This window comes from uncultured Halopseudomonas sp. (assembly GCF_963977355.1).
Taxonomy (GTDB): domain Bacteria; phylum Pseudomonadota; class Gammaproteobacteria; order Pseudomonadales; family Pseudomonadaceae; genus Halopseudomonas.
Genome location: NZ_CAXBOV010000020.1, coordinates 1 through 81443, shown reverse-complemented (window position 1 = coordinate 81443; position 81443 = coordinate 1). Strand labels below are relative to the sequence as shown.

Genomic DNA, 81443 nt, shown 5'->3' with positions numbered 1-81443 from the left:
AGTGGGTCAATTTTATTGGCCAAAAGTGGGTCAAAATTAATGGCCATTGACAATCATCTCGCCGCGGATTGAGGGTGGCAGGCACTACAAGCTGGAAAGGCCCCTCGTAGCGGCTACTAACCACGGCACCTTCCATGTTTGCCCAAAGACTTTCTGATAACACCAACCGCACCCCTGTATAGCCCCCGAACAGATCCCGCTCAGTTCGCCCAGCCGTTACCGGGTTGTCTTGCTGCGGCTCTTCCCAGCCACGATACAGCCCCGCATAAAACAGCGGATCAAGTTGGTGTTTCACTCTTAAATTACCCCTTAGCCCAACCATCAACACATTGCTGTCGATACTGGAAATGACGTAATCCTGACGTCTAACACTAGTAAAAAAGCCTACTGAAAGCTCATCATTCAGGTCATACAAGTAGTCTGCTGATAGACCAAAGCGATCAAGCAGGCGAGTATCATCCCGGCGATATTGTTGCCCCAGGAGACTTACTTGCAATCGTGTGCGGTCCTGCTGAAGCTGGACGCCGGTACGCAAAAGCATCGACAGGCTGTCGAGATCATCGGCGTCACTGTAAAAACGGGAGGCCATGCCTCCCTCGACAAAACCGCTCCATGTGGAACTCAAGGGGAAACGATAGCGTCCAGTCAATTCGAGCGATCCAAAACCATCATCACGGGGCTTCAAATCCGCAACCACAACCGGGCCACTGGGCGTTGTCATTTCATCGGTATCAGGCCTAGCGTCGACGTTCGTGCCATAACCGGCGCCGAGTCTCAGAGAGCCACTGAACATCGCCGTCACGGGAGTAGATACGCGGGAAGACGCCAGCGGGTCCATGCCCGTTGACAGCGGCTCCCGTCCCAGCATCGCGTAAGCTCTATCGATCTCCAGCTGAGCACTGTTGTCCTGCGGGTCAAGCATAAGCAGGCGCTCAAGGGCAAAAATCGCCTCGCTGGCACGACCGCTTTCGAGGGCCGCAACAGCATACTGCCGGTCAAAAGCTGGATCTCCACCCCAAGTCGGCAGCATGCTGGTAGCAAGTTGGTAGGCGCTAGCCGCATCTCCGGAGGCATTCAGACGAGTCAATGTTTCAACATCAGCGTCAGAAGCAATCGTCAAGGGGCAATAAAAGCAGAAGAATAACAACAGCGGACAAATATATTTGTTCATCTCAGAACGGCCTCCTGCCTCCCCAGCAACGCCTGAATTCGCAGCCGAAGAATAAAAAATCGTGAGATAATGAAGCAATTAGATATTTAGTATCAAATTTGTTACAGACGGTCAATCTGTTTTGCAGGCAAATTTCGGGCATGACAAAAAAGCCCCCGAACATTTCTGTTCGAGGGCTTTTGAAATTGGCGCAGTGGACGGGACTCGAACCCGCGACCCCCGGCGTGACAGGCCGGTATTCTAACCAACTGAACTACCACTGCGCATCTGCCTTCGGGACAGGTCCCAACAGGCAGGCGCGCATTGTAAACATTCGGCCAGGCTAGTCAAGCACTTACAGTTGCTTTCGAAGATCCACTCTGTCGCCCCAAGGTCAACCTGCAAACGGCCGGCACCACCAACAGGGTAAGCACTGTGGACGCAAGCAATCCCGAGATTATCGCCCAGGCCATGGGCGGCCAGAGTGTTGACTGGGAAAAGGCCAGTGGAAGCAGTCCAGCAATGGTTGTGGCGGTGGTCAGCAGAATAGGCCGGGTTCGCCTGGCCACAGCATCAGCAACGGCCTCAACAATATCTGCACCTGCGGCCAAACGCTGGTCAACCACGTCAACCAGCACAATGGCGTTGTTTACCACGATACCAACCAGAGCAATGATGCCCAGCAGGGACTGAAAGCCGAATGGCGCGTCGGATAACACCAAGCCTGGAAGAACACCGACTCCCGCCAGCGGGACCGTTAGCAAAATGATGCCAACGCGGCGGAACGAGTTGAACTGCAGCAGCAAAAAAAACAGCAGTAACAACATGCCAATCGGTGCGCTCGTGAAGATGGCGCTGTTGGCATCACCAGAACCCTCCTTGTCACCGCCAAGCTCCATACGTACGCCAGCTGGCAATGGATTGTCAGCCAATTCGCGGTTGAGGTTGTCCAGTACCTGGCTGAAGCTGTATCCCTCTTCCAGACCGGCTGTCACTCTCTGCACCCGAACACCGTCACGCTGATAGATACCAGCTGGCTGCCATTGGGGCTCGATACGCGCCAGGGCAGTTAGAGGTATGCCCTCACCGTTTAAATTGAATACGGTGACCGACTTGAGACGCTCCAGCGATTGCGCCGTACCCTCGGGTGAACGTACAACCAGCGCAATGGGGTCACGCTCCTGGCGATACTGCTCCACGGTCAGCCCCAGGCTGGTCGTGTTCAGTGCGCGTGCTACCGCAGCGCGGCTCAAACCATAACGTTGTGCCAGAGCATCATCCACATCGACCCGCAACACGGGCACGCCCAGATCAATGTCATGGCGCACATCAACCGCACCCGGTGTGGCACGGACAATCGCAAATATCTGCTCCGCAGCCGCATTACGCACTGCATCATCGGGGTGGTAAAGCCTCATCTCCACCGGGGCTGCGCGCGGCGGACCTTGGCCCAAAGTGCTGGCAACCACCTCAAGTTGAGGATACTCGGCCGCCACATGATCACGCACCCAGTGGATAATGCCGCTGGTGGCGGCCAGATCGCTGGCATCAACCACCAGCCTGGCTCGATTTGGGGCCTGGGGCGAGCGCAAGAGATTGTAGTAGAAGCTCGGGCCGGAGGAGCCCACGAAACGATGGACCCCCTCGACATTCGCCTGACCACGCAGGGCTCGTTCCAGGTCCGCCGATACGGATTCAGTACGCTTTTGGTCGGTGCCCTCAGGCATATAAAGCTCGACCACAACCACAGGTCGGTCAGCATTGGGAAAGAACTGCTGCTTGACCATCGGCGCCAGCGAAATACTCGCTCCAACACTCAGCAGTCCAAGGCCTATCACCCACCACGGCGCCGCTGTACTGGCCCGGCCCAATGCCTGGCTAAATCGCGTCATACCCGGACTACTCCGCCGGACCGCCGGTTTGAGAAAGCGACCGGCCAGCAACGGCGCAACACCCACCGCAAGCAGATAACTGACACTCAGCGTGAGCATGATCATGACCGGAATACCACGGGTAAAGTCCGCCGCTCCGCCCTTGGCCAGCAACAACGGCGTGAAGGCCGCCAGCGTAGTGGCCGTGGATGCACCAAGTGGCCCGGCCAGCTCGCGGATACCACCGTAAACCGCCTGCTCCCGAGACTCACCCCGATTCAAGCGATCCTGAATGTTCTCCACCATGACGATCGCATTGTCGATCAGAATACCCAGGGAGATAACCATACCGATGACTGCGATCTGATGCAGGATGCCACCAGCCAGGTCATAGATACCCAGACTGATCGATGCCACCATCGGCAGCATCGCCGCCACCAGCAACCCCATGCGCCAGCCCATACCAATAAATACCACCAGCACAATGATCAGCACGCTGCCCAGCAGATTCAGTTCCAGCCCATCCAGACGCTCTTTCACCTGATCAGGCTGAAAGAACATTTCATCGATCAGCAGGGGTGCAAAGTCGGGCCTGAGGGTCGCCAGACGCTCCCGAACCCTCTCCCCGAAGCGGATCGCATCCTCCTGTCCGCGGACTGCCGTCAGCGACACCAGCACAGCCTGTTCTCCGTCAAACCAGGCCTTGGGCTGGGCCGGTTCCAGCGGTCCACGCCAGATATCGGCAAGGGTCTCAAGGGGCACACTACCGCCCTGGGGTAACGGAATCTGGGTGCCACGCAATGACTCGATGCTAATGAACTCACTGTTGGGCAACAGCCCTAGCCGCTTGCCATCAGCTATAACAAAGCCACCGGGAATAACCTGATTGCGTTCGGCCAGGATATTTCCGAGATAGCCGGCAGAAATACCCAGGCGTGCCATCTGCGCATCGCGCAGGGCAATGGTTATCTGTTCATCAACGCTCCCTTCAAGTTCAATCCGCGCCAAACCCTGCAGGTCAGTCAGATTGCTTTTGAGCCGCTCGGCTGCGTCGGTCAATTCGACTAGCGAAGGGCTACCGCGTACCGAGAGCACGATCGCTGGAATATCGATCAGCCGATCATCCAGTTCGATCCTTGCGACACCCTCCGGAAATTCGAGTTCAGCCCGGGTGATTGCCTGCCGAACCCGGTCCCAGCCAGCATCAGTGTCGTAAATGGAGTCATCAAAGCTGATATTGACGAGCGCCACGCCCGTGCGTGCAGTCGCGTTGAAATACTCGATTTCCTCGACCTGGGTCAGCTCGTCGGAAAGAGGCTCGAGTACCAGGCGCTCGACTGTCTCGGCCATGGCACCGGGATAAACCACCGTGATCAACCCAGCGCGATAGGGAAAACTGGGGTCCTCCTGTCGCGCCATGGTCAGATAGGAAGCCACTCCCAACAGGCAAAGCATGACCACCACCAGGCCAATCAGTCGCGGACGCGCCCAGGTCGCCGGATTCATGGTAGCAACTCGACAGTGTCGCCGTCAGAGAGGCGTGTGAGACCAGCGTAGATCACCATATCGCCCTCTTTAAGCGAGTCGCCGCGCAACACCGCCGACTCACCACGCAGGGCCTCAACATCAACCGCCACCCGCTCGGCTCTCTGGTCGGTAACGCGATAGACCATCTGCCTGTCGGCGCTACCGGTAACGCCCGACCAGCGCATGATTGCCGCCAGGGGTACATTCAACGCGCCGCCTGATGGCTGGCCGATCCCGACCTCAACCCCGTCACCAGTACGTGCGCCTGCTTGCTCAAGCGACACTACCAATGGGTAAAGCGCGCTGCCCTGTGACGAACCCTGCCCTATTTCGCTTACACGTCCTTGAACAGGCGTATCCGCCAGGCCATGCCACACCGAAACCTGCTGACCCACGCTGAGGCCCTCCAGCATATGCCCCGGAATCAGTACTTCCACCTCAAGGTCTCCAGCCGCTGCCAATCGCATCACTGGCTGTCCGGGTGCAATAAATTCGCCGGGCTCTACCAGGAGCGCCTCCACACGCCCGGCAAAGGGCGCCCGTAGCTGGCTTTCGCCCTGCAATTGTTGTGTCTGAAGAAGGGATGCCCGGGCGCTGCTGACGCTTGCTTCGAAAGCATCCAAACGCGCTTGCTGCTGCTCACGCTGCTGAGCTGAAATAACGCCCCGCTCGAACAACTGATCACTTCTTTGCGCTTCACGCCGCGCTTGCTCTGCCTGTGCCTGGAGCTCCTGAAGCCTGGCCCGGGAGGCATTCCTTGCAGGCTCCAGCTCCGGATTGTAGAGCGTGGCCAACACCTCGCCCTGCTCTACCGCCTGGCCAATTTCCACAGTGCGAGTGCGTAAGATCCCACCAACCTGAAAGGTCAGTTGTGCCCGCTGTCCAGCTCGGACAACCCCCGCAAAACGCAGTGGTTCTGCATCGACAGTCATGGTCACAGGCGCAGCCCTGACGGCGACGGCTCGCTCTAACCCGGAGGATGCTTCGACGGTGCCATCTTCGCTACAACCAGCCAGCAAAACCATTAAGGCGACCACTACTAAGCGCGGCAGAAAAGGCGATAATTCCAGGTGTGTGGCCACAGTCGGCTCCGTTTTTATGCAGGACGTTTTCAACATAATGTCATTTATTGACAGTTTGTCAACGCACTCGCACAATGTCACTTGTAACCAACGCACAGTGGGAAATCATGAGCCTCGACCAACGTAGAGAGAGAGAAAAGCAGGACCGCCGCGACAGCATTCTGGACGCGGCCGAGCTGGTATTCTTTGCCAAGGGATTTGAAAAAAGCTCTATGGACGAAATCGCACGAACAGCTCAATTGAGTCGCGCCCTGCTTTATGTGTACTTCAAGGACAAGGCCGCAATCATGCGAGGCCTGATGCTACGTGCTGGAAGAGCGCTGCGCGATCGCTTCGAAGCGGCGGTAGAGCAATCCGATCTGGGTGCCGAGCAGATCGGCCATATTGGCCGGGCTTACTACCTCTTCAGTGTGGAAGAGCCCGATTACTTCGACGTACTCACCAAGGCCAGCACCTTTGAGCACCTGGCCGAGGAGGATGAGCAGAGCAAGGCGCTGCAGGCCTGCGGCGTCGAAGCGATGAATATAATGATTGGTGCCCTTAACAAGGGTGTGGCCGACGGTAGCCTGAGCCGCGAGCGTGTCGCTGACCCGCTTATGACAGCCTATTTTTTGCGTGGCGCATTGCACGGTGTGATCATGCAGAGCAGCAAATCCGCCGAAATGGAACCCAACCGACCCGAACTTGAAACACAGGTCAATTACACACTGCAGATGCTCAACCAGTCCATGCGTCCCTGAGCGCTTCAGTCAACGTCAGACTGCGTCTTGTCAGGGCTGGTTTTCCGATACGTCGCCGCCTGGGTGAAAAGCGACTTTCGGATAATTACTCGGCTCTGGCAGCCAGCAAGGACTTGCCGCGCTGCGGGCAATTGAGGAACTCCGAAGTCGCCAACCAATGCTCGTCAGGATAGTAGGAGAACATGAACTGGCCACCCTTGAGATTATCGACCACCATCTTCGAGACCTCCGGACGCACTGCGGGACAACCCTGGCTACGTCCAATCCGGCCATATCGCTCTACCCAGGCAGGATCCACATAATCGGCAGGATGTATAACGATGGCCCGCTGACGCGCCAGATCGTTAATGCCTGCTTCCAGGCCGTCCATGCGCAGGGAGTAACCGTGTCGTCCGGTGTAGCTTTCCGAGGTACGAAACAGGCCAATGCTTGACTGGTGGCTGCCCTCGATATTAGAAAAAGCGGCAGCATAGTTGTCACCCGAGCCAGAACCGTGGGCAACCAGGTCCTGCAGCAGCAAGCTCTTGCGCTGCAAATCAAATATCCACAATCGCTGCTCGGCAGAGGGCTTGGAAAAATCGATTACCGCGAGGCGAGCCGCGGGATCGGCACCGCTGGCTACGGCACATTCCATGGCGGAGACGGCTTTCTTGAGCACTGCAGTATCAAGGTCGGGCGCGACACTTGCCAACTGGGCGGCAAGCGGCATTCCAACAGAGGCCGAGCCGGTCACCGCGTGGGCCGAACCTGCGCTTGCAGAAAGGCATATGATTACCATGGCGCCAGCGCGGCGCAATCTGGTCAGCATCGGATGATCCCCCTCGACCCGTTTGGAAGACGGGGCGTTAAAAATTCAAAAAAAACAGAACGATAGACCCTGCAGATGGTCTGTTACTCTGTAAAAATAAACACTATCGGCAATTGTGAGTAATAGCCACGAGGCCATTTTCTCATGACCTGTTAGCGGTCGCCTGTTGGGAGGGTACCTTTTGCTCAAGATTTGTACAGTACTGTTCGTCGCCTCAATGGGTACGACTGTATCGGCTGTGGCTGCCAGTCAGAGTGACATATCTCGATTATTGAGTGGCCACATCAGTAATGAACAAACCGGCGAACCAGCCCCAACTCCTCCACCCATGGACGATGAGCAGAGCGCGCGCGCGCCGGCACTGACACTGTCAGAAGCCTGCCCTCACCTTGCCCATCTACGTACTGCTGACATAACAACGGGGCTCGCCCAGCTTTACCAACACAGCGATTTCGCTCCAATGTGGGACAGCCAGAGTCGGCTTGATGCATTACATGAAGAGCTGGAAAAGCTCGCCGATGATGGTCTGGTAGTTGAAGATTACCCTTTCCATCGGCAAGTCACAGGCGCCCTGGATACCTGCGCCGAACTGCGCCTCAGTAGTGAATTTCTGCTGGCTCTTGAGCACCTGGGTACAGGACGGTTCGAACAACAGGCGTATGAGCCCATGTGGCAACGGGCGGAGACAAGGTCCGCCGAACCACTCATTATGCAATGGACCCGCGCTGGCCTGGTTGATGTCCACGCTGCGTTCGATCAGGCCCGCCCAAAACTCGATCTCTATGTCGATCTACGTAACGCCTACATCCGACTGCGTGACGAAAATCCGGAATATGCTCACATCACCGCCGGTGACCTGGTCAGACCCGGCGGCCACGACCCACGCTTGCCTCTGCTGACCAAGCGTCTGGAATCAGCAGGGTACCTTAGCGAGCTAGCTTCGATCGACGCGCCGCCTTTCTCCACCACTGACCCAGCTGCCGACCCAGGTACTCAGGTGCAGCAAGCCGAAGCCGCGCAGATGCTCGATACAAGACTGGAGCAAGCACTCAAACATTTTCAGTCGGATCATGGACTCAAGGCAGACGGCGTACTCGGTCCCAACAGCCTCGCAGCGCTGAACATGACAACCCGGGAGCGCCTGGATATTGCCAGAATCAATCTGGAGCGCCTGAGGTGGATCAACTCCCTGCTTGAGGATGATGTACTGCTGGTCAATAGCGCACGCAACCTGTTGCGCCACTACCGGCAGGGCGAGGTTATATGGCAGACCAACGTCATCACCGGACGGCCCGGCCGTGATACCCCCTCCATCGTCTCGCGCCTGGATCGCATTACGCTGAACCCCAACTGGACGGTTCCTCCGACTATTCGCCGGGAGGACATGATTCCCGAAATACGCAAGGACCTTGGGTATCTAGAGCGCAAGAATCTGATCGTTATCGACTACCAGGGCAACCTCCTGGACCCGCATAGCATCGATTGGCACGACCCACGGGGACTGATGCTACGCCAGCCCCCAGGCCCCGATAATCCCTTGGGCCAGGTCGTGTTTCGCTTTGACAACCCCCATGCCATCTATCTGCATGACACGCCAAACCGACGGCTCTTTTCCCGCGTACAGCGCAACCTGAGTTCCGGATGTGTTCGAGTAGAAGGGGTCGATATTCTGGCAAGCAGCATGTTCAGCCGTCTGAGCGACAGCAAGCGCGCACAGATCGAACGCCAGCGGGCCAGTGGTCTGACCCACCAGGTAGCGATCGGCAATGGACCCCAGGTGGTGCTGGGTTATTGGACGGCCGAAGCAGACGACAAGGGTCGGCTGCTTCTGACCCAGGACCCCTACGGCAAGGACCACGCGCTAATGGATGCTTTCGCCAACCGCTAGCGTAACGCTTGTTGGTCAGCTATCGAGCCACACCTGGAATTGTTCCTGGGGCACCAGATTCCCCCCCGTACTCCATAGCAGATGCGTCGCAGCACCCGGATCAACCCGATGACGAACGCACCATTCAGCGCCAGCGGCTGAGCCTGTAAGCCAGCCGGGGCCGGCAAAGCTGGCGGCAGCCGAGGGCTCGATTTTTTCTCCGAGCATCTCCCAGGCAGCCCTCAGGTAATAAATCAGGGCTGAATCGCCAACAGTAAATACACCTGAAAGCCGGTCCTGCATGCAGGCCGCAGCAATCATTGACGCTTGCCCTACCGCCAGACCATCGGCAAAGGTCTTGTTATCCAGCCCAAGATCGTAAACCGAGATTCTCTGGTCAGCGCCCGCCGCCATCTGCAGCAGCACGCTGGGCGAGGCCAGCGGCTCGGCAAACCAGCAATGCACCGCATCGCCAAATGTCTGTTTGAGCCCGTAAGTGATCCCGCCCGGCGCGCCGCCCACACCACATGGCAGATACACCATCAAGGGTCGCTCCCGGGACACTTCAATACTCGCCTCCTGCAGTTGTCTGGCAAGCTCCTGCGCTGCCGTTGCGTAACCACAGAACAGCGACACCGAGCGCTCATCATCGACAAAATGTGCCTGCGGATCCGTTTGCGCGCTGGATCTACCCGCCGCGACTGCAGCCGCATAGTCGCCATCATGCTCGATGACCTCCACACCCTGATCACGCAGTAAGGACTTTTTCCATTCACTCGCCTCACGGGACATATGCACCTGGGCCTGGAAACCCAACGCTCGGGACATCAGTCCAATGCTGATTGCCAGATTCCCGGTACTACCGACCACTAATCGATGGGCCGCAAAGGTTTCGCGCCACCGCGGCGACGCCAACTCGGCAAAGTCCTCACCACTCCAACCGTGCGCAAGTGCTGTGGCTTCGGCAAATTCCAGAACTTCGTGTACGCCACCACGCGCCTTCACGGAGCCGGCCAGGGGCAGGCGATTGTCGGCCTTGAACAGCCAGGTGGACTGCCCCCCTAGAGCATCGCGCAACGCCGCCGCATCCAATAGTGGTGATTCAATCAGACCCTCGGTCCCCTCCAGCTCGGGTATCACCCGCGCAAGCAAAGCCCCTGCCCGTCGCATTCGCTGTTGAGCCTGATCGACCAACTGCGGGTCAAAGGGATCATCCAGCGTTCGCAAGCCCGGGTTAAGCCAGAGCATAGGCAGCAGGGACTGAAGATCAGTAACCAGCTCAGTTGCAAGCATAGGTTGCCTTGTGTTGATGCGTTCCGCATGATGGATACAACGCCCATCCTCCGTGAAGGACATCTCTAATGCCAATTGTAGGCTGGATTTTCATAGCTTTAGCCGTGCTTACTGTGCTCGGCACACTATACAAAGTGTACATAACTGCTTACAGAATGCCCATCAGCGAAGAAAAAATGCGCCTCATCAAGGCCCGCCAGGCCGAACTTGAAGAGAAGGAAAGACAGGAAAAAGACAGCGAATAAGGCTAAAATATCCCGCTCAATTTCCGCCCGATTTATAGGTAGTCCCAAGCATGGTCAATTCACTGCAAGCCCAACTGCTCAAGTCCGGACTGGTCGACGAGAAAAAGCTCAAGCAGGCCCAACGCGCCAAGAAGAAATCGGCCAAAACAGAACCCGAGAAAGCCCAGAACGCAGCCGCGGCAGTTGAAAAGGCCCGCATGGAAAAAACCGAACGTGACCGTCAGCTGAATCAGCAGCGCAAGGTGGAGGCCGCCCGCAAGGAAGGCGAGGCGCAAGCCCGCCAACTGATTGATCAGAACAAGCTGGACCGTACCAATGGCGAAACGCCTTACCAGTTCGCCAACAAGAACAAGATCAAGAAGATCTATGTGACTGAAGAACAATTCGGCAAGCTCAGCCGCGGTCAGTTGGGCGTTGTGCGTCTATCCGGGACCTTTGAACTGATACCGTTGGATATTGCGGCCAAGGTCAGCGAACGCGCACCGCAGTGGCCGGTGCACATTGCCAGGGTGGAAAGCCAGGAACCCAAAGAGGATGATCCCTACGCTGCCTTCCAGGTGCCCGACGACCTGATGTGGTAGCCACATCAGGTAGCAGCGAGGAAGCTTACTCTTCGTACTCTTCCTCGACCTGCTCGGGACTACCCACTTCAGTATCGTCTACCATCGATTCGTCATCGCGCATACGCTTCTGCTTGTCACGCTCGTCATCTTCGGCCGTAGACGGGCAGTCGAGCTTGACCATGAAAGTCCGCGATACATCGATCAGGCCTATGTGCTCAATGGTGCGACGGCCAATCAAAACCGGATAAGTCATGTCACCGCGGTCACGCAAGGAAAACTGCTCCTCGTAGATCTGGCCACCAATGCACATGCTCATCTTGACCACCGGACGACGATCCTCACCACCAGCGCCACGCACCAGGATGCGCCGGTATACAGGTCGCTCGAACTTCATCGTCACCCGCTTCCCGGTATCAGCATCTTTGACGGGCACGTCATAGCGTACCCAGGACTTACCCTTATGCTCGAAAAAGTCGATATTGACTGCGTGCATTGAAGAGGTGAGCGCGCCGGAATCAACCTTTATCTTGACCGTTGTATGCTCCGGCAGGATCAGTCCCTTTTCAATCCAGCCTACCACTACCTTGGAATTGACCTTGGTAACACGGGGTTGCTTCTGATCGCCAGATGATCCGCCAGCCAGCACCTGGCCGGAAAAAGGCACACAGGCAACAAGCAACGCAGCAAGAAAGGAATGTTTGAATACTGACAGCATTGGGAGTCCTTTGAACGGAACGGTAAGAATAGTAAAAGCGTGGCTTGTCCTGGCAACCAGGATTACGAGTTATGACGCGCGATATTCTAGCTTATCTGCATTGGAAGCCAAGAGTAGTAAACAGCAGGCAGGTGCAACGTCTAATTCGAGCCTAGCAGACCGTAACGGACAAGCAATCTTTGCATTTTGCCCTCCTCTTCCAGACGATCCAGCAGTTGCGTCATATAGGCCAGCTTGGGTTCGCTGAGTTTGCGCTTTATAAGAATATGACGGTAATACTGGTCCGGCTCGGAGGCGATCAGCAGTTGAGACCGGTATTGCGGGTTTTCGTTCAGATAGCGCTCAAGAAAAGCCTGGGGGATAACGGCCAGTTCCACTCGTTCCCTGAGCAACATCTGTAAACTGCTCTCCTGGGAAAAGGTAATAATTGCGTTGTGTTCCCGGCGTAAATACTGCTTGCTCGGATTGTAATCGGCAAAGTGGTAGTGATAGCCACTGAACACCGCAACGCGCTTGTCTTCGCGATCTGCAAAGTAGCTCTGGTCACGCCCTGGCCGAGACTGGGCAACGAAGACCTCGCCGCCAACAGGGGGGCCAAGCAAACTGACCACATGCCTGTCCTGCCACCCCCAATGCGGGCTTTCGAAGAACATCAGGTCGAAACGCTCATTATCGAAGTCATGGTAACGGCGGGTAGCAGAGGTAGGCAGGAAGACGAATCGATAATTCTGCTGAGCAGCATTCAGCTGCGTGATCAGATCGACGGTAAGGCCGAACCACTCGCCGTCAGCATTCTGCTCCGCGAACGGCGGAAAGAGATAACCGCCAACTCTGACTTCCCGCGGCTCTGCCTGAACCGGGGCCACACCCAGAACGCCAGCCAGCGCAATGGCAAGCAGGCAGCAGAGCCCGAAGGAATAGAATGGTGAGCGCATCTTGTTATTTCGCCTGATGGCTAATGGCCTGTGCAATGAGTTTACTCTTTATTCGTTGAGTGTTCCTCATCTGCAGCCAACATTTTCAGTGTCTGTTCGGCCAATTCGTCCAGCGTCAGGCTACCCTCTGGCCTGTACCAGGTAATCGTCCAGGACAAGGCGCCCGTCAACAGCCGTCTCAGAATAGCTGGCTGTACCCTGACGATACCTGCATCGAAGCCCCCCTCAAGGACCTCCAGCCAGATCGATTCGTAAATCTGCCGCAAACCCAATATCAGTTGCTGGCCCTCCCTGGACAGCGAACGCCATTCGTATACCAGAACCGACATGGCCTCCCCGCTAACGCCGTTGACCGCTTGAAGCTCGCAAAGAATCAATGCCTTCAATCGCTGCCGCGGATTATCCAGATCTATCAGTGCAGCGCGCATCAACGCCAGATTGTAGTGGATGGTCTCCTCCATCACGGCCCGCAGGATGTCGTCCTTGCTTTTGAAGTGATGAAAAAGACTGCCCGATTGTATGCCTACCCTGGCAGCAAGATCCCTGACAGTGGTCCGATCGAAACCTCGGGTGCTGAACAAGTGGGCAGCTGCCTGCAGTAGCTTGCCGCGGGGCGTTGCCGGATCAGAGATCAATCCCGAATCGATTAATGTACGGATGTCCGCATCGGGTAATGCTGAATGAGACGGCATAGGGTCCTTTTTTCCAAGATAAAAACAGGGCATTTACGCCAAACGTCAGTGCGCCTTTCAGAGCATGACCGCGGACGCTTCTCAAACCAAGCGCTTGCTTGGTAAGGTGATGAAATCGTACACGGAGAGGCATATGAATAAAACCATCCGTATCGGCTGCGCTAGCGCCTTCTGGGGCGACACCAGCAATGCAGCCGCCCAACTGGTCAACCTGGCCGGTCCAGACAGCCAGCTCGACTATCTGGTGTTTGATTATCTGGCCGAGATCACCATGTCGATCATGGCCGGCGCGCAGATGAAAAACCCCGGGGCCGGCTTTGCCACGGACTTTGTCGAGGTACTCGCGCCACTGTTGCCAACGCTGGCCAGCCAGGGCACCAAGGTCATCAGCAATGCCGGCGGTATCAACCCTCAAGCCTGCGCAACCATGCTGCAAGCCGCCTGCCAGCATGCCGGAGTGAACCTGAAAATCGCGGTACTGCAAGGCGACGATCTGCGCGCGCAACTGCCGCGAATGGCCAAGGAGGGTGCGCAGGATATGTTTACCGGTGCGCCGCTGCCCCCGGTGTGTGTATCAGCCAACGCCTATCTCGGTGCACCAGGGATCGTTGAAGCTCTGGCTGGTGGCGCCGACATCGTAATCACCGGTCGCATAGTTGACAGTGCGCTGGTCAGCGCGCCGTTGGTGTACGAGTTCGGCTGGGCCTGGGATGACTACGATCTTCTCGCCCAGGCAGCCCTGGCCGGCCATCTGATCGAGTGCGGAGCCCAGTGCACCGGCGGCAACTTTACCGACTGGGAAAGCGTCCCCGACTATGAACACATCGGCTTTCCGATAGCCGAGATCGATGCCGCGGGAAACATTGTGATTACCAAACATGCGGGTACCGGGGGCGTGGTAAACCCCTTGAGTGTCGGTGAACAAATGCTCTACGAGATCGGCAACCCCTACGAATATCTTTTGCCCGATGTGATATGTGATTTTTCTGCAGTTACCTTGAAGCAACAAGCCCTGAACCGAGTCAGTGTCTGCGGTGCCCGCGGACACGCTCCAACCAGTCAATACAAGGTTAGTGCGACCTGGCCAGACGGCTTCAAATGTACCGCCAGTTGCCTGATGGCCGGCATAGATGCGGTTGCGAAGGCGCAGCGGGTCAGCCAGGCGATTGTGTCCAGAACACGCGAGATGTTCATGCAACGTGGCTGGGATGACTATCGCGATATAAGCGTAGAGCTGCTCGGCAGTGAAGCGACTTATGGGCCCCATGGTAAGCGTTCAGATACCCGCGAAGTGGTCATCAAGATCGCGGTCAGCCATGCACGCAAGGAAGCACTGGTGCTGTTCTCCCGCGAGATTGCCCAGGCGGCCACCGGAATGGCGCCGGGGCTGACCGGCATTGTGGGCGGCCGCCCCACTGTATATCCGATGATCCGGCTGTTCTCTTTTATGGTCGAGAAATCTGTATGCGAGCTCGGGGTGAATATTGACGGTCACGTGCTGCCCGTCGTTCTGCCTGCTTCTGACGCCTCTTCGCCGCGCAGCGGCCACTCCCACCAGCATGAAATTGCTGTGCCCGCGCCCTCTGGTAGCCCAGATCTGCAGGTACCACTGATTCGTCTGGCGGTAGCGCGCTCGGGTGACAAGGGTAACCACAGCAATATCGGGGTCATGGCACGTCAAGTAGAGTTCCTGCCCTGGATCGCCGCTAGCCTGAGCGAAACCGCGGTAGCCGAGTGGATGGCCCATGTGCTGGATTCAGATCTGGGACAGGTCACCCGCTGGTATCTACCCGGCAGCCACAGTCTCAATTTTTTGCTGGAAAACAGTCTTGGTGGCGGTGGCGTCGCCAGCCTGCGTATTGATCCTCAGGGCAAGGCATTTGCCCAACAGCTCCTACAAATGCCGGTGACCATCCCCGCTAATCTTGCCGAACAACTGGATAATATTTAATGACTTACGCAAGCATTTTCAGACCTGATCTATTCAGCGGTCAGACCATAATCGTGACCGGTGGCGGCAGCGGCATAGGGCGCTGTACCGCCCATGAACTGGCAGCCCTGGGTGCCCGCGTCGTACTTGTCGGTCGCAAACCAGAGAAACTGCAGACCATTGCAAATGAAATAACCGCCGACGGCGGAAAGGTTATCTGGCGCGCCTGTGATATCCGTGAGGAGGACAAGGTACGAGAGATGGTTGCCGACGTCATAGCGGAGTGTGGCCCGATTCACGGCCTGGTCAACAATGCGGGCGGTCAATACCCCTCCCCCTTGGCAGCTATCAACCAGAAAGGGTTCGAGACCGTGGTACGCACCAACCTGGTAGGTGGTTTCCTGGTTGCCCGCGAAGTATTCAATCAGAGCATGAGCCGCACCGGTGGGCGCATCGTCAATATGCTGGCCGACATGTGGGGTGGTATGCCGGGCATGGGGCACTCTGGAGCGGCGCGAGCCGGCATGGACAACTTCACCAAGACCGCCGCCTTCGAGTGGGCCCATGCGGGGGTCAACGTCAACGCCGTGGCCCCCGGCTGGATTGCCTCCAGCGGTATGGATACCTATGACGGCGCCATGAAGGCAATCATTCCGCGTCTCAAGGACAGCGTGCCACTCAAGCGTCTCGGTACCGAGGCTGAAGTATCCGCGGCGATTGTTTTCCTGCTCTCCCCCGCAGCGGCCTTTATCAGTGGTACCAGCCTGCGCATCGATGGCGCCGCCAGTCAGGGCAGCGGCGCCTGGCCTCTGCCGCCAGCAAAGAACAATGCCGCCTTCGAGGGCTTTCACCGCGCGGTTACGCCCGACATTCTGAAGACAAAGGACTGACCATGGTTGCCATCGAATCCTTGCTCAACCCCAATGATGACGACTTTGCCGTCAACCGCGAGGCAATGCTGACAGCAATCGAGAGCTTCCGGACGGTCGAACGTGGGGTACTGGACAAGGCTCGAGAGGCCAAGACCAAGTTCGAAAAACGCGGCCAGCTACTGCCCCGCGAACGCCTGGGCCTGCTGCTGGATGCCGGAGCACCCTTCATAGAGCTATGCCCGCTAGCGGGCTACAAATTGCATGACGACAAGGACGGCACCCTGGCCGGCGGCGGACTGATCGCCGGCATTGGTTATGTCAGTACCGTGCGCTGCCTGGTCATCGCCAACAACAGCGCGATCAAGGGAGGCACCATTTCGCCCAGCGGTCTGAAGAAATCCCTGCGACTGCAGCAGATCGCCGCCGAAAACAAACTGCCGGTAATCACCCTGGCAGAAAGCGGCGGCGCCAACCTGGCCTATGCCGCGGACATCTTTATCGAGGGGGCGCGGACCTTTGCCAACCAGGCACGGCTTTCCGCTGCGGGTATTCCCCAGATTACTATTGTGCACGGCTCAAGTACCGCAGGCGGGGCGTACCAGCCTGGCCTCTCGGACTACGTGGTCGTGGTGCGAGGCAAGGCGAAAATGTTCCTCGCCGGCCCACCGCTGCTCAAGGCAGCAACTGGCGAGATCGCTACCGAGGAAGAATTGGGCGGTGCAGAAATGCATGCGCAAACGGCCGGCACTGCAGAGTATCTGGCAGAGGATGATGCCGACGCCGTGCGGCAGGCCCGCGACATCGTCGCCAGCTTGCCGTGGAATGACCGCCTGCCGGTCACTGCAGCGCTTGACTGGGAAGAGCCGCTTTACCCCGTTGAAGAGCTACTCGGGATCGTGCCCGCAGACCCGAAAAAGCCCTACGACGTACGCGAGATCATTGCTCGTATCGCCGACGGCTCGCGCTTTCTGGACTTCAAGAATGCCTTTGACCAACAGACAGTTTGCGGCCACCTGAGCATCTATGGGCGGCGCTGCGGTCTGATCGGCAACAACGGCCCGATCACGCCCCAGGGCGCGGCCAAGACGGCGCAGTTCATCCAGCTTTGCGACCAGAGCAACACGCCGCTGCTGTTTCTGCACAACACTACCGGCTTCATGGTCGGCACCGAGGCCGAACGACAGGGGGTAATCAAGCACGGGGCCAAGATGATCCAGGCGGTGGCCAACGCCCGTGTACCCAAGCTCACCCTGGTGGTAGGCGGCTCCTATGGCGCCGGCAATTACGCCATGTGCGGACGCGGACTGGATCCGCGTTTTATCTTCGCCTGGCCCAATAGCCGCACCGCCGTCATGGGTGGCGCCCAGGCCGGCAAGGTGCTGCGTATTGTCACCGAGGACAAGCACCTTCGCGAGGGCAAGACCGCGGATCCGAAGATGCTCGACATGATCGAACAGGCGACCGCCCAGAAACTCGATAGCCAGTCCACAGCCCTCTATGGCACGGCCAGCCTCTGGGATGATGGCCTGATCGACCCGCGGGACACCCGTCACCTGTTCGGCCTGTTGTTGTCAATCTGCGCCGAGGCCGAGCTGCGAACACTGAACCCCAACACCTTCGGCGTAGCCCGCCTCTAATCGGAGAATCAGCATGATACTGACACAGGAACACGAAGCACTGCGCCGTACCGTGCGCCAGTTCATCGATAGGGAGATCAATCCCCACGTCGACACGTGGGAGGAAGCCGGCGGCTTTCCGATCCACGATATCTTCCGCAAGGCCGGCGACTTGGGTCTGCTCGGCATATCCAAGCCCGAAGCCTACGGAGGCATGGGCCTGGACTACAGCTTCTCGGTAGTCGCCGCAGAGGAGTTCGGTACCATCCAATGTGGTGGAATCCCCATGGCCATCGGGGTACAGACCGACATGTGTACCCCTGCCCTGGCCCGTTTCGGCTCGAATGCCCTGCGTGACGAGTTCCTCCGCCCGGCCATTGCCGGCGAGATGGTCGGCTGCATCGGCGTTTCCGAAGTCGGTGGCGGCTCGGATGTGGCGAGCATCAAAACCACCGCGCGCAAGGCGGGTGATGACTACATAATCAACGGCAGCAAGATGTGGATCACCAACTCGCCTTCGGCTGACTTCATCTGCCTGCTGGCCAACACCTCCGACGGCAAACCGCACAGCAACAAGTCGCTGATCATGGTGCCGATGAATACCCCCGGCATAACACTGAGCAAACACCTGGACAAGCTCGGGATGCGCAGCTCGGAAACCGCTCAGATATTTTTCGACGATGTGCGCGTACCGCAGCGCAACCTGCTCGGTCAGGAGGGTGCCGGCTTCATGATGCAGATGGTGCAGTTCCAGGAAGAACGCCTGTTCGGTGCGGCCAACATTCTCAAAGGTCTGGAAGCCTGTGTGAATAACACTATCGAGTACTGTCGCGAGCGCCAGACCTTTGGCCAGCCCCTGATCAACAACCAGGTCATCCATTTCCGTCTGGCCGAATTGCAGACCGAAATCGAGTGCCTACGTGCACTGGTCTATAACGCCACCGAGTTGTATGTCTCTGGCAAGGACGTCACCAAGCTGGCGTCGATGGCCAAGCTTAAGGCTGGGCGCCTGGGCCGCGAGGTAACCGATGCCTGTCTGCAGTACTGGGGCGGCATGGGCTACATGTGGGACAACCCGGTCGCACGCGCCTACCGCGATGTGCGCCTGGTGTCGATTGGCGGCGGTGCGGACGAAATCATGCTGGGCATCATCTGCAAACTCATGGGCACCCTGCCCGGCAAGCGCAAGGACTGACCGATGAAACTGCCAGAAGCCACAACGCTGCTGCTGGAGCGCAGTGATGATGTACTACATATCACACTGAACCGGGCCGACAGTCGGAACGCCATGAACCTCATCATGCTCGAGGAATTGCGCGCCCTGCTGGCGGCTGCAGGCAAGGACCGAAGCCTGCGCGTGATAGTAATACGTGGCGCTGGCGGGCATTTCTGCTCCGGTGGTGACATAAAGGACATGGCTACGGCCCGTCGCAGCGACCAGACTGTGCAGGCCCGCATCAATCGCAGTTTTGGCCGCCTGCTGGAGGAAGCCGCATCCCAGCCGCAAGTACTGATTACCGTCCTGGAGGGCGCCGTACTCGGCGGGGGCCTGGGGCTGGCATCGATCTCGGATATCGGCATCTGTCTGGATAGTTGCCGTTTTGGCCTGCCAGAGACCAGCCTCGGCGTTATTCCGGCGCAGATCGCACCCTTTGTAGTGCGGCGCATAGGCCTGACCCATACCCGCCGACTGGCACTGACTGCGGCGCGTTTTGACGGTATCGAAGCCTTGCGCCTGGGTCTGGTGCATTTCAGCGAGCCAGACGTACTGCGGCTGGAACAGAGACTGGCGTCCAGCCTCGAGCAGGTTCTGCGTTGCGCGCCCGGAGCAAATATGCAAACCAAGGCATTGCTACTGACCAGCAATGAACAGCCACTTGGGGATGTGCTCGATGAGGCTGCTGAGATGTTTGCCGAGGCCGTAACCGGCAAGGAGGCCGCCGAGGGCACGCTGGCGTTTGTTCAGAAACGCAAACCGGGCTGGGCTCCCCAGTGACGCTTTTTAGAGCCACTTTCCTTGAGGACCTGCACCCATGCCACGCATTACAACGCTGCTGATCGCTAACCGCGGTGAAATCGCCTGCCGCATCATGCGCACCGCCAGCGCTCTGGGTTACCGTACCGTGGCGGTTTATTCAGATGCGGACGCCGACAGCCGCCATGTACACATGGCGGATCAGGCTCTCTGTATTGGTCCGTCGCCGGCGGTGCAGTCCTATCTGAACATACCAGCCATCATCGACGCAGCGAAGCGAAGCGGCGCCGAAGCCATTCATCCCGGCTACGGATTTCTGTCGGAGAACGCGGACTTCGCCCAGGCCTGCCTGGATGCCGGCCTGACCTTCATCGGTCCTTCCACCAAAGCCATTCGACTCATGGGTAGCAAGCGTCTGTCCAAGATTGCCATGCTCGAGGCCGGCGTTCCCTGCATTCCCGGTTATCAGGGCAGCGCTCAGGATGATAAAACCCTGATACGGGAGGCAAAGAAGATTGGCTTTCCGCTGATGATCAAAGCCAGTGCCGGCGGAGGCGGACGTGGCATGCGCCTCGTGCAGAACCTCACCGAGCTGCCTGACCAACTGCGCAGCGCCCGCGCAGAAGCGCAAAGTGCCTTTGGTAGCGCCGAACTGATACTGGAACGGGCGCTGATCCGTCCGCGACACGTGGAGATCCAGATCTTCGGCGACAACCACGGCAATCTGGTGCACCTGGGTGAGCGTGACTGCTCGGTGCAGCGCCGTCATCAGAAGGTCATCGAGGAAGCGCCCTGCCCGGTCATTACAACCGAGCTGCGCGCCTCCATGGGCGCCGCAGCCATAAGAGCGGCTGCTAGCGTCAACTACAGCGGCGCTGGCACCGTGGAATTCATGCTGGACTGCGCTGGCGAGTTCTACTTTCTTGAGATGAACACGCGTCTGCAGGTGGAGCATCCCGTCACCGAGCTGGTCACCGGATTGGATCTGGTGGCCTGGCAACTGGATGTAGCCTCTGGCCTGCCACTGCCGCTGAGTCAGGAGCAGATTAGCCTCCAGGGCCACGCCATCGAGGTGCGCCTGTATGCCGAGGACGCTAGCCGAGACTTCATGCCCCAGACAGGACACGTCGACCTCTGGCAGCCGGCGGATATAGAGGGTGTACGCATCGACCATGGCCTGCGCGAGGGTCAGGCGATTACGCCTTTTTACGACCCCATGCTGGCCAAGATCATCGCCCATGGCGCCACCCGCGAACAGGCACGCAGCCGCCTGATCAATGCACTGGAGCAGTCAGTACTGCTGGGGGTGAACGCCAATCAGCGGTTTCTGATCAATCTGTTGGCCCATCCACAGTTTGCATCGGGAGACACCAACACTGCCTTTATCACCGAGCAATTCAACACAGACCCGAGCCTGACGCCACAGCCGGTGGCCGAAGAGGATCTGGCGATCGCCGCGGCAATGCTATACCGAGCCTCTGCTCAGCATTGTAATGTGCCACTCGAGTGGCAGGGGTGGAGCAATACCACGCCGATTCCCAGCCGTTATCTGCTGCTCAACGCGGGTGAAATCCATCCCATTCAAGTGTCTGCCTGCAGAGACGGACTTGCCGGCAGCCTGAACATCACTCTCGCCGAGCGTAACCTGCACCTACGAGTGATCGAGCATACGACGACTGCTCTAACATTAGAGGTTGACGGCATACGCTTTAAACGCGCCTGCCTGATCAACGGCAATCGGGTGGCGCTGTATAGTCAGCATGGCAATACGCAATTCGAGGATGTTTCCAACAGACCACCTGTCGCCGCCTCTGGTGCCGGGTCCAACAGCATTCTGGCGCCGATGGATGGCGCCGTCACCGAAGTCCTGACAACGGTAGGCGACAAGGTAATCAAGGGCCAGATCATGCTGCGTATGGAAGCGATGAAAATGGAGCACACGCTCAAGGCGCAGATGGACGGCACGGTCAGTCAATTGCTGGCCAGCGAAGGCATGCAGGTCAAGTCCCGGCAACTGCTGATCGAACTGACCTGAGCCGCCTCGCCACAGTGTGTTTGACCAATGGATACTGATATGAATCGGTGATTTGCCACAGCAAGCTATTGTATCTGCCCGAGAATAACGTCAAATTGACATCATAACTGCCAACAAAATAACACTCAGGTTTTCTGGTCGTTGGTCGATAAAACAAAAAGATGTGTCTGGCCTCAAAGTGCTGTTGCGCGCTTTGTTGGTAACGGTCCCGGGGAGAGGTAGTAGATGAACGTACTGCGCAAAATAAAAATCAGTCAGCGGATCTGGATTATTCTGCTGGTCGCGCTGGTAAGCATGACCGTGCTGGCCTTGGCCTCTCTGGCCACGCTGAAAGCAGAATATCGGCAGGCCGAGATCACCAAAGCGACCCACCTGGTCGAGTCCGCTCGCACGATGTTTGGCTACTACCATGCCAAGGAAGTCGCAGGCGAAATGACCGGCCCAGAGGCCCGTACGGCTGCTCTCGAAGCTCTGCGTGCGATGCGCTACGGCGGCGGTACCGAATACTATTGGGTCAATGACATGAACAACGTGATGATCATGCACCCCATGGCGCCCCAGACCGAGGGTGTGGATCTGACCACCATCACCAATAGCGACGGTCGGCCAAACATCATTACCGAGATGGTTGCACTGGCCCGGGATCAAGGTACTGCCTTCATCGAATACACCTGGTCACGCCCCGGACAGAATCCCGGCGAAGGTGAGGGGCACAGGAAGATCGCTGCTTTCACCCATTTCGAGCCATGGGATTACATGATCGGCACCGGCATTTTCATTGCGGATATGGAAGCCAAGTTCCTCGCCGATGCAATCAAGGCACTGATTTTCGTTACCCTGCTAACTCTGCTGATGGTGCTGATCCTTTACATTATCGGACGCAGCATTTCCCGACCACTTAACAACGTCGTCCACGCCATGCGTGACATCGCCAGCGGCGAAGCTGACCTCACCCGCAAGCTTGATGACGATGCCCGTGACGAATTGGCGCAGATCGCCGCCTATTTCAATAGCTTCACCGAAAACCTGCGTTCCATTGTGCATCAGCTCGGCGACAGCGCCAGCCAGCTGACCAGCGCCGGCCAGCAGTTGAGCCAGATCAGCAACAACAGCCTGCGCGGCATGACCCAACAGACCGAAAAGATGGAGCTGATGGCTACCGCTGTCAACGAGATCACCTACGGCGTGCAGGATGTGGCTCAGAATGCCAACGCAGCAGCCCAGGAAGTTGAAAACGCCAACGAAGGCGCCAACAATGGCCGCGTTCAGGTGAGCAAGACCATCGAGCAGATCAACCACCTGTCAAACAGTGTAAAAACCGCAGTCAAGCACATGAGCGGTCTGTCCACCGACGCACAGGAAATAACTTCGGTACTTGACGTCATCCGCAATATTGCCGAACAGACCAACCTGCTGGCGCTCAACGCCGCTATTGAAGCCGCTCGGGCTGGCGAGATGGGTCGTGGCTTTGCGGTCGTTGCCGACGAAGTACGCAACCTGGCCCAGCGCACCCAGAAGTCCACTGAAGAAATCGACGCCATGATCAACAAGTTGCAGACCAATACGCACACTGTGGTAGAGGTTATCAACGAGAGTGATCGCTACTCCGAACTCAGCGTACAACAGGCCCGCGCCGCTGGCGAAGCCCTCGATCAGATCACTGAGTCGATGCAGCAGATGGTTGCGCTCAACGCCTCGATTGCCAGCGCTACTACTCAGCAATCCACCGTGGTCGAGGACGTCAACCGTAGCGTTACTGAAGCTGCCGAACTGGCCCGCGAAACCACCGATGGTGCCGAACAAACCGCCCAGGCCAGTGCGCACCTGACCCAGCTTGGCAAGCAGATCGACTCGCTTGTGGGACGCTTCAGAGTTTGACAGTTAGCGGGAAGCTGTCATCGTCCTGGTTTTCAGGGCGACGGCAGCCAGCTTCTTCAGAGAACCATTACCCCCAACCAGCCGAATGCGATCAACGGCAGATTGTAGTGCAGGAAGGTCGGTACCACCGTATCCCAGATATGGTTGTGCTGGCCATCCACGTTCAGGCCCGCGGTCGGTCCCAGAGTTGAATCCGAAGCGGGCGAGCCGGCATCGCCCAGCGCAGCAGCAGTACCTACCAGTGCGACAATCGCCAGGGGACTGAATCCCAGTTGCAGCGCAAGGGGTACATAGATGGCTGCAATGATCGGAATGGTCGAAAACGACGAGCCGATACCCATTGTGATCAGCAAACCCACCAGCAACATCAACAATGCAGCCAGGGCCCGATTATCGCCAATCATGGCAGCCGAGCTATCGACCAGTGTCTGAATCGAGCCGGTCGCACGCATGACCTCGGCAAAGCCGGCGGCGGCGATCATGATAAAACCGATCATCGCCATCATCTTCATGCCTTCGGTAAATACGTCATCGGCTTCCCGCCAGCGCACTACGCCGGAGAGCGAGAAGATCACGAAACCGGTCAACGCACCGATGATCATTGAATCCAGCCACAACTGGACCACGAAAGCAGCCACCACCGCAGCCAGAGCAACCAGCAGCGATCGCCTGTTGTAGCCCTTCTCCAACCGCTCGACCTCGGCAACTGCCTGCACGTCGTAGTCACGGGGCGCTCTATAGCTGACAAAAATGGCGAACACCAGGCCCAGCAACATGCCCAGAGCCGGCAGAGCCATGGCCTTCATGACATTGATTCCCTCAATGTTCCCACCACTTTCGGCGACATTGGCCAGTAGAATGTCATTGAGAAATATGCCGCCGAAGCCGACTGGTAGAAACATGTACGGGGTAATCAGACCAAAGGTCAGTACACAGGCCACCAGGCGACGATCCAAACGTAGCCGCGCCATCACATACAGCAGGGGCGGCACCAACAGGGGAATAAAGGCAATGTGAATGGGCAGTATGTTCTGTGACGAAATAGCCACTGCCAGCAGCACCAGCAACAGCATCATTGTCAGCAAACCCGTACCACCCTCACTCCGACTGTTGACCAGCCCCAGGGCACGGTCCGCCAACGCATGGGCCAGACCCGACTTGGCAATCGCTACAGCAAAAGCCCCCAGCAGAGCGTAGCTCAAGGCAACATTCGCGCCCTTGCCAAGTCCCCCCTGAAAGGCATCCAGGGTCGCCTCCAGACCTAGCCCGCCTAGCAGGCCACCCACAACAGCTCCGATAATCAGAGCCACTACGACGTGTACCCTGCAAAGACTCAAGATCAACATAACCGCTACGGCAGCCACTACTGCGTTCATTGTCGCAATCCCCGGTCGATTGAATAAGCGTGGCGAACAAAGACCCGCCCGCCGAAGGGCGCGTACTCTGCCGCATCGACCGTAACCTGTCAAAGCCGCTGCAGGTTTTGCTTCCAGCCTCTCAACATCAACTTGAAACCCGCACTAATCCGATATATTCGATCACGATTTTGCGCTGTCGGCTGGAAAGGTCCGGAGTTAGCATTCAAACCTACATAAACAAGGGAGGCACCATGTTGAATATTGCCATCGTCGCCGGCAGCAGCCGCAGTAATAGCCAGACATCCAAGGTCGCACGCTTCATGCGTCAAAGCCTGATCAACCAGCACGGGCTTGACGCAGCCGCCGTATCGGTCATCGATCTTGGATCCTATCCTCTGCCGATGTGGCCTGCGGAGGACGAAGGTCCGTGGGGCATGTTCGAAAAGCAGCTGGCCAAGGCTGACGCACTGGTGATTCTCGCCCCCGAATGGCACGGCATGGCCTGCCCGGCGATCAAAAACTTTTTCCTTTTCGCCACCAAGGCTCAGCTGGCACACAAACCAGCCATGCTGGGAGGGATATCTGCGGGCATAGGGGGTGCGTATCCGATCAGCGAACTGCGCGCCTCAAGCTACAAGAACTGCCGCCTGTGCTATATCCCCGAGCACCTTATCGTGCGCAACGTGGAAAAGGTCATGAACATGCCTGAGCCCGTCTCCGAGGACGACCGCAAGATACGCGATCGCATGCATTACAACCTGGATATTCTGCTGCGTTATGCACAGGCGCTGAAGCCCCTGCGTGGCGAAATAGATATGAGCAACGCCGATTTCGCCAACGGTATGTAACCTGTTGCTGCCCGTTCGATCCTCGAACGGGCTACCCCTGACTAAGGTCTAATAAGACAGCGCCACGTGATTCGGTTTCTGCCTTCTGGCGTCCCGAGACGTCAAGATCAAGCATTTCACTCCCCCGTCAAAGCCCCACCACCGTCACCGACATGTCCGTATTGTGACAGTTCGACGAATGTCGTACAGAGCGGCTCCTGCTTAAGTGCTTTATTTGGTCCGCGCCCGGCGAGCACCGGCCTGCACCCGATCACACCAGGAGAATAATAATGACGAATGTGAAGACCAATACCCTGGCCGCAGCTGTGGCCCTAGCCTTGATTGCACCGCTAAGCAGCACTGCTAGCGCCGCCGGATTTACCGACGATGCCAAGGCTTCCCTCCAACTGCGCAACTTCTATTTCAATCGGGACTTTCGATCCACCCCGCCAGGTGGTCGATCCAAGGCGGAGGAATGGGCACAGGGCTTTATCTTCCGCGCTGAATCGGGATACACCACCGGTGCAGTCGGCTTCGGCCTCGATGTGTACGCCGCCACAGGTGTGAAGCTCCACTCTGACGATGACACAGCAGGTACCGGCCTACTGCCCAACACTTTTGGTGACGAAGGCCCCGACAGTTATGGCCACGCGTCGGCCACCGCCAAGGCAAAGATTTCCAATAGCGTTTTGCGTCTCGGCAACCTGGTACCTGCCATTCCAATTGCGCAGGCCAGCGATATTCGCCTGTTGCCGCAGACCTATACCGGTGGCGCGTTGAGTATCGACGAAATTGAAAACCTCAACGTCCAACTGGGTCAGCTGCGTGAGGTCAATTATCGCGGCAGCACCAACCGTGAGGATATCGGCGCTACCGTAGGCGGCACCTCTGACCAGTTCAATTATCTGGGCGGCACCTACAAGTTCACTCAGAGCGATACATCCCTGGGTCTGTGGCGTGGTGAGTTGGATGATGTCTACGAACAGAACATGATCAATGTGCTCCAGGGATTTACTGCAGGCGACTGGAAAATGGGGGTAAACCTGGCCTATTTCGATACCAGTGATACCGGTAATCAACCCCTGAACATCGACCACAAGATGAAGTCAGTCCTGCTCTCGGCTGCCACAGGTGCCCACACCTTCCGTCTGGGGTACCAGCACAGCGACGGCGACACCGCCTTCCCCTACCTGGCCGAGAACAATCCCTATATTGCCAACTACATTCAGATCCTGGACTTTGCCCGGGCAGACGAAAAGTCCTGGCAGGCACGCTACGATCTGGATTTTGCAACCTATGGCATTCCCGGCCTGAAAGGCCTGGTACGCTATGTCAGCGGTGACAATATTGATCTAGGAGCTGCCGGCACCGGCGAAGAGTGGGAACGGGATATCGATTTCGTCTACACCATTCAATCCGGCCCCTTCAAGAACGTGGCCCTGCAGTGGCGTAACGCGATGGTCCGCTCCGACGTGGCAGGTGATATCGACGAGAACCGCCTGATCGTGAATTACACCATTCCTTTGATGTAGTTTTTTAACAGTGCTTACAGAGCCCGAACACCTGTTCGGGCTTTTTTGTTTAGATGGACTGGTTGGTGGGCATTGGATCGGTGTGGTGCCGATTTCGACCTGGCCTCTTCCAGGACACGCTACTAGCCATCCCTGGGGCTCGTCATCGCACATCCCTGTGCTCTGACGGTCCTGGAAGAGGCCAGGTCAAAATCGACAGACAAGCTCAATCCCGCCTGATAGAAAGTGCAAAGAGCGCTCTTTACCGCAGCTTACTCCACGCCATCCGGGTGTCGGCGGCGGTTGACCTATGCACGACCGTCGGCGCACAGGGATGTGCAACGTCGAGCTTCCAGGGACGACTTGTAGCGTGTCGAGCATAGGTCAACCGCCGTCGACGCCCATGCACTGGCTATCAGACGACGGTTGGAAACTCCTACAGGCCAATACTCAACCAGATCAATCCTCCGCAGTCGCCCCAATCTTGTGAATAGCCAAGTCAGCACCCATGAACTCGTCCTCTTCACTCAGACGAATACCGGTGATCGCCTTGATCACCCCATACACCAACACACCGCCAGCCAGAGCGAAGGCAGCGCCCGCCAGGGACCCAACGATCTGGGACATCAGACTGACACCACCCAAACCACCGAAGGACTGTGCACCAAAAATGCCCGCAGCAATGCCGCCCCATATCCCGCATAGACCATGCAGGGGCCAGACACCCAGCACATCGTCAATCTTGAGATGGTTCTGGGTCAGGATAAAGGCCCAGACGAACAGACCACCCGCCACCAGACCGGTGGCAAGAGCACCAATGGGGTGCATCAGATCAGATCCGGCACATACCGCCACCAGACCGGCCAAAGGCCCGTTGTGCAAAAAGCCAGGGTCATAACGACCTACCGCCAGAGCAGCAAGTGTACCGCCAACCATAGCCATCAACGAGTTGACTGCCACAAGGCCGCTGATACCGTCCAGGGTCTGGGCCGACATCACGTTAAAGCCAAACCAGCCGATGGTCAGTATCCAGGCGCCCAGGGCCAGAAAGGGAATGTTCGATGGTGGCATGGCGACGACATGATTGTCGCGATAGCGCCCGCGGCGTGCACCCAACATCAGTACAGCACCCAGGGCCAACCAACCACCGACCGCATGGACGACAACCGAACCGGCAAAGTCATGGAAAGGCGCGCCAAAGGTCGACTGCATCCAGTCTTGCACGCCATAGTTACCGTTCCAGACCAGACCTTCGAAAAACGGATAGATCAGACCGACGATCAACAGCGAAGCAAACAGTTGTGGTGCAAATCGCGCGCGCTCGGCAATGCCACCGGAAATAATCGCCGGAATCGCCGCAGCGAAGGTCATCAGGAAGAAAAACTTCACCAGTGAATAACCGTTCTGCTCCGTCAGTGCTTCAGCACCGTGGAAGAAAGTCACCCCGTAGGCGATCCAGTAGCCAATAAAGAAGTAGGCTATACCTGAAATAGCGAAGTCACTGATTATTTTGGATAACGCGTTTACCTGATTCTTCTGCCGCACCGTACCCACTTCGAGGAAGGCGAAGCCGGCATGCATGGCCAGGACCATGACAGCACCCATAAGAAGAAACATTGTGTTTGCGCCGTGCATCAGTGTTTCCACTGCGCTGTGCAGGTTTTCCATTAGCTGAGCCTCTTTTCGAGAAGCGCACCAGATAAACGCACAAAAAGCATGAAATGATCATCATTGGTGCAAAATGCACGCGAGCTCAAAACAAGGCGATCTGGCGATATTTCTATCCGATGGATTTTTCTCTTTTTATTCAGTTAGTTGAAAAGGGTGTAAGTCCGGGCATAAGCAATTCGGCACCAATGCAGTGCGAAAAGCGCGCCCGAGCTCACCACAGCAGTGCAATTGGCGTACCAGAACATTGCAAAACGCACCATCGCAAAACAGCCCAGGCTCCAAAATTGAGCTGGCAAACGCGGAAACATCAGCTTCAGAGCAATAAGCCAAGTCTCTGGCTATAATCTTGCATATGGGCTGCCGCCTATCCTCGTTAATGGAGTCTCCTGTGTTCAATGGTCAACCACTGCCTTTCTTCCAGCCACTGATCGATACCGCCACCGGCCGAATAGCCGGGTACGAAGCACTGGCTCGCCTCAAGGACGATGAGGGGCAGATAGTCAGCGCAGGTCCGCTGTTCACCGATCCGAGTGTCGATCCCGTTGACCTGCTGGAGTTGGACCGCACCATTCGTCGTCAGGCGTTCGAGGCTTTCCGCGACAACCCGGCTGGCTTTATCAGCGTCAACATCTCGCCCCTGTGGGTCAGCCAGCTTAAGCCTGGTGAGCCCTTGCCCAGTCTGGAGCTACTCAAGGAGATTGGCCTGCCCCCGGAGCAAGTGGTCTTCGAGATCACCGAACTACAGGGCAACATCCAGGACTTGAGTGATGCTGTAAGGCGCTACCGTGAGGCGGGTATACGGATCGCGATTGACGATTTCGGTGCGGGATCTTCCATGCTGGATAGAGTTCTCGCCCTGGAACCGGACATACTCAAGCTGGACATACAACTCTTCCGCCGCGCCGCCAGCGGCAAGGGCAACAGCGGCGATTTCGTCAAGGCCCTGGCGTTGATGGCCGAGAAAAGCGGCTGCTGGATTATTGCCGAGGGCGTAGAAACAGAGCAGGAACTGCATTTCGCCCTGGAATGCGGCGCACGATATGTGCAGGGTTACCTGTTCGCGCACCCCGCTGAGAACTTCCTTCCAGCGGATGCCGTACAAACGGAATTCGCCCGCATGCGTGACGATTTTGCCCGCAGCAAACTGGCCGAGCGGGAGAAACTCGCCGAGCTGCGAGGCACCCTGGGCAATCTTTTCGCGGAGCTGGTGGAGTGGCTGGCCAAGGGTGGGGATCCGGCGGACCTGCCCTCCCCCGCACAATATCCCTGGTTGCTGCGCTGCTTTCTCTGTGATGCCCATGGCACGCAGATTTCACCCAACTACGAGTGGGCCGAGAAACGCTGGCAGCCGGACCCCCGCTACCTGGACCACAACTGGTCGTGGCGACCATATTTCTACCAGATACTGTCTGAAGCCGGTCAGGGCAGTCGGATCATTCTGTCCAGCCGGTACCGCGACGCGACCAGCAACCAGTATTGCATTACCTCTGGCCTTTTCATCGACGACAGCCGCCATTTACTCCTCGTGGATATCGATGCCTCTCTCATCTGATCGCTGCTAGCGGCGGGAGGCAGGCAGGAATACGTCGACCTCAAGACCTCCCAGGGACGCGTCCTTCAGTTCCAGGCGGCCCTGGTAGACCTCGATCAGATCACTGACAATAGCCAGGCCGATGCCATCACCGTCGGCGCGCTCGTCCAGTCGGTGGCCGCGGCGCAGAATGGCAGAACGTTCGTGCTCCGCCACGCCCGGACCGTCATCTGCAATACTCAGCATCAACCCACCTGCATCCAGGTCCGCGCTCAACACGACTGAATGCCTGGCCCACTTGCACGCATTGTCCAGCAGGTTGCCCAGGAGCTCGAGCATATCCTCCCGTTCGAACGGCCACTCGGCCTGGGCATTGAGTGCCAGACGTGTTTCGAGTCGCAAGTCACTGCCGTGAATACTGCGCAGGGAGTCCAACAACCAGGGCAGATCCTGAGCCGCATTGAACCTCTGGCTCGCCTGGCTTTCGGGTGCCAGACGCGCACGCTGAAGGGCACGATCCATCTGATTACGGATGGCTGTCAGCTGCACACCGATCTCAGCCAAGGTATCTGGGTCCGGTTTTGTTGTCGCCTGCTGCAAGAGCGTGGTGGCGACTGCCAGCGGAGTTTTCAGGGCGTGGCCGAGGTCCGCCTGACCACTGCGCGAGCGCTGGATTATCTGCTCTGTCTGGCGACCCAGATGGTTGATTTCACTGACCAGGGGTTCCAGCTCCTCCGGGACGTCTGTCCCCAGGTCCAGACGCTTGCCCACATGCCACTCGGCCAGCTCCTTACGGATGCGGCGCAGGGGCAGGAACGCTCGATAAAGCACCCAGCGCTGAACCAGCAGTGCCAAACCAATGGTGACCAGGCCAAGAGCCCATATAGCCCAACGGGCCTGATCGAATGCTCGCAATAGCGGCAAATAATCGGTAGCCACACTGATATCGACCGGTCGGCCGCTCACTTCATAGCGCCCCGACCAGACCAGTAATTGCTGATCGTCCGGACCGGCCACCAGCGTGTTGTGCAAGCCATCAGCATCAAGTGGCAGGCGTGCGTCCCATAGTGAGCGCGAGCGCCAGCGCTCATCTGCATCAATAACGAAATAACGTCCCGAATAAGGCCGATCGTAATCCGAATCCACTCGCGTGCGATCAAGATACAATCCGTCCACCCCCAGGGTGATCGCCGCCAACAGGCTATCGGTTTCAACTTGCAGCGAGCGCGCCAGATATTGCCGCAAGGCCTGGTCGAACAACCAGACGCTGCCCTGCCCGACCAATACCACCGTAACCAGCAAGATCGCGACCAGCCCGAAGCCAAGTTGGCGACCGATACTGTTCAAAGCGGCGATCCGACGAAGATATAGCCCTGGCCACGGCGCGTCACGATAACCTCGCGGCCCAGTTTGCTGCGCAGGTGGTTGATCTGTACTTCGATGACGTTGGAGTCTCGCTCACTCTCATACTCGTAGAGATGCTCTGCCAAACGGCCCTTGGATAAAAGCTGGCCGGCGTGCAGCATGAAATAACGCAGCAGCTTGAATTGCGTGGCCGACAGCTTTATCGGCTCTGCGCCATCCGGAGCAGCGTCAATAAGTGTGACTTCCTGACCGGTCTCATCCAACGCAAACCCTCCGGCCTCAAGCAAAGTACTGGGCTCATGGCCATGGCTGCGTCTCAGTAGATTCTGGGCGCGCAGAACCAGTTCTTCGGGGTTGAAAGGCTTGGTCAGGTAGTCATCCGCCCCGGCCCGAAGTCCCTCGACCCGCTCGCTCCAGTTGCTCCGGGCAGTCAGCACCAGCACCGGCAGACTTATCCGCTCAGCACGCCAACGGCGCAGCACCTCCAGCCCATCCATACCTGGCAGGCCCAGATCCAGCACGCAAAGATCGTAGGGTTCCTGCTCCCCGAGCAGAAGCGCATCCCGACCGTCCGTGCGCCAATCAACAGCGAAGCCCGCCTGCTTGAGTACCGCGCACAGGCTGTCGGCCAGGGCCACGGAATCCTCCACCAGTAACACGCGCATCAATCATCCTCATCGACATCAAGTAACTTTCCGGTCACCGCATCGTAATCCAGCTCCAGAACGATGCCGCTGCGCGTGACTATCTCCAGCTCGTAAACATACCGGTCGTCGTCCCACTCCAGCTCCACTTCCAGCAGACGCCCGGGAAAGCGTTGCTGCGCATCATCGATAAAGCGCTGTAGCGGCAAAACAACTCCCTGCTCCACCAACCTGAGTGCCTCATTCTGATCGATGTCACGGCCGGCCTGGAGACCCGAAGCAAAAAACAGTGCCGCCACTATCGGGAACCAACGCAGAAAGCCGCACAAGGCGGCTTTCACTCCCCACCGGCGGGGTTCAGTCATCCTGTTCAATTTTGAGTACTTCGGCATTGGTCGCATCCATGTGAAGATCCCACTCAACACCCTGGGCATCACGAATTTCGACTTCATACACATAATTACCCGCGCTTTCTTCCAGATCCGTGTCAGTAATAGTACCGGCGCGCGCCGCAAGCGCGGCAGCATTCAGCTTCTCGAAGGACTGAATGGTACCGTTGCTGACGAGAGCCTCGGCTTCATCAATACGCACATCATCGGCGAAGGCGCTAGCGGTGCCAAGGGTAAGGATCGTGGCGCAGGTAAGGGCAACAAGTTTTTTCATGTTTAAAGTCTCCGTTGTTTGAGTACGCTTGTATCCTAGAACACTAAACTGAAGCCAAACTTAAAAAGGAAGCAAGCCAGGCCAAACGGCTTGCCGGAAAGGACACTGCATGACCGCTATACACATACCCAGGCCTGCGCTGACTCTGCGCGCGGGCAGTCAGGCTCTGGAGCATATCCGTCAGCAAGGACTGCAACCGGCCGACGTGCATATGATCCCGGGTGCGGCCGGAGGACCCAAGGCATTAGGCATTCAGGGACTGGATATCGCGCTCTTTGGCGACTGGCTACCGCGGGCCCCGCAGGCGCGCAGTCTGATCGGCGCTTCGATTGGCAGCTGGCGGTTCGCCAGTGCCTGCTTGCCTGATCCAGTAGCGGGACTGCGGAATCTCGGCGAGCTGTATACTTCTCAGCGCTTTCCCAAGGGCATCACCGTCAGCGAGATCAGCCAGCGTTGCGCAGCAATGCTGGACGAGCTGCTTGGCGAGCAGGCCGAAAGCATTCTGACCAATCCGCTGTATCAGCTGAATATCGTTGTAGTGAAAAGCCTTGGCCTGATGCGCCATGACACTCGCTCACGTCTGGGTCTTGGGCTAGGTGGGGTGGTCGGTGCCAATCTTCTGGGCCGAAGGCATCTGAAGCGGTTTTTTGAGCGCGTCATTCTGCATGACCCTCGCCAACGTCCGCCCCTCGCTGATTTCAGTGATTTTGTCAGCAGTCACATAAGCCTGACGGCTGAAAACCTGCGGCCTGCCCTGTTGGCCTCAGGCTCGATCCCCATGGTGATGGAAGCAGTGCGTGATATCCCCGGCGCCAGCGAGGGTGTGTACCGTGACGGTGGGCTTCTCGACTACCATCTTGACCTGCCCTACCAGGCACCCGGCGTGGTGCTTTATCCGCATTTTATCGACAGGGTGGTACCAGGCTGGTTCGATAAAACTCTGCCATGGCGAAAGGGTAACCTGCAGCAATTGAAGAGCGTGCTCCTGCTTGCACCGTCACGTGACTATCTGGCCAGTCTGCCCTACTGCAAGCTGCCGGATCGAAAGGATTTCACGCGCTTTGCAGGCAAAGACGCCGAGCGGGAAACCTACTGGCGCAAGGCAATGGCAGAGAGCGAGCGCCTCGGCGATGAATTTCTCGAACTAACCGAATCAGGACGTTTGATTGACCGTCTACAACCGCTCTAGCAGATTCTCGCGCTGATGCGCCAGATCATTGCGCTTCCCTCGCCCAGCCGCCACGCGCTGGACGACGCGCTTATACTGCTGCGTCTGGCTATAGCCTACGCAGGGCTGGCCGCTGTCAGTCACTGGGGCGCGGGACAGATCATGCAGCGCCTTGGACACCATCTGCATATCGATACGCAGTTTCTGGTGCTGGACGCCCTGTTTACCGGTCTGTTGATGCTCGGCAGTCTGGGAGTAGCCTGGCTCCTGCAACAACGCGACCCCCTCCTCTGGCTGACGGGTCGGGGATTCAGTCCAGCAGGGCTGATTCCAGCTCTGCTTCTGGCCGTCGTCATGGTAGTAAGCGCCAACCCCCTGGCCGCATGGCTGGACGTGAGATTACCCGCTCCGGATCTGTTGCCAGAGAATGCCGCCCTACCCCGGGCGCTGACTCCCCTGCTTGAGCTGCAGAACTGGCGACTGCTTGGCGCTCTCGGCGTTGCAGTACTCTGGGTCCCGCTGGCGGAGGAAGTGATTTTTCGGGGCTGGCTATTCAAGGCCTTGCAACGCACCCGCCCGGGCATCTGGATAGCACTACCCGCCAGCACGCTGATATTCGCGATGCTGCACAGTTTTTATAGTACTGGAGGGGTGGTGGTCATTGCATTGCTGGGCGCGGGCCTGGGATGGCTGCGTTGGAAGTATGATCAACTATGGTTATGCGTGGTTGCCCACGCACTCTACAACGGCCTCACCTTGCTGCTGGTCGCCCTGAACTGATCAGCGCAACACGCGCCGAGCGCCCTGGAAGCTCCGCTGCCAATAACTGGCCTGCAGTTCGTCAATGCGCACCTTGCCGCCGCTGCTTGGGGCATGCAGAAAGCGCCCTTCCCCCACATAGATACCCGCATGGTCAACCCGTCTGCCGCTCATCGCGAAGAGAACCAGATCACCGGGAATCAGATCTTCGGCAGATGCCTTGTCTTTCAGTGCAGTCAGGCCGGCCGTAGTGCGCGGCAGGCTGACGCCCGCCGCTTCACGATAGACATAATTGATAAGGCCACTACAGTCAAAGCCGGTATCCGGCGAGCTGCCACCCCAACGATAGGGCGTTCCGATAAGGCTAAAAGCGCGGAAAATGACCTCGTTGTTGGTCGGTGAAACCGGACTGGCGGTCTTCGAATCAACCAGCAATACCCCGCCGGCATTGAGAGCAGAGAGCGCGTCGGCCGACTGATCAGGTGCACTGGCGCACCCAACAAGGGTAGCGAGCAGGCAGGGAATAATCAGTAATTTCAGGCTCATGCGTCAGTCTCGTGAGAATCTTTAGAGTATCTGTATTGCGCAACAGTGCCCGTGGATACCCGCCAGGTCAAGCACGGCGGTGTTTTCAGTGATTAACGGTATAGGCCAGCATCATGGAAAGCTGGCACATCGGTCGGCCGCTATCGGCATGCAACTGGTTGAAAAAAGCCTGGGTTGCGGCTAGATCCCGCTGGCTGGTCGGTACCTTGTCCACCACTCCGCGGGCCTTCAGGGCAGCAGCCACGTCACCGGTCACAACAAAACTGTCCTTGCCCATCATGCGCAGGAATCGCGGCGACGATAACCCGCCGAGCTGGTTACCCTGGCGTTGCAGTAAACGCCAAAGACCCGTGATATCAGTCACCGGCCAGTCGGCTATTAACTGCCCCATGCTGCCGTGCTCGGTGCGTATATCCAGGACCATCTGCGCATTACGCGGCACACTACGCAGTTTTCCCAGATGGCGGATCAGGCGCTTGTCCTGCATCAGACGCTCGATGTGCTCGCCACCCATCAGCACCACCTTGTCCGGATCAAAACCGAAAAAGGCCTGTTCGAAAGCCGGCCACTTGGCATCGACCAGGCTATGCTTGAGACCCGCACGAAACACCCGAAGCGCCAGCGTAGAAAGGTAGCGGTCGTCAGGGATGCGGCGCAGGGCCTCTGCATCACGCGGCGTCGGCAGATTAGCCTCAAGCGCGGTGCGCGAACCAAAGCGATTCAGGCAGTACTCTTCGAGCTGTTTATAGCTTTGCACTGAAGGCTCCACGGAGTCAGTTCACGGGATCAAAGATTCATTACGTTGAGAAAACGCGGCGTCGCCTGATCATCTATCTTCAGGCTGGCGAAGTCGAACAGCTTACCGTCAGCCAGTTGCGAGGGATGCACGTGACGCAGTGAGCGGAAAATGCTCTCGATGCGCCCCGGGTTCTCGCGCTCCCAGCCCTGCAGCATCTCCTTGATCACCTTGCGTTGCAGGTTCTCCTGGGAACCGCACAGATTGCAGGGAATAATCGGAAACTCCTGCAAACGTGCATAGGCAGCAATATCCTTCTCGCTACAGAACGCCAACGGACGGATCACCACATTGCGACCGTCATCGGAACGCAGCTTCGGCGGCATCGCCTTTAGGCTACCTCCATGGAACATGTTCAGGAAAAAGGTTTCGACAATATCATCACGATGGTGGCCCAGAGCCAGACGGTTGGCACCGATCTCGTCAGCGAAGGTATACAGATTGCCGCGGCGCAGGCGAGAGCACAGCGAGCAGGTCGTCTTACCCTCCGGCACTTTCTCCATGACAATCGAATAGGTATCGCGTTCGAGGATATGGTAGGCAACGCCGAGCTCTTCAAGATACGCCGGCAATACCTCCTCCGGGAATCCTGGCTGCTTCTGGTCGAGATTCACTGCCACCAGTTCGAAGCTGATCGGTGCCACGCGCTGCAGATGCAACAGCATGTCCAGGAGTGTGTAGCTGTCCTTGCCACCCGAGAGGCAGACCATGACCTTGTCGCCGTTCTCGATCATCGCGTATTCGGTGACTGCTTCGGCGGTTAGACGACGCAGGCGCTTCTGCAACTTGTTCTGGCTGACACTCAGGCTCATGGCGGAAAATCCGGAAACGAAAAACCGATATGGTAACCGCAAATCCCGTCCTGAAAAAACAAAACCCCCTGCCGGCCTGTTGGCCGACAAGGGGCAATGCCCAAATGAAAGCGCGCGCCGGGTGTGACCCGGCGTGCGCTTTCGAATCAGCGAACGTAGATTGGACCGACTCCCATACCCCAGAAGATAACGGAGGTCGCCATCATTGCCACCAGCACAACCAGGCCAACAGCGAGAATCGAGCTGGAAAACATGAAGCCCTCTTCACTGGGAATTCCCATAAAGATCGGAATGCCCTGATAGAGCAGGTATACGGTGTAGCAAACCGCCGCAGTACCCACCAGCATTCCTAGCCACAGGCTCGGGTAGAGCGCAGCAATGCCGGCAATAAACAGGGGTGTTGCGGTGTAGGCAGCAAAAATGATGCAGTCGGAAAGTGATGGACTGGAATCATATGTCCGGGCCATCCAGTGAATAAAGGTGCCCATGACCGCGACGCCGACGAGCATGGCCAGATACGATAGAACAGTCATTTGCAGCGCACTGGTTGTTGTCAGGCGCACCGCATCTGTGCTGCCGATGGCCCAGCCAGTCTGGGTAGTACCTATATATGCGGAAACCGCGGGTATGGCGGCAAGCAGAAGCACATGGGTGAGATACATGTGGCCGATGGATTCTTCTTCGCCTTTAATTTCACGCCATTCCTGGTCAGGATGGGTGAATAGCCCCACTACGTGATGGATCATGGTCTGGTCTCCAGAATTTTTATTCATTCCCGTGGTCCTGACCTGATGGCCGGCAACGGGTGTACGGGTGCGACGCTTTGTCGCAATCCCTTGACCATGACTATAGTCAAAAAAGGATGACAAGTGCGCACACCGCTTAGAGTGATTGGCGACTTCAGGGCTTGCCGTAATAGCGTTGGAGTATTAGCAGCGCTTGATTAACGCCCTGAACACGGTCGGTGCTGCCACCGCGATCAGGGTGGTGTGCACTCATAAGCTCCCGGTAACGCTGCTTGATACGTCGCGCATCAACCGGCTCCTCGAGCTCGAAGGTGTCCAGCGCCGCGGCCACCTCCTGCCGGCTTACACTGATACTGCTCTGGCGGAACCCCTTGAGCAGGCGCTCCACATCTTCGCCCTGAGTCGTGAGCCATCGCTCCCAATCCAGGTAGTAAGTGCGCAGCGGATCTGCCTCGCGCAATACTGTCCCCTGCTGTTGGGCTCGTCCCCGGGGCAACATGCGGATACTCAAAGCATGCACCTGAAGCTCCAGCCCCTGCTCAACGAGGGAATCGGACAACCTGTAAAGGGCGTGGAACAGCAGAAAGTGAGTCTGGAAAAGCAGCAGCGGTTCCCGCAGGGCATCCGGCTCGGCGAAAAGTGTCTCGGGGAAACGCTGGGCAAGCGCCTTGATCAGCGAAAACTCGTCGATCCCACCCGGCGCGTCGGCGAGGCAGGAAAGCACGAAACGGTCAAAGCCTGCCGGAAGCAGATCATCGGGGGTAGGTGAGCTCATGCCTCCAGTCTAGCAAAGACAACGTATTGCAATCTGCCTGTCATCTAATTGGCGTATTACTGACTTACCGCCAATTTTCAGGAAGCACAATACGATGAACAGATGGATCATGACCGTCGGCACCGCCGCCATGGTTGCCAGTCTGGCAGCCTGCAACTCCGATAGCGACGACGATCAAGTCACAGCACCGGAAGTCGTCACCCCGGACAGCCTTACACTCAGCTTGCTGGGCCGCTATGAATCGGGTGAATTCGGTGTAAGCGCCGCAGAAATTCCAGCCTTCGATCCAGACAACAAGCAGATTTTCGTAGTTAACGCGCGCAAGGGTGCCGTTGATGTAATGGATGCATCGGATGTCGGAAACCCTGCACTGGTGCAGACGCTGACCGTTGAGAGCGTCGCACAGGGCGCGGTGGTCAATAGCATCGCTTATCGCGAAGGTTTCCTCGCGGTAGCGATTGAAGCCGCCACCAAGACTGATCCCGGTTTCGTTGCATTATTCGACGCCACCACTTTGCAGCTATTGGGCTCGGTCCAGGTTGGCGCCCAACCGGACATGCTGACTTTTACCCCGGATGGCAAGTACCTGCTGGTTGCCAACGAAGGGGAGCCCAATAACGACTACAGTGTCGACCCGGTTGGTTCAATCAGCGTTATTACCCTGGACGACCAGGGCCTGGCACAGGTCAGCACAGCAGGCTTTAGCGCATTTGACGCCCAAGCCGAAACACTGCGTGCCGCAGGTGTCCGCATCTACGGACCCGGCGCAAGCGTAGCCCAGGATCTCGAGCCGGAGTACATCACCGTATCAGCCGACAGCCAGACCGCCTGGATCGCATTGCAGGAAAACAATGCCCTGGCCAAACTGGATATCGTCAACGCCACCATTACTGACGTTCTGCCCCTGGGCTTCAAGAACTACGGCACAGCCGGCAACGGTATAGATGCGAGTGATGATGACGGTGTTGTAGCGATTCGCACTCGCCCGGGCGTCCACGGCATTTTCCACCCCGACAGCATCAGCAGCTACAGCGTCAATGGCCAGAACTACATCGTCACCGCGAACGAAGGTGATGCACGCGCCTGGGGCGAAGACGACCAGGCCTATTGGGACGGCGACGCTACCAAGGGTTTTGTCGAAGAGTTCCGCGTCAAGCACCTGGTAAACGTCGGTGGCTTTGATCGCCGCCTGGGCGATGACCTGCCTCCCCAGTTACGCGCCCTGGGCACCGGCGCCCTGCTCGACCCGGCGGTATTCGCCTACTGCGGCGCAACGGCCGTCGATCCAGGCGACTGCCGTACCGATGAAGAACTCGGCCGCTTGAACATCACCTGGGTTGACGGCTATAAGCGCGACGCCAACGGCGACCCGCTGATGTACGACGCCACTGGCACCCAGAACGATGCAGGCACGCTGATCATGTATGACAAGCTTTACTCCTACGGCGCCCGCTCCTTCTCGATCTGGGATGAAAATGGCGCGCTGGTATGGGATTCAGCCGATCAGTTCGAGCAATACCTGGCCGGTGAAGAATGCCGCGCCGCCAGCGACCGTTCTATCCCGTGCAAGGATTTCTTCAACACCGGGCATGACGAAGGCGACGCACTTGATAGCCGCAGCGATGCCAAGGGGCCAGAGCCAGAGGGTCTGGTACTCGGCAAGCTGGGTAACAAGACTTTTGCATTCATCGGTCTGGAGCGCATGGGCGGCGTCATGGTCTATGACATAACCGATCCAGCTGCCCCGATCTTCGTGGACTATTACAACACCCGCGAAAACTTCCTGCTGGACCCTGAAAACAACCTGGCCGCCGCTGGCGACCTGGGCCCCGAAGGTATGGCTTTCGTCTCCGCCGCAGACTCACCCAACGGTGAAGCCCTGTTGATTGTTGGCCACGAGGTCAGTGGCACTACCACCGTGTATCAGATCAACCAGAACGTCGATTGAAGCAAGCAGCAAACGAAACCCGTCGCCCGACGGGTTTCTACTTCCCCGTCAATCCCGCATTACTTCGACCTTCCTTCCCAGCTATCGTCCGACCCCTTCCTTCCCGCAAAAGCGTGAATCCAATCGGCGTAGGTACTAACCGGCAACCGTATGGATCTCCGCCTTCGCGAGAATGACGTCGTCGTTATGCATTATCAGCCAGATACTCGATACCCTCCTGCCGGCTATCCTGCACAGCCCCCAGGAACTCGTCCCCCCAGCGCTTGATATCGTTGTGCTGCACAATCGCAAACATCGCACGAACCCGTGACTCCCGATCGGACTTCCCTAACGTCAACCCCACATAGAGGGTATCGCGTAGATCACGGGGATCGTGGGGGTTGGTCAGGAGGGCGCCGTGCAGCTCTGCGGCAGCACCGGCAAACTCCGATAGCACCAAGACACCGCTACCCTCGCAAAGGCCCTGGGTCGCAACGTATTCCTTGGCTACCAGATTGAGTCCATCGCGTAGCGGCGTGATCCACATCACGTCAGCCATCAGGTAGTAGGCAATCAGATCGCGGAACGGGAAGGCGCGATAGAAGAAATGCACCGGCGTCCAACCCACCTGTGAGAACCGCCCATTAATTCGCCCTACCGCCTGCTCAATCTGCTGCAACAGCGTGTCGTAGATGGTCATTTCGGCCGCTGCAGGCACACAAATGGTCAGCAGCGACACCTTGCCGACGAGTTCAGGATGCGACTCCAGCAGCGCCTCGAAGGCAAGCATCTTGGCCAGAATTCCCTTGGTGTAATCCAGGCGCTCAACCGACAGCACCACACGCAGACCCTTGAGTTGCTCGCGCAGCTTTTCCATCTCCGCCTGGCAATCGGGCTGATCGATCACTTCCTTGACTCGCCCGATATCCAGCCCGACAGGATGCGCGCCCAGGCCTATGTGTCGGCCGTGTACTGAAATGCTGCGGGTCATGCGGTCCAGCCCGACTGCGCAGCCATAAGTCAGGAAGCGCGGAGCACAATCCTGACTGGTCAGCACCTCAACCGGTGCCACACCCCGAATCACATCGACAAAGTTCTCTGACTGCCGCGGAATATGGAAACCGATGTAGTCACACTGTAAAAGGCTACCAATGATCTCGCGCCGCCAGGGCAACACGTTGAACACATCCGCCGAAGGGAAGTAGGTATGGTGAAAGAAGGCGATAGTCAGATCCGGCCGCAGCGGCCGCAGGTAAGCAGGCACCATCCAGAGATTGTAATCATGCAGCCAGATCACCGCACCCTCTGCAGCCTCGGCAGCAGTGCGCTCGGCAAACAACTGGTTGACCTTGAGAAATACCGCCCAATCCTCCTCACGGAATATGGCCCGTTCCCAGAAGGTATGCAGTGTTGGCCAGAATGCCTCCTTGGAGAATCGCTTGTAGAACACATCCACATCGTTCTTGGTCAGAGCCACGCGGGCGGCGACCAGATTCGCGTAGCGGTCCTTGTCGACGGTGGTGTGTACTTCAAACGCCCGATCCTTGCGCGGATCATGCACCGACCAGGCAACCCATGAGCCCTGCTGGCCCTGGGCAAAGAAGCTCAGCAGCGTTGGCAGTATCCCATTAGGCGAAGACGGCGGACGGCGGATCATCTGGCCATCCTTGATCACCTCCTCATAGGGCAGTCGGTGATAGACCATCACCAGCTCGGCTTTGCCCTTGATACCCAGACCCGGCAACTCTGAATCGACACCCATCGGCCCGAGAAATCCAAAGTGACCCAACGCTTCGAGTATGCCGCCACAGCCGCTGAGCTTGGCATGCAAAACCTTGGCGCGATCCCCTGTGGCTTCCAGCAGGCCGGCTTCCGACTCTCCGACGCAGACGCCTTTGAAGCCCTGCTCATACATGGACAGGTCATTCAGGGTATCGCCCGCCACCAGCACATCATCGAACTCGGCATCCAGATGAGTGATCAATCGCTTCAGGGTTGTGCCCTTGTTGACACCACGGGGCAGCAGATCCAGATACATATCAGCGGAAAAAAGAACGTCACAACCCAGGTTCTCCGCCACCTGGCGAATCTCATCGGTCACCGCACCCTGTTCACAGAAATAGGAACAACGGCGTTGCTGCGGCACGTTCTGACGTTCCAGACCGGGAAAACCTGCCATTGATTGCAGGACCACTTGCTCACCAGGCCAGGTTGATTCGATCTCACTCTGCAACGGATAAACCGACTGGAGGGTTTCTCCGTCCACGACCGTGGCACCCACGTCACAGATAATGTAATCGGGCCGCGGAATGGCAGGATCGGACAGAAGCGGTACGACCACCTCCAGCCCTCGTCCCGTGACAAATACCAGCTTGATGCCGGGGTGGGCATCAATCAGTTGATACAGGCGCTGGCGGTTATCCGGGTCGCCGCCAAGGAAGGTTCCATCAAGATCAGTGGCCAGAATCATTGGCGGTACTCCTAGTAGTTGAATGCGTAGTGTCTGAAGGATCAGTGGCTGAAGCCTGAGTGTCCGAATTGTTTGAATCTGCCTGTGCCGAATCTGCTTTGGAATCAGGCGTTGAGTCAGTCTCGGCATCTTCCAGCATCATACCCAGCACCTCGTTAGAGGTACGGACCATCGGAATATAATGTGCCGGAGCGTCAACGATAAGGTCAGCACCTCGCCGCGCCTGAAGCAGAGCGTAGAGCCCGCAGAAACCAAACATCACGGCGAAGAACAACGGCAGGGCCAGGGGAGCCGTCATTCCCATCAGCCAACCAGCCAGGGCCGGGCCAATCGCCGCGCCAAGACCGTGAAGCATCAGCAGGGACGCGTTGCCCGACAGAATATCGTCATGCTGCAGATGGTCGATCAGATGGGCCACAGCAGCAGGGTAGACCGCAAAGGAACCACCGCCGAATATTACCGCTGCCAGCAATAGCCACTGACCAAACTGACCCAGCAGCGCCATCAGCAGTCCACCGGCGACTGCAATCCCCGAAATGATCGCCAGGGCCATGCGCCGATCAGTGCGATCAGACAGCATACCCAGCGGCCACTGCGACGCAGCTCCAGCAATAATGACTAGGGAAACAAAGGTGGCAATTTGCGGGGTATCCATGCCCATGCGGCCGGCATACACAGCCCCGAGGCCCCAGAAACCGCCCATTGCCAGACCCGACAGCAAAGCAGCACTGCAGGCAACCGGTGCAGCCTTCCAGAGCCGGCGCAATGACAAGCCCTTGGTATTACCTATGACCGGTTGCGGCAGGCGGGTTGCCACCACCGGCATCAACGCCGCAGTGATCAGCATTGATGCCAGTGCAAACAGGGTGAACTCCATGGGCGTATCAAGCCGCAACAACTGCTGAGCCAGGGCCAGCGACCCGAGATTGACAGCCATATACATAGCGAAAACCTGGCCGCGACGCTCAGGCGGTGCCTGGGTGTTGAGCCAGCTTTCGATGACGGTATAGATACCCACCAGCGCTACGCCAGTAATCACCCGTAGAACGAGCCAGGTAATCGGGTCGACAAACAAGGCATGCACCAGCACGGAGACAGCTTCTGCCGCCGCCAGAAAGGCGAATGCGCACACATGACCCATGCGACGAATCAGCTTTGGACATAGCCAGGTGCCAAGAATAAAGCCGGCAAAATAGGCAGAACCGAGGAAGCCCAGGGTCTGGTCGGTGAAACCTTCACCGCTCCCGCGCAGGGCCAGGAGGGTATTTAGCAAGCCGGTGCCCAGCAGCAGCAGCGCGATACCGGAAAGCAGGGCTGCGATAGGCAGCAATATCTTGATCATGGATCTGAATCCCTGTTTTGCAAAATGGATTCAGGCAGTGGGTGCAAAGCGCCTACAAGGGCGAAGTGCTTGAAAATTATGTCTTTGTGCTAAAAACCATACCCCAGCCAGGGGGTGGTTACCAGCACGGAAAAAATTTACTCAAGTCCAAATGCAACCTTTTGCAGTAAAAACAGATGGCTTCATGGTGACTTTAAAAATGCCATAAGATACATTTCAAAATCTCTTAGCCATTCACAATGGGACCCAATGACTCTCCTGATAGCCTTCGCTGTCCTTTCCATTCTGGTTTCGTTCATCTGCTCCATCCTGGAAGCTTCACTCCTTTCTCTGACGCCGAGCTACATCGCCCATCAAAAGCTGGAGAAACCCAGACTCTATGAGCGGCTCAAGCATCTGAAGGACAATGTAGACCAGCCTCTTGCTGCCATCCTGACCCTCAACACCGTTGCCCACACAGTAGGCGCTACGGGTGTGGGCGCTCAAGTGACCATTGTTTTCGGCGATGGCTATCTGGGTATTGCCTCGGCACTAATGACCCTGTTGATTCTGGTGTTCTCGGAAATCGTGCCCAAGACCATTGGCGCACGCTACTGGCGTGCCATCGCACCCTTCCTGCCACCACTGTTGAGCCTGATGATTCTGACTCTCAAACCCTTCATCATGCTTTCGGACATGGTGATGAAAGTCTTCGGCGGCAAGCCCCCCGAAAACGACCTGCGTCAGGAAATCAAGGCACTGGCGATGCTGGGCAGGGAGTTGAACAAGCTGGACGAGGACGAACAGCGCGTGATCAGTAACATCCTCGACCTGCACGACGTAAAGGTCAGGGATATCATGACGCCGCGCATCGTTTGCAACTCGGCACTGCCGGATGAAAGCATTGCCGACCTGAAATTGCGTATCAAGGAAAGCCAGTTCTCCCGCTATCCTGTAATCGATGCGGATGAATCCCCGCTGGGCGTTTTGTTTCGCTACGACGCCCTCATGGCCGAGGATGAAAGCCAGCCCGTATCCAGCATCATGAAGCCGATCAAGGTCACACTGGAAAGCATCAACGCTGAAAACCTGATGACGCAACTGATGCAAGAGCGCCAGCACATGAGTCTGATCTACGACGAGTTTGGTGGCTGGCAGGGTCTGGTGACTCTGGAGGATATCGTCGAGGCCATCATTGGCAAGCCGATAATGGACGAGACAGACGACATCCCGAACATGCGCCGCTTTGCCCGTCGTCGCTGGGAGCATCGATTAAAGGAAAGCAAGTCCAACTGATCAGCATTGGCGCAGGGCATTCCATAGCGGCTACACTTGTTCGTAGAAGCCCCAATGAACTGCGCTATCAACTCGCACCCGGACCAATTAATGTCGACCCCAACATCACTCGCCAGAAAGCTGTTTTCCCCCCTACTCGACCGGCTCGAGGACGGTGATAAGCCATACCGTTACACCCCCAAGGCCCGCCTGATACTCTGGGTTACAGGCTTGCTGTTCCTTGGCCTGGCGACCGGCCTCGCTGTATTTCTCCCCGAAGGAACTGATCCGGCTGTGCTGCTTCCAATAAGTATATTCGGCCTTGTTGGCCTTTTTGCTGTGATAGTAGCCTGGCTCGGTACCGAGCGTGCCGTGGCCCGGGTATGGGGCTCCCGCTGACCGCCGCAGCTACACGCAGCCAAAGCAACAGGAGAATTGTATGACCGACAAGACACTACTTATCGTCGCCCATGCGCCCTCTGATAACACAAGACGTCTAGTTGAATCTGTCATTACCGGTGCGCGACACGCCGCTGGAGACAGTGTCGAAGTGATTTACAAGCCACCGCTGGAAGCCAGGCCGAGCGATGTCCTGGGGGCGCAAGCCATTATTCTCGGTACACCGGAAAATCTGGCTTACATGAGCGGAGCATTGAAGGATTTCTTTGATCGCTGCTACTACCCGGTGCTCGAGGAGAAACAAGGTATGCCCTGTGCGGCATTCATTCGGGCCGGCCAGGACGGGACCGGCACCCGGCGCGCTATCCAGTCGATAGTCACCGGCCTGCGCTGGTCCTGGGTTCAGGAGCCGGTGGTGCTCAAGGGGCAATGGGATGACGCGTTTCTGGAACAGACCGAAGAGCTGGGCAAATTCATGGCAGCGGCCCTGGACGCCGGCATTATCTGATCAGATCCATATCCAGCCGGTAGCCCCCGCAACAACTGCCAGTACCAGAATGCTGCTGGCCCAACGCGCCAGCGACCACCCCCCGACGAACAGAACAATGGCTGCCTTGACCAGGGTGTTGGTCACGGCAGCCAGCAAAATGCCGCGGGCAGCAACAGTATCGGAGAGCCCATCCTTCGCCTGGTTTGCCAAGGCCACGGTGATCGCATCCACATCAGCAATGCCGGACAGGACCGCCAGCGCATAGATACCCTTGTCGCCAAACCACGACTGTGCCGCATTCGACAATACGAAGACCAACGCCAGCGCCCCTGTGATCAGTAGCGCCGACTTGATTTCCAGCGGATTACTCATGGCCGGCTTATGTTCGACCTCGCCCCCCTTGAATCGCCAAAGGACGACGCCCATGGCCGCCAGCGGAATGATCCCCAGCAAGACCATTCCAGGCAGCAGGGGCATCAACAAATCACGATTGACCACCGCCACCTCAGCCAGCACACGGGGCGCCATGGTGCCACAAGCCAGGGCGATACCCGCGCCCAGCAGTGCCTGGCGACGGGTATTGGTAGCGGACATCCGCGAAAAACTCAGCGTCAGGGCTGTACTTGAGGTCAGGCCGCCAAGAAAGGCCGTCAGGGTCAAACCCACCTTATCGCCCAGTATCCGCACCGCAAAATAGCCCACAAAGCCAATACCAGCGACCAACAGTACCAGCCAACCAATTACCCTCGGATTGAGGCTGTCCCAGGGGCCCATCGCCTCATTTGGCAAGAGCGGAAGCACAACGAGCATGATAACCAGCAGCTGCAGGGAAGCCGTCAGCTCATGCCTGGACAGACTCTGCAACGCACCATGAATCTCACGCTTGAAGCCCAGCAGCACCGCAGTGCCGACAGCCGCCATGACTGCCTCCAGCTGCATGCCCAGTACCGCCATCGCCCCCAGTGCGCAGGTCAGCAGGGCTGCAACTTCCGTGGTGGCACCTATATCGTTGGTAACACGAACCGTTTGCAAATAAGCCACCACCAACATGGCCGCGACACCTACCAGTACAGCAGCCAGAATCCAGACCGAAGTGACACTGGCAAGCTTGCCTGCAACGCCACCCAGCAGACCAAGCAAGGCAAAGGTCCTGATGCCCGTTGCGGACATCTCATCATTGGCGTCTGAACGGCCAGTGTTTTCAGTACGACCTGCGCCATCAACATTTTGAACCTGCCAGCCACGCTCGAAGCCTATAATCAGCCCGACCGCCAGGGCTACCAGAAGCCCGGGTATCTCACCTGCGTATTCCATCATCGACACACTTTCCTACATTTAAGTCGTTGTCTTGAACATAGCACAGTGGTTGCCCGCCACCGCTGCTTCTGCATTGCCGCCACGGCGATTATACTGCGCACATGGATAAGCTCATGGCACGTCTAGAGGAATGTTACCGGCTGGCAGAGGAGCGCTTCGAGCGCCCTTTCGAGCGTCCGCGGGTGGATCTTGACCTGCGTGGGCAAAAAGCCGGAGTGGCTTACCTGGGACGCAATTTACTGCGCTTCAATGCCCAGATGTATCGTGATCACAGTGAGGATTTTCTGCAGCAGACAGTGCCTCACGAGGCTGCACATCTGATCGCCCATGAGGTGTTCGGTGCACGCATCCGACCCCACGGCAGGGAATGGCAGGCGGTCATGACCGATCTATTCAAACTGCCGGCCACCCGTTGCCACGACTATCCGGTGCAACGCCGACGCGGGACCCGCTATCTGTACCGCTGCGGTTGTCCCGCGCATATCCCCTTCACGCCCCAGCGGCACGCACTGGTCAAGCGGGGACGCCGTTACCAGTGCCGGCTCTGCGGCAACATGTTGCATTTCACAGGCCGCCAAGGCGCAGAATAAAGATAATCCGCGGTTATTTTTAGAGGTTACTCAGGTTCTGCCTGGGACTCCGTTGCTGGCTTCAGAGCCTGCAATCCCTCGAGCAAACGCTGGTTAAGATCCATTGCTTTTTCCAGGCGCGGTTGATCAAAACGCTCATCCATGGCAAACCCACCATCCAGCAACTCGCGTAGTAACTGATTACCCGACTCGGCGAGCTCATTAGCCGTGAGCAGCGCCTCGACCAGCCCCTCGGCGTATTCGCGCAGATCGTTATTCGCCGCACTTGCCGGAGCACCCTGACCCGATACCCGACCATAGGTTTCACTTACCTGGCGCACGCTGGTCTGGGTCAGATTAAGTGACATTGAGGCCAGTTGACTGCCGTCCAGGTTCAGCGCCAGGGCGCGATCGAACGCACCTTGCCTGTCTCCGGCATAAAAAGCGCCCGCCAGATCCTGCACCTGACCAAGCAGATCCTCCAATGACTCGCGCTCGGCGTCGTTAAGATCACCCTGCACCTCAACCTGCCAGCCACTAACCTGCAACTGACTGCTCTGCCTACCAAGGCTCACCTGACTGCCCTGCTCGCCGCTGAGTGCAGTCACCTGGCTGTCAGCACGGCTGGCCGATGCCTGGGCAATGCTGATGCGCAACAGGTCACCATCGCGCGTCCGCACTTCCAGATCGAATGTCTGGGCCTGGGCAGAAAAGCGACTAGTACTGGCCGCGAGAGATACACCCTCGCCGCGCCCGCCCTGTTCTGAAACGGGCAGCAGTTGTTCGGCAATGTTCGCCATACCGGTCTGAATACGTTGCCAGGTCTCATCGATATCTGAAGCGACCTTGCCCTTGAGCACGCCCATGCCATCGAGAATCTTACGCGCCTCCTCGAAGCCCTTCTCGACTCCCTTGGCGGCCTGGTCATACATGGCTTGCAGTTTACTGGTGTCTTGACCGTCGGCCTTGGCACTTTCCAGCCGCCCGCCAATGAAGCCGAGCACTCGCTCCGCTACCTTGCCTGGCGAAAAGTTGTCCGCGTTGCCAGCCAGACTGCCAGGCTTGAGGCCCATCTGCTCGGCAAGCCGGTTGGCCAGGGTCTGTTGACCGTCGAACTGACGTGCTGTATTGCCCTGAAGTGGCGCGTTCTGGCGCACGCCACCAGGGGTAATCGAATTGGATTGGCTCATTGGGTACACCTCCAGTTGACCACTGTATCGGCCCGAAGCATCTTTACTGCATGACCGCTCGTCGCATTATCCCAGTGCCCCGGCGGCACGCAGGCCCTCTATCTCCTCCACACTCAGTCCCAGTTCACGCAAAACACGCATGGTGTCCTCACCCACCTGTTTGCCGATGTGCCGAGGAGCATCAATACCACTGCCAAATACAATGGGACAGGCAATCTGCCGCTGGGTACGGTCTCCATCGGGCAAAGGCACAGACTGCACCAACCCACGGGCGCGCAACTGCGGATGATCAGCGGCTTCACTCAGGTTCAGTACCGGCTCCACACAGGCATCAATCGCGGCGAAACGCGCCTGCCAATGGGTAAGATCCTCCCGTACAAAGGCGTCCTGCAATGCCTGTTTGACCCGCTCGCGGTCCTGAGGCAACGGCGAAAGCCCCATGGCAACAAGCTCGGGGCAGCCCAGCAGCTCACAAAGCTGCTGCATGAACTGTGGCTCCAGGCTACCCACCGCCATCCACCGACCATCGCGGGTCTGGTAATAATCATAGAAACTGCCGCCGTTGAGCATAGTTGACTCCAGCCCCGGCTCCTGATCCGCAGCAAGGCAGGCGGCACCGGCCATCGCATTAAGGCTGAATACACAGTCGGTCATGCTGATATCCACATGCTGACCTTCCCCGGTCTGCTGCCGGTGTATCACTGCGGCCAGCAAACCCGCTACCGCATGCATTGAGCCCCCGGCGACGTCGGCCACTTGCATACCCAACGGCACCGGGCCACTGGCGCGCCGGCCGGTGTAACTGGCCAACCCGGAAAGGGCCAGGTAATTGATATCGTGACCAGCGCGATCGCGATAGGGCCCAGTCTGGCCATAACCGGTCACCGAGACGTAAATGAGCTGTGGGTTGATTTCCCTGAGTGCCGCATAACCGACCCCAAGCTTGTCCATCACCCCCGGGCGAAATTGCTCGATCACAATGTCGTATTCCCGTACCAGCCGGCGCACCACGTCCAAGGCTTCCGGCGTCTTGAGGTTAAGGCCGATGGAATCCTTGTTGCGGTTCAAATAGGCGTGACTCGCGGAAGTGCCATCTACATGGGGCGGCAAGACACGGGTGAGATCCACCCGGTCAGGGGACTCCACCCGCAGCACTTCGGCGCCCATGTCCGCTAGGAGCAAAGAGGCGAATGGGCCTGGCAGCAAGGTGGAAAAATCAAGAATTTTCAGGGATGCAAGGGGGCCTGACATGGCAGCTCCTGTTTATTGTTTTTGGAGACAATTTGTCACTTGTAGCTTACCCCGTCCTGCTTGTAGCGTGTAAACAGCCATTTCTCGGAGTAATCCCATGACCCAGCGTATCGATGTGCACAGCCTCGCCCAGCGGCTGGAAGATCCCAGAGTGCGCGTCTTCGACGTGCGTTTCTCCCTGGAGCAGCCTGACCAGGGCCGGAGCGAGTTTGCCGCAGCCCATATACCCGGGGCGCGTTACCTGCACCTGGATGAAGACCTCTCCTCCCCAGTCGTCCCCGGCGAAACCGGACGGCACCCGTTACCTGACCCGGAGCAACTGGCAGCTTTGCTGCGCCGGGCTGGAATCAATCAGGACACCCTGGTGATTGCCTACGACGATGGCCCGGGTCTGTTTGCTTCGAGACTATGGTGGCTGCTTCGCTGGCTGGGGCACGAACAAGTACAAATTCTTGATGGCGGCCTCAAGGCCTGGCAGGCCGCGAACCTGCCAACCACCCAGGAAACACCGCGGCCGGTGGCCGAGGGCAATTTCGTTGCGAGAGCGGACAACAGCAAGCTCATTGATGCCGACGAAATCCAGCATCGACAGGATGATCCCGCATTACAACTGCTGGATGCCCGCGGACCGGCTCGCTTTACCGGTGAGGCAGAGCCAATGGACCCGGTGGCGGGCCACATTCCCGGCGCCGCCAACCTGCCCTGTGCAGCCAACGTGAATACCAATGGCACCTGGCTGGATAGTGTCCAGTTGCGCAAGCGCTTCGAGCCCTGGCTAGAGGCCGATACCGAGCTGGTCAGTTACTGCGGCTCCGGCGTCACTGCCTGCCATAACGTTCTGGCGGCAGTAGAAGCGGGCCTTGCGGAGCCCAGGCTGTATGCCGGCTCCTGGAGCCATTGGATTACCGACCCGAACAGACCGGTAGCCACAGGTGAATGAACCACATTTGCCTTAATCGAATGCCGGGCCGTCCGCTGCCCGGCGCAGGTCCTTGATGTATGGCCGCAGCGAATACCCCAGCTGCGGCTCAAGGTCATCAGCCCAGTCGTGCATCAAGGTTTTTTCCAGGGACAGTTCACCCGACTCCGGAACCAGCAGGAGAATATTGCCTTCCTCCACGGGTATCTGCAGATAACGGTCACCAAACAGTCGCTGCAGCATGCGACCGGCATAGGGCTGGCCGGAGTTGCCCAATTGCCACTGGTTGATGACCAGAACACCGCCGGGCTTGAGCGCCTTGTGGCAGCGGGAAAAGAAATCGGCCTGCAACTGCAAACGAGAAATACCGCCCTCCATGTAGAGGTCGACAAAGAGTAGATCGCAACTGGCCGGAGACTCACTGATGTATTGCTCAGCACAACCAATCTTGATGGAAAGACGCGAATCCTGGCTCAGTCCCAGCCAACGGTAGCCCGCGTCGACTACTGCGGGCCGCAATTCCACCGCCGTGACATGGTCCGGTTCAAAATGTGTCAGCACACAATTGGTCAGGCTACCGCCGCCCAGTCCCAGCAGCGTCACTTGCGGCGGCCGGGTTTTCCAGAACAGCGCCAGCAACATAGCACGGGTGTAATCGTATTCCAGCCAGGCCGGATCAGCGGTAAAGGTGCAGCTCTGTTCGGTCTGCTCGCCAAAATACAGAAAGCGATAAGCCCCCGCCTCGGTTAAACGCAGGCTGCCGAAATCATCACGGATCTCGGCCAGAAGCTGTTCAGGCTGGGTGTCGTCCAGAACGTCGAGGCGTGACATTGCGCGCCCTCCCGGGGCCACGGAAAACCAGGCGCCGAGACGCCGATAAAGCCGCTTAATCAAAGGTATAGGGTGTCTGAATGGCATGTCTCAGGTTACCATCGCAGCTCGTGACTTACACTCAATACCCCACAGCAGAGACCCCATGACCGCAAACTGGACCCCTGAGAGCTGGCGCAGCAAACCCATTATTCAGCAACCCGTGTATGCCGATGTGCAAGCACTCGCCCAGGTCGAGCAGACCCTGGCCGGCTATCCTCCGCTGGTGTTTGCCGGTGAAGCACGGGAATTGCGCAAGCAGTTTGCTGAAGTCACCCAGGGTCGCGCCTTTCTGCTGCAGGGCGGCGATTGCGCCGAAAGCTTTGCCGAATTCTCCGCGCCAAAAATCCGCGACACCTTCAAGGTACTGCTGCAGATGGCCGTGGTGATGACCTTCGCCGCCAGTTGCCCGGTGGTAAAAGTGGGCCGTATGGCCGGACAGTTCGCCAAACCGCGCTCGGCCAACGATGAAGTCCAGGGCGATATCACCCTGCCCGCCTACCGTGGTGACATCATCAACAGCATCGGCTTCGAGTCCACCGGTCGGGCCCCCGACCCCCAGCGCCTGTTGATGGCCTATCACCAGTCCACAGCCACCCTGAACCTGCTGCGCGCCTTCGCCCAGGGTGGCTTTGCGAGCCTGGACAAGGTGCACCAGTGGAACCTGGATTTTATCGCCAGCTCCGCCAACAGCGAACGCTTCGAGCACATGGCCGAACGCATCGACGAAAGTCTCGGCTTCATGCGCGCCTGCGGCTTCAATCTGGAGCACAGCGCGCAACTGCGCGAGACCGCTTTTTTCACCGCCCACGAAGCACTACTACTGAACTACGAACAGGCCTTCACCCGCCGCGACAGTCTCACCGGCGACTGGTACGACTGCTCCGCCCACATGCTCTGGATCGGCGATCGCACCCGCCAGCTGGACGGCGCCCACGTCGAGTTCATGCGCGGCATCAACAACCCGATTGGCGTCAAGACCGGGCCCAGCACTGATCCCGACAAGCTCCTGCGCCTGATCGACGTTCTCAACCCGGAAAATGACCCGGGCCGCCTTAACCTGATCGTGCGCATGGGCGCCGACAAGGTAGAAGCCCATATGCCTGCACTGGTACGCGCCATCGAGCGTGAGGGCAAACAGGTGCTGTGGAGCTCGGATCCCATGCACGGCAACACCATCAAAGCTTCAAGCGGCTACAAGACCCGCGACTTTGCCTCGATTCTTGCCGAGGTGGAGCAGTTCTTTGCTGTCCACAAGGCAGAGGGCACCTGGGCGGGTGGCATTCACATCGAAATGACCGGCCAGAACGTCACCGAATGCATAGGCGGCGCCACACCGGTTACCGAAGCCGGTCTGTCCGACCGCTACCACACCCACTGCGACCCGAGACTGAACGCCGATCAGTCCCTGGAACTGGCTTTCATGATCGCAGAAACACTGAAGAAAGCGCGCCGCTAACCCCCCCTCCACCTCCGGCAGGGAGCGCGGCTCTGCCGCGAAAGGGTGGGTCCCGTGCTTACTGCTTCGCGGTCAGGCGTCCCCTCCTGTTTGGCCGGATCACCTGTTTGGGTGCTTTACCACAAAATCCATAGTCGTATCCTTTGCGAGCCATTCCAGCATTATGGCTCTCCCACAACAGGTACAAAAGGATTTCCCATGACTGCGCTATTTCGTACGGCTCGCCAGAGCCTTTCCGTCGTACTGATTTCTTTGCTGTGCTTCGGCACCGCACAAGCCTTCAACCCGGCCCCAGTCGCCACGGCCGACACCCTGATTGTCGGTGACTCGGTCTTCGCCCTGTCTGGCGACATCCACCGCTTCCTTGAGGACGACCTGGACAAGCCCATTAAGACCAGCGCCCGCTCCGGCTGCCAGATGCTCGGCGGCAACTTTCTGTGTAGCCGTCGCTACGCGATCCCTGCCCAGTATGCCAATGCAGACAAGCGCGGCATCAAGACCGTCATCTTCAACGGCGGCGGAAACGACATCCAGCTCAACAGCTGCGCTCCATCACTGAGCCGCTGCATGCCCCTGCTCAACGATCTGGAAGACCGCATCGCCCAACTGGCACAGCAAATGCGCGCCGACGGTGTCGAGAACATCATCTTCCTCGGCTATTACAACGCGACTGGCAACGCCGCCAACCTGCGTGAAATAAACACCTACAGCATGAACCGTAAAGCCGCCACCTACCCTGGCCTTGGCATCACCTTCATCGACGTCCGCCCAGCCTTCGATGGCAACGAAGCCCGCTACATCCTCAACGACGGCATCCACCCCACCGCCGAAGGCTCGCGGGTACTGGCTGATCTGATCAAGCGAGCGTTGTAAGGCAATTGAATACTGGTGGTTTGGTGAAGCAAGGAGTGCTTCCTTACCACTATGTATGTCTCAAAACCGCTTGGATTCCCGCGTTCGCGGGAATGACGGGTGAGTAGGAAGCGTCATCCTCGCGAAAGCGGGGATCCAAGCGGTCTCTAGTACCCGACAAAACCCCAATTCAAAACCTCATCCCCCGGGCAGAAGAGCCTGGCCATCAATACCCAATGCGTCACTACTGCTCCGCATGGATTCCCGCATGCGCGGGAATGACGGGGTATGTGGTAAACGTGTTGCGGAGATGACGGTGCGCGAGGAAAACGTCATCCCCGCGAACGCGGGGATCCAAGCGGCGTCTACTACTGGCATATCTCTTCCCAAAGATCCCGCCAAGCCAGATTATCATTTTCAATTAACTGCACCTTCCAGCCTCGCTGCCATTTCTTTAGCGCCTTCTCCCGCTTTATGGCCTCCTCCATCGAAGCATGCAGTTCGTACCAGACGAGGTGCTTCACCCCGTAGCGCTCAGTAAAGCCTGCGACCACTCTTCGCGATGCTGCCAGACACGCTGGACCAGATCCGATGTCACGCCGATATACAGCGTGCCCTGCACCCCCGAAGCCATCGTATAAACCGCCGGCTGTTTCATATCCCCAACCTCCCTGTTCCCGTCCGTAAACCCTACCTCAACCATCGCACTCAATCCCGGAATCACCTCACATAACCGAGGGAAATGAGTACAGTCCGGGCATAGCCGGTCACATCTGTACCCTTGAGCAGGGCCTACCCGAGCCCGCATAATGCCGCCCTTGCTAAACACGCACAGGCTGCCCCCATGTTCCGCTGGTTCGAAAAAAGACTCGACCCCTTCCCCCCGGAAGAGCCCCAGGAACCACCGCGCACACTGCTTGCGTTCTGCCTGTACTTCACCCGCGGTACCTGGACGTATCTGACCATCGCTGCGCTGCTAATGGCCGCCATTGCCGCTACCGAAGTCTGGCTATTCAGCTTCCTCGGCAATATCGTCGACTGGTTATCCGTGCAGGACCGCGCAACTCTGCTGCAGGACCAGGGCTGGGAGCTTGCCGGCATGGCCGCCCTGGTGCTGGTCCTGCTGCCGATCATGATTCTCGCCAACTCACTGGTCAGCCATCAGACGCTGATGGGCAACTACCCGATGCGCATCCGCTGGCTGGTCCACCGTTACCTGCTCAAGCAGTCGATGGCTTTCTACCAGGACGAGTTCGCCGGGCGCATCGCTACCAAGTTGATGCAGACCGCTCTGGCCGTGCGCGAGTGCGTGATCAAGCTGATCGACGTGCTCAACTATGTGGTTATCTACTTCCTGGGAACCCTGGTGGTCGTTGGTATCGCAGACTGGCGCCTGACGCTGCCGATGATTGCCTGGCTGCTCGGCTACATTCTGCTGATGCGTTACTTCATCCCGCTGATGGGCAAGGTCGCCGAACAGCAGGCCGATGCCCGCTCGGTGATGACCGGTCGGATCGTCGACAGCTACACCAACATCCAGACAGTCAAGCTCTTCTCCCACTCCCGCCGCGAAGCCACCTACGCGCGGGAAGGCATGGGCGATTTCATGCATACCGTTTATCGGCAGATGCGCCTGGTCACCTGGGTAAACAGTCTGCTGTATATGCTCAATGGTCTGCTGCTGGTCAGCGTCACCGCCCTGGCCATCTGGCTGTGGATCAACGAAGCCGCCACTATCGGCGCCGTTGCCGTCTCCACCGGGTTGGTACTACGTCTGTGGGGGATGTCCCAGTGGATCATGTGGGAGCTTTCGGCCCTGTTCGAGAACATCGGTACCGTTCAGGACGGCATCAACTCGATATCCCGCCCGCAAGTAGTAAACGATGCCCCCAACGCACCGGCGCTCCTGGTCGACAAGGGCGAAATCCACTTCGACCATGTGCGCTTTCATTACGGCAAGGATCAGGGTGTGTTCGAGGATCTGGACATGCGTATCCGCGCCGGTGAGAAGATCGGGCTGGTAGGCCGTTCCGGTGCAGGCAAGTCGACGCTGGTCAATCTGCTGCTGCGGTTCTACGACGTGGAGGGCGGCAAGATTCTGATCGATGGCCAGAACATATCGGCCATCACCCAGGACTCACTGCGCCAGCATATCGGCATGGTCACTCAGGATACCTCCCTGCTTCATCGCTCGGTACGCGACAACATTCTGTACGGGCGCCCTGATGCCGATGAAGCCATGCTGCTAAAGGCGGCTGAACAGGCCAAGGCCGAGCATTTCATTGGTGATCTGGAAGATGCCAAGGGCCGTAGCGGATTCGATGCCCATGTGGGTGAACGCGGCGTCAAACTGTCCGGCGGCCAGCGCCAGCGTATCGCCATTGCCCGCGTTATGCTCAAGGACGCACCGATTCTGATCCTCGACGAGGCGACGTCGGCGCTCGACTCCGAAGTCGAAGCTGCGATTCAGGAAAGCTTGAACACATTGATGCAGGGCAAGACCGTCATAGCCATAGCCCACCGTCTCTCCACCATTGCAGCGATGGACCGGCTGATAGTGATGGACCAGGGACGCGTGATAGAGGATGGCACCCACAGCGAGCTACTGGAGCGTGGTGGGCTGTATGCACAGCTGTGGGCGCGGCAGTCGGGAGGGTTTCTGGGCGAGGATGTGGACTGACCCAGCTCCGCCTGGATCCCCGCCCTATCCCCTATTATCAACTGCGCCCATAAAACTCACCCAACTGCAAAATCCCGTCTAATATAGAGCAATTACACTAAAAACAAGGACGCCCAATGAAAGCTCTCTTTCCCGCCACTCTGTTGGCCAGTCTTATCTCTGCCAGTGCCCTCGCCGCTACCTACTCGACCCCTGAAGCACTCGTCGCACCCTCTGAGTTCAAGGGCGTGCACGGTCTGGCCGTTGACCAGCAGGGTCGCCTGCTGGCCGGTAGCGTGGTCGGCAACAGCATTTACCAGGTAGACAGGGAAACCGGCAAAGCCAGCGTTCTTGTTGGCCCAGACGAGGGCCAGGCCGATGACATCGCCATCGGCCCCAACGGGGAAATGGCCTGGACCGGCTTCTATCTCGGCAAGATCATGTACCGGGAAAATGATCAGGCTCCGACCCGGGTCCTGGCTGAGGGCTTGCCCGGCATAAACTCCATCGCCTTCAATCAGAAAACCGGACAGCTCTATGCCAGCCAGGTATTCCTCGGCGATGCCCTCTGGGAAATCGACCCCAAGGGTGAATTCGAGCCGCGGTTGATCAACAAGGATATGGGCGGATTCAACGGCTTCGAGGTTGGCAACGACGGCTGGCTATACGGTCCGCTGTGGTTCAAGGGTGTGATCGCCAAAATCAACCCCGCTGACGGAACCATGGAAACTGTCGCTGATGGATTCGGCACGCCAGCCGCGGTCAATTTCGACTCCAAGGGCAACCTCTATGCCGTCGATACTCTCACCGGCAAGCTCATGCGGGTGGATACCGCGACTGGGAATTCCGAGATGGTCGCGCAACTCAGCACCGCCCTGGACAACCTGGCAATAGATGCTCAAGACACCATCTACGTCTCCAACATGGCGGACAACTCCATCCAGCAGATCAATCCGGAGACCGGCGAAGTAACGCTGATCACCGGCGGCAAGCTTGCTGTACCTGCCGGCACTGCGCTATCTGAGGACGGCAAGACACTTTATGTTGCCGATATATTCGCCTTCCGCTCGGTCAATACCGCCGACGGCAGCGTCACCGACCTGCGACGTGCCCACGGCTCCGACGCCGAATACCCCGTAGCCGTTAACATTGGCAACGACCAACTGCTGCTCACCAGTTTCTCCACCGGCACCCTGCAGCTGATTGACCTCGCAGACAATAGTACCCTCGCCATGGTCCACGGCCTCAATGCCCCGTCCGACGCAGTGGAAATGGATGACGGCAGTATTGTGGTCAGCGAAATGGGCAGCGGCACGCTCGTGCATCTCTCCGGCGATGACCTGAAGACCAAGCGAATATTGGCCAAGGATCTGTACGGCCCGGTGCAGATGATTCGCGGCCAGGACGGGCAGATCTACCTGACTGAAGCCGGCGGTTTCCTGACCCGTGTTGATCCACAAAGCGGCGCAATCACCCGCCTGGCCAAAGACCTGAAAATGCCCGAAGGACTCGCCCAGGCGGCAGATGGAAGCTTTGTTATTGCCGAAACGGCGGCCAAACGCCTAATCAAGCTCAACCCGGAAAGCGGCGAACAAACCGTACTGGCAACCAATCTACCCATCGGCTTCCCCGCCGGCCCAGGCATGCCGCCCAGCGGCGTACCAACCGGGGTTGAGATAGCTGCGGATGGAACGTTGTTTTTTACATCGGATATAAATAACGGGTTGTACCGGATCGCAGTTGAGGACTGAAACCCGCATGGATTCCCGCAGCTCCACACTGCACCCTCCCCAAACGTCATCCTCGCGAATGCGGGGATCCAAGCGGTTTCTATGACGTGCACAAAGAACCTAAACCCCGACCAGCGTCGCAGATGCACAAGTTGGGGCGGGGGGACGATACATCGCATGGATTCCCGCGTTCGCGGGAATGACGGGATTAGGTGCGGGCATGACGGGGTGAGGTGCGGGCATGACTAGAGTTTTAGAGCCATGGGCTTGCGAAGGAGTGCGAAAATGGCAGGTGGGTGCGGGAATGCAAGGGAGTAACGAGAATGCCCGCAACACTGCGCATGAATCAAGGCTCCCGCGTTAGCAGGAGCCTTTGGCTTATCAGCCCTCCGCGATCAACTCACGCAGCACAAAGTGCAAAATACCCCCGGCCTTGAAGTAGTCGATTTCGTTGCGCGTATCGATCCGACATAGCACGTCAAACTCGACCTTCTCGCCGCCCTTTTTCGTGGCAACCATCTTCAGGGTCTGTCCGGGCTTCAGGTCGTCGTTGATACCCTGAATGTCGACGGTTTCATGCCCATCGAGGCCCAGCGAACCGATACTCTGCCCGTCCTTGAACTGCAGTGGCAACACGCCCATGCCGACCAGATTCGAGCGGTGGATGCGTTCGAAGCTCTCCGCGATCACCGCCTTTACGCCCAGTAGATTGGTGCCTTTGGCTGCCCAATCGCGGCTGGAGCCAGTGCCGTATTCCTTGCCGGCAAAGACCACCAGCGGCGTGTTGTCCTGCTGGTAACGCATTGCCGCATCGTAAATGGCCATGCGCTCGCCACTGGGCACGTGGATAGTCTCCCCGCCTTCTTCGCCGCCCAGCATGCGGTTGCGAATACGGATATTGGCGAAGGTGCCGCGCATCATCACTTCGTGATTGCCGCGGCGTGAGCCGTAGGAGTTGAAATCCTCGGGCTCCACACCCAGCTCCTGCAGATAGCGACCTGCGGGCGAACTACCCTTGATATTACCGGCGGGCGAAATGTGATCAGTGGTGATCGAGTCACCGAATACCGCCAACACGCTAGCCTGATTAACCGGCTTGAGTGGCTGGAGCGGTTGATCGATCTGCTCGAAATACGGTGGGTTCTTCACATAGGTGGACTCGCCCACCCAATTATAAGTCGCCCCTTCGGCTACCTTGATCGACTGCCAGTGCTTGTCGCCGCTGAATACGTCCGCATAGCGCTCGCGGTACATCGAATCCTCGACCATTGCCACCGCCTCGGCAATTTCGGCATTGGTCGGCCACAGGTCTTTCAGGTAGACAGGTTTGTTATCCTTGTCCAGGCCCAGCGGCTCCTCCAGCAGATTCATGCGCGTGTTGCCTGCCAGCGCATAAGCCACAACCAGCGGCGGCGACGCAAGCCAGTTGGCCTTCACCTGCGGATGCACGCGACCTTCAAAGTTACGATTGCCCGATAGTACCGCTGATACCACCAGGTCATGCTCGGTCACCGCCAGCGCAACTTCCGGTGGCAAGGGTCCGGAGTTACCAATACAGGTGGTGCAGCCATATCCCACCAGATTGAAACCCAGCGCATCGAGTGATTCGGTCAGGCCGGCCTTTTCCAGGTAGTCGGTCACCACCTTTGAGCCCGGCGCCAGCGACGACTTGACCCATGGCTTGCGCATCACACCACGCTCTACGGCCTTTTTGGCCAGCAGACCCGCGGCCATCATTACGCTGGGGTTCGATGTATTGGTGCAGGAAGTGATAGCCGCAATCACCACCGCGCCATGGCTGATCTCGTGATCTTCGCCATCAATGGTGATGGTCGCACCGCTGCTCGGTCCACCCACTGCAACACCACCACCGCCTTCGGTTTCCAGGCGTGACTGGGCCTCGTCGGCAGGCTTGAGTACCAGATCCATCAGAGTATCGAACGCCGCATGCACGTCACCCAACGCCACGCGATCCTGTGGTCGACGTGGTCCAGCCAGGCTTGGCTCGACAGTGTTCATGTCCAGCTCCAGGCTGGCAGTAAACTCAGGCTCCGCACCCGGCTCGCGCCACATGCCCTGGACCTTGGCATAGGCCTCTACGCGGGCGACAACATCATCCGGACGGCCCGTCAGACGCAGGTAGCGAATGGTTTCATCATCAATCGGGAAGAAGCCACAGGTCGCGCCATATTCCGGCGCCATGTTGGCAATGGTCGCCCGGTCGGCCAGGGACAGATCGGCCAGGCCATCACCATAGAACTCGACAAACTTGCCGACCACACCCTGAGCGCGCAGCATCTGGGTTACAGTCAGAACCAGATCGGTCGCGGTCATACCCTCGCGCATCTTGCCGCTGAGCTTGAAGCCCACCACCTCAGGAATCAGCATCGACACTGGCTGGCCAAGCATAGCGGCCTCAGCCTCAATGCCCCCCACACCCCAGCCCAGCACACCCAGACCGTTGATCATCGTGGTATGCGAGTCGGTGCCTACCAGGGTATCGGGATAAGCCCATTGCTCTCCGTCTACCTCGCTGGACCATACGCTCTGGCCCAGATACTCCAGGTTCACCTGGTGGCAGATACCGGTACCCGGCGGGACCACACGAAAATTGTCGAACGCCTTCTGGCCCCAACGCAGGAACTCATAACGCTCGCCATTACGCTGCATCTCAATCTCGACGTTGTCCTCAAAGGCCTGGTCATCGGCAAAATGGTCGACCATCACCGAGTGGTCGATAACCAGATCCACCGGCGAAAGCGGATTGATACGCTGGGGATCGCCGCCGGCTCGTGCCACTGCATCGCGCATGGCGGCCAAGTCCACGACGGCAGGCACACCGGTGAAGTCCTGCATCAAAACCCGCGCCGGCCGATACTGAATCTCTCGGTCAGAACTACGGGTCTTCAGCCAGTCGGCCACGGCCTGGATGTCATCGGGGGTAACCGTGACGCCATCTTCATGGCGTAGCAGGTTTTCCAGCAGCACCTTCAACGACACCGGCAACCGGGTCAGATCCCCGAGCTGCTCCGCCGCCTTTGGCAGCGAATGGTATTGGTAGGTGGTATCGCCCACCTTCAAAGTGTCGCGGGTTTTCAAACTGTTACCCGGGCTTTTGGCTTCAGACATTACATGACCTCCGTTGAGCTCGCCGGCACGGTGCCGGCGGCTATCTTTGCTATGCTTCTACCCTAGATGCCCGACGTGAGGGACGCAAACCTGACAAGCACTGATTGCACCTATCTTTTAAAGAAAGCGCTGCTCACGTCGATATACACCTGTATATCTACAAGCATAGACACAATAAGCCCGTAGAGGGCATCAGCTCGTTTCAGGACAGGCCTACCATGCGCAACAATCAACCGGTCACTCAGCGGGAAAAAACCTTCAATGCTCAACAGAGATTGATCTCCACTACCGATCTCAAGGGCAAAATCACCTACTGCAACGAAGCCTTTGTGGCGGTCAGCGGATTTGAACATGCCGAGCTGATCGGTAGCCCGCACAATATGGTGCGACACCCGGATACGCCCTCCGCTGTATTTGCCCACATGTGGGCTGATTTGAGTGCGGGCCGGAGCTGGATGGGCATCGTCAAGAACCGCTGCAAAAATGGCGACCACTACTGGGTCAACGCCTTCGTCACACCTATTTGGGAAAACGGCAAAGCAGTCGGCTATGAATCCGTGCGCGTCAAGACCACGGCAAACCAGGTCTTACGTGCCGAGGCTCTTTACCGTCGTTTGAATAAGGGCAAGAGCGCCACCACGCCGGATTTCAGTGGCATGGCAGCGGATATCATCCCAGTGGTCGCCTTCGCCGCAGCCGCCGGCGGTGCGGGATTGATGTTTGGCGGCTGGGGCATCGTCGTCGCCACTGCCATTGCTATACCAGTCGGTTTTGCCTTGCGCGCCCGGCATGACCAACACCTGCAACGCATTCTCAAGGTGGCCGACAACAGTATTACCGATCCGCTGCTGGCCGTCATGTATACGCCCTATAAGGGCGCCCTAGGTCGCTTGGAAATGGCCCTGCACAGCCAACAGGCAAGCCTGCAAACCTGCCTGACACGGGTATTGGATAACGCCACCCACCTGGGAACTCAAGCGCGCGAAGCCAGCGAGTTGGCACACAAGAGTCATGACGGCATCAATCAGCAACGTACCGAAACCGAAATGGTCGCTACCGCCGTCAACGAGATGGCCTCTGCAACACAGGAAGTCTCCAGCAATGCCCAGCGCACAGCAGACGCGACGCGTGATGCAAACCGCCTGGCCGGGGTCGGCAAAGCGGTAGTGGCCAAAACTCGGGAAGCGATCGAGATTCTGTCCCAGTCCGTCAACTCGGCTGCCAGCGTCTCCTCACAACTGGCCAGCGATACCCAGGAAATCGGCAAGGTTGTCGATGTGATTAAGGGCATCGCCGAGCAGACCAACCTGCTGGCACTCAACGCTGCCATCGAAGCCGCCCGGGCCGGCGAACAGGGCCGCGGGTTTGCTGTGGTCGCAGATGAAGTGCGCGCCCTCGCCAGCCGCACCGCGACCTCCACTGAACAGATCCACGGTCTCATTGAAAACCTGCAAACCGCAGCCAAACGCGCAGTTGACGCCATGCGCGCAGGACATGAGCAGGCCGATCACGGGGTTGCCCAGGTCATCGAAGCCGATGAGGCCCTCGATGGCATTCGTGAAGCCATCGAACGCATCAATGACATGACCGATCAGATTGCCAGCGCGGCCGAAGAGCAAAGCTCCGTGGCCGAGGAGATCAACCGTAACGTCACCAATATCGCCAGTCTGTCGGACACTAACGCCACCCAGGCCCAGCGCAGTGCACACCTGAGCAACGAGCTAAGCCGAACTGCGGAGGGTCAGACAGCCCTGGTGGAGCGATTCAGCAAGCGATGATGGCACTTCCATAAGCGCGCCGCGGTGATAAACTCCCTGCTTTGCATTCAGATCAAGGGAAATCACCATGTGCGGAATCGTCGGCGCCATCGCTCAGCGCAACATCACTCCCATTTTGATGGAGGGGCTGCGTCGGCTCGAGTACCGCGGCTATGATTCCGCCGGTGTGGCGGTTCTTACTGACAACGGCAGCGACAAGCAGAGCGAGATGCTGCGAGTACGCGCCGTTGGCAAGGTCGTAGAACTGGAGAACGCACTGGCCGCTACGCCAGCCGAGGGCCACCTGGGCATTGCACATACCCGCTGGGCAACCCACGGCAAACCCGCTGAACGCAACGCACATCCGCATATCTCTGGACGCCTGGCCGTCGTGCACAACGGCATCATCGAAAACCATGGCCCACTGCGCAAAAAGCTAATCGAGCTGGGCTACGAATTTGTCTCCGAGACCGATACCGAAGTCGTCGCCCATCTGATCGCACACCACTTCAGCGAAACCGGTGATCTGCTAGGCGCCTTTCGTACCGCGCTGAAAGAACTGCATGGCGCTTACGCCTTGGCACTGATCCACCAGGATCAGCCGCACACGCTCTACTGCGCCCGCATGGGCAGCCCCCTAGTCATTGGTGAGGGTAGTGGCGAGCACTATATCGCCTCCGATCCCCTCGCACTTCTGCAGGTCACCGATCGCTTCCGTTATCTGGAAGAAGGCGACTACGCACGCCTGAACAACAACACCTGCGAGGTTTGGGACCGGAACGACGAGCCAGTAGAGCGCGTGGTAAAACGCTACGAACACGCCGCGTTCAGCATGGAAAAAGGCGAATATCGCCACTTCATGCTCAAGGAAATCTACGAACAGCCCCAGGCGATCAGCGACACCCTCAGCGGCATTCTAGCTGACGATCACGTACTCACCGCCATACTTGGGCCCGATGCCGAAACCCAGTTGCCGAATATCGAAAACATCCATATCGTCGCCTGCGGTACCAGCTATCACGCCGGCCTCGTCGCACGTTACTGGATCGAGGAACAGGCGGGCATGCCCTGCAGCGTGGAAGTAGCCAGTGAATATCGCTACCGCACTGTCGTTGTGCCAAAAAATACTTTGCTGATAACTATCTCCCAGTCCGGTGAGACCGCCGATACCCTTGCCGCCCTGCGCTTTGCCAAGGATCAGGGCTACCTCGCCACCCTGGCCATATGCAACGTCGCTGGCAGCTCCCTGGTGCGCGAGGCTGATTGGCGGTTGCTTACCCACGCCGGCCCGGAAATCGGTGTCGCCTCCACAAAGGCCTTCACCACGCAACTGGTAGCGCTACTCTGGCTGACCACAGCTCTTGCACAGGTACGCGGCAAAAGCCCGGAAAGAATAGCCAAGAACGTCGCCGCAATGAAAAAATTGCCAGCCATCATCGAGCAAGCACTTAACCTGGAAGCGCGCATTACCACCCTGGCCGAGCGCTTCGCCAGCAAGCATCACGCGCTTTTCCTCGGACGAGGCACACACTATCCGATCGCCATGGAAGGCGCGCTCAAGCTCAAGGAAATCTCCTACATTCACGCCGAAGCCTACGCCGCCGGCGAACTCAAGCACGGCCCACTCGCGCTGGTGGATGAGGATATGCCGGTGGTCAGCGTCGCACCCAGTGACGCCCTGCTGGAAAAGCTCAAGTCCAACCTGGAAGAAGTCAGCGCCCGAGGTGGTCAGCTCATTACCTTCGCCTGCGAAACTGTCGACCAGAGCGAAGACAACAATCACGAAATCATCAGCCTGCCCTGGGTGGAAGACTGCATTTCCCCGATCCTCTACACCATCCCGCTGCAGCTGCTCAGCTACCACGTGGCCCTGGTCAAAGGCACCGATGTGGACAAACCGCGAAACCTGGCGAAATCAGTGACGGTGGAGTAAAGCCCTCCTCATCACTCACGGTTCACCCTACGGCATTCCCGGTTCCTCCTCCGTCATTCCCGCCTTCTTCTTCGTCGTTCCCGCGAAGGCGGGAACCCAAGCGCACCATACGCAGCCCCTAAAACCAGTTAAAACCGCACTCTCCCCTGCCTGAAAATAATCCTCATACGTTTAACCGCGCCTTAACAACAGCGGGTTCACAGTGCCCTCGTCAAAGGCCATACCGGCCCGATTTTATCGAGGTCCAATCACCATGAACGTCACCCTCACCGTCAACGGCCAGTCTGTTTCCAGGAATTCTGCAACGCTTCCAGTGCCCCATTCAATCAGTACCCTATGGTCCTCGGACAGCACCCTTGACTCCAACTACCAGGTTCAGCGCACCTTCAACGCACGGCCTGCTAACCCGCCTCGCCCTAGTCGACGACCTACGGTGTTTAAACGCGCCGCCCGGAGGAGTCGTCGCTTTGTACGTTACTCTGTTGCGGCCTTGCTGTTACTGAGCACCGGATTCTCTGCCCCTGTCTCCAGCCGAGATGCTATCGAAGAAAATCAGCCAAAGCGCCTGGAATATCCCCGAGGTCTCATAAGGTAATAAAACGCCAGACACTAGCCCAAGCTTCCCGGAATTTCCTGGCCCGACCGTAGTCATAAACGTAGAAGACACGCTATTGGCACCGTTTACAGCTGAGGCAAGACGATGACGACCTACGTTGAGAAAGGCGATATTTATTTTTTCTACAGACCCAGGATCGATGCGCAGGAGATCCAGGGTATTGATGATGTGCAGCGCCTGCATCTGGTGCTCGTAGCGGACTACGAAGACACCGCCCGGCTATTTGTAGTGGGCAAAAAACAGCTGCCCGAAATCATGCAAGGCCAATCATCATCCACAGCGCGCGAGTGGATGATGAACTACAAGACCGGCTCCCCCAAAGATATCGGCAACGCGCTGGTGCCGCTGGAATACCAGACCAAAACCAGGGGTGAGCGAGAACAGGGTGAGGCTATTCCTGTCGGGGAAGGTCGCTACGCGATATTCGAACGTAACGACAGTACTCGTCTCGCCTACCTGCTTTCCAACCCGAGCCCCCCAGGCAAGGCTCAAGCCGAGCTGGGTATTCTGGCGGAGGCAAGCTATATCATTTCGGTACGCAATCCAGCAGTTGATGTACCCGGGTTCCCGGACTCCGAACCGAACTACCCAAAGACTCTCCAGGATAAATTTGCTGACAAGCGCTGGATCGATATCGACGACTCGCGGCTGCTCGACTACGAAAGCGCCCAGCTTCTGTTGATAGGTGCGCACAAGGACCTTAAGGAAGAAGAAATAGACATTGCTGGCAAAGCCGACCTGTTCAGAACGCTTGGCCTGAAAAGAAGAGAATGGCCGACAGATGCCCTGGAGAAAGGCAAGTTCGCCGAGCCCCAAATGCGGGTTGAAGGCAACGAGCCAGAGGGCGATTTAAGCAAAGGCGGAATACGCGGTGGCAAAGCAGCGGCAGATGCGGCTTCATCAGCGGGCATAGCCAAGGCACTGAAGGGCGTGGATCTACCTACTGACAAGCCCGGGCTGATCAAACAGGCAAAGAACAACCACGCTGCCAATGGGGTCATCGACGTGCTGAAGCAGTTCCCCAGCCGCCAGTATCAGACCATGTCAGACGTGCAGAAAGCGGTCGGAAAGGTCAACTGACTCTTTGGTTCTAATTAGTCACTCTCGCCTTCGCACCCGTCATTCCCGCGAAGGCGGGAACAACAATGTCCGGTAACGTCAGTCCTCGGAGCCATAGCCCTGGGGATTGCTGGACTGCCAGTGCCACGCATCCGCGCACATCGCTTCCAGACCCAGCCCAGCGTGCCAGTCCAGCTCGTTTGCCGCCAAGGCTGGGTCGGCATAGCAGCTGGCCACATCGCCCGGCCTGCGAGCAACGATCTTGTAGGGCAGCTCCCGTCCGCAGGCCTTTTCGAACGCCTTGACCATATCCAGCACCGAGTACCCGATTCCGGTACCCAGATTGAACGCCTTGATGCCAGGCTTGCTTTCCAGCCAGCGCAGAGCCTGAAGGTGACCTTGGGCCAGATCCTGCACATGAATGTAATCCCGTACGCCAGTGCCATCATGGGTCGGATAATCACCGCCAAACACGCTAAGATGCTCGCGTCTACCTACCGCCACCTGGGCGATATAAGGCATAAGGTTATTGGGAATGTCGGACGGGTCTTCGCCAATCTTGCCACTGGGGTGCGCGCCCACCGGGTTGAAGTAGCGCAACAGCGCGATATTCCACTCAGGATCGGATACGTGCAGATCACCGAGCATCTCCTCAATCATCAACTTGGAGCGGCCATAGGGATTGGTCGCGCTGGTCGGGAAATCCTCGTTAATGGGCAGGCTTGCAGGATCGCCGTATACCGTGGCCGAGGAGCTGAACACGATGTTCCTCACTCCGGCCCGCTGCATGGCCTCGCACAACACCACGGTACCACTGACATTATTGCGGTAATAGCGCATAGGCTGAGCCACCGACTCGCCCACCGCCTTGAGACCGGCAAAGTGGATTACCGCATCAATGGCCTGACCAGCAAAAACCTCGTCCAGCAACTCGGCGTCATTGATATCACCCTCAAGATACGCAACCCGCTGCCCGGTGATTTCCTCCACCCGGCGCAGAGCCTCGGGGGAACTGTTGCTGAAGTTATCCAGCACCACCACCTGATATCCTGCCTCGAGCAACTTGATGCAGGTGTGCGTACCGATATATCCGGCACCGCCGGTAACGAGAATGGTCTGTTGCGTTCCTGGCATGGTCGGCTTTCCTGAGTGCATGTACCGAAGAGTATAATGGGCTGTGGACTATCGAGTCACCCAAATGCCGAGCGAGCCATAAGAGCGCTGGATATGGCGCTACCGTAAGAGGCAACGCATGAACCGACGGGACAACTGCTGGAACAACGCGCCAATGGAAAGGCTGATCCGCAGCTTGAGGTCCGAATGGATACCAAGTATCGGTCCCTGCCACCTCAGTCTCTCGCTTTCTTAGCCAGGCATTGGCAGCCGGACGGCGGTTAAATGTCTGGCTTTCCTGATAAACTGCGTGGCCATCGCGCGTAGTGCGTATCGGCACGGTGTGACTCGACAAACCGTTCGTTTTTTTAGCGACACAAGCGGAAACGGCAAGAAACAAGCAATAAACAGGCAGGCGAAATGCAGCAGGAAACACGCTCAAACCCAGTCATACGTCGCCCCGGCCCCTCCCGGCGCTTTTGCGTGGCGCCGATGATGGACTGGACTGACAGGAATTATCGATTCTTCGCTCGGCTGATCAGCCAGCACGCCCTGCTGTACACAGAGATGGTGACAACCGGCGCGGTCATTCACGGGGATCGCTCACGCTTTCTCGGCTTCAATCCCGCCGAGCAACCGTTGGCCCTGCAGCTGGGCGGCAGCAATCCGGATGAACTGGCAGCCTGTGCTGCCCTTGCTGAGGAGGCCGGTTTTGCCGAGGTAAACCTGAATGTGGGCTGTCCCAGTGATCGGGTACAGAACAACATGATAGGCGCCTGCCTGATGGCTCACCCTGGCTTGGTGGCTGAAGGTGTGAAAGCCATGCATGACGCCTGCAGCCTGCCGGTGACGGTCAAGCACCGGATCGGCATCAATGGTCACGACAGCTACGCACAGTTGTGCGACTTTGTAGGCCAGGTGCATGAGGCTGGCTGCGATACCTTTATCGTGCACGCGCGTATTGCGATTCTCGAGGGCCTGTCGCCCAAGGAGAACCGGGATATTCCGCCGCTGCGCTACGAGGTTGTGCATCAACTCAAGGCCGATTACCCGCAACTGGAGATCATTCTCAACGGCGGCCTGACCGATCTGGATGAGATGCAGCAGCACATGACATCGCTGGACGGCGTGATGGTGGGCCGCGAGGCCTACCACAACCCCTACCTGCTGGCCGAAGTTGATCAGCGCTTCTATGCCGACGCCACGCCACGACCAGATCGCATTCAGGTTCTGCAGGCCCTGCGCCCGCATATTGTTGACCACCTGAATCAGGGTGGCGCGATGAACCATGTCACCCGGCACATCCTCGGCCTGTTCCAGGGACTGCCCGGCGCCCGACATTTCCGGCGCCAACTGAGCAGTGCCCTGCACCAGACCGATGATCCATTGGCACTTTACGATGAGCTGCTGGCCGACATGAGCCGTCGGCTGGAACCCCGGGATTGCCCGCGCCAGCAGGCTTGAGTTAAGGTCGAAGGATACATCCAGAGGGTCTGTCCATAATGCCAAGCAAACTCGAAAGCCTGCGAAAACACACGCAGATCGTTGCCGACACTGGCGACATCGAAGCCATCCGAAAACTGCAACCAGTAGACGCCACCACCAACCCATCCCTTATGCTCAAGGCTGCCCAGCAGGACACCTATAGTGCCATGCTCGATCAGGCACTCAAGGCATCGGCGGGCAGCTTTGATCCCGTGGCTGATGCCTGTGACGCCTTTGCCGTCGCCCTGGGCGCCGAGATTACCAAGCTGGTACCAGGCCGAGTATCGACCGAGGTGGACGCGCGCCTATCGTTTGACAGGGTCGCCACACTGAACAAGGCGCGACGTCTGATTGAGCGTTACGAGGAAGCAGGGATCACACGTGACCGCGTGCTGATCAAGATTGCCTCCACATGGGAGGGCATTCAGGCCGCTGCCGAGCTGGAGAAGGAAGGCATCCAGTGCAATCTCACGCTGCTCTTCTCTTTTGCCCAGGCGCAGGCCTGCGCCGATGTGGGCGTCTATCTGATTTCGCCCTTTGTCGGGCGTATCTATGACTGGTACAAAAAGAGCGAGGCTCGCGACTTCCAGGGCCAGGAAGATCCCGGCGTGCAATCAGTGGCGCGCATCTACCGCTACTTCAAGCAACACCAGTTCGCCACTGTGGTGATGGGCGCGAGTTTCCGCAACAGCGGGCAGATAGAAGCGTTGGCCGGCTGCGACCGTCTGACCATCAGCCCCGCCCTGTTGCAACAACTGGCGGAGGATGAGGGGGAGTTACAGCCCTCGTCAATCCTGACCCAGCCCTCGCAAGACCCGCTCAACAAGCTGACTGAAAGCACTTTCCGTTGGGCACACAACGAGGATGCCATGGCCACGGAGAAACTGGCCGAGGGCATAAGGGCGTTTGCGGCAGACCAGATAAAGCTGGAGGACTTATTACGCCTGCGTATGGTGCAAGCCTGAGAGAGATGCCCGGTCTTTCGCATCGGGCACAGCGTTGTTCAGTTGGTTATCACTCAATTTGATTCGAGGGCACTGACCAGATCGCGAAAGGCTTCACGGTTGTGATCATTGAGGTCCATCAATATGCGGTGGGCTTCAAGCACCTTGTCCTTTACCAGATCTTCCGAGAGCTCCTGACCTGGCAGATCGGCCAGCTCCGCTTCTGTGGGCGTGATCTGGGAAACGATATTGAACACCTGGTCGAATCCCATGCTTTGCAAAAGCCGGTTCATATCATCCTGAGTGGACACCAGGGTCGGCAGAAATCCAACTTTCTGTCGAGACAGGATGGAGAGCTTGGCCAGTAGACCAAGGGAAGTACTGTCTATGCCGTCGGTTTCGGTCAGATCAATGATGATGGCGTCGAACGTCAGAACACTGAATATCTTTTCGATATAAGCATCCAATGCGGCGCACAGGGTCAACCGCACATCACCGATGAACTTGAGAACGAACGTACCTTCGGACTCTGCAAACTGGATCTTGCCAGTAGTCATCATTCGCGGTTCCTGCTCAGTACCATGAGTGAAATATCATCCGGCATTACCTTGCCTGGCGTCAGGCCAAAACTACCCAGCAACGCCTGCATATTGCCCTCGCACTTTTCTACCAGCCCGGGCAAATGCGCTTCCTTGTTTCTCAGGGTAGTACCTTCCACGCAATCGAGCACGCCGTCGGAGCATAAAATGAGACTGAAGGCATCAGGTAGATCAATCTTGTGGTTCTCATACTCCGCGTCGGCAAACAACCCAACGGGCTTGCCCTTACCCTGCAAATAGTTGGCCTGCCCGTCGGCGTAGAGCAGCGGCAATGGCAGATGCCCACCAATGCTGTAGGTCAGGGTGTTATCAGACTCGTCAATGACCCCGCCAAGCATGGTCACGTGCTTGCCGAGTTTGCAGTTGATCAGGCCACGATTGATGTGCCCAAGTACATCGGAGGGCAAAAACGCAATGGGGCTGCTATCGCCTTGGCGACGCTGCTCGTAAAGCAGCCGGGTGGTCATGAACTTGAGCAATACGGTAGCGAAGGCGGAAGAAGCTCCGTGCCCCGAGACATCAGCGAGGTAGAAAGCTAACTGGGTATCGGATATTCGGAAATAATCGACAAAATCTCCGGAGAGATACAGCGAGGGTATGATTCGTCGCTCGAAGGTGTACTCACCGCTGGTCCAGGGTGACTGGGGCAACATGTTCAACTGGACCTGATGCCCTGCAGCCTGATCGTCCTTGAGCTCTTGCAGGCGGTTCTCAAGCTCGCTATTGGCGGCCTCAAGCCGCTCTCGGATGCGACTGTTCTCATTGCGCAGTCGGTTTTGATCCAGGGTGCGCTTGACCACTAGCTCGACCATCGCAATGTCGAGCATTGGTTTGATCAGGTAATCCTGAGCACCGGCGCGCAGCGCATCGACCGCCTGGGGCATGAGGGAGGAGTGGGCAATCACGACCAGGGACGCGTCGGGAGCCGCCGAGACCGCCTGCAGCACAGATGCGAATCCCTCTGCCTCGGGCAGGTGCAGATTGCAGAGCACTAGCTCTGGTCGCTGGGTCGTGAACTGTTGCAGACCATCGGTCGCACTTGCGGCCTGTGATACCTCAAAGCCGCAATTCTGCAACCGATTGGCGATATCCCGCCGGAAAGCGCTGTCATCATCGATAACCAGCAAGGTCGTGCCAGTAAGCTGCATAGAGTCCCTACGTCAATGCGACGCAGCTGAGCGGGCTGCGGGCCACAGGGTGTGTGTATTGAGGTCAGATAACCTGACGCTTTCAAGGGCCAAACAGTACTCCCATCCGCTTGCTCAGGCAACCGTCATGGCAAGGTGCCAGACTGCTTGTGAGAAACAGGGCGTAGAACTAGGATAGAGGTGACAGGCGAAACCAATAAGCAGACACTCAGGATTCGCTACAGCATATCCAGCAAGGGAGTTATCGCATGTCGTTTCATGACCAACAATACAGAGAAAAACGCGATTTCATCCGCATGAAGGTAGAAGCTCGAGCCACCCTGACACTTCAGGATAGCGGCGAGGTCATTCAGGCGGATTGTCAGGATCTTTCAAGCCAGGGCGTTCAGGTCGTACTGGATCGACCCCTGCCGGAAAACACTCATCTGAGCCTGTCTATACCCTCACCCACGCCCGGCCTCCAGGGGCTGGAAGCAGACGGTCAGGTCATGCGATGTGAAGCGATCGATAACGGCCAGTTCATTGTGGGTGTCTATTTCAACACCCTCAAGTGATTAATCGGTGAGGTCAGAACTGATCCTCAACCTCACCATCCTTGACCTGAAACTCGCGATTTTGCAAAAAGGCATTGCGCACGAAACGATAACGATCGCCCCTGATCAACTCCTCACGGGACAGCAAACTGGCTCGCGTATCGACCAGATCAGTACCAATCGCAGTATTGCGGGTTGGTACATGATCGACCTGTTCGGTGTACCAATAAGCAGCGTAGCTTTCCGGAATCCGCGAGCCACCATCGCGCACGGTGCTTGGCCCCAACAGCGGCAACACGACATAAGGACCGCTTGGCACGCCCCAGGCTCCCAGGGTCTGGCCAAAATCTTCGTCGTTGCGCTGCAGTCCCATTTTGGTAGCCACATCAAAAACGCCCAGAACACCTACTGTCGAGTTCAACAGGAAGCGTGCCGTATCGATACCCGCCGCATGAAACTTGCCCTGCAGGGTATCGTTAACCAGATTGCGCGGTTCACCCAGATTATTGAATACGTTGCTGATGCTCTTGCTCACCGGCTCGGGTACGGCCCAATCGTAGGCTTTAGCTATCGGCTTTAAAGTATAGCGGTCAACCGTGTCATTGAAGCTGAAGACCGCACGGTTGACCGGCTCCCACGGATCCGCCTCTATGGGCTCAATGGCGTAATCTTCATACTCTTCCTGGGCCGCGACTGTGCCAGTACCGGCTACAGCTACCAATCCAGCCAATACAATACGTGATGTAAAAGGCAACACCTTCATTGGGACTCTCCCTGATTCTGGGTTCGGCGCGCACGCATTGCACTGCAACTCCAAGCGTTCGCAAAGTGCCAGTGTAATGCAAAAACTGTCAGCCTTTCACCGGTTAAACCTGTAACTTCATTTACTCATGAGAGAGCCAAGCAGCAAGACGCCAGTGACGCGGGAAGCTATAGTGACCTCATACGATCAACCAGGACAGGAGCAGACGATGCCCGCGCAACAACTGAAGAATCAGCTCGAAGACCTGCAGCGCATTCTAGCCGAGACCGATCAACCGCTCGCCCAGGAAGAGCGTGAGTCCCTGCAGCAACTGCATGACCGTATTGAAGCCAGGCTCTCGGCCGCCCAGCACGAATACAGTCAAGACGATGCCACTCTGGTCGACAGCCTGAATCTGTCTATCGAGCATTTCTATGCCCGGCATCCAAGAGTGGCAGGATCGCTTCAGCGCGTCGTTCAGGCGCTGTCGGATATGGGTATCTGAAGCTTTACGGCGCTTTCTATTGGCGAGCCAGCCTCAGATTCTCGGGGAAGCTCGCCGCAGTCGATCTGTACGGATTGATATCCAACCCCCCGCGGCGCACGTAGCGAGCATAGACCGACAACTCGGCACCCTCACCCAGCAACGGCAACAGGTCAGTAAAAATACGTTCCACGCACTGTTCATGAAAATCTGCCTGCTGCCGGAAGGACACCAGATAACGCAATAGCGACGCGTGATCCAGCCGCTTACCCCCATAGGTGATGGCGACACTGGCCCAGTCCGGCTGGCCTGTTACCGGGCAGTTGGATTTGAGCAGGTGGCTGTGCAGTATTTCACGTGCATACCCCCCCGCATCGGCCAACGACAACAGAGACGCATCGTACTCGTAGCAGTCGATACTGATGTCAGCATCATCAATGCATTCCCCCGGCAAATGCGCCATACCAGCGGCGTGTAACTGCCCCATGGTCAGCATGCGCACCATCACAGGCCCCTGCGCAGCCACACTCAGATCGGACTCAAGGGTGCGCAACACTTCTGCACGGTCACGAAAGACTGTCTGATTGAAAGAGTTGAGGTACAACTTGAACGATTTTGACTCGACAATACGACGAGCCTTGAGAGGGAATATGAACTCGGCTGCAGCAACGGCAGGCTTGCCTGAAGGCGTTAGCCAGGAAAGTTCATAACAATTCCAGATATCTGCCCCGTGGAAGGGCAGATTATCAGCCTCCAATCCCAGCTCCTGCCATTTCGGCTCACGCGCAATGGGAAACAGAAGCGAGGGTGTATATACGCTTACATAGGCACTACTCTTGCCCAGGGGGGACTGCTCAGCGGGGTGCTGGTTCATAATGAATCTCCTTGCAGACAGGCGAGGATAATACTCCCCGCCTTCCCTGCAGGCGAGTATTGTCGGCGCGCGCAGTTATTGACGCATTCCTATCCCACGCGACAGCAACCAGTAGCTAATTGAATAGAGCAGTACGATAAATACGCCCATCAATGTCAGCGCCACACCTATCGGGATATCCGACACGCCCAGGATGCCGTACCGGAAGGCGTTAACCATGTGCAGAATCGGATTGATCATCGACACCTTCTGCCAGAACTCGGGCAACAAGCTGATGCTGTAAAACACCCCGCCCAGATAGGTCAGCGGCGTCAGCACAAAGGTCGGAATGATCGAGATATCGTCGAAAGTCTTGGCGAAGACTGCGTTGATAAAGCCGCCCAGAGCAAATACCAGCGAAGTGAGGAACACTACGGCAACCGTCAGACCCAGGTGCTGAACCTGGAGCCGGGTGAAGAACAGAGACATGATGGTCACAATAAGGCCAACCGCCAAACCCCGCGCCACACCACCAAACACGTACCCCAGCAAGATGGTATGCGGTGACACCGGCGCGACCATCAGCTCCTCGATAGAGCGCTGGAACTTGGTACTGAAAAAGCTCGACACCACATTTGAATAGCTGTTGGTGATCACCGACATCATGATCAGGCCGGGTACGATGTAATCAATGTAGGCGTACCCATCCATGGTGCCGATACGGCTACCGATCAGATTGCCAAAGATGACGAAGTAAAGCGCCATGGTGATGCCTGGCGGTAGCAGCGTCTGCGGCCAGATGCGGGTAAAACGGCGTATCTCCTTGAACAGGATGGTCTTGAAAGCCACCCACGTAGTGCGCCAGTGATTCATCAAGCCGCCCCTTTTGCTTTTTCGGTATTCTCGTCGACCAGGGCCAAAAAGAGCTCCTCCAGCCGGTTACTGCGGTTGCGCATGCTGAGCACATGCAAACCCATCTCGTTGAGTTGCGCATACAGCGCGTTGAGACCCTGACTTTTCTCCACCTGCACCACCAGCGTATGCTCGTCCAACAGACTGCAGGGATAACCCTTCAGTTCAGGCGGCTTATCCATGATCGTCTGGCAATCGAGTAAAAAGGTTTCGGTGTGCAGCTCAAGCAGCAATTCACGCATGCTGGTGTTGTGAATAATCTGACCCTGATCGATGATCGCGATGTTCTTGCACAACTGCTCTGCTTCTTCCAGATAATGCGTGGTGAGCACGATAGTGACGCCGCGGGCATTGATCTCCTGCAGGAACTGCCACATCGACCGGCGAATTTCGATATCCACACCCGCGGTGGGCTCATCGAGAATCAGCAGCTTGGGCTCATGGATAAGCGCCCGAGCGATCATAAGGCGCCGCTTCATACCACCAGAGAGCATGCGCGATGGCTCATCACGCTTGTCCCATAGGCCGAGGCGTTTGAGATAGTGTTCGGCGCGTTCTTTGGCTTCGCGCAGCGGAATACCGTAATAACCGGCCTGATTGACCAGGATGTCCATGGTCTTTTCGAACTGGCTGAAATTGAACTCCTGTGGCACTACGCCAATGCAGCGCTTGGCGTCCATCAGATCAGTATCGAGATCATGCCCGAACACGCTGACCTGACCCGAAGTCTTATTCACCAGTGAAGAGAGAATTCCGATAGTGGTCGACTTGCCAGCGCCATTGGGGCCCAACAAAGCGAAAAAATCGCCCTGCTGCACTTCCAGATCAACACCCTTGAGTGCCTGAAAAGTGTTCCCGTAGGTCTTGTGCAAGCCTCTAATACTGATAGCTGACGTCATGCATTGCTTCCCGTCTAGGCGTTAATTGGTACTATTTGCTTGCTTCTATATGGGGCCAGATGATCACTAAATCAAGGGTGCTGCCCACACGCACGCCCCGAGGAATGGCAGACTATAGGGTTGACCAATATCACCAGGACCCCCTCTTCAATTGACTATCTAACTGCTACAAACCTGATCGCCTGATCAACTGTACGCAGCACCATCGGCACTTATGCCAAAGGGCAAAACCATCGAATCGGATATGGTCAACCCTCCCCTTCCCGCCCTGTTTCAGCCTTATTTTCACCCCTCCAAGTTCATTCAGTTACATCAGGCGATTACCCTTGATGGGCTCTAGCGTCTATGCTGGAACCTGAATTTACGTAATCAAGGAGTGTTGAATGATGATCCTGCTATGGCTCGTCGGCCTGGTGCTGGGCATAGCCGTTCTGGCTTATATCCGCGCCGGTCTGCTGAACAGCTGCATCGCCGTTGGCGTTTATTTGCTGGCGATGACAGTATTTTCCTCTGCACACTGGCTGGCTTACCTGGTGGTGTGGGCCCTGTTCCTGGGTATCGCAATCCCACTGAACATGCCCGACTGGCGGCGCTCAGCGGTCAGCAAGCCGCTATTCAAATGGTTCAAGAAGGTACTGCCGCCCATTTCCGATACCGAGCAGGAAGCCCTCGAAGCCGGAACGGTATGGTGGGATGGTGAGCTTTTCACCGGTCGCCCTGACTGGAACAAACTGCATGGCTTCCCCAAGCCGGTTATGACCGAGGAAGAAAAGGCGTTTCTTGATGGTCCGGTGGAAGAAGTCTGCCGTATGACCGACGAGTGGGAAGTGACCACCGAACTTCAGGATCTGCCCGAGCCCGTATGGAAATACATCCGCAGTAATGGTTTTTTCGGTCTGATCATTCCCAAGGAATATGGCGGCAAGGGCTTCTCTGCCTATGCACACTCGCAAATTGCCATGAAGCTGGCCAGCCGCAGCGGTGACCTGGGCTCGACCGTGATGGTACCCAACTCGCTGGGGCCGGCGGAATTGCTGATGCAATTCGGCACCGAGGAGCAGAAAAACTATTACCTGCCGCGCCTGTCAGATGGTACCGACATTCCCTGCTTCGCGTTGACCTCTGCCGATGCCGGCTCGGATGCAGGCGCCATGCCTGACCGTGCAGTGGTCTGCAAGGGCCAATGGGAAGGTGAAGAGGTAGTTGGTCTCAGTGTTACCTGGTCCAAGCGCTATATCACTCTGGGTCCGGTAGCGACCATCCTGGGGCTGGCATTCAAGGTGTACGACCCTGACAAGCTGCTGGGCGACGAGGAAGAGCGCGGCGTTAGCCTGGCGTTGATCCCCACCGAAACCCCCGGCGTGGAAATCGGCAACCGCCACTTCCCGTTGAATGCCGCATTCATGAACGGGCCCAACTCCGGCAAGGACGTCTTCATCCCGCTCAGTTACCTGATCGGCGGAGAGGAAATGATCGGCAAGGGCTGGATCATGCTGATGAACTGCCTGTCCGTCGGCCGCTCGATCTCACTGCCAGCCGGCAGCACCGGTGGAGCCAAGATGGCGAGCATGACAACCGGTGCCTACGCGCGCATCCGTCGCCAGTTCGGCATGCCCATCGGCGAGTTCGAAGGTATTCAGGAAGCACTCGGCCGCATTGGTGGCAACACCTACGTGATGAACGCCGCGCGGACCATGACCGCAGGTGCTGTGGACCTGGGTGAAAAGCCTTCGGTGCTATCAGCGGTGGTCAAGTATCACCTGACCGAACGCATGCGCCAATGTATCAACGACGCAATGGACATCCACGGCGGCAAGGGTATCTGCATGGGGCCAAAGAACTATCTTGGCCGCGCCTACCAGTCGGTGCCGATCTCGATTACCGTCGAGGGTGCAAATATCCTGACGCGTAACATGATGATCTTCGGCCAGGGCGCTATACGCTGCCATCCATTCGTACTGAATGAAATGCAGGCCACCCAGGATGAGGATGAGAGCCGCGCCCTCAAGCGCTTCGATGAACTGCTGTTTGAACACATCGGATTCGCTGTAGGCAACGCCTCGGGTAGCTTCCTGCTGGCTCTGACTGGCGCCCGCTTTGTGAAAACGCCGGGTAACAAGCATACCCGCCGCTATTACCAGCAACTGTCGCGTCTGGCGGCCTCGTTTGCGACTCTTACCGACGTCACCATGATGATCCTGGGTGGCGAGCTCAAGCGTCGCGAGCGTATCTCGGCTCGTCTGGGCGATGTTCTCAGTAATCTGTATATGGCGAGTGCCACCCTCAAGCAGTACCAGGATCAGGGTTGCCCTGAAGAGGACCTGCCTTTCGTACAATGGGGCGTAGAGGATCTGTTGGCCAAGACGGAACAGGCCATGCACGAGATCATCCATAACTTCCCTGACACCCGCATGGGCGTGCTGCTGAGAGTACTGGTGTTCCCTCTTGGACGTCATATGTCGCCCCCTGCTGACAGCGTCACCGCTGAAGTTGCCAAGCGACTGATGACTCCGGGCGCGTCACGGGATCGACTGCTAGACGGCTGCTATCAGAGCCAGGATCCCAACGACGTAACGGGGCTGGTCAACGATACGCTGCACCAGGTCATTGCTGCTGATCCACTGGAAGCACGTATTGGCAAAGCGATCTACAAGAAAGAACTGGAAGTGGCTCCAGGTGTGGATGAAGTGGATGCCGCAGTAGAAGCCGGCGTGATAAGTGCAGACGATGCCAAGGTGATCCGTGACGCCAGGATCGCCCGCGATGCGGTAATTGCTGTGGATGACTTCACCAAGGAAGAAATGACACCTAAACCCAAGAAACGCAAGACCAGCGCCAAAACGGCGTAAGCGATACTCACCGGCCCACCCGGGCCAGTGAGTCCCTTTTCCACAGCGCCAGTGCAAGCCAGCACTGGCGCTTTTTGTTAGACTCCGCCGCATAGCCTCAGGAGTCCCCCTATGAATCCCGATCTACCCTATCACCGCTACCACATGGCACTGCTAAAGAGCCTGTTCGATACCCTGCGCGCGCAATCAATGCTGATGGAGCAGGTGCCTGAAGAGAGCAACATCCTGTTCCTGGAGCGATTTGACGAAATGATCGGTCAGCTCGAAGCCGGCGATCACGACGCTCTCTACACCGGACAGGATATTCTGTGTCAGATCATCAGCCGGTATCCACAGATAGCCCACCTGATACCCCGCGATCTGCTCTGGTATTTCGGCGGAGACTGCCTGCATTTCATGCCCGATGAAGAAATAGCCCAATACCAGTTGATTGACGAGCACCGCGCTGCGGCTGAAGAGCGTGGCGAGGAATTCAACTGGGAACAGGCACGGCAATTGATCCAGAGCCCCTGAGGTCCAGGCGCGCAACCTGAGCGCGTATTGTTCCATCTCGACTGAGGGGTGCTTGCCAAGACACCGCTTGGTCGAGGTGAAACTCGACCCTCCCGGAAGTCCCCAGCCAAATCGCAGACACAAAAAAACCGCCCTTGAGCGGTTTCTTTGTTACATATGGAGCGGGAAACGAGACTCGAACTCGCGACCCCGACCTTGGCAAGGTCGTGCT

The 81443-nt window shown here is 57.7% G+C and carries 68 protein-coding genes, 1 tRNA gene and 1 pseudogene; 35 read left to right on the top strand and 35 right to left on the bottom strand.

The window, feature by feature from the left end:
- The 4 genes from AAC076_RS12360 to AAC076_RS12345 all read right to left on the bottom strand — a co-directional run.
- On the bottom strand, nt 1–1249 hold a 1249-nt coding region (locus AAC076_RS12360; RefSeq protein WP_339846068.1), incomplete at its 3' end, for a tetratricopeptide repeat protein.
- 108 nt (nt 1250–1357) lie between these two features.
- Nucleotides 1358–1434 (bottom strand) — tRNA-Asp (locus AAC076_RS12355).
- Nucleotides 1435–1497: 63 nt separating this feature from the next.
- Nucleotides 1498–4527 carry an efflux RND transporter permease subunit gene (locus AAC076_RS12350; RefSeq protein ID WP_339846066.1) on the bottom strand — a complete coding sequence of 1010 codons (3030 nt, stop codon included), beginning with the start codon at nt 4525–4527 and terminating at the stop codon, nt 1498–1500.
- Entirely contained in the window at nt 4524–5630 is a 1107-nt protein-coding gene (locus tag AAC076_RS12345) for an efflux RND transporter periplasmic adaptor subunit (protein ID WP_339846065.1), read from the bottom strand. Before AAC076_RS12345 ends, AAC076_RS12350 begins: the two co-directional genes overlap by 4 nt.
- A 74-nt stretch (nt 5631–5704) precedes the next feature.
- Between AAC076_RS12345 and AAC076_RS12340 the strand changes: the two genes are divergently transcribed.
- Nucleotides 5705–6370: a TetR/AcrR family transcriptional regulator gene (locus tag AAC076_RS12340; RefSeq protein WP_339846064.1), complete on the top strand. Its 666-nt coding sequence runs from the start codon at nt 5705–5707 to the stop codon at nt 6368–6370.
- Between the two features lie 85 nt (nt 6371–6455).
- Here the strand turns inward: AAC076_RS12340 and AAC076_RS12335 are convergent, their stop codons facing one another.
- Nucleotides 6456–7178: a murein L,D-transpeptidase catalytic domain family protein gene (locus AAC076_RS12335; RefSeq protein WP_339846063.1), complete on the bottom strand. Its 723-nt coding sequence runs from the start codon at nt 7176–7178 to the stop codon at nt 6456–6458.
- A 181-nt stretch (nt 7179–7359) separates the two neighbouring features.
- Between AAC076_RS12335 and AAC076_RS12330 the strand changes: the two genes are divergently transcribed.
- Complete coding sequence (locus AAC076_RS12330) at nt 7360–9066, top strand: L,D-transpeptidase family protein (RefSeq protein ID WP_339846060.1); 1707 nt, start codon at nt 7360–7362, stop codon at nt 9064–9066.
- A 15-nt stretch (nt 9067–9081) separates the two neighbouring features.
- Here AAC076_RS12330 and AAC076_RS12325 read toward each other — a convergent pair whose 3' ends face one another.
- Entirely contained in the window at nt 9082–10338 is a 1257-nt protein-coding gene (locus AAC076_RS12325) for a D-serine ammonia-lyase (RefSeq protein ID WP_339846057.1), read from the bottom strand.
- 68 nt (nt 10339–10406) lie between these two features.
- On the opposite strand from AAC076_RS12325, the gene AAC076_RS12320 reads away from it, so the two are divergent.
- Together AAC076_RS12320 and AAC076_RS12315 are read left to right on the top strand one after the other, a co-directional pair.
- Nucleotides 10407–10583, top strand: coding sequence for a DUF2897 domain-containing protein (locus AAC076_RS12320; RefSeq protein WP_339846055.1), 177 nt, complete (start codon nt 10407–10409; stop codon nt 10581–10583).
- 50 nt (nt 10584–10633) lie between these two features.
- On the top strand, nt 10634–11164 hold the full coding sequence (locus AAC076_RS12315) for a DUF2058 domain-containing protein (RefSeq protein WP_339846052.1): 531 nt from the start codon (nt 10634–10636) through the stop codon (nt 11162–11164).
- A 25-nt stretch (nt 11165–11189) separates the two neighbouring features.
- On the opposite strand, the gene AAC076_RS12310 is transcribed toward AAC076_RS12315, so the two are convergent.
- The 3 genes from AAC076_RS12310 to AAC076_RS12300 all read right to left on the bottom strand — a co-directional run bounded on the left by AAC076_RS12310 (nt 11190) and on the right by AAC076_RS12300 (nt 13488).
- Nucleotides 11190–11861: an ATP-dependent zinc protease gene (locus AAC076_RS12310; protein WP_339846051.1), complete on the bottom strand. Its 672-nt coding sequence runs from the start codon at nt 11859–11861 to the stop codon at nt 11190–11192.
- 140 nt (nt 11862–12001) lie between these two features.
- Nucleotides 12002–12796 (bottom strand): ABC transporter substrate-binding protein, encoded by a 795-nt coding sequence (locus AAC076_RS12305; RefSeq protein WP_339846050.1) that lies wholly within the window; start codon nt 12794–12796, stop codon nt 12002–12004.
- Between the two features lie 41 nt (nt 12797–12837).
- The gene (locus AAC076_RS12300) at nt 12838–13488 is read right to left on the bottom strand and encodes a TetR/AcrR family transcriptional regulator (RefSeq protein WP_339846048.1); all 651 of its coding nucleotides are present in this window, start codon (nt 13486–13488) and stop codon (nt 12838–12840) included.
- A gap of 133 nt (nt 13489–13621) precedes the next feature.
- On the opposite strand from AAC076_RS12300, the gene AAC076_RS12295 reads away from it, so the two are divergent.
- The 7 genes from AAC076_RS12295 (at nt 13622) to AAC076_RS12265 (ending at nt 23794) form a co-directional block, all read left to right on the top strand.
- Nucleotides 13622–15439 (top strand): acyclic terpene utilization AtuA family protein, encoded by a 1818-nt coding sequence (locus tag AAC076_RS12295; RefSeq protein ID WP_339846046.1) that lies wholly within the window; start codon nt 13622–13624, stop codon nt 15437–15439.
- Complete coding sequence (locus AAC076_RS12290; protein ID WP_339846045.1) at nt 15439–16308, top strand: SDR family oxidoreductase; 870 nt, start codon at nt 15439–15441, stop codon at nt 16306–16308. Before AAC076_RS12295 ends, AAC076_RS12290 begins: the two co-directional genes overlap by 1 nt.
- Before the next feature lie 2 nt (nt 16309–16310).
- A complete protein-coding gene (atuC, locus tag AAC076_RS12285) occupies nt 16311–17927 on the top strand; it encodes a geranyl-CoA carboxylase subunit beta (protein WP_339846042.1) in 1617 nt (538 codons plus the stop codon).
- Between the two features lie 13 nt (nt 17928–17940).
- Nucleotides 17941–19101, top strand: a complete 1161-nt coding sequence (gene atuD / locus AAC076_RS12280; protein WP_339846040.1) for a citronellyl-CoA dehydrogenase — start codon at nt 17941–17943, stop codon at nt 19099–19101.
- 3 nt (nt 19102–19104) lie between these two features.
- Nucleotides 19105–19902, top strand: a complete 798-nt coding sequence (locus tag AAC076_RS12275) for an enoyl-CoA hydratase-related protein (RefSeq protein WP_339846038.1) — start codon at nt 19105–19107, stop codon at nt 19900–19902.
- Between the two features lie 37 nt (nt 19903–19939).
- Entirely contained in the window at nt 19940–21916 is a 1977-nt protein-coding gene (locus AAC076_RS12270; protein ID WP_339846037.1) for an acetyl/propionyl/methylcrotonyl-CoA carboxylase subunit alpha, read from the top strand.
- Nucleotides 21917–22141: 225 nt separating this feature from the next.
- Nucleotides 22142–23794 carry a methyl-accepting chemotaxis protein gene (locus AAC076_RS12265; protein ID WP_339846035.1) on the top strand — a complete coding sequence of 551 codons (1653 nt, stop codon included), beginning with the start codon at nt 22142–22144 and terminating at the stop codon, nt 23792–23794.
- 56 nt (nt 23795–23850) lie between these two features.
- Here AAC076_RS12265 and AAC076_RS12260 read toward each other — a convergent pair whose 3' ends face one another.
- Nucleotides 23851–25170, bottom strand: a complete 1320-nt coding sequence (locus AAC076_RS12260) for a Na+/H+ antiporter NhaC family protein (protein ID WP_339846033.1) — start codon at nt 25168–25170, stop codon at nt 23851–23853.
- Nucleotides 25171–25403: 233 nt separating this feature from the next.
- Here AAC076_RS12260 and AAC076_RS12255 point away from each other — a divergent pair, with 233 nt between their 5' ends.
- Both AAC076_RS12255 and AAC076_RS12250 read left to right on the top strand, forming a co-directional pair.
- Nucleotides 25404–26000, top strand: a complete 597-nt coding sequence (locus AAC076_RS12255) for an NAD(P)H-dependent oxidoreductase (RefSeq protein WP_339846031.1) — start codon at nt 25404–25406, stop codon at nt 25998–26000.
- Nucleotides 26001–26269: 269 nt separating this feature from the next.
- Nucleotides 26270–27511, top strand: coding sequence for an OprD family porin (locus AAC076_RS12250; protein WP_339846028.1), 1242 nt, complete (start codon nt 26270–26272; stop codon nt 27509–27511).
- Nucleotides 27512–27949: 438 nt separating this feature from the next.
- Here AAC076_RS12250 and AAC076_RS12245 read toward each other — a convergent pair whose 3' ends face one another.
- A complete protein-coding gene (locus tag AAC076_RS12245) occupies nt 27950–29158 on the bottom strand; it encodes an ammonium transporter (protein ID WP_339846025.1) in 1209 nt (402 codons plus the stop codon).
- 391 nt (nt 29159–29549) lie between these two features.
- Here AAC076_RS12245 and AAC076_RS12240 point away from each other — a divergent pair, with 391 nt between their 5' ends.
- Nucleotides 29550–30713, top strand: a complete 1164-nt coding sequence (locus AAC076_RS12240) for an EAL domain-containing protein (RefSeq protein WP_339846023.1) — start codon at nt 29550–29552, stop codon at nt 30711–30713.
- A gap of 6 nt (nt 30714–30719) precedes the next feature.
- Here AAC076_RS12240 and AAC076_RS12235 read toward each other — a convergent pair whose 3' ends face one another.
- From AAC076_RS12235 to AAC076_RS12220, 4 genes are read right to left on the bottom strand one after another with little or no spacing between them, the layout of a single operon-like run.
- Entirely contained in the window at nt 30720–32039 is a 1320-nt protein-coding gene (locus tag AAC076_RS12235) for an ATP-binding protein (protein ID WP_339846021.1), read from the bottom strand.
- On the bottom strand, nt 32036–32722 hold the full coding sequence (locus tag AAC076_RS12230; RefSeq protein ID WP_339846019.1) for a response regulator transcription factor: 687 nt from the start codon (nt 32720–32722) through the stop codon (nt 32036–32038). The genes AAC076_RS12235 and AAC076_RS12230 overlap by 4 nt, the downstream gene beginning before the upstream one ends.
- Entirely contained in the window at nt 32722–33066 is a 345-nt protein-coding gene (locus tag AAC076_RS12225) for a PepSY domain-containing protein (protein ID WP_339846017.1), read from the bottom strand. The genes AAC076_RS12230 and AAC076_RS12225 overlap by 1 nt, the downstream gene beginning before the upstream one ends.
- Complete coding sequence (locus tag AAC076_RS12220) at nt 33059–33364, bottom strand: PepSY domain-containing protein (RefSeq protein WP_339846015.1); 306 nt, start codon at nt 33362–33364, stop codon at nt 33059–33061. The genes AAC076_RS12225 and AAC076_RS12220 overlap by 8 nt, the downstream gene beginning before the upstream one ends.
- Nucleotides 33365–33473: 109 nt before the next feature.
- Between AAC076_RS12220 and AAC076_RS12215 the strand changes: the two genes are divergently transcribed.
- Together AAC076_RS12215 and AAC076_RS12210 are read left to right on the top strand one after the other, a co-directional pair.
- On the top strand, nt 33474–34553 hold the full coding sequence (locus AAC076_RS12215; RefSeq protein WP_339846013.1) for a patatin-like phospholipase family protein: 1080 nt from the start codon (nt 33474–33476) through the stop codon (nt 34551–34553).
- 15 nt (nt 34554–34568) lie between these two features.
- On the top strand, nt 34569–35312 hold the full coding sequence (locus AAC076_RS12210; RefSeq protein WP_339846010.1) for a CPBP family intramembrane glutamic endopeptidase: 744 nt from the start codon (nt 34569–34571) through the stop codon (nt 35310–35312).
- On the opposite strand, the gene AAC076_RS12205 is transcribed toward AAC076_RS12210, so the two are convergent.
- The 5 genes from AAC076_RS12205 to AAC076_RS12185 all read right to left on the bottom strand — a co-directional run bounded on the left by AAC076_RS12205 (nt 35313) and on the right by AAC076_RS12185 (nt 38966).
- A complete protein-coding gene (locus AAC076_RS12205; protein WP_339846009.1) occupies nt 35313–35837 on the bottom strand; it encodes a C40 family peptidase in 525 nt (174 codons plus the stop codon). It abuts the gene before it with no gap.
- Between the two features lie 85 nt (nt 35838–35922).
- Nucleotides 35923–36594, bottom strand: coding sequence for a DNA-3-methyladenine glycosylase I (locus tag AAC076_RS12200; RefSeq protein ID WP_339846008.1), 672 nt, complete (start codon nt 36592–36594; stop codon nt 35923–35925).
- A gap of 29 nt (nt 36595–36623) precedes the next feature.
- On the bottom strand, nt 36624–37445 hold the full coding sequence (gene ttcA, locus AAC076_RS12195) for a tRNA 2-thiocytidine(32) synthetase TtcA (RefSeq protein WP_339846007.1): 822 nt from the start codon (nt 37443–37445) through the stop codon (nt 36624–36626).
- Nucleotides 37446–37591: 146 nt separating this feature from the next.
- On the bottom strand, nt 37592–38191 hold the full coding sequence (locus AAC076_RS12190; protein ID WP_339846072.1) for a Yip1 family protein: 600 nt from the start codon (nt 38189–38191) through the stop codon (nt 37592–37594).
- Between the two features lie 154 nt (nt 38192–38345).
- Nucleotides 38346–38966 carry a DNA-J related domain-containing protein gene (locus AAC076_RS12185; protein WP_339846005.1) on the bottom strand — a complete coding sequence of 207 codons (621 nt, stop codon included), beginning with the start codon at nt 38964–38966 and terminating at the stop codon, nt 38346–38348.
- 94 nt (nt 38967–39060) lie between these two features.
- Here AAC076_RS12185 and AAC076_RS12180 point away from each other — a divergent pair, with 94 nt between their 5' ends.
- Nucleotides 39061–40914 carry a choice-of-anchor I family protein gene (locus AAC076_RS12180; protein ID WP_339846004.1) on the top strand — a complete coding sequence of 618 codons (1854 nt, stop codon included), beginning with the start codon at nt 39061–39063 and terminating at the stop codon, nt 40912–40914.
- A 184-nt stretch (nt 40915–41098) separates the two neighbouring features.
- Here AAC076_RS12180 and ggpS read toward each other — a convergent pair whose 3' ends face one another.
- Together ggpS and AAC076_RS12170 are read right to left on the bottom strand one after the other, a co-directional pair.
- Nucleotides 41099–43363 carry a glucosylglycerol-phosphate synthase gene (ggpS, locus tag AAC076_RS12175; protein ID WP_339846003.1) on the bottom strand — a complete coding sequence of 755 codons (2265 nt, stop codon included), beginning with the start codon at nt 43361–43363 and terminating at the stop codon, nt 41099–41101.
- Nucleotides 43347–44705 (bottom strand): MFS transporter, encoded by a 1359-nt coding sequence (locus AAC076_RS12170; RefSeq protein WP_339846002.1) that lies wholly within the window; start codon nt 44703–44705, stop codon nt 43347–43349. The genes ggpS and AAC076_RS12170 overlap by 17 nt, the downstream gene beginning before the upstream one ends.
- Before the next feature lie 249 nt (nt 44706–44954).
- Between AAC076_RS12170 and AAC076_RS12165 the strand changes: the two genes are divergently transcribed.
- The 3 genes from AAC076_RS12165 (at nt 44955) to AAC076_RS12155 (ending at nt 46866) form a co-directional block, all read left to right on the top strand.
- On the top strand, nt 44955–45980 hold the full coding sequence (locus AAC076_RS12165; RefSeq protein ID WP_339846000.1) for a CNNM domain-containing protein: 1026 nt from the start codon (nt 44955–44957) through the stop codon (nt 45978–45980).
- Nucleotides 45981–46070: 90 nt separating this feature from the next.
- The gene (locus AAC076_RS12160) at nt 46071–46358 is read left to right on the top strand and encodes a hypothetical protein (protein WP_339845999.1); all 288 of its coding nucleotides are present in this window, start codon (nt 46071–46073) and stop codon (nt 46356–46358) included.
- Between the two features lie 40 nt (nt 46359–46398).
- Nucleotides 46399–46866: an NAD(P)H-dependent oxidoreductase gene (locus AAC076_RS12155; protein WP_339845998.1), complete on the top strand. Its 468-nt coding sequence runs from the start codon at nt 46399–46401 to the stop codon at nt 46864–46866.
- Here AAC076_RS12155 and AAC076_RS12150 read toward each other — a convergent pair whose 3' ends face one another.
- On the bottom strand, nt 46867–48165 hold the full coding sequence (locus AAC076_RS12150) for an MgtC/SapB family protein (RefSeq protein WP_339845996.1): 1299 nt from the start codon (nt 48163–48165) through the stop codon (nt 46867–46869).
- 101 nt (nt 48166–48266) lie between these two features.
- On the opposite strand from AAC076_RS12150, the gene AAC076_RS12145 reads away from it, so the two are divergent.
- Nucleotides 48267–48755, top strand: coding sequence for a SprT family zinc-dependent metalloprotease (locus AAC076_RS12145; RefSeq protein ID WP_339845994.1), 489 nt, complete (start codon nt 48267–48269; stop codon nt 48753–48755).
- Nucleotides 48756–48781: 26 nt separating this feature from the next.
- Here AAC076_RS12145 and AAC076_RS12140 read toward each other — a convergent pair whose 3' ends face one another.
- A complete protein-coding gene (locus AAC076_RS12140; RefSeq protein ID WP_339845991.1) occupies nt 48782–49924 on the bottom strand; it encodes a DUF5610 domain-containing protein in 1143 nt (380 codons plus the stop codon).
- Between the two features lie 66 nt (nt 49925–49990).
- Entirely contained in the window at nt 49991–51175 is a 1185-nt protein-coding gene (locus AAC076_RS12135) for a CaiB/BaiF CoA-transferase family protein (RefSeq protein ID WP_339845990.1), read from the bottom strand.
- A 97-nt stretch (nt 51176–51272) separates the two neighbouring features.
- Between AAC076_RS12135 and AAC076_RS12130 the strand changes: the two genes are divergently transcribed.
- Nucleotides 51273–52115 carry a sulfurtransferase gene (locus AAC076_RS12130; RefSeq protein ID WP_339845989.1) on the top strand — a complete coding sequence of 281 codons (843 nt, stop codon included), beginning with the start codon at nt 51273–51275 and terminating at the stop codon, nt 52113–52115.
- A gap of 12 nt (nt 52116–52127) precedes the next feature.
- On the opposite strand, the gene AAC076_RS12125 is transcribed toward AAC076_RS12130, so the two are convergent.
- Nucleotides 52128–52925 carry a spermidine synthase gene (locus AAC076_RS12125; RefSeq protein ID WP_339845987.1) on the bottom strand — a complete coding sequence of 266 codons (798 nt, stop codon included), beginning with the start codon at nt 52923–52925 and terminating at the stop codon, nt 52128–52130.
- Between the two features lie 145 nt (nt 52926–53070).
- Between AAC076_RS12125 and AAC076_RS12120 the strand changes: the two genes are divergently transcribed.
- Nucleotides 53071–54423, top strand: coding sequence for a 3-deoxy-7-phosphoheptulonate synthase class II (locus AAC076_RS12120; protein WP_339845985.1), 1353 nt, complete (start codon nt 53071–53073; stop codon nt 54421–54423).
- A gap of 198 nt (nt 54424–54621) precedes the next feature.
- Nucleotides 54622–55296, top strand: a complete 675-nt coding sequence (locus AAC076_RS12115; RefSeq protein WP_339845983.1) for an SGNH/GDSL hydrolase family protein — start codon at nt 54622–54624, stop codon at nt 55294–55296.
- Between the two features lie 347 nt (nt 55297–55643).
- On the opposite strand, the pseudogene AAC076_RS12110 reads toward AAC076_RS12115, so the two are convergent.
- Nucleotides 55644–55933 (bottom strand): annotated as a pseudogene (locus tag AAC076_RS12110) (GIY-YIG nuclease family protein).
- 186 nt (nt 55934–56119) lie between these two features.
- On the opposite strand from AAC076_RS12110, the gene AAC076_RS12105 reads away from it, so the two are divergent.
- Both AAC076_RS12105 and AAC076_RS12100 read left to right on the top strand, forming a co-directional pair.
- Nucleotides 56120–57955, top strand: a complete 1836-nt coding sequence (locus AAC076_RS12105) for an ABC transporter ATP-binding protein (protein ID WP_339845980.1) — start codon at nt 56120–56122, stop codon at nt 57953–57955.
- A gap of 116 nt (nt 57956–58071) precedes the next feature.
- Nucleotides 58072–59685 carry an SMP-30/gluconolactonase/LRE family protein gene (locus AAC076_RS12100; protein WP_339845978.1) on the top strand — a complete coding sequence of 538 codons (1614 nt, stop codon included), beginning with the start codon at nt 58072–58074 and terminating at the stop codon, nt 59683–59685.
- Nucleotides 59686–60045: 360 nt separating this feature from the next.
- Here AAC076_RS12100 and acnA read toward each other — a convergent pair whose 3' ends face one another.
- Complete coding sequence (gene acnA, locus AAC076_RS12095) at nt 60046–62793, bottom strand: aconitate hydratase AcnA (protein WP_339845976.1); 2748 nt, start codon at nt 62791–62793, stop codon at nt 60046–60048.
- A gap of 218 nt (nt 62794–63011) precedes the next feature.
- Here acnA and AAC076_RS12090 point away from each other — a divergent pair, with 218 nt between their 5' ends.
- The 3 genes from AAC076_RS12090 to AAC076_RS12080 all read left to right on the top strand — a co-directional run bounded on the left by AAC076_RS12090 (nt 63012) and on the right by AAC076_RS12080 (nt 68179).
- The gene (locus tag AAC076_RS12090; RefSeq protein WP_339845974.1) at nt 63012–64571 is read left to right on the top strand and encodes a PAS domain-containing methyl-accepting chemotaxis protein; all 1560 of its coding nucleotides are present in this window, start codon (nt 63012–63014) and stop codon (nt 64569–64571) included.
- Between the two features lie 67 nt (nt 64572–64638).
- Nucleotides 64639–66483, top strand: coding sequence for a glutamine--fructose-6-phosphate transaminase (isomerizing) (gene glmS, locus AAC076_RS12085; RefSeq protein ID WP_339845971.1), 1845 nt, complete (start codon nt 64639–64641; stop codon nt 66481–66483).
- 700 nt (nt 66484–67183) lie between these two features.
- On the top strand, nt 67184–68179 hold the full coding sequence (locus AAC076_RS12080) for a DUF2795 domain-containing protein (protein ID WP_339845968.1): 996 nt from the start codon (nt 67184–67186) through the stop codon (nt 68177–68179).
- Between the two features lie 78 nt (nt 68180–68257).
- Here the strand turns inward: AAC076_RS12080 and galE are convergent, their stop codons facing one another.
- Nucleotides 68258–69292, bottom strand: a complete 1035-nt coding sequence (gene galE, locus AAC076_RS12075; protein ID WP_339845966.1) for a UDP-glucose 4-epimerase GalE — start codon at nt 69290–69292, stop codon at nt 68258–68260.
- A 399-nt stretch (nt 69293–69691) separates the two neighbouring features.
- Between galE and dusA the strand changes: the two genes are divergently transcribed.
- Both dusA and tal read left to right on the top strand, forming a co-directional pair.
- Entirely contained in the window at nt 69692–70735 is a 1044-nt protein-coding gene (dusA, locus tag AAC076_RS12070) for a tRNA dihydrouridine(20/20a) synthase DusA (RefSeq protein ID WP_339845964.1), read from the top strand.
- A 38-nt stretch (nt 70736–70773) separates the two neighbouring features.
- Entirely contained in the window at nt 70774–71721 is a 948-nt protein-coding gene (gene tal / locus AAC076_RS12065; protein ID WP_339845963.1) for a transaldolase, read from the top strand.
- 53 nt (nt 71722–71774) lie between these two features.
- Here the strand turns inward: tal and rssC are convergent, their stop codons facing one another.
- Both rssC and AAC076_RS12055 read right to left on the bottom strand, forming a co-directional pair.
- Nucleotides 71775–72257: an anti-sigma factor antagonist RssC gene (gene rssC, locus AAC076_RS12060; protein ID WP_339846070.1), complete on the bottom strand. Its 483-nt coding sequence runs from the start codon at nt 72255–72257 to the stop codon at nt 71775–71777.
- Nucleotides 72257–73447 (bottom strand): SpoIIE family protein phosphatase, encoded by a 1191-nt coding sequence (locus AAC076_RS12055; protein ID WP_339845961.1) that lies wholly within the window; start codon nt 73445–73447, stop codon nt 72257–72259. Before AAC076_RS12055 ends, rssC begins: the two co-directional genes overlap by 1 nt.
- 248 nt (nt 73448–73695) lie before the next feature.
- Here AAC076_RS12055 and AAC076_RS12050 point away from each other — a divergent pair, with 248 nt between their 5' ends.
- Complete coding sequence (locus tag AAC076_RS12050) at nt 73696–74001, top strand: PilZ domain-containing protein (protein WP_339845958.1); 306 nt, start codon at nt 73696–73698, stop codon at nt 73999–74001.
- A gap of 13 nt (nt 74002–74014) precedes the next feature.
- Here the strand turns inward: AAC076_RS12050 and AAC076_RS12045 are convergent, their stop codons facing one another.
- Complete coding sequence (locus AAC076_RS12045; RefSeq protein WP_339845956.1) at nt 74015–74743, bottom strand: VacJ family lipoprotein; 729 nt, start codon at nt 74741–74743, stop codon at nt 74015–74017.
- 208 nt (nt 74744–74951) lie between these two features.
- Between AAC076_RS12045 and AAC076_RS12040 the strand changes: the two genes are divergently transcribed.
- On the top strand, nt 74952–75227 hold the full coding sequence (locus AAC076_RS12040; protein ID WP_339845953.1) for a DUF4404 family protein: 276 nt from the start codon (nt 74952–74954) through the stop codon (nt 75225–75227).
- A gap of 16 nt (nt 75228–75243) precedes the next feature.
- Here the strand turns inward: AAC076_RS12040 and queF are convergent, their stop codons facing one another.
- From queF to AAC076_RS12025, 3 genes are all read right to left on the bottom strand, one after another.
- The gene (gene queF / locus AAC076_RS12035; RefSeq protein WP_339845952.1) at nt 75244–76080 is read right to left on the bottom strand and encodes an NADPH-dependent 7-cyano-7-deazaguanine reductase QueF; all 837 of its coding nucleotides are present in this window, start codon (nt 76078–76080) and stop codon (nt 75244–75246) included.
- Between the two features lie 75 nt (nt 76081–76155).
- Nucleotides 76156–76932, bottom strand: coding sequence for an ABC transporter permease (locus AAC076_RS12030; RefSeq protein WP_339845950.1), 777 nt, complete (start codon nt 76930–76932; stop codon nt 76156–76158).
- A complete protein-coding gene (locus AAC076_RS12025) occupies nt 76932–77870 on the bottom strand; it encodes an ABC transporter ATP-binding protein (protein ID WP_339845948.1) in 939 nt (312 codons plus the stop codon). The genes AAC076_RS12030 and AAC076_RS12025 overlap by 1 nt, the downstream gene beginning before the upstream one ends.
- Nucleotides 77871–78256: 386 nt before the next feature.
- On the opposite strand from AAC076_RS12025, the gene AAC076_RS12020 reads away from it, so the two are divergent.
- Together AAC076_RS12020 and AAC076_RS12015 are read left to right on the top strand one after the other, a co-directional pair.
- Nucleotides 78257–80719, top strand: coding sequence for an acyl-CoA dehydrogenase (locus AAC076_RS12020; RefSeq protein WP_339846069.1), 2463 nt, complete (start codon nt 78257–78259; stop codon nt 80717–80719).
- Between the two features lie 111 nt (nt 80720–80830).
- Nucleotides 80831–81232 (top strand): PA2817 family protein, encoded by a 402-nt coding sequence (locus tag AAC076_RS12015; protein WP_339845945.1) that lies wholly within the window; start codon nt 80831–80833, stop codon nt 81230–81232.
- Nucleotides 81233–81443 lie beyond the last annotated feature (211 nt).

Coding starts and splice junctions, on each gene's coding strand:
- AAC076_RS12350 (WP_339846066.1), bottom strand. CDS start 4,527: ATGAATCCGGCGACCTGGGCGCGTCCGCGACTGATTGGCCTGGTGGTG.
- AAC076_RS12340 (WP_339846064.1), top strand. CDS start 5,705: ATGTCACTTGTAACCAACGCACAGTGGGAAATCATGAGCCTCGACCAA.
- AAC076_RS12335 (WP_339846063.1), bottom strand. CDS start 7,178: ATGCTGACCAGATTGCGCCGCGCTGGCGCCATGGTAATCATATGCCTT.
- AAC076_RS12325 (WP_339846057.1), bottom strand. CDS start 10,338: ATGCTTGCAACTGAGCTGGTTACTGATCTTCAGTCCCTGCTGCCTATG.
- AAC076_RS12320 (WP_339846055.1), top strand. CDS start 10,407: ATGCCAATTGTAGGCTGGATTTTCATAGCTTTAGCCGTGCTTACTGTG.
- AAC076_RS12315 (WP_339846052.1), top strand. CDS start 10,634: ATGGTCAATTCACTGCAAGCCCAACTGCTCAAGTCCGGACTGGTCGAC.
- AAC076_RS12310 (WP_339846051.1), bottom strand. CDS start 11,861: ATGCTGTCAGTATTCAAACATTCCTTTCTTGCTGCGTTGCTTGTTGCC.
- AAC076_RS12305 (WP_339846050.1), bottom strand. CDS start 12,796: ATGCGCTCACCATTCTATTCCTTCGGGCTCTGCTGCCTGCTTGCCATT.
- AAC076_RS12300 (WP_339846048.1), bottom strand. CDS start 13,488: ATGCCGTCTCATTCAGCATTACCCGATGCGGACATCCGTACATTAATC.
- AAC076_RS12295 (WP_339846046.1), top strand. CDS start 13,622: ATGAATAAAACCATCCGTATCGGCTGCGCTAGCGCCTTCTGGGGCGAC.
- AAC076_RS12290 (WP_339846045.1), top strand. CDS start 15,439: ATGACTTACGCAAGCATTTTCAGACCTGATCTATTCAGCGGTCAGACC.
- atuC (WP_339846042.1), top strand. CDS start 16,311: ATGGTTGCCATCGAATCCTTGCTCAACCCCAATGATGACGACTTTGCC.
- atuD (WP_339846040.1), top strand. CDS start 17,941: ATGATACTGACACAGGAACACGAAGCACTGCGCCGTACCGTGCGCCAG.
- AAC076_RS12275 (WP_339846038.1), top strand. CDS start 19,105: ATGAAACTGCCAGAAGCCACAACGCTGCTGCTGGAGCGCAGTGATGAT.
- AAC076_RS12270 (WP_339846037.1), top strand. CDS start 19,940: ATGCCACGCATTACAACGCTGCTGATCGCTAACCGCGGTGAAATCGCC.
- AAC076_RS12265 (WP_339846035.1), top strand. CDS start 22,142: ATGAACGTACTGCGCAAAATAAAAATCAGTCAGCGGATCTGGATTATT.
- AAC076_RS12260 (WP_339846033.1), bottom strand. CDS start 25,170: ATGAACGCAGTAGTGGCTGCCGTAGCGGTTATGTTGATCTTGAGTCTT.
- AAC076_RS12255 (WP_339846031.1), top strand. CDS start 25,404: ATGTTGAATATTGCCATCGTCGCCGGCAGCAGCCGCAGTAATAGCCAG.
- AAC076_RS12250 (WP_339846028.1), top strand. CDS start 26,270: ATGACGAATGTGAAGACCAATACCCTGGCCGCAGCTGTGGCCCTAGCC.
- AAC076_RS12245 (WP_339846025.1), bottom strand. CDS start 29,158: ATGGAAAACCTGCACAGCGCAGTGGAAACACTGATGCACGGCGCAAAC.
- AAC076_RS12230 (WP_339846019.1), bottom strand. CDS start 32,722: ATGCGCGTGTTACTGGTGGAGGATTCCGTGGCCCTGGCCGACAGCCTG.
- AAC076_RS12225 (WP_339846017.1), bottom strand. CDS start 33,066: ATGACTGAACCCCGCCGGTGGGGAGTGAAAGCCGCCTTGTGCGGCTTT.
- AAC076_RS12220 (WP_339846015.1), bottom strand. CDS start 33,364: ATGAAAAAACTTGTTGCCCTTACCTGCGCCACGATCCTTACCCTTGGC.
- AAC076_RS12215 (WP_339846013.1), top strand. CDS start 33,474: ATGACCGCTATACACATACCCAGGCCTGCGCTGACTCTGCGCGCGGGC.
- AAC076_RS12210 (WP_339846010.1), top strand. CDS start 34,569: ATGCGCCAGATCATTGCGCTTCCCTCGCCCAGCCGCCACGCGCTGGAC.
- AAC076_RS12205 (WP_339846009.1), bottom strand. CDS start 35,837: ATGAGCCTGAAATTACTGATTATTCCCTGCCTGCTCGCTACCCTTGTT.
- ttcA (WP_339846007.1), bottom strand. CDS start 37,445: ATGAGCCTGAGTGTCAGCCAGAACAAGTTGCAGAAGCGCCTGCGTCGT.
- AAC076_RS12190 (WP_339846072.1), bottom strand. CDS start 38,191: ATGATCCATCACGTAGTGGGGCTATTCACCCATCCTGACCAGGAATGG.
- AAC076_RS12185 (WP_339846005.1), bottom strand. CDS start 38,966: ATGAGCTCACCTACCCCCGATGATCTGCTTCCGGCAGGCTTTGACCGT.
- AAC076_RS12180 (WP_339846004.1), top strand. CDS start 39,061: ATGAACAGATGGATCATGACCGTCGGCACCGCCGCCATGGTTGCCAGT.
- ggpS (WP_339846003.1), bottom strand. CDS start 43,363: ATGATTCTGGCCACTGATCTTGATGGAACCTTCCTTGGCGGCGACCCG.
- AAC076_RS12170 (WP_339846002.1), bottom strand. CDS start 44,705: ATGATCAAGATATTGCTGCCTATCGCAGCCCTGCTTTCCGGTATCGCG.
- AAC076_RS12165 (WP_339846000.1), top strand. CDS start 44,955: ATGACTCTCCTGATAGCCTTCGCTGTCCTTTCCATTCTGGTTTCGTTC.
- AAC076_RS12160 (WP_339845999.1), top strand. CDS start 46,071: ATGTCGACCCCAACATCACTCGCCAGAAAGCTGTTTTCCCCCCTACTC.
- AAC076_RS12155 (WP_339845998.1), top strand. CDS start 46,399: ATGACCGACAAGACACTACTTATCGTCGCCCATGCGCCCTCTGATAAC.
- AAC076_RS12150 (WP_339845996.1), bottom strand. CDS start 48,165: ATGATGGAATACGCAGGTGAGATACCCGGGCTTCTGGTAGCCCTGGCG.
- AAC076_RS12145 (WP_339845994.1), top strand. CDS start 48,267: ATGGATAAGCTCATGGCACGTCTAGAGGAATGTTACCGGCTGGCAGAG.
- AAC076_RS12140 (WP_339845991.1), bottom strand. CDS start 49,924: ATGAGCCAATCCAATTCGATTACCCCTGGTGGCGTGCGCCAGAACGCG.
- AAC076_RS12135 (WP_339845990.1), bottom strand. CDS start 51,175: ATGTCAGGCCCCCTTGCATCCCTGAAAATTCTTGATTTTTCCACCTTG.
- AAC076_RS12130 (WP_339845989.1), top strand. CDS start 51,273: ATGACCCAGCGTATCGATGTGCACAGCCTCGCCCAGCGGCTGGAAGAT.
- AAC076_RS12125 (WP_339845987.1), bottom strand. CDS start 52,925: ATGTCACGCCTCGACGTTCTGGACGACACCCAGCCTGAACAGCTTCTG.
- AAC076_RS12120 (WP_339845985.1), top strand. CDS start 53,071: ATGACCGCAAACTGGACCCCTGAGAGCTGGCGCAGCAAACCCATTATT.
- AAC076_RS12115 (WP_339845983.1), top strand. CDS start 54,622: ATGACTGCGCTATTTCGTACGGCTCGCCAGAGCCTTTCCGTCGTACTG.
- AAC076_RS12105 (WP_339845980.1), top strand. CDS start 56,120: ATGTTCCGCTGGTTCGAAAAAAGACTCGACCCCTTCCCCCCGGAAGAG.
- AAC076_RS12100 (WP_339845978.1), top strand. CDS start 58,072: ATGAAAGCTCTCTTTCCCGCCACTCTGTTGGCCAGTCTTATCTCTGCC.
- acnA (WP_339845976.1), bottom strand. CDS start 62,793: ATGTCTGAAGCCAAAAGCCCGGGTAACAGTTTGAAAACCCGCGACACT.
- AAC076_RS12090 (WP_339845974.1), top strand. CDS start 63,012: ATGCGCAACAATCAACCGGTCACTCAGCGGGAAAAAACCTTCAATGCT.
- glmS (WP_339845971.1), top strand. CDS start 64,639: ATGTGCGGAATCGTCGGCGCCATCGCTCAGCGCAACATCACTCCCATT.
- AAC076_RS12080 (WP_339845968.1), top strand. CDS start 67,184: ATGACGACCTACGTTGAGAAAGGCGATATTTATTTTTTCTACAGACCC.
- galE (WP_339845966.1), bottom strand. CDS start 69,292: ATGCCAGGAACGCAACAGACCATTCTCGTTACCGGCGGTGCCGGATAT.
- dusA (WP_339845964.1), top strand. CDS start 69,692: ATGCAGCAGGAAACACGCTCAAACCCAGTCATACGTCGCCCCGGCCCC.
- tal (WP_339845963.1), top strand. CDS start 70,774: ATGCCAAGCAAACTCGAAAGCCTGCGAAAACACACGCAGATCGTTGCC.
- rssC (WP_339846070.1), bottom strand. CDS start 72,257: ATGACTACTGGCAAGATCCAGTTTGCAGAGTCCGAAGGTACGTTCGTT.
- AAC076_RS12055 (WP_339845961.1), bottom strand. CDS start 73,447: ATGCAGCTTACTGGCACGACCTTGCTGGTTATCGATGATGACAGCGCT.
- AAC076_RS12050 (WP_339845958.1), top strand. CDS start 73,696: ATGTCGTTTCATGACCAACAATACAGAGAAAAACGCGATTTCATCCGC.
- AAC076_RS12045 (WP_339845956.1), bottom strand. CDS start 74,743: ATGAAGGTGTTGCCTTTTACATCACGTATTGTATTGGCTGGATTGGTA.
- AAC076_RS12040 (WP_339845953.1), top strand. CDS start 74,952: ATGCCCGCGCAACAACTGAAGAATCAGCTCGAAGACCTGCAGCGCATT.
- queF (WP_339845952.1), bottom strand. CDS start 76,080: ATGAACCAGCACCCCGCTGAGCAGTCCCCCCTGGGCAAGAGTAGTGCC.
- AAC076_RS12030 (WP_339845950.1), bottom strand. CDS start 76,932: ATGAATCACTGGCGCACTACGTGGGTGGCTTTCAAGACCATCCTGTTC.
- AAC076_RS12025 (WP_339845948.1), bottom strand. CDS start 77,870: ATGACGTCAGCTATCAGTATTAGAGGCTTGCACAAGACCTACGGGAAC.
- AAC076_RS12020 (WP_339846069.1), top strand. CDS start 78,257: ATGATCCTGCTATGGCTCGTCGGCCTGGTGCTGGGCATAGCCGTTCTG.
- AAC076_RS12015 (WP_339845945.1), top strand. CDS start 80,831: ATGAATCCCGATCTACCCTATCACCGCTACCACATGGCACTGCTAAAG.